The sequence below is a fragment of the Pseudomonas japonica genome (assembly GCF_900188455.1).
Classification (GTDB): domain Bacteria; phylum Pseudomonadota; class Gammaproteobacteria; order Pseudomonadales; family Pseudomonadaceae; genus Aquipseudomonas; species Aquipseudomonas japonica.
In genome coordinates this window covers 1-112,286 of record NZ_FZOL01000013.1, presented here as the reverse complement: position 1 = coordinate 112,286, position 112,286 = coordinate 1, and the positions used below count along the sequence as shown (strand labels likewise).

Sequence of the window (112,286 nt, the reverse complement as noted above, 5' to 3'; positions counted from 1 at the left end):
ACGCCGCCGAGCGCATGGGCATGGCCCTGGAGGCGCAGTTGCGCCATGAGAGCAAGCGCAAGTCGGTGTATGCCGAACTGGAGCGGGCGGTGGAAGCCCGCATGAAAGGCATGGTCGCGGTCACCCGCGAGGCCGCCGAGCTGCTGGCCCAGCGTGGCCTGGTGCCGGTTCCCGGCGGTTTCAGCTGGCGCAGCGACAGCCGCCTGACCCTGCCGTCGCCGCTGCGCATGAGCGAGGAACAGGCCCTGAGCTTCGTCCGGCGCATCGCCTGCCCGACCACCCTGGTGGTGGCCGACGACGGCATGCTGGCGCGCAACACGGCGTTGCTGGAGCAGCTACCCTTCACGCTGGAACATTTGCCCGGTGGTCATCACCTGCACGTGAACGACGAAGCCGGCGCAATGCTTGTTGCAGACTGTTTCAATCGCTTCTTTGCCATTCCTTGACTTGTATCGGGCAACTGTCGAGGCTTGGCGGGTTTTGATCAGGGAGACAATCATGACCCAGCACGACAGCCGCCCCCTTCCTTCTGGCCACGCCGGTCACGCCGGCGAGGTTCGCCGATGAGTGCCGTCCAGTCCGTTCTTGCCGGTCTGTTGCTGATCACCGGTGCCGCCCATGCCGCCGGCGATCTGCCGATTCCCCAGGATGCCAAGGTGTTCGACGAGCAGCCTGCGAAGGAGCAGGAACGCGTCTATCCGCTGGGCGCGCTGCGCAAGATCAGCGGCCAGTTGCGCATGGAAGGCAAGATCGAAAGCCGTGGCCAGGTCAGTTCCACCACCTGGCAATTGCCGCCGGAGCGCACTGCCGCCGAGGCCTTCGGCCTTGCCCGCGAGGCGCTGCAGGCCGATGGCGGCTATCCGTTGTTCTGGTGCGAGAAGCGCGACTGCGGTGAAAGCAGCCTGTGGGCCAACGAGATCTTCCGCAACGCCCGCCTGTACGGCTCGGACGAAGACCAGGCGTTCATCCTCCTGCGCCGCAGCGGCGACGACCACGACACCCTGGTCGCGCTGTATGCCATCACCCGCGGCAACAAGCGCGCCTACCTGCACGTCGAGCAGTTCGAGGCCAACCAGCCCCTTGGCGAACTGCTGCCGACCCCGGCCACGGTGCTGCGTGAGTTGCGCAGTACCGGCAAGCTCGACTATCCGGACCTCGACGGCGAACCGCCGGCAACCTGGGTGGCGCTGCTGGCGCGCAGCCTGAACCTGGACAGCAGCCTGCGGGTCAGCCTGACCGGGGCGAAGGCGCCGGTGTGGAGCGAGCAGTTGAGTGCGGCGGGTGTGCGGGCGGCGCGACTGGAGACCGGCGACAAGCCGGCTGCTGGCCTGCATGTCGAACTGATTCGTTAGGAGTGCGCTATCCCCCCGTAGGAGCGTGGCTCGTCGTGTGACGAACCACCGCGAAGGACCGCAAAGCGGTCCCCGGATTGCCAATGTGAGCCGGGACCGCGTTGCGGTCCTTTCGCGGGCAAGCCACGCTCCTACGAGGATGGCAGCCGGTTTGTCTGTTCTTGTTCCGTGTAAGAGGCCCCCATGCTCAACAACGATCGCCTGCTGGTGCAGATTCTCCTGCTGGCCTTACTGGGCGCGGCTCTCTGGGTCATGGCCCCGTTCATTTCCGCGTTGCTCTGGGGCGCGATCCTGGCGTATGCCAGCTGGCCGCTGATGCGCCTGGTGACGCGGCTGTGCGGCGGTCGCGAGACCCTCGCGGCGAGCCTGCTCACCACCCTCTGGCTGATCCTCGTGGCACTGCCGCTGATCTGGCTGGGCTTCAACCTGGCCGACCATGTGCGTGACGCCACCGCGTTCATCCGCGACGTGCAGGTCGACGGCCTGCCGGACCCACCGGCCTGGCTGGGCAGCATCCCGTTCCTGGGCGAGCGCCTGGTCGGCTACTGGAACACCATCGACCAGCAGGGCGCGGCCTTGCTGACCACGGTCAAACCGTACCTCGGCCAGGTCGGCAACTGGCTGCTGGCGCGCAGCGCGCAGATCGGCAGCGGCATAGTCGAGCTGATCCTCAGCCTGGTCTTCGTGTTCTTCTTCTATCGTGACGGCCCCCGGCTGGCGGCTTTCGTTCTGCGCCTGCTGGAACGGCTGATCGGCGAGCGCGGCCAGCATTACCTCGACCTGGTCGCCGGCACCGTGCAGCGCGTCGTCAATGGCGTGATCGGCACCGCCGCGGCCCAGGGCCTGCTGGCCCTGATCGGTTTCCTCATCGCCGGGGTGCCGGGGGCGCTGGTCCTCGGCCTGGTCACCTTCATGCTCAGCCTGATCCCCATGGGCCCGCCGCTGGCGTGGATTCCCGCCACCGCCTGGCTGGCCTGGAAGGGCGACTACGGCATGGCGATCTTCCTCGGCATCTGGGGCACCTTCATCATCAGCGGCGTGGACAACGTGCTCAAACCCTACCTGATCAGCCGCGGCGGCGACCTGCCGCTGGTGATCGTGCTGCTCGGGGTGTTCGGCGGACTGCTGGCGTTCGGCTTCATCGGCCTGTTCATCGGTCCGACCCTGCTGGCGGTGGGCTACAGCCTGCTGGTGGACTGGTCGAACCACGACACCACGGCAAAACAGCCCTAGGGAAAATACCGGTCAGTCAAGCCTATTGAGGCCGCTTTGCGGCCCTTCGCGAGCAAGCTCGCTCCCACAGGATTGCACGTATCTTGTGGGAGCGAGCTTGCTCGCGAAGGGCTGCGAAGCAGCCCCAACATGGGATCCTTAATCCAGTTCCAGCTTGGCCTCGATGCGATCCAGATGCAGGTGCATCAGACGCAGCGCGGCCTCGCTGTCGCCATCCTCCAGGGCATCCACCAGCGCCGCGTGTTCTTCCCAGGCGCAATGCTCGCAACCGTGCTGTTCGTACTTGGCGATGATCAGCGAGGTCATCGGCACCAGGCCGTTGAGAAAACGCGTCAGTGGCGCGTTGTCGGCGATCTCCGCCAGCTTCAGGTGAAACTCGCCGCCGAGGCGAATTGCCGTGCAGCGCTGGCCCTGCTCATGACTCAGGCGTTCGCGGGCGATCAGCTCGCGCAACTGGCGCAGTTGCCCGGGTCGTGAGCGCCGCGCGGCCAGTTCGATCAGGGTGGTTTCCGCCAGCCGCCGGGCGCTCAGGACCTGGCGCGCCTGCCGCGGGTCCGGCGCCGCCAGGCGCGCGGTATGGGCCGGGCGCTGGACGATCACCTGCTGGTCCGACAGCCGCCCCAGTACCCGACGGATCACCGTGCGGCTGACCCCGAAGGCCTGGCCGAGGGCCAGTTCGGTCAGCGGGGTGCCGGGTGTCAGGCGCTGTTCGAGGATCGCGTCGAACAACTGCGGATAGATGTCCTCCGCGGACATCCGGCGTGCGCCGCCGGCCATGAGGAAGGGCAGGGAAGTGTTCATGCTCGCACTCCTGGAATTCAACGACCCGGCTGTTCGTCCGGGATCTTCAGTTCGATACCCATGCGCCGGCCTTCCTGCAGGATGTGCCGGCGCATCTGCGCGCTGGCCTGGGCGCTGTCCTTGTTGCGGATGGCGCGGACCACCGCTTCGTTCTCTTCCAGCCGCGCGGCCAGGTGCTCGGGGGACTTGCGCAGCACCTGGGCGCTCTGTTTGAGGGCATTGCTGGTCTGCTGCACCACGCTCTGGAAGATCGGGTTGGAGGTCAGGGCGAACAGCGCCTCGTGGAAGGCGATGTAGGCATTGACCCCGGCCTCGGCATCGTCGGCGTCGAGGGCTTCGCGCATGTCCATCAGGGTCAGGCGCAACTGGCCGGTTTCCTGGTTGCTGATGGATTGCGCCACCAGCCCGACGATGAAGGGTTCGAGGGTGTAGCGCAGTTGCAGGACATCCTCCAGGCTGGCCTCGGCCACCGCGGCCGGGACCAGCGTCGGCTCGGCGCTGTCGGCGTCGAGCACCAGCACGCCCTTGCCGGGCATGGAGCGGACCAGGCCAAGGGTTTCCAGCACGGTCACCGCCTCGCGCAGGCTCGGTCGGCTGATGCCCAGTTGCTCGGCCAGCTCACGCTGGCCCGGGAGCATCTCGCCGCAGCGCCACTGTCCGCGGGCCAGGGCCTGGCGCAGTTTCTCGACCACGCCGTTCACTACTGTCGATGAGGTGATCACATGTTGCTCCGTGAGAGGTCAGTCATACCTTAGGCTCTGTACGAAATGCATCCGAGCTCGCCCATGCTGCGTTGAAAACGGGCTCGGAATGCTCATTTACTCCAGTAAAGTCGGGCGCGACCCCGGCCGTTCCTCGCCCGTTTTCGCCTTGCCTGGCCTTCGCTCGAATACATTTCATACAGACCCTAGAACTCCTGTTGATGGGCCGTCTTGCGCGCCTGGAAGCCGTAGCCCTGCTTGCCGCTGAGCACGTTGTGCGCGCGGTCGAGATCGATGTCCTTCTCCCAGCGGGCGATGGCCACGGTAGCCACGCAGTTGCCGATCAGGTTGGTGAGGGCGCGGCCGATGCCCATGAACCAGTCCACCGCCAGCACCAGGACCAGGCCCACCACGGGGATCGCCGGAATCGCGGTGAGGGTCGCGGCGAGGATCACCAGCGCCGAGCCGGGGATGCCGTGGGCGCCCTTGGAAGTCACCAGCGACACCAGGAGGATGGTCAGCAGGTCGGTCATGGCCAGCGGCGTGCCGGTAGCGTTGGCGATGAACACGATGGCCAGGGTCAGGTAGATGGAGAAGCCGTCGAGGTTAAAGGAATAGCCGGTGGGAATCACCAGGCCGACCGTGGAACTGCCGATGCCCAGGTGTTCGAGCTTGCGCATGATCTGCGGCAGTACCGCGTCGGACGAAGCGGTGCCGAGGACGATGGTCAGTTCTTCGCGCAGGTACTTGAGCAGGGGCAGCAGCTTGAGTCCGGACAGGCGCATCACCAGACCGAGGATCACCAGCACGAAGCCGGCGCAGGTCAGGTAGAACAGCGCCACCAGGCCGCCCAGGTGCTGCAGCGAGTCGAGGCCGTATTTGCTGGTGGTGAAGGCGATGGCGCCGAACACGCCGATCGGTGCCAGGCGCACGATCATGCCCATGATGCGGAAGATCACATGGCTCAGTTCGTTGATCAGCCGCGAGATGCCCGAGGCCGACTCGCCCACCAGGTTCAGCGCGCTGCCGAACAGCACGGAGAACAGCAGAACCTGGAGGATGTTGTTGTCGGCGAAGGCACCGACCACCGAGGTGGGGATCAGGTCCATGAGGAACGCGGCGGTGCCGTGGATGTGCTGGCCGCGCTCGGCGAGGGCGCCGGCTTCGCTGCTGGACAACTGTTCCAGATGGATGTTGGCACCGCTGCCGATGCCGGTGCTGAAGGCGAACACCAGGCCCAGGATCAGGGCGATGGTGGTCAGGACTTCGAAGTAGATCACCGATTTCAGGCCGATGCGCCCGACTTTCTTCAGGTCGCCGGCACCGGAAATGCCGCTGACCACCACGCAGAACACGATCAGGCCGATCAGCATCTTGATCAGCTTGATGAAGCCGTCACCTAGAGGTTTGAGTTGCAGGGAGAGGTCGGGAAAGCTCAGGCCACAGGCGATGCCGAGCATCAGGCCGAGCACTACTTGGAGGAAGATCGAACGCGAGCACCATTTGAGCATGGGAGGGATCTCTGGTCGGTGTCCTGGCTGCCGTGTGATGGCGCGTCGGACTTAATTATTGTGGTCTTACCGGTATGTCCAGTGCGGGGCCAGTGTGCGCCCGATTTTTCCACTCCGCAAGGGTCTGGCCGATAATTGGTTTTACCGGTCTGACCAGTTGAGTCGTAGCTTGCTTGTTCATCGAGGGCCGCGAACCATTTCGTCGCGGTGTGTGTGCCTACGGCTCGGACAGGGCCTGGTCGACGGCGGCGATCAGTTTGCGCAAGTCCTGGCGCGGGGCTTTGTGGATGACCCCGAACAGGTAGGCGCGCTGTTCGTCTTCGCTGTCGAGGTCGGTGAAAAAGGCAGTGAGGCGGACGCCCAGAATACGGGCAAATACGAACAGCGCTTCGACACTGGGGGTATAGGTACCGGTTTCGAAGCGGCTTATGGTCTTGGGGTCGAAGCCGGCTTTTTCGCCGAGTTCAGCCTGGGTGAGCCCGGCAACCTTGCGATAGCGTCTGATGGCTGACCCCAAACTTGAAATTTCCATCGCTCAATTCCCTTTTAGAATCAAGAACTTAACGATAAATAATTTTAAAGGACAACCTCCAGTGCCATCACCTTGCATTGCAAAAGGTGATGCTTCTCGTAGAATTTGCACCCTGGACAGGTTTTCCCGCAGCGGGTTTCGCAGAGATCAACCCGTGCTTTTCCTGCGGCTCATGGAGCTTTATCGTGCGTCTCGACTTGCCAATTACTACGATGGAACGGACATTTCCGAGTGGGGTGGGGCATGGATGAAACCTACCGCACGGCGGTGGACGCCGCCGCTATCTTCTCCGAGACCGACCTCAGCGGTCGCATCACCTACGTCAACGACCAATTCTGCATCGTTTCCGGCTACAGCCGCGAAGAGCTGCTGGGCGCCGATCACCGCATCCTCAATTCAGGCCAGCATGAGCCGGAAGTGTTCAGTGATATGTGGCGGACCCTGACGTCCGGTCAGGTGTGGAAGGGCGAGTTGTGCAACCGCGCCAAGGACGGTTCGCTGTACTGGGTCGACAGCACCATCGTGCCGTTGTTCGACAGCGAGACGGGCAAAGTGCGCAAGTACGCCTCGATTCGTTTCGACGTCACCCACAAGCGCCAGTTGCTGCATACCCTGCAATGGCGGGTCGGACACGACATGCTCACCGGCCTGCCCAATCGTTCCTGCCTCGGCGAACTGCTCGACGAAGCCGTGCAGCGCGCCCGCGCGACCAAGACGCGGCTGGCGGTGTGCATGCTCGACCTGGATGGCTTCAAGGCGGTCAACGATGGCTACGGCCACGCCAGCGGCGACCTGCTGCTGGTGGAAGTGGCGAGGCGCCTGAAGCGCTTTCTCGGTGCTGGCGATGCCGTGGCGCGGCTGTCCGGCGACGAGTTCGTGATGATCCTCGGCGACCTCCAGGGCCCGCCGTGCCTGCAGGACATTCTCGAGCGCGTGCTGCGCTCGATCGCCGTGCCCTGCGTGATTCGCGGGCGCTCCATCAGCGTCAGCGCGAGCATCGGCGTGACCCAGTTCCCCAGCGACAACGACGACGCCGATACCCTGCTGCGGCATGCCGACCAGGCCATGTACCTGGCCAAGCAGCGCGGGCGCAATCGCTACCACCTGTTCGACGTGTCGCTGGACAAGGAGGTCAAGGCCACTCACCAGACTGTCGAGCAGGTGCGCCACGCCTTGCACCATGGCGATCTGGCGCTGTACTACCAGCCCAAGGTCAACATGCGCAGTGGCGCGGTGGTGGGTTTCGAGGCGCTGCTGCGCTGGAATCACCCGCTGCGCGGGGTGGTGCCGCCGGGGGACTTCCTGCCGCTGGTGGAGCGTACCGACCTGATCGTCGATATCGGCGAATGGGTGATCGACCGTGCGCTGGCGCAGATGCAGCACTGGCAGGCCATGGGCTGCTACTGGCCGGTCAGCGTCAACATCGCCGCGCGGCATTTCCAGCGTGACGACTTCGTCGCGCGCCTGCAGCGCCTGCTGGCGCGGCATGCCGCGGTGGCGCCGGACATGCTCGATCTGGAGATCGTCGAGTCGGTGGCGATCGAGAACATCCAGCGGGTCGGCGATTGCCTGGAGGCCTGCCAGCGTCTCGGCGTGCGCTTCTCGCTGGATGATTTCGGCACGGGCTATTCGTCGCTGAGCTATCTCAAGCGCCTGCCGACCCAGACCATGAAGATCGACAAGTCCTTCATCCAGGACATCCTCCACGACCAGGATGACCTGGCCCTGACCCGCGCGGTGATCGGCCTGGCCCAGGCGTTCGGTCGCCAGGTGATTGCCGAGGGGGTGGAGACGGTGGCCCATGGCGAGCTGCTGATGGATCTGGGCTGCGATGTTGCCCAGGGCTATGGCATCTCGCGTCCGATGCCGGCGGGGCAGGTGGTGGAGTGGGTGGCGCGCTTCGAGCAGCCGCGGGAATGGCGGGTGAAGGCGGTGTAGGGGGGGGCTCTGCCTGTGGCCTCATCGCGGGCAATGCCCGCTCCCACAAGGATCGCGTGCACCGCTGACCTTGTGGGAGCTGGCTTGCCAGCGATAGGCATGGGTATCTACACATCTCTGGAAACCTGGCGGAAACCGCATCAAGGCCGCCAGGTGCCTGTCTTGAGCCCTACAGTGCCTGTGAGATCGAGCGCCGCCCGCGCGGCGCATCGCGAGCTCGCTCGCTCCTACATTTTTTGCAACGTGCCATGGCCTGTGAGAGCGGCGTTGCCAGCCTTTGGTGCCTGGCGATTCATCGTGGGGAGGCTTTTGGGCTCGACGCGGTACCGCATCGTACCAACAAGGCGGTCAACCATGGCCTGTCAGGCATAGGTACGTTGCAACGAATGTAGGAGCGAGCGAGCTCGCGATGCGCCGCGCGGGCGGCGCTCGATCTGGAGGGCGCTGCAAGACTCAAGACGGGCACCTGGCGGCCTTTATGCGGTTCCCCGCCAGGCCGTCAAAGATGTGTAGATACCCATGCAGCGATAGGGCCAGAGCAGGCTACATGGAAGCCTACAGTTGTGGCGCGGTGTTCTTCACCACCGCCAGCTCCGGATGCGCCACCAGCTTGTCGATATGCAGTTCGTCATTGTTCATCCAGGTCTCGGTCAGCACCCGGTAATGCTCCATGTCGCGACAACGCATGCGCAGGCTGTAGTCGAAATGCCCGCTGATCAGCTGGCACTCGAACACCTGCGGGCAGGCCCGCACACAGGCCTCGAAGGCCTTCTGCGCGGAACGCCCGCTCTGGTTCGACAACGCCACCAGGACCAGCAGCGACAGCCCCGGCGAGACCATCTGCACATCGATGATCGCCCCGTAACCGCGGATCACCCCGCGCCTCTCCAGCTTGCGCACCCGCTCCAGGCAGGGCCTGGGGGTCAGGTGCACCAGTGACGACAGCTTCTCGTAGGTGATGCGCCCGTTGTGGCGCAGCACGTCGATGATCGCTTCGTCGATGCGGTCCAGCGGCGGCGTGGCGTGGGGGGAGTTGGCCTTGGTATCCATGGTGGCGATGTTTCACTTCAAGCGGTTGGAAAGAAATTGCTGCAGGCGCTGACTCTGCGGCTGATCGAGAATGCTCGCGCTTCCCTGTTCCTCGACCAGCCCCTGATGCAGGAACAGCACCTGGCTGGACACCTGACGGGCAAAGCCCATCTCGTGGGTGACCATGAGCATGGTACGACCTTCCTCGGCCAGCGTCTGTATCACCTTGAGGACTTCTCCTACCAGCTCTGGGTCAAGGGCTGACGTCGGTTCGTCGAACAGGATGATCTCCGGCTCCATCGCCAGGGCCCGGGCGATCGCGACCCGCTGTTGCTGGCCGCCGGAGAGGAACGCCGGGTACTGCTCGGCGGCGCGCGCCGGCAGGCCGACCTTGTCCAGGTAGGTGCGCGCCCGTGCCTCGGCGTCCTGCTGGCTGACGCCGAGTACCCGGCGTGGCGCCATGGTGATGTTTTCCAGCACGGTCATGTGGCTCCACAGGTTGAAGTGCTGGAACACCATGGCCAGGCGCGTGCGCAGGTTCTGCAGTTGCGCCGGGTGCGGGCCGCGGCCCTGGCGCATCTCGATGGTCTGGCCGTCGAGGGTGATGGCGCCGGCGTCCGGCTGTTCGAGGAAGTTGATGCAGCGCAGCATGGTGCTCTTGCCCGAGCCGCTGGCGCCGATCAGGCTGATCACGTCGCCCTTGCGTGCCTGCAGCGAGACGCCCTTGAGTACCTGGTGATCGCCGTAGCTCTTGTGCAGCGAGTCCACCGTCAGTTTGATCGCGGCGCTGCTGGTGGCGGCCATGGGTTCGGCGGTGAAGGTGGATTGGGTCGACAAGGCGTGTGCGGAAGTGGTCATGGGTCAGCCTCGGGAAGGAACGAGAAAACGCATCCAGCGTCGTTCGGCCAGGCGGAACAGCCCGACCAGCGCGAAGGACAGCAGCATGTACAGGAGCGCGGCGATACCGAAGGCCTGGAAGGTCAGGAAGGTCGCGGCGTTGGCGTCGCGGGCCACCTTGAGGATGTCGGCGATGGTCGCGGTGAAGGCCAGCGAGGTGGCGTGCAGCATCAGGATCAGTTCGTTGCTGTAGGCCGGCAGGGAGCGCCGCAGCGCCGCCGGCAGGACCACGAACAGGTTGAGCTTCCAGCCATGCAGGCCGTAGGCCTGGGCCGCCTCGATCTCGCCGTGGGGGATGTTGCGGATGGCGCCGGCGAAGATTTCCACGGTGTAGGCGCAGGTGTTGAGGACGAACGCCAGCAGGGTGCAGTTCAGGGCGTTGCGGAAGAAGCGGTCGAGCAGGTCGTGATCGCGTATCACCTCCAGGCCATAGAGGCCGGTGTAGCAGATCAGCAACTGGATATACAGCGGGGTGCCGCGGAACAGGTAGGTATAGAACTCCACCGGCCAGCGCAGCCAGGGCTTGCGTGATACCCGCGCCAGCGCCAGGGGCAGCGAGAGGAAGAAGCCGGCGACCATGGTGACGACGAACAGCCACAGGGTCATCGCCAGCCCGGAGAGCCCGGCGCCATCGTGGTAGAGGTAGGCCAGGCCGTATTCCTGGATCAGTTCGATCATGATGTCAGCCCTTTGATGCCGGTGTTGAAGCGCCGTTCCAGCCGCTTGAAGAGGCGGTTGGAGAGGGTGGTGATGAGCAGGTAGACCAGCCCGGCGATGATCAGGAAATACAGGACGTTGCTGGTGCTCTTGCCGGCGTTCTGCGCGGCTTTGACCAGGTCGGCCAGGCCGATGATCGAGACCAGCGCGGTGGACTTGAGCAGCACCAGCCAGTTGTTGCCCAGCCCCGGCAGGGCGAAGCGCATCAGTTGCGGGAACAGCACCAGGCGAAAGCGCTGCGCGCGGCTCAGGCCATAGGCGGTAGCCGCTTCCAGCTGTCCGGCGGGCACGCTGAGGATCGCGCCGCGGAAGTTCTCGGTGAAGTAGGCGCCATAGATGAAGCCGAGGGTCAGCACGCCGGCGGCGAACGGATCGATCTCGAAGTAGCCCCAGCCCATCCACTCGGTGAAGTCGTTGAGCCAGATCTGGAAGGTGTAGAAGATCAGCAGGATCAGGACCAGGTCCGGGACGCTGCGGATCAGGGTGGTGTAGAGGGTGGCGGGCAGGCGCAGCAGGCGCAGCGGCGAGAGCTTGGCGCTGGCGCCGATCAGGCCCAGCAGCAGGCTCAACGCCAGGGACAGCAGTGCCAGCTTGAGGGTCATCCAGGTGCCTTGCGCCAACAGCGGGCCGAAGCCCTGCAGGCTCAGGGCCTGCAAGCCGACAGAGTGAAGGAAGTCGTTCACGGGAAAATCTCGATGGGCGCTCGTGGTGCCGCCGACCAGGCGCGAGCCCGGTCAGCGGCCGGCGGGGTTACTCGTTGTAGATATCCAGATCGCCGACGTACTTCTGCTGGATCTTCGCGAAGGTGCCATCGGCCAGCACCGCGGCGATGCCCTTGTTGAGCAGGGCCTTGAGTTCGGCGTCGTTCTTGCGCACGCCCATGGCGATGTCCAGCGGCAGGGTCGGATCCTTGATCGCCGGGCCGCTCTGGAAGTCGGCGCCTTCGGGTTTGGTGAGGAAGTTGAGCTGGGCTTCCAGCTTGTCGGTGACGGTGGCGTCGAGACGGCCATTGATCAGGTCGGCGTAGTTCTGGTCCTGGGCCTGGTAGGCCTTCACTTCGGCGCCCAGCGGTGCCAGCTTGGCGCGGGCGTAGGCTTCCTGCAGCGAGCCCTGCAGCACGCCGACCTTCTTGCCCTTGAGGGATTCCGGGGTTTCGCCGAAGCCGGCGCCCTTGCGCACGATCACCGAGGTCGGGCTGAGGAACAGGCGATCACTGAAATCGATCTGCTTCAGGCGTGCCGGGGTGACCGCCATGGACGACATGATGGCGTCGAACTTGCGTGCGCGCAGCGCCGGGATCATGCCGTCGAATTCGTTGTGTACCCAGGTGCATTTGACTTCCAGCTTGGCGCAGATCGCATTGCCCAGCTCGATGTCGAAGCCCTGCAGGCTGCCGTCGGCGGCGACGGACTCGAAGGGGGGATATTCGGGGAAGACGCCAAAGCGGATTTCTTTCCATTCCTGGGCCTGGGCCGCGCTGGCGCAGAGTGGCAGGAGCAGGACGCCGAGAAGTTTTCGCAGCGAAGTCATAGATGTGGTCCCTGTGTTTTGTAGTTGATGTAGGGCAGTGAAACGCTTCGTAGGCCTAGGCCTCGTGGTCTTGTAATGACTCTTCGGTCGGGGCTCAGGATGCGCGATGACAGCGGATTTTTTGTGTCGTTCGGGCCGGTGCCGACTACCGGAATATGTTGTTAGTGCTGCATCGGCAGCCGATTCGGCTGGAGCACCTCCTGTTTTGGCTTTGCGACAGCGGTTTCCGATCCGCCGCGGGGCTGCCGCGGCGGATTCGGCTGGGTCAGGCGCGCTTCTTCTGCACCGCGGTCACCGCGGGCTGAAGCAGGGCGTAGAGGTCTTTCGGGTCGCGCAGGTCCGGTACCAGCTCGATCTCGCTGCCGATCTCCAGGGCCTTGGCCACATCCAGCACGTAGCGCAGTGCGGAGTAGTCCTCGATGGCGAAGCCGACGGAGTCGAACAGGGTGACCTGGTCGGCTGCCTGGCGACCCTCGATCTCGCCGTTCACCAGTTGCCAGAACTCGGTCACTGGCGAGTCGGCCGGCATTTGCTGGATCTCGCCTTCGATGCGGCTCTGCGGTTCGTATTCGACGATTACCCGGGCATGTTCGACGATGTCGCGGTGCAGCTCGGTCTTGCCCGGGCAGTCGCCGCCGACGGCGTTGAGGTGCATGCCCGGCTCGATCATCTCCGGGGTGAGGATGGTCGCGCAGGCCTTGTCGGCGGTGACCGTGGTGACGATATCGGCGCCGCGCACCGCGTCCGCCACCGAGGCAGCCTTGACCAGGCGGATGCCCGGGTAGGCGGCGAGGTTGGCGGCGAGCTTCTCGGTGGCCTGTGGGTCGAGGTCGTACAGGCGGATCTCTTCGATACCGAGCAGGGCATGGAAGGCGATGGCCTGGAACTCGCTCTGCGAGCCGTTGCCGATCAGCGCCATGCTGCGGCTGTCCGGGCGGGCCAGGTAGCGCGCGGCCAGGGCCGAGGTCGCGGCGGTGCGGATCGCCGTGGTCAGGGTCATTTCGCTGAGCAGCAGCGGCTTGCCGGTATCCACGTCGCCGAGGGCGCCGAAGGCCATCACCGTGAGCATGCCGTGGCGGGTGTTCTTCGGATGGCCGTTGACGTACTTGAAGGCGTACAGGTTGGCGTCGGAGGCCGGCATCAGTTCGATCACGCCGTCCGGCGAGTGGTTGGCCACCCGTGCGCATTTTTCGAAGTCGTGCCAGCGCAGATAGTCCTGGCGGATGTACTCGGCCATTTCCTCCAGGCAAGTGGTCAGGCCCTTGCGGGCAACCAGGTGGCTGAGATCGGTCACGTCGATATAGCGGGTCATGATGGCGTCCTTCTGCTAGGCGGTTTCAGTTGCGAACGGGCAGGTGCACTTCGGCGAGCATGCAGCGCGCGCTGCCACCGCCAATGCGTTCGATATGGTCGATGTTCACCACCACCGGGTGGCTGTGGCGTTCGGCCTGGCGGCGTTGCGCCGGGCTCAGCGAGTTCCAGGCGCTGCGTGACATCACCAGCAGCGCCTGGCCTTGTTTGTCGTGCACTTCGAGCATGTTGCCGGCGAAGCCTTCGAGCTGGTCGAAGTCCAGGGCGAGGATGTCCTTGCCGGTGTCGCGCAGGCTGCGTTCGAGGGTGTAGCGTTCGGCGGCATTGGGCAGGGCGTCGAGGCAGACCACGGCGAGCTGACGGCCGACGCTCATCATGACGTTGCTGTGGTAGATCGGTGCCTGGTGACGGTCCACGGCATGAAACACGCAGAGGCGATAGTCCAGGCGCTCGGCGAATTCGCGCAGCGCCTCGCCGTGGGTGCGCCCGGAATGGCAGGCGTAGCTGATGCGGTGTTCGCGGTCGAGGACCATGCTGCCGGTGCCTTCGAGGAAGATCTCCTGTTGCTCCAGCGAACTGAGGTCGATGGTGTTGCGAATGGCGAAGCGCTCGTCGAGCACCCGCAGCACACCCTTGTCCCGTTCCAGGCGGCGGTTGCGGCCTTCCATGGGGTACAGCACCAGGCTGCCGTCGGCGTGGCTGCTCCACCAGTTGTTGGGAAAGATCGAGTCCGGGGTGTGCGGCGCCGGAGTGTCCTGCACCACCAGCACCTCCACGCCATGCTGGCGCAGGGTATCGACATAGCCGTCGAATTCTTCCAGCGCTTTGCGCTGTGCCGCCTCGGCGTCCAGCACGGGCTTCTGGAAACGGTTGTTGAGGGCGGTGTCCGGGTTGAAGGCGAACCGCGCCGGGCGGATCATCAGGACCGTATTTGTTGTTTGCATCGGGGCACGCATCCGGGGGTTGGCGATGCGACCATTGTCCTCCCGATGCCGGCGCAATCCCGGCTGAAGCATGTCAGACGCCCAGCCGGGAAAGCTGAAACCGGCGGTTTCGCAGCCGAATCGGCTGCCGCCCTTCAGTTGCGGATCTTCGCCAGTTCCCGCGCCAGGTACAGCGCGGTGCGGGCGCTGTGTTCACCGGCGAGCAGGTGGGTGAAGGGTACATCGATCATGCGGTTCTCGCGCACCGCGCGCAGATGCGACAGGGCCGGATGGCGGCGCAGGTAGTCGCGCTTGGCGCTGGCCCGGGACCACACGGCGTCGGCCAGCAGAAGCACGTCCGGGTCGTGCCTCAGTAGGCTTTCCGCGTCCACCGTGACCCGGTGCAGGTCGATGTCGGCCAGGATGTTGCGCCCGCCGGCCACGGCGATCAGCTCGCTGACGAAACCGCGCCGGCCCTCGCTGTCGAGGCCGCGGGTTTCGCTGTCCAGGTAGAAGACGGCCAGCGGCGGGTGTCCGGCGGCGATCGCGCGGGCTTTTTGCAGATCGTCGCGCTGCCGGGTGATCAGCTCATGCGCGCGTGCCGGGCGACCGAGCACCTGGCCGAGCGTGCGCAGGTCATGTTCGATGGCGGCGAAGCCGGACGCGGGGGGTGTGGCGCAGGCGTTTTCCAGCAGATAGCTGGCGATGCCGAGGCGGGCGAGGTCGTTGCGCGAGCCGACGCCCTCGCGAAAGGCGCTGGCGAAACCGCCGACCGCCAGATCGAAGCGCCCGGCGTAGAAGACTTCCTGGGACGGGTACTGACGCGACAGCAGCGGCACGCCGCGGTAGCGGTTGTCCTTCAGCGCGCCGGCGTCGTCATCTATATAGCTGACCGCGGCCAGCGCGGGCCCCGCATCCAGTGCCAGCAACAGGTCGGCGGCGTGCTGGTTGAGGGCGAGAATACGTTGTGGCGGGGTGTGCGTGAGCACCCGGGTTTCGCCGCAGTTGCGGTATTCGAGGGCGTGGGCGCTGCCCAGACCCAGCAGCAACAGCCAGACCAGGTGCCTCATTGTCCGACTCCCTTGAGCAGCAGGTCGCGCACGGGCTGGCCGTCGATCAGGTGTTCGCGCACCAGCCGCCGCGCATCGTCGTGGCTGGCGATGCGGTACCAGCAACGGTCCGGGTAGACCGTCGCCACCGGCCCGAGGTTGCACGGGAACTGGCAATGGGTGCGGGTCAGCAGGACACCGTCGGCGGTTTCCATGCGCTGTGCCGCGAGCAGCTCGTTGCGCACCGTCTTCCAGACTTTCAGCGCCCCGCGCAGGGTGCAGCGCGGGCCGGTGCAGAGCATGACGTGGCGGGCGTGGTCGGGGATGTGCGACCACTCCGGGTTGCTGGGGATGTCCTTTTCCTGCATGCGAGGGTCCTTGGCGAGAAGGGGCTGGTTGCCGGGGGCCGTAAAGCGGCCCCCGACGCTTGGCATCAGAAGCTGTAGGTGTAGCGCGCCTCGGCGGTGAACGGCCGGCCCAGGTTGCTCACCCGGCGCGACCCGCTGTCCATGCTGGTGGTGTAATCGCGGTCCAGCAGGTTCTCCAGCAGCAGGCTCAAGCGGTGCTGGCGCTGGCTGTCCAGGTAGCGGTAGGCATCGGCGTCGACCACGCTGTAGTGGCCGTAGTCGATATCCCGCGGGCTGATCACGCTGCCGATGTAGCGCACCGCCGCGCCGGCGCCCCACATGCGGTCGGCGGACTCGTAGCCGACCCGGCTGCGGGCGAAGAAGTGCGGGATGTTGTTGATGGTTGCGCCGTTGCGCGATTCGCTCAGGTTGCGGGTCATGTCCGCCTGCAGTTGCCAGCGGTCGCTGAGCTGCACCTGGCCATCGAGCTCGAAGCCGCGCACGGTGATCTCGCCGTCGCCGTTGACCCACTGGCTGTCGACGATGGTGATCAGGTCCTCGATGCGCCGGTGGAACAGCGTGCCGCTGATGCTGTAGGGCTGGCCCTGGAGCAGATTGCTGTAGTCCAGGCCCAGTTCGGCATTGCGGCTTTTCTCGGCCTTGAGGTTGGGGTTGCCCATCTCGTCGCCTGGCTCGTTGACGTACAACTGTTCGGCGTTCGGCAGTTTGTAGGCCGAACCGAACTGACCGCGCAGCTTGAGGTTGTCGGTGAGGTCGTAGAGCGAGGTGAACATGCCCACGGTGGCGCTGTCGCCGCCGCTCAGATGCTCGCGGCGCACGCCGATGCTCGGGTGCCAGTCGGGCAGGGCGGCGATTTCCGGACGCAGTTGCACATACAGGGCGTGGGCCTCGGCCTGGTTCTGGTCGATCTTCAGCACATCGTCCTTGCCCTTGTAGAACTGGTTGTCGCTGCCGAACACCAGGGTGTGGCCACCGGGCAGCAGCGCCGTGCCCTCGGCCTGCACGCCCCAGTCGCTGAAGCCCCAGTAGTCGTTGTGGTTGAGCACCCGCGGGCTGCCGTCGGCATTGTTGTAGACACGGTCGTAGCGGGTGTCCCAGTCGTTCATGTGGCCCTTGACGAAGTAGCTGAAATCTTCGTTCAGGTGTTGCTGGAAGGTCGCCGTGGCGATCTGCTGGACGCGGTCGTTGGTGGTGTTGCGGTTGGCGTCGGGGCGCAGGAAGTCGAGGCTGGCGGCGCTGTACTGGTAGAACAGTTCCAGGCGGCTGTCGTCGCCGAAGCTCTGCGCGGCCTTGGCGCCGAAGGTGTTGACCTCGTAGCTGCGCTTCCTGTCGCTGACCGTCCGGGTGATGTCGCTGCTGTGGTAGGGCTGGTAGCCCTCGGAAATGTTGTGGCTGACATAGGCCAGCAGGCCGAGATCGCCCCAGCCGTTGCCGAAGATGCGTTCGATGCGCGCGTCGCCGTTGCGCCCGGCGAAGCTGTCGACACCCAGGTTGACCTGGCCGGAGGCCGCGCGGGACTGGGCGTTGCGGGTGACGATATTGATCACGCCGGAGACCGCCTGGGTACCGAACAGCAGGCTCTGGCCGCCCTTGAGCACTTCGATGCGCTCGATCGCCGCGGCGGGCAGGGTGTCGATGTAGATTCCGCCGTAGAGGCGGTTGTTCAGGCGCACGCCGTCGAGCAGGATCAGCGTGTCGTCGTTGCGCCCGCCCAGCAGCGAGTAGGTGCCGTAGTCGAACGGGCCCTGCTTGGGCGCGACGTACAGGCCGGGGACGAACATCTGCAGGACGCGGGTGATGTCGGCGCTGGGGCCGGCGCGTTCGATCTGCGCGCGCTCCACCACTTCGACCTTGCTGCCGTAGCGGGCCATCTGCGCGATGGTGGTGGACTCCACCGGGGGTGCCGAAACGATCTGCTGGTCCAGGGTCAGCGCAGCCGCGAGCGCGGCCTCGTTGCAGCCCAGAAGGCAGCCAATCAGCGAAAGATTACGTGTATTCATCGACTTCTCGAAAAGGAACTTTCGGGAAGCGCACAGGAGGGTACTGGCGAACGCGCGCCAGATTACCGGCTCGTGCCCGCCCACCGCAGGTTTGCCAAATGACTGACGAATCCGTTCTCAGTCGCGATGTTTGCAGGCCGGTCTCCGGGCTTGCGAGGCTGGAAGCATTCGCCTTCCCATGCTTGCGCACAGTGGCCTTGTGAATGCGTCACTCGCTTACCGTTGCGGGGGCAGCGCCGGACTGGTCCCGAAGGACGCACCGGCTTCCCGTTTCACCTGCCGCGCGGCGGCGGCAGACACCTGAAAACGGGCGGCATCTGACCATCGGGATGACCGTTCGTCAACCTGGGGGGCGAAAATCGCTGGGTCGCGGGCAAAAAAACGGCACCGCGAAGGGTGCCGTCGTCGTCGCGCCGCAGGCTTACTTGTGCAGCTCTTCCGCGGCGTACAGGGTGTTCTCCAGCAGGCAGGCGCGGGTCATCGGGCCAACACCGCCCGGTACCGGCGTGATCCAGCCGGCGCGGGGCAGGGCGGTCTCGTAGACCACGTCGCCGACCAGCTTGCCGTCTTCCTGGCGGTTGATGCCGACGTCGATGACGATCGCGCCTTCCTTGATCCACTCACCCTTGACCAGCCCCGGCTTGCCGGCGGCGACCACCACCAGGTCGGCACGGCTGACGTGGCCGGCGAGGTCCTTGGTGAAGCGGTGGGTGACGGTCACTGTGCAGCCGGCCAGCAGCAGTTCCATGGCCATGGGGCGACCGACGATGTTGGAGGCGCCGACGACCACGGCGTTCATGCCGTAGAGGTCCTGGCCGGTGCTCTGCAGCAGGGTCATGATGCCTTTCGGCGTGCATGGGCGCAGCAGCGGGATACGCTGGGCCAGGCGACCGATGTTGTAGGGGTGGAAACCGTCGACGTCTTTATCCGGGCGGATGCGCTCGAGCAGCAGGGAGGCGTCGAGGTGGGCCGGCAGCGGCAGCTGCAGGAGGATACCGTCGATGTTCGCGTCATCGTTGAGGCGATCGATCAGATCGGTCAGTTCCTGCTGGCGGGTAGTGCTCGGCAGGTCGAAGGCTTGCGAAATGAAGCCGACTTCCTCGCAGTCCTTGCGCTTGTGCGATACGTACACTTGGGAGGCGGGATCGTTGCCAACCAGGATCACCGCCAGGCCGGGGGTCCGCAGACCTTGCTGGCGACGTTCAACGACACGTTGGGCGATCTGCTGGCGCAGGCTGGCGGCGATCGCCTTGCCGTCGATAAGTTGTGCAGTCATGACGGGTGATTAACCATCGAGAGAAAAAAAGAGCGCGCATTCTCTCATGAGCAGACCGAAGGGCAAAGGTGCTTGGTCTGGCAATTGCCCTAAGCCCTTCAATAAAATGAATTTTTTTGAGAAACATGTTGACGATGTGACGGGTGGTCTATAAGATGCGCCTCACTTGTCGGGCAGGGCCTAGCACTGGTTAGCAAGGTCGGGCAAAATAAGCGAATTTTGGCTTGTTTGGTACGGCTAAACGTTAATTTGTAATCGCAAGCGAAAGCAGATTAAATATGCGCCCGTAGCTCAGCTGGATAGAGCATCCGCCTTCTAAGCGGATGGTCGCAGGTTCGAGTCCTGCCGGGTGCGCCAATCAAGGCAGCTTTGGCACAAGTAACAGCAATATGGTGGACGTAGCTCAGTTGGTAGAGCGCAGGATTGTGATTCCTGTGGTCGAGGGTTCGATTCCCTTCGTCCACCCCATATTCCAAAAGGCGCCTGATGAAAGTCTGGCGCCTTTGCTTTAAATGCTTCACGCGGACGTGGTGAAATTGGTAGACACACTGGATTTAGGTTCCAGCGGCGCAAGCTGTAAGAGTTCGAGTCTCTTCGTCCGCACCATTCATGCTTTCACCACCTCGCACTGAGGTGTGAGAAAGCCGCAAGTCAGCAGCATATGGTGGACGTAGCTCAGTTGGTAGAGCGCAGGATTGTGATTCCTGTGGTCGAGGGTTCGATTCCCTTCGTCCACCCCATATTTCGAAAGGCGCCTGATGAAAATCAGGCGCCTTTTGTGTTTTTGGCCTGTCGTTTCGTGTAGAGGTTTTGCTGCTGGCGACGGCTAGTAACCGCTGAATGAAAACTGATAGATTTCAGCCGGTTGACAAAAAGCCGGCAGGCCGGCGAACAGGTAGAAAAATGATTGCAAAAGAATCCCGCCAGGCGCTCGCGCTGGAGCGCTTCGCTCAGGCCAATCCGCAACTGCTCGCGGAAATCGCCGCCTTGAGTGAAACCGAGCAGCAGCAACAGATTCAATGGGCGTTCGAGGACGAGGCCCAGGAACAGGGCGTGGAGCCCTGGGAGCTGGCGCTGCGCCTGATTGCCGAGTCGCCGGAAGAACTGCAGGTCATGCGCCTGGAAGTCCATCGCGAAGTGGCGCAGGCGCTGGGGATGAGTTGGGAAGAGTACTGCGACTTCAACGAGATCGACGGTCCTGCTTCCTGAGCCTGTTGTCGATTCATTGTTCCGGGCGGCGCAGGCGCTCTGTTTCGCGCAGAGTGGCGTTGTCGCCCGGGCGTCCGGGTTATTGTCGAAATCAAAGAGGGTCGGCGCCATTCGCCTCCGGGTTGAACAGGGTGACTTCTGGTGTGTGAGCTACTAGAATGCTTGCCCTTGATTCTGGAGTCGGGTATCGCCGGCTAACGTCTGTGCAACGAGGAATATTCATGCAAGTTTCTGTTGAAAATACTTCCGCTCTCGAGCGTCGTATGACCATCGCCGTACCGGCAGAGCGCGTCGAGACCGAAGTCAACAAGCGTCTGCAACAGACTGCCCGTCGCGCCAAGGTTCCAGGCTTCCGTCCTGGCAAAGTGCCGATGAGCGTGATCCGTCAGCGTTATGAAGACACCGCCCGTCAGGAAGCTTTCGGTGATCTGGTCCAGGCTTCCTTCTATGAAGCCGTGGTCGAGCAGAAGCTGAACCCGGCTGGCGCCCCTGCCGTCGAGCCAAAATCGTTCGAAAAGGGCAAGGACCTGGAATACGTCGCCATTTTCGAGGTTTTCCCTGAGTTCACCGTTGCCGGCTTCGACTCGATCGCCGTCGAGCGCCTGAGCGCCGACGTCGCCGACGCCGACCTCGACAACATGCTGGAAGTCCTGCGCAAGCAGAACACCCGTTTCGAAGCCGCCGACCGCGCTGCCCAGAACGAAGACCAGCTGAACATCGACTTCGTCGGCAAGATCGACGGCGAAGCCTTCGCTGGTGGTTCGGCCAAGGGCACTCAGCTGGTGCTGGGCTCCGGCCGCATGATCCCAGGCTTCGAAGAAGGTCTGGTCGGTGCCAAGGCAGGTGAAGAGCGTGTTCTGACCCTGAACTTCCCCGAGGACTACCAGAGCCTCGACCTGGCTGGCAAAGCCGCCGAGTTCACCGTCACCGTCAACAGCGTTTCCGAGCCGAAGCTGCCTGAGCTGAACGAAGAGTTCTTCGCTCAATTTGGCATCAAGGAAACCGGTCTGGATGGTTTCCGCACCGAAGTTCGCAAGAACATGGAGCGTGAACTGCGCCAGGCGATCAAGACCAAGGTCAAGAACCAGGTAATGGACGGCCTGCTGGCTGCCAACCCGATCGAAGTGCCGAAAGCCCTGCTGGAAAACGAAGTGAACCGCCTGCGCGTTCAGGCCGTTCAGCAGTTTGGTGGCAACATCAAGCCTGAGCAACTGCCGGCCGAACTGTTCGAAGAGCAAGCCAAGCGCCGCGTCGTGCTGGGTCTGATCGTCGCCGAAGTGGTCAAGCAGAACGAGCTGAAGCCGGACGAAGATCGCGTTCGCGAACTGATCCAGGAAATGGCTTCGGCCTACCAGGAGCCTGAGCAAGTCGTGGCCTGGTACTACAAGAACGACCAGCAAATGAACGAAGTTCGTTCGGTTGTGCTGGAAGAGCAAGTTGTAGATACTGTCCTGCAGAAAGCGACTGTGACCGACAAGTCGGTCTCTTACGAAGAAGCCGTCAAACCAGCACAGGCACCTGCCGCCGCTGAGTGATTTCCTCCTTCGTAGGAAAACCCCACAAGCCAGCCTTCGCGCTGGCTTGTGCGTATTCAAGCCATGACTATTTGGGAGTGAGTGCAGGACATGTCCCGCAATTCTTATATTCAGCAGAGCTCTGACATCCAGGCCGCCGGTGGCCTGGTCCCGATGGTTATCGAGCAGTCCGCCCGTGGCGAACGTGCCTATGACATCTACTCGCGCCTGTTGAAGGAGCGAGTGATCTTCCTGGTGGGTCCTGTAGAGGACTACATGGCCAACCTGGTAGTGGCGCAACTGCTGTTCCTTGAAGCGGAAAACCCGGACAAGGATATCCATCTGTACATCAACTCCCCAGGCGGTTCGGTGACTGCCGGCATGTCGATCTACGACACCATGCAGTTCATCAAGCCGGACGTCTCCACCATCTGTATCGGCCAGGCCTGCAGCATGGGCGCCTTCCTGCTGGCTGCCGGTGCCGCCGGCAAGCGTCACTGCCTGCCGAACTCGCGGGTGATGATTCACCAGCCGCTGGGCGGTTTCCAGGGCCAGGCGACCGATATCGAGATCCATGCCCAGGAAATCCTCAACATCAAGTCGCGTCTGAACGAGCTGCTGGCCCATCACACTGGTCAGGAGCTGGAAACCATCAAGCGCGATACCGAACGCGACAACTTCATGAGCGCCCAGCGCGCGGCCGAGTACGGCCTGATCGACTCGGTCTACGACAAGCGGCAACTGGTATCCTGATCCCGGATGCCAGAGCGGGCAGGTGCGGAAAGCGCCTGCCTGCGGACTTGAAAAAGCCCGCAATTGCCTTCATCTTGTGTTGCAAGCCTACCGGATTGGATCGATCGAATGACTGACACCCGTAACGGCGAGGACAACGGCAAATTGCTCTATTGCTCCTTCTGCGGCAAAAGCCAGCATGAAGTGCGCAAGTTGATTGCCGGACCCTCGGTATTTATCTGCGACGAGTGCGTCGACCTGTGCAACGACATCATCCGCGAGGAGGTGCAGGAAGCCCAGGCCGAGAGCAGCGCGCATAAATTGCCTTCGCCGAAAGAAATCAGCGCCATCCTGGACCAGTACGTCATTGGTCAGGAGCGCGCGAAAAAGGTTCTGGCCGTAGCGGTGTACAACCACTACAAGCGTCTGAACCAACGTGACAAGAAATCCGACGACGTCGAACTGGGCAAGAGCAACATCCTGCTCATCGGCCCGACTGGCTCGGGCAAGACCCTGCTCGCGGAAACACTCGCTCGCCTGCTGAACGTGCCGTTCACCATCGCCGACGCCACTACGCTGACCGAAGCCGGTTACGTGGGCGAAGACGTCGAGAACATCATTCAGAAGCTGCTGCAGAAGTGTGATTACGACGTGGAAAAGGCCCAGATGGGCATTGTCTACATCGACGAAATCGACAAGATTTCGCGCAAGTCCGACAACCCGTCGATCACGCGCGATGTTTCGGGCGAGGGTGTGCAACAGGCACTGCTCAAGCTGATCGAGGGCACCGTTGCCTCGGTTCCGCCGCAAGGTGGTCGCAAGCACCCGCAGCAGGAGTTCCTGCAGGTCGACACACGCAACATTCTGTTCATCTGCGGTGGTGCCTTCTCTGGTCTGGAGAAAGTCATCCAGCAGCGCTCCACCCGCGGCGGCATCGGCTTCGGCGCCGAAGTTCGCAGCAAGGAGGAGGGCAAGAAGGTTGGCGAGTCGCTGCGTGAAGTCGAGCCGGACGATCTGGTCAAGTTCGGCCTGATTCCCGAGTTCGTCGGTCGTCTGCCGGTCCTGGCGACGCTCGATGAGCTGGATGAGGCCGCGCTGATGCAGATCCTGACCGAGCCGAAGAACGCCTTGACCAAGCAGTACGGCAAGCTGTTCGAGATGGAAGGCGTGGATCTGGAGTTCCGCAGCGATGCGTTGAAGTCGGTCGCTCGCAAGGCGCTGGAGCGCAAGACCGGTGCCCGTGGCCTGCGTTCGATCCTCGAAGGCATCCTCCTCGACACCATGTACGAGATTCCTTCGCAGAAGGATGTCAGCAAGGTAGTGATCGACGAGAGCGTCATCGATGGCACCTCGCAGCCGCTGTTGATCTACGAGAACAGCGAGCCGCCAGCCAAGGCCGCACCAGACGCCTGAGTCTGAGAGGCAGTGAAACCAGCAAGGGGCCTACGGGCCCCTTTGCTTTTCCTGTCGCGGAGCTTGTTTTTTTCCGGGGCTGCCCCCACATTAACTCCAAGCTCAAATTTCCATCGGATTACGGCCACAGGGCCGCTGTAGAGGCGAAATCATGAAGACAACCCTCGACTTGCCTCTTTTGCCATTGCGCGATGTCGTTGTTTACCCGCACATGGTCATCCCGCTGTTCGTGGGGCGTGAAAAGTCCATCGAGGCCCTCGAGGCTGCGATGACCGGTGAGAAGCAAATCCTTTTGCTGGCTCAGAAGAATCCAGCCGATGACGATCCGGGTGAAGACGCCCTCTATCGCGTCGGCACCATCGCGACCGTCCTGCAACTGCTGAAACTGCCCGATGGCACTGTCAAGGTGCTGGTCGAGGGCGAGCAGCGCGGCACCGTCGAGCGCTTTGTCGAGGTGGATGGGCACATTCGTGCCGAAGTCGCGCTGATCGAGGAAACCGACGCCGCCGATCGCGAATCCGAAGTCTTCGTCCGCAGCCTGCTGTCGCAGTTCGAACAATACGTCCAGCTGGGCAAGAAGGTCCCGGCTGAAGTTCTGTCTTCGCTCAACAGTATCGACGAGCCGGGCCGCCTGGTAGATACCATGGCTGCGCACATGGCGCTGAAGATCGAGCAGAAGCAGGAAATTCTCGAAATTATCGACCTGGCCGCCCGGGTCGAACACGTACTGGCATTGCTGGATGGCGAAATCGACCTGCTGCAGGTCGAGAAGCGCATCCGCGGTCGGGTCAAGAAGCAGATGGAGCGCAGTCAGCGCGAGTACTACCTGAATGAGCAGATGAAGGCCATTCAGAAGGAGCTCGGCGACAGCGACGAAGGTCACAACGAAGTCGAGGAGCTCAAGAAGCGTCTCGAGGCTGCTGGCCTGCCGAAGGATGCATACGCCAAGGCGCAGGCTGAGCTGAACAAGCTCAAGCAGATGTCGCCGATGTCCGCTGAAGCCACGGTGGTGCGTTCGTACCTCGACTGGTTGGTGCAGGTACCGTGGAAGGCTCAGAGCAAGGTGCGTCTGGATCTGGCCAAGGCCGAGGAAATTCTCGATGCCGATCACTATGGCCTGGAAGAGGTCAAGGAGCGCATCCTCGAGTACCTCGCGGTGCAGAAGCGCGTGAAGAAGATTCGTGGCCCGGTGTTGTGCCTGGTCGGTCCGCCCGGCGTTGGCAAGACCTCGCTGGCCGAGTCCATCGCCAGCGCGACCAACCGCAAGTTCGTGCGCATGGCCCTGGGTGGTGTGCGTGACGAGGCCGAGATCCGTGGTCACCGCCGGACCTACATCGGCTCGATGCCGGGACGCCTGATCCAGAAAATGACCAAGGTCGGCGTGCGCAATCCGCTGTTCCTGCTCGATGAAATCGACAAGATGGGCAGTGACATGCGTGGTGATCCCGCATCGGCGCTGCTGGAAGTGCTCGATCCGGAGCAGAACCACAACTTCAACGATCACTACTTGGAGGTCGATTACGACCTGTCCGATGTGATGTTCCTCTGTACCTCCAACTCCATGAACATTCCGCCGGCGCTGCTGGACCGGATGGAGGTCATTCGTCTGCCTGGGTACACCGAGGACGAGAAGATCAACATCGCGGTCAAGTACCTGGTGCCGAAGCAGATCAAGGCCAACGGTTTGAAGAAGACCGAGCTGGAAGTCGATGTGACGGCGATCCGCGACATCATTCGCTACTACACGCGCGAAGCTGGTGTACGTGGTCTGGAGCGGCAGATCGCCAAGGTCTGCCGCAAGGTGGTCAAGGAATACACCGGGCAGAAGCAGGTGGTGGTCAAGGTCGACAGCGAGCGCCTGGAGCACTTCCTCGGCGTGCGCAAGTTCCGTTATGGCCTGGCCGAGCAGCAGGATCAGGTCGGTCAGGTGACCGGTCTGGCCTGGACGCAGGTCGGTGGCGAGTTGCTGACCATCGAGGCAGCGGTCATTCCGGGCAAGGGGCAATTGATCAAGACAGGTTCGCTGGGCGACGTCATGGTCGAGTCGATCACTGCCGCGCAGACTGTGGTGCGCAGCCGTGCGCAGAGCCTGGGTATTCCGGCCGACTTCCACGAGAAGCGCGACACGCATATCCACATGCCGGAAGGCGCGACGCCGAAGGATGGCCCGAGTGCTGGTATCGGCATGTGCACTGCGCTGGTTTCCGCCCTGACGCAGATTCCGGTGCGTGCCGATGTAGCGATGACCGGTGAAATCACTTTGCGTGGTCAGGTATTGGCGATCGGTGGCCTGAAAGAGAAATTGCTGGCCGCCCATCGTGGTGGAATCAAGACCGTGATCATTCCGGAAGAGAATGTGCGTGATCTGAAAGAAATTCCTGACAATATTAAGCAGGATCTTCAGATTAAACCGGTCAAATGGATTGACGAAGTCCTCCAAATTGCGCTGCAATACGCCCCGGAGCCCTTGCCGGATGTGGCTCCCGAGATTGTCGCCAAGGATGAAAAACGCGACAGTGATTCCAAGGAACGAATCAGCACGCATTAATCAGTATTTAGCCGGGTGGCCCGTCTGACCGTATTCAGGTCCTTGCCTTAAGAGGCACTCAAGTGTCATGGGCCACTTGGCGTTGATTCCAGCTATACATAGTTAGAAACAAACTCAAATAGAGATAAGGGGACTTAGAGTGAACAAGTCGGAACTGATTGACGCTATCGCTGCTTCTGCTGATATCCCGAAAGCTGCTGCTAGCCGTGCGCTGGATGCAGTCATCGAATCCATCACCGGTGCCCTGAAGGGCGGTGATTCCGTGGTTCTGGTCGGCTTCGGTACCTTCTCGGTAACCGAGCGTTCTGCCCGTGTCGGCCGTAACCCGCAGACCGGCAAGACTCTGGAAATCCCTGCTGCCAAGAAGCCTGGCTTCAAGGCTGGCAAGGCACTGAAAGAAGCCGTCAACTGAGACGTTCTTTTCAGGCTTTCGCCTAGTCGGGCCGGCCTTGGCGGCTGGCTCGTCGGCGGAGCGGAAATGATCACCCATTCGTCTGCTCCGCCCGTTACGAGAAGGCGCATCCCCGGATGCGCCTTTCTTCTATCAGGACTCTACCCACGCTCCGCGGTTGTGCAGCCGCCACAGCCGTTTCTGGGGGACGCATGCTGCAAAATATCAGGGACAATTCACAAGGTTGGATTGCCAAGACCATCATCGGTGTCATCGTGGTACTGATGGCACTGACCGGCTTCGACGCCATCTTCCAGGCCGTCAGCCATAACCAGGATGCTGCCAAGGTCAACGACGACACCATCAGCCAGAACGAGCTGAGCCAGGCTGTCGAAACGCAACGTCGGCAACTGATGCAACGACTGGGCAAGGATTTCGACCCCTCTCTGCTGAGCGACACCATGCTGCGTGACGCGGCGCTGAAAGGCTTGATCGAGCGCCAGTTGCTGCTGCAGGGCGCGCGTGATGCGAAGTTCTCCTTCTCCGAGGCCGCGCTGGATCAGGTGATTCTGCAGACGCCAGAGTTCCAGGTGGACGGCAAGTTCAGTGCCGAGCGTTTCGACCAGGTCATTCGCCAGATGGGCTACGGTCGTATGCAATTCCGCGAGATGCTCGCTCAGGAAATGCTGATCGGCCAACTGCGCGCGGGACTTGCGGGTAGTGGGTTCGTGACCGATGCCCAGGTTGAAGCCTTCGCCCGCCTGGAGAAGCAGACCCGTGATTTCGCCTCGCTGACCTTCAAGGCCGACCCGGCCGCCGTCACTGTCACCGACGAGCAGGTCAAGGCGTACTACGAACAGCACGCCAAGGAATTCATGAGTCCCGATCAGGTCGTCATCGACTATATCGAGCTGAAGAAGGCTGCGTACTTCGATCAGGTCAAGGTCAACGAGGACGAGCTGCAGGCGCTGTACCAGAAAGAAATCGCCAACCTGGCCGAGCAGCGCCATGCCGCGCACATTCTCATTGAGGTCAACGACAAGCAGGACGAAGCGCAGGCCAAGGCCCGTGTCGAGGAAGTCCAGCAACGTCTGGCCAAGGGTGAGGACTTTGCCGCGTTGGCCAAGGAGTTCTCGCAGGATCCTGGCTCGGCGAACAATGGCGGTGACCTCGGTTACGCCGGCAAGGGCGTCTATGATCCGGCCTTCGAGGATGCGCTCTATGCGCTGAACCAGGACCAGGTCTCCGTTCCGGTACGCACCGAGTTCGGTTTCCACCTGATCAAGCTGCTGGGCGTGCAGGCGCCGGAAGTGCCGACCTTCGCCAGCCTGAAGGACAAGCTGACCCGCGAGCTGAAGACCCAGCAGGTCGAGCAGCGTTTCGTCGAGGCCACCAAGCAACTTGAAGATTCGGCCTTCGAAGCCTCCGACCTGGCCCAGCCATCCCAGGATCTGGGTTTGCAGGTACAGACTTCCGCACCGTTCGGTCGTGAAGGCGGCGATGGCATCACTGCCAACCGTCAAGTGATCCAGGCCGCGTTCAGTCCTGAAGTCATGGATGAAGGCGCCAACAGTTCGGCGATCGAACTGGATCCGGAAACCGTGGTGGTCGTGCGGGTCAAGGAACACCGCAAACCTGAACAGCTGCCGCTGGAAGCCGTGTCCGGTCCGATCCATGACCATCTGGCTCAGGAACAGGCTACCGCAGCCGTGAAGAGCAAGACCGAGGCCCTGATCGCCGGCCTGCGCGATGGCAAGATCGCTTACCAGCCGGTGCAGGATGGCCAGGCCTGGAAGGTCCAGGAGGCGGCCACCCGCATGCAGGAAGGCGTCGATCCGGCCGAGCTGCAGGCACTGTTCCGCATGAGCAAGCCAGAGGCCAAGGACAAGCCGGTGTATTCCACCGTCACCCTGGCGGATGGCAGCGTCGTCGTGTTGCGTCTGAATGGCGTCAACGAAGGCAGTGCGGCCAGCGAGGAAGAGAAGGGCGAGTACCGCCGCTATCTTGCCTCCCGTGCCGGCCAGCAGGACTTCGCGGCGTACCGCAAGCAGCTGGAAGCCAAGGCGGAGATCACTCGTTACTGAGTGAGGACACGCAGATGAAAAAAGCCCGCAGCGATGCGGGCTTTTTTATGCGTCCCCTGAACAGAGTGTGAATCTCTCCTCCCGAAACCGGACGGTTCCTGTTCTCCAGGCAAAAGAAAAGGCCGCGATCGCGGCCTTTTCCTGTTCCCGAAGTCTTACTCCGAGATATCGCCCATGGCGGTGGTGTTGAAACCGCCGTCCACGTACATGATTTCACCGCTGACACCCGACGCCAGGTCGGAGCAGAGGAAGGCGCCGGCGTTGCCGACTTCTTCGATGGTGACGTTGCGGCGCAGCGGGGTCTGCGCTTCGTTGGCGGCCAGCATCTTGCGGAAGCTCTTGATGCCGGAAGCGGCCAGGGTGCGGATCGGACCGGCGGAGATGGCGTTGACGCGAGTGCCTTCCGGGCCGAGGCTGCCGGCCAGGTAGCGAACGCCGGCTTCCAGGCTGGCCTTGGCCATGCCCATGACGTTGTAGTTCGGCATGGTGCGCTCGGCGCCCAGGTACGACAGGGTCAGCAGGCTGCCGTTGCGGCCCTTCATCATTTCGCGACCGGCCTTGGCCAGGGCGACGAAGCTGTAGGCGCTGATGTCGTGGGCGATGCGGAAACCTTCGCGAGTGGTGACTTCGGTGAAGTCGCCGTCGAGCTGGTCGCCCGGCGCGAAGCCCACGGAGTGCACGATGCAATCCAGGCCGTCCCACTTCTTGCTCAGTTCCTCGAAGACCTTGGCGATGTCGTCGTCATTGGCAACGTCGCAAGGGAAGCACAGCTCAGGGTTGGAGCCCCAGCCAGCGGCGAACTCTTCGACGCGGCCCTTGAGCTTTTCGTTCTGGTAGGTGAAGGCAAGTTCCGCCCCCTCGCGATGCATGGCGGCAGCGATGCCGGATGCGATGGACAGTTTGCTGGCGACACCGACGATCAGTACGCGCTTACCGGCGAGAAAACCCATGTGTTGTTCCTCTTCAGGTTATATCGACAGCCGTGGGAGCCAGAAAGGCGGCCTCCAGCAGCTGCTGTGTATAGGGGTGTTGCGGTGCGGCGAAGATGCTCGCGGCCGGACCTTGTTCCACTACCTGACCTTGCTTGACCACCATCAACTGGTGACTGAGCGCCTTGACCACCGCCAGATCGTGGCTGATGAACAGGTAGGTCAGGTTGTACTTGGTCTGCAGCGCGCGCAGCAGCTCCACCACCTGGCGCTGAACGGTGCGGTCGAGCGCCGAAGTGGGCTCGTCCAGCAGGATCAGTGCCGGTTTCAATACCAGTGCCCGGGCAATGGCAATCCGTTGTCGTTGGCCTCCGGAGAACTCGTGAGGGTAGCGGTGCCGGGTTTCCGGGTCCAGACCTACTTCCCTGAGTGCTTCCATGATGGCCTGTTCCTGTTCCGCTTCCGTGCCTATCCGATGAATGCGCAGGCCTTCACCGACGATATCGTTCACGCACATGCGCGGGCTCAGGCTGCCGAAGGGGTCCTGGAAGACCACCTGCATTTCCCGCCGCAGCGGTCGTACCTGTTGCTGGCTCATGCCGTCCAGCCGCTGCTTCTCGAAGCGGATGGCGCCCTTGCTGCCGATCAGGCGCAGAATCGCCAGGCCCAGCGTCGATTTGCCCGAACCACTTTCGCCAACGATCCCCAGGGTCTGGCCCTGGGGCAGGCTGAAGTTGATGCCATCCACCGCCTTGACGTGGTCCACGGTACGGCGCAACAGGCCTTTCCTGATCGGGAACCAGACACGCAGGTCTTCGACTTCCAGCAACGGCGCGCCCTCCGGGTTGGCGGCGGGCTTGCCGCTGGGCTCGGCGCCGAGCAGCATTTTCGTGTACGGATGCTGCGGAGCGCGGAACAGTTCTTCACACGATGACTGTTCGACGATGCAACCGCGCTGCATGACACATACGCGGTGCGCAATTCTTTTCACCAGGTTCAGGTCGTGGCTGATCAGCAACAGGGCCATGCCCAGCTTGGCCTGCAAACGCTTGAGCAACTCGAGGATTTTCAACTGGACGGTGACATCCAGCGCGGTGGTCGGTTCGTCGGCGATCAGCAGTTCCGGCTCGTTGGCCAGGGCCATGGCGATCATCACCCGCTGCCGCTGGCCGCCGGACAGCTCGTGGGGCAGGGCCTTGAGGCGTTTGAGCGGATCGGGGATGCCGACCAGTTCCAGCAGTTCCAGGGTACGGGCGGTGGCCTCCTTGCCGCGCAGGCCCTTGTGCAGCATCAGGACTTCGTTGATCTGCTTCTCGATGCTGTGCAGCGGGTTCAACGAGGTCATCGGCTCCTGGAAGATCATGGCGATGCGATTGCCGCGCAGGTGGCGCATCTTCTTCTCGTCCAGTTGCAGCAGGTCCTGCTCGCCGTAGCGGATGCTTCCGGCCGGGTGCCGCGCCAGTGGGTAGGGCAGCAGGCGCAGGATGGAGTGGGCGGTGACCGATTTGCCCGAGCCGCTCTCGCCAACCAGTGCCAGGGTCTCGCCACGGCGGATATCGAAGCTAACGCCTTCCACCACGCGCTGCTGCTGCGCTCCGCTGACGAATTCCACGGCGAGGTCGCGTACTTCGATCAAGGTGTCCTTGTTCATGTCATTTCCTCGGGTCGAAGGCGTCGCGGGCGGATTCGCCGATGAATACCAGCAGGCTGAGCATCAGGGCCAGTACGGCGAAGGCGCTGATACCCAGCCACGGGGCCTGCAGGTTGGATTTGCCCTGGGCGACCAGTTCGCCGAGGGACGGCGCCCCCGGCGGCAGGCCGAAGCCGAGGAAGTCCAGGGCGGTCAGGGTACCGATTGCGCCAGTGAGAATGAACGGCAGGAAGGTCATGGTCGAGACCATGGCGTTGGGCAGGATGTGCCGGTACATGATCGCCGCGTTCTGCATGCCCAGCGCCCGCGCGGCGCGCACGTACTCCAGGTTGCGTCCGCGCAGGAATTCGGCGCGGACCACATCCACCAGGCTCATCCATGAGAACAGCAGCATGATTCCCAGCAGCCACCAGAAGTTCGGCTGCACGAAGCTGGCGAGGATGATCAGCAGGTACAGCACCGGCAGGCCCGACCAGATCTCCAGGAAACGTTGTCCGGCCAGATCGACCCAGCCGCCATAGAAGCCCTGCAGGGCACCGGCGATCACGCCGATGATGGAACTGAGCACGGTCAGGGTCAGGGCGAACAGCACTGAGATGCGGAAGCCATAGATCACCCGCGCGAGTACGTCGCGACCCTGGTCGTCGGTGCCCAGCCAGTTCTGCGCCGACGGCGGGGCGGGGGCAGGCACCTTGAGGTCGTAGTTGATGCTCTGGTAGCTGAACGGAATCGGCGCCCACAGCACCCAGCCCTGCTTCTTCTCCAGCAGGTCGCGGATGTACGGGCTCTTGTAGTTGGCTTCCAGGGGAAATTCGCCGCCAAAGGTGGTTTCCGGGTAGCGCTTGAAGGCCGGGAAATACCATTCGCCGTCGTAGCGCACGGCCAGCGGCTTGTCGTTGGCGATCAGCTCGGCGCCCAGGCTCAGGCCGAACAGGATCACGAACAGCCACAGCGACCACCAACCGCGTCGATTGGCCTTGAAGCGCTCGAAGCGGCGGCGATTGAGAGGGGACAGGTTCATCTCAGTGCTCCCGGCTTTCGAAGTCGATGCGTGGATCGACCAGGGTGTAGGTCAGGTCGCCGATCAGTTTCACCACCAGCCCCAGCAGGGTGAAGATGAACAGGGTGCCGAAGACCACCGGGTAGTCGCGGTTGATCGCCGCCTCGAAGCTCATCAGGCCCAGGCCGTCGAGGGAGAAGATCACTTCCACCAGCAGCGAGCCGGTGAAGAAGATGCCGATGAACGCCGAGGGGAAGCCGGCGATCACCAGCAGCATGGCGTTGCGGAACACATGGCCGTAGAGCACGCGGTGCGGGGTCAGGCCTTTGGCCTTGGCGGTGACCACGTATTGCTTGTTGATCTCGTCGAGGAAGCTGTTCTTGGTCAGCAGGGTCATGGTGGCGAAGTTGCCGATCACCAGCGCGGTGATCGGCAGCGCCAGGTGCCAGAAGTAGTCGCCGATCTTGCCCCAGGTGCTCAGTTCGTCGAAGTTGCTCGAGGTCAGCCCGCGTAGCGGGAACCAGTCCAGATAGCTGCCGCCGGCGAACACCACGATCAGCAGGATGGCGAACAGGAACGCAGGAATGGCATAGCCGATGATGATCGCCGAGCTGGTCCAGACGTCGAAATGACTGCCATGTCGGGTGGCCTTGGCGATGCCCAGGGGGATCGAGACCAGGTACATGATCAGCGTGCTCCACAGGCCGAGGGAGATCGACACGGGGAGCTTCTCGGCGATCAGGTCGACCACCTTGGCATCGCGGAAGAAGCTGTCGCCGAAGTCCAGCCGGGCGTAGTTCTTGACCATGATCCACAGGCGTTCCGGTGCCGACTTGTCGAAGCCGTACATGCGCTCGATTTCCTTCACCAGCGCCGGATCGAGGCCTTGTGCGCCGCGGTAGTTGGAGCCGGCCACGGACACCTCGGCGCCACCGCCGGCGATACGGCTGGTGGCACCCTCGAAGCCTTCGAGCTTGGCGATCATCTGTTCCACCGGGCCGCCGGGGGCGGCCTGGATGATGACGAAGTTGATGATCAGGATACCGAACAGGGTCGGGATGATCAGCAGCAGGCGCCGCAGGATATAGGCGAACATCTCACGGCTCCTTGTTCGCGGTGGTGCTGTCATCCGGTGGCGTGACCGGAGCGGCCGGTTTCACTTCCGGCTTGATCCACCAGGTGTTGATGCCGATGTCGTACTTGGGCGGCGTGTCCGGATGGCCGATATGGTTCCAATAGGCCACGCGCCAGGTCTTGATATGCCAGTTGGGCACCACGTAGAAGCCCCACAGCAGCACGCGGTCGAGGGCGCGGGTGTGGGCGATCAGGCTTTGCCGCGAGTCGGCGTTGATCAGCGATTCCACCAGGCTGTCCACCGCCGGGTCCTTGAGGCCCATGTAGTTGCGGCTGCCGGGGTTGTCGGCGCTGGAGCTCTGCCAGAACTCGCGCTGTTCGTTGCCCGGCGAATTGGACTGCGGGAAGCCGCCGACGATCATGTCGAAATCCCGCGAGCGCAGACGGTTGATGTATTCGGCGACGTCGACCCGGCGGATGTTCAGGGTGATGCCGAGATCGGCGAGGTTGCGCTTGTAGGGCAGGAGGATGCGCTCGAACTCGGTCTGGGCGAGGAGGAATTCGAGGGTCAGTGGCTTGCCCTGGGCATCCACCATCTTGTCGTTCTCGATGCGCCAGCCAGCCTCCTGCAGCAGCTTGTAGGCCTGGCGTTGCTGCTCGCGGATCATGCCGCTGGCGTCGGTGACCGGGTTCTTGAATTCCTCGCTGAAGACCTGCTCGGGAATCTTGCCGCGCAGCGGTTCGAGGAGCTTCAGTTCATCCTCGCCAGGCAGGCCCCTGGCGGCCATCTCGGAGTTCTCGAAGTAGCTGCCGGTGCGGGTGTAGGCACCGTTGAACAGCTGCTTGTTGGTCCACTCGAAGTCCAGCAGCAGGCTCAGGGCCTGGCGCACCCGCACGTCCTGGAACACCGGGCGGCGCAGGTTGAAGACGAAGCCCTGCATGCCGGTTGGCGTGCCATTGGGGATTTCCTCGCGGATCAGGCGCTTTTCCCGCACGGCGGGGATGTTGTAGGCGGTGGCCCAGTTCTTCGCGCTGGTTTCGAACCAGTAGTCGAACTGTCCGGCCTTGAGCGCTTCCAGGGCCACGGTGTTGTCGCGGTAGTAGTCGACGGTGATGGTGTCGAAGTTGTAGAAGCCGCGGTTGATCGGCAGGTCCTTGCCCCAGTAGTTCCGGTCCCGCTCCAGGCGGATCGAGCGCCCGGGCTTGACCTCGGCGACCTTGTAGGGCCCGCTGCCTACCGGGATTTCCAGGCCGCCCTTGGCAAAGTCGCGGCCTTCCCAGACGTGCTTCGGCAACACCGCGATCTGCCCGAGGATCAGTGGCAGTTCGCGGTTGTTGTTGTGCTTGAACTTGAACAGCACGCGCAGCGGGTCCTCGGCGATCACTTCGGCGACATCCGCGTAGTAACCGCGGAACAGCGGCGCACCGCTTTTCATCAGCGTGTTGAAGGTGAATACCACGTCTTCGGCATGCACCGGCTGACCGTCCTGGAAGCGCGCTTCGGGGCGCAGGTAGAAGCGTACCCAACTGTTGTCCGGCGCTTTTTCGATCTGCCTGGCCAGCAGACCGTATTCGGTGAACGGCTCGTCGAGACTGGCGCGGGCCAGGGTGTCGTAGACCAGGTCGATGTTGTCCGCCGGTACACCCTTGCTGATGAAGGGGTTGAGACTGTCGAAACTGCCGAAGCCGTTTTCGCGGAAGGTTCCGCCCTTGGGCGCGTCGGGATTCACATAGTCGAAATGCTTGAAGTCGGCGGGGTACTTCGGTGCTTCGTTGTAGAGGGTCACGGCGTGTTGCGGCGCGGCCAGGCTTGGCAGGCTCAGACCGGCCAGCAGCAGGCCGCCGAGCAACCGGCGCAGACGGGGCGTTGGCATCATTGGGCGTTCTCCGAAGGCTTGAGCCACCAGGTATTCAGCCCCAGGGTGTAGGGCGGCGTGGTGACGAAGGCGAACCGGTTGCGGTAGGCCAGGCGGTGATAGTCGAGATACCAGTTGGGAATCATGTAGTGCTGCCAGAGCAGGACGCGGTCGAGGGCCCGGGTCGCGGCCACCTGCTCGTCGCGGGTCTGCGCCGCGAGCAGGCTGTCGAGCAGATGGTCGACCACCGGGCTGTTCACGCCAGCGTAGTTCTTGCTGCCCTTGGTGCCTGCCTGACTGGAGTGAAAATACTGCCATTGCTCGAGCCCGGGGCTGAGGGTCTGGGTCAGGGTCATCAGGATCATGTCGAAGTCGAACTGGTCCAGGCGTTGTTTGTACTGGGCCCGGTCGACGGTGCGCAGACGTGCCTCGATGCCGATGCTGGCTAGGTTCTCCGCGTAAGGCTGGAGAATCCGTTCAAGGTTCGGATTGACCAGAAGAATTTCCAGCTTCAAGGGCTGGCCGTTGCTATTCAGCAGGCGCTGCCCGCTCAGCTTCCAGCCGGCCTGGCCGAGCAGGTCGAGAGCCAGACGCAGGTTGTCGCGTCCGACACCGCGACCATCGGTCTGGCTGACGCTGAACTGCTGGGTGAACAGCCCCGGCGGCAACTGCTCGCGCCAGGGTGCCAACAACAGCCATTCCTTGCCCACCGGCAGGCCCGCGGCGCTGAATTCGCTGTTGGGGTAGAAACTGGTGGCGCGGCGGTAGGCACTGCTGAACAGTGTGCGATTGGTCCATTCGAAATCGAGCATCAGGCCCAGGGCCTGACGCACCCGGCGATCGGCAAAGGCCGCGCGGCGGCTGTTCATGAACAGGCCCTGGCTCTGCGTCGGGATCTGGTGCTTGATCTGCGCCTTGATCACCTCGCCACGGCGTACCGCCGGGAAGTTGTAGCCATTGGCCCAGTTCTTCGCCTGATGCTCGATGTAGATGTCGAACTCGCCGGCCTTGAACGCTTCGAAGGCGACATCGCTATCGCGATAGAACTCGTACTCGACGCGATCGAAGTTGTACTTGCCGCGATTGACCGCCAGGTCCTTGCCCCACCAGTCCTTGACCCGCTCGAACACCAGGCGTCGACCCGGCTGCACCTCGCTGATGCGATAGGGGCCGCTGCCCAGGGGAGGGGTGAAGGTGGTGGCCTTGAAGTCGCGGCCCTTCCAGTAATGCTGCGCCAGCACCGGCATCTCGCCCAGGCGCAGGATCAGCAGGGGATTGCCCGCGCGCTTGAAGACGAAGCGGATGCGCCGTGGTCCGAGAATGTCGACACGCTCGACTTCCTGCAGGTTGGTGCGGTAGATCGGATGGCCGTCCTTCAGCAGCGTGCGGTAGGAAAAGGCCACGTCCGCCGCGGTGATCGGCCGGCCGTCGTGAAAGCGCGCTTCCGGACGCAGGTTGAAAACCACCCAGCTGCGGTCCTCGCTGTACTCGACCGAGCGGGCGATGAGGCCGTAGCTGGAGGTGGCTTCATCGCCGGACGGGTCGTACTGGCCGGTCCCGACCATGAGGGTTTCATTGAGCTCGTTGACCCCGTACTGCAGGAAGTTCGGGGTGGTCACCGGGCTGCTGCCCTTGAAGGTGTAGGGGTTGAGGGTATCGAAGGTACCGAATGCCATGGCCCGCAAGGTACCGCCCTTGGGCGCTTGCGGATTGACCCAGTCGAAGTGGGTGAATTTGGCGGGGTACTTGAGCGTGCCGAACTGGGCGTAACCGTGGCTTTCGGTGATGGTGGCGCCCGCGGGAAAGCTCAAGACCAGGCTGAGTGACAGCAGGAGGGGACGTATCAAGTCGGCGATCCGATCCAGGCGGCTTGGGCTTTGTTGTTCCTACAGTAACAGCTTGTATCAGCAGGAAAAAGAGCGTGCCCCAGGCGTCCATGCACCGCCCTCAAGCGGTGCATTCCTTTATTGGTGCGGCAGGTAGACGGTAAGGGTTTGTCCCGGCTTCAGGGCCTGGCCACTGCGCGGATTCCAGCGCTTGAGGTGCTGCATCTCGACGTTGAAGCGTTTGGCGACCAGGTACAGCGAGTCGCCTTTCTTCACCTTGTACTGGGTGGCGCGCTGTTTGCCGTTGCCACCGGCGGAGACGGATTTCGTGGCGGACGCCACGGTGATTGGCTGGCTGCTCTGCAGGACCAAGGTCTGCCCGGCCTTGAGGCGGTTGCCGCTGATCTTGTTCCAGCGCTGCAGGTCCTTGACGCTGACCCGGTTGGCCTTGGCGATGCTGCCCAGGCTGTCGCCACGCTTGACCCGATAGCGCACGCTGCGCGCGGCCGGTGCGCTGGCCTCGGCCAGCGCCGCCTCGAACACCGCGGCCTTGGGTTGCAGGGCGAGCAGTTCCTCGGGCTTCATGCTCGACAGGCTGCTGGTCAGCAGTTGCGCCTTGGCGGTCGGCACCAGCAGTTGCTGCGGGCCGTCCACGGTCATGCGCTTCTTGAATGCCGGGTTGAGCTGGAACAGTTCGTCCTCGTCGATCTCGGCCAGGGCGGCAACCCGCGACAGATCGAGACGGTCCTTGATGGCGACGGCTTCGAAGTAGGGCTCGTTGGCGATCGGATTGAGGTTCACGCCGTAGGCTTCCGGCGTCAGGACCACCTGCGACAGCGCCAGCAGCTTCGGCACGTAGTCGCGGGTTTCCTGGGGTAGTGGCAGGTTCCAGTAGTCGGTGGGCAGGCCGACCCGCTCGTTGCGCTCGATGGCCCGGCTGACCGTGCCCTCGCCGGCGTTGTAGGCGGCCAGTGCCAGCAGCCAGTCGCCGTTGAACATGTCGTGCAGGCGGCTCAGGTAGTCCAGCGCGGCGTTGGTCGACGCGGTGATGTCGCGACGGCCATCGTAGAAACGGGTTTGGCGCAGGTTGTAGTGGCGCCCGGTGGACGGAATGAACTGCCACAGCCCGACCGCGTGGGCGCGGGAGTAGGCCATCGGGTTGTAGGCGCTCTCGATGGCTGGCAGCAGCGCCAGCTCCAGAGGCATGTCACGTTCTTCGAGGCGCTCGACGATGTAGTGGATATACAGGCTGCCGCGGTCGCCGGCGGTTTCGAGGAAGGTCGGATTGCTGGCGAACCAGAGGCGCTGCTGTTCGATGCGCGGGTTGACGCCGATGTCGTCCTGCAACTGGAAGCCCTGGCGAATGCGCTCCCAGACGTCCTGTGGCACCTGCTCCGCCGGCTTGGCCTGGACGAACACGGGTTTCTGCTTGATGCGGGGCTGGACGTGCACGCGAACGCTTTCGTTGTCGCCCATATGGCTGGTGCTCTGGCAGCCCACGAGAGTGGCTGTCAGACCAAGCGCCACGGCCTGTGCGAGACGCGTCAGGGCGGCGGGAGTCAAGGTTCTGCGGCTATTGGACGACATTGGCTGGGACAGAGTTCCGGGCGAAAATGTCGGGCGATTCTAGAAAGCGCCCCGAACCGGGTCAACCTTTCAGAACTCTGCGGTCATCAAGTGGTCATCCCTGGAATGTATCCTTCCAGGCCCGCAACCCAGCAAAAACAGCACTTGGCGTAGGGTTTAACACCCCTGTCCGTTCGTCTGCTTTTTCTTTAACGGATGTTTCGTCGGTGCGCAAAAAGGGGTTGGTCAGGCGCTCCAGGCCGATCGTTGACGGCAACGTGATGCGATTGTCCGAGCGCAAGCGGGTAACTTCCTCGAAGCGTGCTGCAACGTGCGGGTTGTCCGGTTCGACGGCACGCGCGAAGCGCAGGTTGCTCAGGGTGTATTCGTGGGTGCAATACACTTGTGTGGCCTCGGGCAGCGCCGCCAGGCGCTGGAGCGACGCGTGCATCTGCGCTGGCGTGCCCTCGAACAGGCGTCCGCAACCGGCGGCGAACAGGGTGTCGCCACTGAACAGCAGGGGTGTCGCCGGCTGATCACTGAAGTAGGCGATATGGCCAAGGGTATGGCCAGGCACCGCGAAGACCTGGAAATCGGTGTCCAGTACCCGTATCGAGGCATTGTCCTCCAGCGCCGTGTCCCGCGCCGGGATGCGCTCGCTGGCCGGTCCGCTGACGCGCGCGCCGGTGGCCTTCTTGAGCGCTTCCACACCACCGACGTGATCGGCGTGGTGATGGGTGATGAGGATATCCTCCAGGCGCCAGCCCGGGTGCGCCTGCAGCCAGTTCAGTACCGGCGCCGCATCGCCCGGATCGACCACCGCGCAGCGACGGCTGGCGGGGTTTTGCAACAACCAGATGTAGTTGTCGCTGAAAGCGGGCAAGGCTTCTATCTGTATCATCGAGCGATTCGCCAAACGTGGGACAAGGGTGCATCTTAGTAGCTATGTGCGCTGTCGAGAACCTTCCAGGGAGAACGCAATGACCGATCAAGCCTTCGCCCAGGCCGATCCGGAGTGGCTCGAACTGATCCGCCTGGCCCGTGACTGGTTCGCCGGTCCGCTGGGACAACTGATGCTCGCCGAGGAGCAGCGTCTGCTGGAAGAGGAACTGGGGCGCTACTTCGGTGGCTACCTGGTGCACTACGGGCCCGGTGCCGAACCACCGCCCACCGCGCCGCAGGTGCAGCGCAATGTGCGTCTTGGCGCACCGTTGCCGGGAGTGGAAATCGTCTGCGAGGAGCAGGCCTGGCCGCTGAGCGAGCATGCCGCCGACGTGGTGGTGCTGCAACACGGCCTGGACTTCTCGCTGTCGCCCCATGGTCTGTTGCGCGAGGCCGCCAGCAGTGTGCGTCCGGGCGGGCACCTGCTGATCGTCGGGATCAATCCCTGGAGCAGTTGGGGCGTGCGCCGAGTGTTCGCCCACGATGCGCTGCGCAAGGCCCGCTGCATCTCGCCGTCGCGGGTCGGTGACTGGCTCAACCTGCTGGGCTTCGCGCTGGAGAAACGCCGGTTCGGGTGCTATCGTCCGCCGCTTGCCTCTCCGGCCTGGCAGGCCCGGCTGGCGGGGTGGGAGCGTCTTGCCGGACGCTGGCAGGGTTCCGGCGGCGGAGTCTATCTGCTGGTGGCGCGCAAGATGGTGGTCGGCCTGCGACCGCTGCGCCAGGAGCGCCGCGAACCGATGGGCAAGCTGATTCCATTGCCGCTGGCCAAGGTCAACCGCCAGGCACCTCACCCCGAAGGCAGACCCTTCAACGATGAATAAGGCTGTACATGAGCGATAGCGTCGAGATCTACACCGATGGCGCCTGCAAGGGCAATCCCGGCCCGGGCGGCTGGGGCGTGCTGATGGTCTACAAGGGGGCGGAAAAGGAACTCTGGGGCGGTGAGCGCGAGACCACCAACAACCGCATGGAACTGATGGCGGCGATCAAGGGCCTCGAAGCACTGCGCCGTGAGTGCGAAGTGCTGCTGGTGACCGACTCGCAGTACGTCATGAAGGGCATCACCGAGTGGATGACCAACTGGAAGAAGCGCGGCTGGAAGACCGCGGCCAAGGAACCGGTGAAGAACGCCGACCTCTGGCAACTGCTCGATGAGCAGGTCAACCGGCACAAGGTCACCTGGAAATGGGTGCGCGGGCATATCGGCCATCATGGCAACGAACGCGCCGACCAGTTGGCCAATCGCGGTGTCGACGAGGTCCGTGGCCTGCGCTGAAACGCGCAGCCGATGAATCCCCGGGACGCGGCGGCGAAGCTGGGGTAAGATCCGCCGTTTTCAGCAACACGGCAGGAGATCACCGACGTGGATTTGCACAACGACAGGTCGATAGTCCTCGATACCGAAACCACAGGCATGCCGGTCACCGACGGTCACCGGATCATCGAGATCGGCTGCGTCGAACTGATCGGTCGGCGCTTCACCGGGCGCAATTTTCACGTCTACCTGCAGCCGGATCGCCCGAGTGACGAGGGCGCCATCGGCGTCCACGGCATCACTGACGCATTCCTCGTGGACAAGCCGCGTTTCGCCGAGGTCGCCGACGAGTTCTTCGAGTTCATCCAGGGCGCGCGGCTGATCATCCACAACGCGACGTTCGACGTTGGCTTCATCAACAACGAATTCGCCTTGCTCGGTCAGCAGGACCGTGCCGATATCTCGCAGCACTGCAATATCCTCGACACCCTGATGATGGCGCGCGAGCGTCATCCGGGGCAGCGCAACAGCCTCGACGCCTTGTGCAAACGCTACGGCATCGACAACTCCGGCCGTGAGCTGCACGGCGCGTTGCTCGACTCCGAGCTGCTCGCCGACGTCTTCCTGGCCATGACCGGCGGCCAGACCAGCCTGTCGCTGGCTGGTCACGATGGTGATGGCGCGGGTTCCGGTGCGCAGGGCAGCGAGATCCGCCGCCTGCCGGCAAGCCGCCAGCCGGGACGCATCGTCCGCGCCACCGCAGAGGAGCTGGAGGCCCACGTCGCCCGCCTCGAAGCCGTCGCCAAATCCGCTGGTGGCCCGGCCCTCTGGCAGCAACTGGCGCAAGCCGACTGAGGCATTTCCCGCGCGTCATGGCGGCGACCTTCTACCCTGAAATGAACGGCCCACGTGGCCTCCCGCAGGAAGAAGGTAGCGCCGTCCATGTACAAGGACCTCAAGTTTCCCGTTCTCATCGTTCACCGTGACATCAAGTCCGACACCGTCGCTGGCGATCGCGTCCGCGGTATCGCCCAGGAACTGGCCCAGGACGGGTTCACCATCCTCAGCGCCATCGACTACGCCGAAGGTCGCCTGGTCGCCGCGACCCACCACGGGCTCGCCTGCATGCTGATCGCCGCCGAAGGCGCCGGCGAAAACACCCACCTGTTGCAGAACATGGTCGAGCTGATCCGCCTGGCCCGCTCCCGGGCGCCGCACCTGCCGATCTTTGCGCTGGGCGAGCAGGTCACCCTGGAAAACGCACCTGCCGATGCCATGAGCGAGCTGAACCAGTTGCGCGGCATCCTCTACCTGTTCGAAGACACCGTGCCTTTTCTCGCCCGCCAGGTGGCCCGTGCCGCGCACAATTACCTGGATGGCTTGCTGCCGCCGTTCTTCAAGGCGCTGGTGCAGCACACCGCGCAATCCAACTATTCCTGGCACACCCCGGGGCATGGCGGTGGCGTGGCGTACCGCAAGAGTCCGGTCGGGCAGGCCTTTCATCAGTTCTTCGGCGAGAACACCCTGCGTTCGGACCTGTCGGTATCGGTGCCGGAGCTGGGTTCGCTGCTGGATCACACCGGTCCGCTGGCCGAAGCCGAAGCGCGCGCCGCGCGCAATTTCGGCGCCGATCACACCTTCTTCGTGATCAATGGCACCTCGACGGCGAACAAGATCGTCTGGCACTCCATGGTCGGCCGCGATGACCTGGTGCTGGTGGATCGCAACTGCCACAAGTCGGTGCTGCACGCGATCATCATGACCGGTGCGATTCCCCTGTACCTGTGTCCCGAGCGCAACGAGCTGGGCATCATCGGTCCGATTCCGCTTGGCGAATTCAGTCCCGAGTCGATCCAGGCCAAGGTCCTCGCCAATCCGCTTACCCGTGATCGCGAGCCGAAGGTGAAGATGGCGGTGGTGACCAACTCCACCTACGACGGCCTGTGCTACAACGCCGAGCTGATCAAGCAGACCCTCGGCAACAGCGTCGAGGTGCTGCATTTCGACGAGGCCTGGTACGCCTACGCCGCTTTCCACGAGTTCTTCGCCGGGCGGTATGCCATGGGCACTTCGCGCAGCGCGCAGAGCCCGCTGGTGTTCAGTACCCATTCCACTCACAAGCTGCTCGCCGCCTTCAGCCAGGCCTCGATGATCCATGTGCAGGACGGCGGTCGCCGACAGCTGGATCGCGACCGTTTCAACGAAGCTTTCATGATGCATATCTCCACCTCGCCGCAGTACAGCATCCTCGCTTCGCTGGATGTGTCCTCGGCGATGATGGAGGGGCCGGCCGGGCGTTCGCTGTTGCAGGAAATGTTCGACGAGGCACTGAGCTTCCGCCGTGCCCTGGCCAATCTGCGTGCGCATCTGGACCCCGAGGACTGGTGGTTCAGCGTCTGGCAGCCGCCGCGGGTCGAGGGCATCCATCGCGTCGCCACCGAGGACTGGCTGCTCGAGCCCCAGGCGCAGTGGCACGGTTTCGGTGATCTCAGCGAGGACTATGTGCTGCTCGATCCGATCAAGGTGACCCTGGTCATGCCTGGCCTGGACGCCGGCGGCAGCCTCGATCGCCACGGCATTCCCGCCGCGGTGGTGAGCAAGTTCCTCTGGGAGCGCGGCCTGGTGGTGGAGAAGACCGGGCTGTATTCCTTCCTGGTGCTGTTCTCCATGGGCATCACCAAGGGCAAATGGAGCACGCTGCTGACCGAGTTGCTGGAGTTCAAGCGCAACTACGACGCCAATACCGAACTGAGCCTGAGCCTGCCCTGTGTTGCCGGGCAGGACCCGCAGCGCTATCGCGGCATGGGCCTGCGTGACCTGTGCGACCAGTTGCATGCCTGCTACCGCGGCAACGCCACCGCCAAGCAGCTCAAGCGCCTGTACACGCGCCTGCCGGAAGTGGTGATGAAACCCGCCGATGCCTACGACAAGCTGGTCCGTGGCGACGTCGAGGCGGTACCCATCGAGCGTTTACTGGGGCGTATCGCAGCGGTGATGCTGGTGCCGTATCCGCCGGGTATCCCGCTGATCATGCCTGGCGAGCGTTTCACCGAGGCGACTCGTTCCATTCTCGATTACCTGGCCTTCGCCCGCGCCTTCGACACCGGTTTTCCCGGCTTCGTCGCCGATGTCCACGGCCTGCAGCATGAGGAACGCGATGGGGCGCGGCTCTACACCGTGGACTGCGTCAAGGAGTAGCGGACTCATTGCGCCGCCCTGGTGCTAGAATCCGCCGCTTGAATTCAGGAGGTAGACGCGTGCGCAAAGTGGCGATGGTAATGGCGGTAGTGGCCCTGGCCGGCTGTGACAACGATGCGGAGCGGGTTCACAAGCAGATCGCCGAGCATCTGCAGAATCCGAAGACGGCCAAGTTCGCCAACGTGCGGTTCAACACCCAGGGCGATATCTGCGGTCAGTTCCGTGGCAAGGACGATAACGGCAGCTACCTGCCGTATCGCAGCTATGTGGCGATCAAGAAGGGTGCGGATTACGACATCATCATCGACGAGACCGGCAACGACCTGCGCATTCGCGAAGTCTGCGGTGGCGCCGACCTGCAGCGCCGCGCCGATGCCATCGCCGCCGAGCCGGCGCCGCAGGGCTGGGATGTGGAGATCATCCAGGGGCCGAACATGGGGGCGGTGACCGACATGACCGCGCGCCTGATCGAGAAGGGCATCCCTTCTTCGGTGGTCTATCGCGACGGCAAGCCAGTGGTATTGCTGGGTCCGTTCATGGACAAGGCCGAGGCCGAGGCCAGCAAGAACGACGTGATGGCCCGCCTGGGCACCGACTCGGTGGTGATCCAGCACGACGCCCCCCGCTGATCCTCGACGCAACGCTCTGCGTCCGGTGCTTGCGCGTTTGTCGGGCTATGCTCATGGGGAGGAAGATGTTCCATCGATGAGTGCAGCAACGGTGAGGAGGGGGCCATGTCCACGCTGGAGCGAGCCATTGCGGTTGCAGCCCGGGCCCATGAAGGGCATCGGGACAAGATAGGCGCGGCGTACATCCTGCATCCGTTGCGGGTGATGCTGCGGGTTTCGACCACCGAGCAGCGTATCGTCGCGGTGCTGCACGAGGTGCTTCAGGCCTCTCCCATGACCCTGTCGGACCTGGCGCGCGAGGGCTTCGCCCTGAAGATTCTCGCCGCGGTGCAGGCCCTCAGTCAGCGCGGCGGAGAAAGCGACGAGGCGTTCGTTGCCCGGGTCGGTTGCGATCCGCTGGCGCGGGTAGTCAAGCTGGCGGACCTGGCCGATGAGACCGATGTGACTCGCCTGGTCATCCCCGGCCCAGCCGAAATTGCCCATCTGCAGCGGTGCCAGCAGGCCAGCGCCTATCTGCAGACGCTGACCTGATTCAGCCGCAGGCCTTGAGGTCCACCGGGCCGACGAACTCGTTGCCGTGCCCCATTACGCAGGCCACGCGCTGGTTGCGCTGGCGCTCCCAGGTCTGGGCCGGATAGGTCTTGTTCCAGGCTTCGTACAACTGCCGATCCTGTTTGGACAGGCGCAGGTCGTACTGTTTGCTCATGTAGAAATAGGTGCGCGCGATCATCCCGCGAATGGAGGGTCGCGGCATGACCTTCTTCGCCTTGAAGTCGACCTGGGTCAGGCACGAGCCGTATTGCCCGTGTTGCTCCGGCAGCCAGCCGAAGCTGAAGTTGCTGCGGTCGCCATTGACCTCGCCGATGCTCGGTACCAGGTTGTGCAGATCGGCTTCGGCACGTGCGTAGGTTGCGTCGTTGCGCGAGCAGTTCTTGCGTCCACCCTCCTGCCAGCACTGCCGCTGATGGCCGATCTGCCAGGCAGGGACGATGTGCTCCCATTCGATTCGCGCGGCGCGGTTGGCGTTCTTGCGCGGGACATAGCCGCAGCCGGCCAGGTCGACGCGGTTGCCGCTGTACTTGCAGCCGCAGTAGAACTCCGTCGACTGCGGCGCATAGAGGCGCCAGGCAACCTTCTTGGCTTCGCTGAACGTGCGGGGGGCATCGGCATGAGCGGTGAGGCTGAACAACAGGCAGGTGGCTGCCAATACAGTGAATCTCATCCGCGTCAGTCTTCCTTCGGTACCGTCCAGAAAATCTGTACACCGCCATCGTCACGGTGGGCGAGGGTGACGTTGTCGTTCTCGGCGATTTCCTCGAGCAGCGTCTCCCAGTCGTCGGGGGACTCATGTTCGAGGCGGAAGATCAGCGCGGCCCGGGAGCGCTGGGCGGTAGGGGCATTGATGATTTTCTGGATACGGACACCCAGTTGCTCATAGCTGCTGACGGGCGTGGAAGCGGAGGAAGTGGCCACGAAAGTGTTTCCCTTGTTTTTGCTGTATGTGCATACAGTATTTAACTGTAAGACTTTTCGCAACAGCGCGTCGGTCCAAAGAGTGCCTCTGACCGCTTCTCCACGCGTTTGCTGCACACCGTCAAAAATAAATTTGCCAGGGTTCTGACCCCTGCCCATGTGTGGCGGCAGAAGCTGGCCCATTGCCTGGGATGCGAAAAGGCATCGTTTCCCTGTCGGACGTCCGGGTGGACCCCAACAAAAAGTTCGGTTTTCCGACCGTTTGAGCGACAATTTCCCCGTTTTGAAGCCTGGCCGGTTTGTGTGTCTAAATTTGACAAAGTCAGGTTTCGTTCTCATAGTTGAGTTACGCAAACGTTTGCTATCCAATAAAAAGCACAAAATGCGGAGTGAACTTCATGCACTTGCCTTCCATGGGACGGATCCTGGCCGTCGTCTTTCTCGCCGTGTTTTGTACCGCCTTGCCGCTTTCGGTCGTTCGCGCCGAAGAGCGTCCCAAGGTTGCGCTGGTCATGAAGTCTCTCGCCAATGAGTTCTTCCTCACCATGGAGGAGGGCGCCAAGGCCTATCAGAAGGAACACGCCAGCCAATTCGATCTGGTGTCCAACGGCATCAAGGATGAGTCCGATACCGGCAGCCAGATTCGCATCGTCGAGCAGATGATCGTTTCCGGGGTCGATGCCCTGGTGATCGCTCCGGCGGACTCCAAGGCACTGGTGCCGGTGATCAAACGCGCGATGGACGCCGGTATCACTGTGGTCAACATCGATAACCGCCTGGATCCCGAGGTCCTCGCAAGCAAGGGCCTCAGCGTGCCTTTCGTGGGGCCCGACAACCGCAAGGGTGCGCGTCTGGTGGGCGACTACCTGGCCGCGCGGCTGCAGGCGGGCGACGAGGTGGGCATCATCGAGGGCGTGCCGACCACCACCAATGCCCAGCAGCGCACCGCTGGTTTCAAGGACGCCATGGCGGCGGGGCAGATGAAGATCGTCTCGGTGCAGTCCGGCAACTGGGAGATAAACAAGGGCAACGCGGTGGCCTCCGCGATGCTCAACGAGTACCCGAATCTCAGGGCGCTGCTGGCCGGTAACGACAGCATGGCCCTCGGTGCGGTGGCCGCGGTGCGCTCCGCTGGCCGTACTGGCAAGGTGCGGGTGGTGGGCTACGACAACCTCAAGGCGGTAGCGCCGCTGCTGGCCGACGGTCGCATCCTCGCCACCGCCGACCAGTACGCCGCGCGACAGGCCGTATTCGGTATCGAGGCGGCTTTGACGATGCTCAAGGGGGAAAAGCCCGGAGTGGATGCCGATAACGTCATCCAGACGCCGGTCGACCTGATTACTCGTCAACAATGACCGAGCCAGTGCTGCTGACGATCAGCGGGGTCGGCAAGACCTACGCGCAGCCGGTGCTCGACGGCATCGAGCTGACCTTGCGGCGCGGCGAGGTGCTGGCGCTCACCGGCGAAAACGGCGCGGGCAAGAGCACCCTGTCGAAGATCATCGGCGGTCTTGAGTCGGCGAGCGTGGGGCAGATGCACTTGCACGGCCAGCCGTATCGCCCCGTCAGTCGCGCTGCCGCCGAGCGCCACGGCGTGCGCATGGTCATGCAGGAGTTGAGCCTGGTGCCGAGCTTGAGCGTCGCGGAGAACCTGTTCCTGCAGAACCTGCCCGGGCGCCTTGGCTGGATCGATCGCAAGCGCCTGCGCCAACAGGCCCTGGAGGCCATGGCGCGGATGGGACTGGAGGCGATCGACCCGGATACCGCGGTCGGCGAGCTGGGCATTGGTCACCAGCAGATGGTCGAGATTGCCCGCAACCTGATTGGCGACTGTCATTTGCTGATCCTCGACGAGCCCACCGCCATGCTCACCGAGCGCGAAGTTGAACTGCTCTTCGCCCGTGTCGAGGCGCTGCGGCAACAGGGTGTGGCGATCATCTACATTTCGCACCGGCTCGAAGAGCTCAAGCGGATTGCCCAGCGGGTCGCGGTGTTGCGCGATGGTCGTCTGGTCTGCGACGAGCCGATACAGCGCTACAGCAGCGAACAACTGGTCAAGCTGATGGTCGGGCGTGAACTGGGTGAGCATATCGAGGCGCCGGACCGGCGCATCGGCGCGCCGTTGTTGCGGGTCAGCGGGCTTGGACGTGGAAGCAAGGTCTGCGATGTCTCGTTCGAAGTGCGCGCCGGCGAAGTCTTCGGGTTGTGCGGGCTGGTCGGCGCCGGACGCACCGAACTGCTCCGCCTGATCTACGGTGCCGATCGGGCTGATCGCGGTACCGTCGAGCTGGGACAGCCGTTGCGTGCTTGTCGGATCGATTCGCCGATGGCGGCGGTGCGTCACGGTATCGCTCTGGTCAGTGAGGACCGCAAGGGCGAAGGGGTACTGCTCGGCGAATCGGTCAGTGCCAACCTGGTGCTGGGCAATCTCAAGGCCGTCTCCCGTGGCGGCCTGTTGAACAGAGAGCGTGAACGCCAACTGGCCGAGCATCTTGTCGCTGCGTTGAGCATTCGCAGCGCAGGCACGCAACAGGCGGTAGGCGAGCTTTCCGGGGGCAACCAGCAGAAGGTGGTGATTGGCCGCTGGCTGGAGCGCGATTGTCGGGTGCTGCTGTTCGACGAGCCTACCCGCGGCATCGATGTCGGTGCCAAGCTGGATATATATGGCCTGCTCGCCGAACTGGCGCGCCAGGGCAAGGCGCTGGTAGTGGTATCCAGCGACCTGCGCGAGCTTATGCTGATCTGCGATCGCATTGGCGTACTTTCCGCGGGGCGCCTGGTGAATACCTTCGATCGTGCCGACTGGAGCCAGGATCGACTGCTGGCCGCGGCGTTTTCCGGTTATCAGAAACATGATGCGCTGCTCTGCGGCGCGGCACCCGGGATTTCCTCATGAAAAGCTCTCCCCTTGTCACCCCGGCCGCTGGCAAGCGTTCCGGCACTCGCCTGGCGCTGGATACCTACCTCGGGCTGGCGGGGGCGCTGCTCAGTCTGATGGTGCTGTTTTCCCTGCTCAGCAGCCACTTTCTGTCCTATGCCACCTTCAGCACCCTGGCCAATCAGATTCCTGATCTCATGGTGCTGGCCGTGGGCATGACCTTCGTCCTGATCATCGGCGGTATCGATCTCTCGGTGGGTTCGGTCCTGGCCCTGGCCGCCTCGGTGGTCGGCGTGGCGATACTTGGCTGGGGCTGGGGCGTCTTGCCCGCCGCCCTGCTTGGCATGGGCTGTGCCGCGCTGGTCGGCACCCTAACCGGGGCGGTTGCGGTGGTTTGGCGAATTCCCTCCTTCATCGTTTCCCTCGGCGTGCTGGAAATAGCCCGCGGCGGAGCCTATGAGCTGACCGACTCCCGTACCGTCTATATCGGCGATGCCCTGGCGTGGCTGTCGGAGCCGATCGCCTTCGGTATTTCGCCGTCGTTCCTCATCGCGTTGGTTGTGGTCGTGCTGGCACAACTGGTGTTGAGTCGCACGGTCTTCGGCCGCTACCTGATCGGTATCGGCACCAACGAAGAGGCGGTGCGCCTGGCGGGTGTCGATCCACGCCCCTTCAAGATCGGGGTGTTTTCCCTGATGGGGCTGCTCGCCGGGCTGGCCGCGCTGTTCCAGATTTCCCGGCTCGAAGCCGCCGATCCCAATGCCGGTTCCGGCCTGGAACTGCAGGTCATTGCCGCCGTGGTGATCGGCGGCACCAGCCTGATGGGCGGGCGCGGTTCGGTCATCAGTACCTTCTTCGGCGTGCTGATCATTTCCGTGCTGGCCGCGGGCCTGGCGCAGATCGGCGCGTCCGAGCCGACCAAGCGCATCATCACCGGGGCGGTCATCGTGATCGCCGTGATTCTCGACACTTATCGCAGTCGGCGTGCAGGCCGGCGGAACTGAAAGCATGGCAACCATAAAAGACGTAGCGGCGCTGGCCGGCATTTCCTATACCACCGTGTCTCATGTGCTGAACAAGACCCGGCCGGTCAGCGAGCCCGTGCGGCTCAAGGTCGAAGCGGCCATTGCCGAGCTCGACTACGTGCCCAGCGCCGTGGCGCGCTCGCTCAAGGCGCGCAGCACCGCGACCATCGGTCTGTTGGTGCCCAACAGCGTCAACCCCTATTTTGCCGAGCTGGCCCGGGGTATCGAGGATGCCTGCGAGCGCAACGGCTATTGCGTGATCCTGTGCAACTCCGATGATGACCCGCAAAAGCAGCGCAGTTACCTGAGGGTACTGCTGGAGAAGCGCATCGATGGCCTGGTGGTCGCTTCGGTGGGCGAGGATCGCGATCTTCTCGACAGCCTGTCCCGCGTACGTACGCCAATGGTGATCGTCGATCGGGCGCTGGAGGGCGTGAATGCCGACCTGGTGCGCATCGATCATGAGCAGGGTGCCTATCTGGCGACCCGGCACCTGCTGGACCTGGGGCATACCGACATCGCCTGCATCAATGGCCCGGAGGGTACCAGCGTGGCCAAATTGCGCCTGGCGGGCTTTTTGCGGGCCATGACCGAAGCTGGAGTGACACCGCGTGAAGGGCGCGTGGTGAGCAGTGATTTCACAAGCCTCGGTGGCTATGGCGCGGCGGCGCAGTTGTTGAGTCATCAGCGGCCCACGGCAATCTTCGCCGGCAACGACATGATCGGCATGGGGGTCTTGCGCGCTGCGGCGGAGCGCAATATCACCGTGCCGGGTGAGTTGTCGGTGATCGGTTTCGACGATATCCAGATGTGCCAGTACGTCTATCCGGCGCTTACCACTGTCGGGCAATCCATCCGCGAGCTGGGCGAAATGGCCGCTTCACTGCTGCTGCGGCGGGTCACCGGGCAGGAGGCGGGTGTGGTGGAGCAGCGCATCGTCGCCCCGAAAATCGTCTTGCGCGAATCCACCGCACCCAGTCCGGATCTGTTCGGCGAATACCGTTGAGGAAAGGTCATGCAAGCCAGCGTCGTAGTGGTGGGCAGTCTCAACATGGACCTGGTGACTCGCGCCGAGCGCCTGCCTCGCGCGGGCGAGACGCTCGCCGGTGAGTCCTTTGCCACCGTGCCAGGGGGCAAGGGCGCCAATCAGGCGGTTGCCGCCGCACGGTTGGGGGCATCGGTGGCGATGATCGGTTGCGTTGGCGATGACGCTTACGGGCGGCAGTTGCGCGATGGCCTGCTGGCCGAGGGCATCGATTGCCAGGCGCTGGAGGTAGTCGCTGGAGTGCCCAGCGGTGTCGCGCTGATCGTCGTGGATGCCGCCAGTCAGAATGCCATCGTCATCGTCGCGGGTGGCAACGGGTGCTTGCTGCCGGCGTCGATCGAGCGCTTCGATGCCCTGTTGCAGAGCGCGGATGTCATCGTCTGCCAGATGGAGATTCCGCCGCAGACCGTGGCCTGGACCCTGGCGCGCGGTCGCGCGCTCGGCAAGACGGTGATCCTGAATCCGGCCCCGGCAACCGGGCCGCTACCGCCGGATTGGCTGGCCAATATCGACTATCTCATCCCCAACGAGAGCGAAGCGGCGGCCCTCACCGGCCTGGCCGTGAATGACCTGGCCTCGGCCGCAACGGTCGCGGGCCATCTGCGGGAGCTTGGTGCCGACCGGGTGATCATCACCTTGGGTGCGCAAGGTGTCTTGCTGGTTGGCGCCGAAGGTGGCGAGCACTTTGCCGCGCCCGTGGTGCGCCCGGTGGACACCACCGCTGCCGGAGATACCTTCGTTGGTGGTTTCGCCGCGGCGCTGGCGCGTGGTTGCAGTGAGCGTGAAGCGATCAGGTTCGGGCAGTGTGCGGCGGCGATCTCGGTCACTCGTGCGGGGGCGCAACCGTCGATTCCCCGGCTGTCTGACCTCGCGGAGTGACGTCGGCGGAAGGTTGTGTGACGGGGTCGTGGCGATAGCGCTCGAAAACCTGGTCGATGAAGGTGCGCGCGGCACCGCTGCCCATTTCCTTGACCAGCAGGTCGATCGCGATAAGGGACAGTTCTTCCGCCGTTCCCGGGCTGTAGGCGCTCTGGCCCTCAGGCCATTTCACCTTGATGTCGGCATCGATGCTGTGGCTGGTCATTGGAGGTCTCGCAAAGGCCCGTCTGTCGAGGGTGAAACGTCGGGCCGGTGACGTTTCGGCGACGCGCTGCCAAGTGTCGTCGCTGGGTTTCCAGTTTAACCATGCTGCCTGGCGCGCTGCTGTGCGACTTAGGCATAAGGGCGTCGGCGTGGCAAACTAAAGGCATTTTTCGCCGGCAGGACAGCAGCATGCAGATTGACTTGAACGACCCGCGGCAATTCACTCTGGAACAGGTTCGCCAGTTGATCGCCAGTGGTAACGGCGCCAGGCACAATCAGTTGCGAGTCAATCGGGGCGGGCAGGCCTGGTTGTCCGAAGTGGTGGGCGGCGCGCAGCTCGACGGCCTGCTGTTTCGCCTGGAAACCTGGGCGGCCGGTTCCGGCTGCGTCGGTGCCCAGGCCGCGGCGGATGAGCGCTGGGTCCAGCAGGTGTTCAAAGCGTTGCAGGATAACTGGCCCAAGCCGGCCAGCGACTATATTGATCTCTATTGAGGTCGTTGGGCGGTGCAAAATCCAGACACTATTGTCATTTCCCCTGATCGTATGAGTCAGGCAGACTGGCCCGCTTTTGCAACAAGCAGCATCAAGTATCCCTAAGGAGGATTCATGTTTCCTATGCGTGCATCACTGGTGAGCCTGTTGGCCGCCGCAGTCCTGGTCGGTTGCAGCAGCGGCGGCAGCGGGTCGAAAGCACCCGAGCCCGTGGCAGCCAACACCGACGGTCGTTGCGAAGCCAGCGGCGCCGAATTCGCCGTGGGCAAGCCGGCCTCGGCCGAACTACTGGAGCAGGCGCGCAAGGCGAGCGGGGCGCAACTGGCGCGTATCCTCAAGCCAACCGACGTCGTCACCCTGGAGTACCGCTCCGAGCGCTTGAATCTGCATGTTGACGAGAAAGGCAGCATCAGTCGGGTCAACTGCGGCTGAGTTCGAACCAGGCATAAAAAAACCCGTCGCTAGCGACGGGTTTTTTCATTCGGCAGAGTGATTACTCTGGGCGAACCTGTGCAGCCTGCATGCCCTTCTGGCCTTTTTCGGCCACGAAAGAAACGGTCTGGCCTTCCTTCAGCGATTTGAAACCGTCCGATTCGATGGCCTTGAAGTGAACGAACAAGTCGTCGCCGCCACCTTGAGGGGTGATGAAGCCGTAGCCTTTCTCATCGTTGAACCATTTGACGGTGCCGGTTTGGCGATTGGACATGAGGTGTATCTCCAGGAAAACTTGATTTTTCGGTAGTGCGGTGTCGCCGAGAGCCAACAGGATGCACTCGGACATCATAGTCGAATTATTCGCGTGTGGTGGCTTTTAGCTTCATCGAATGCTGATCTGGCGCAAGGGTGTGCCAGTTCCTCGTCATTTTTTCGGTGCGCAGGCGGCCCGCACCACTTGCTGGGCCCGCTCCTTGAGGTTGGCTTCGACGCCATCCGCGGAGGAGTCGAGGTCCTCGATCTGCTGGGTCGTGAAATTCTTTTCAATGGCATCCGCGCCGCATTTGCAATGAGCGTCGACCTGCTTGACGTCGATGCCTGGGTTTTGTTTTTTCGCGACCTGTACGCACTCATCCATGTATTCGCCTTTCTTGCCGGCCGGCCAGGGTCCGGCGTGGGCGGCCATGGGCAGCAGCAGGGATGCGACGGCGGTCAGGGTGAGAAGAGAATGAAGACGCATAACCAGGAACTCCTTGGGTAGTCGGTCTCATGGAAGAGTAGGACGCTTCAATGATTCTGAGAGGAAAAAATCCGCAGGAGTTCACTCGGCTGCCAATTTCCCAATTATTTCCATTTGTCGCGGCACGGCCCGTCGCTTGCGCCAGCGCATGTGCTAGCATGCGCGGCTCGGGTTTGCCGAACGTCTGGTTCGCGCGCTCCCGGACCATTTCTGTTCCAGTCACTCTGGTTCGTTCCCTGGCAGGCATCCGACTTCTGCCACTGTGAGGCAGGCCTTCCGCAAGGAGGGACAGGGGCGAATCGCGTACTGGCTCATCCCAACCCACGTGACCTTTGGTAGGGGTCACCACTAGGAGAGGAGGCGCCATGCCCGTAATTACTCTTCCCGATGGCAGTCAACGCACGTTCGACAAGGCGGTTACCGTCGCCGAGGTCGCCGCATCCATTGGCGCCGGTCTGGCCAAGGCCACTGTGGCCGGCAAGGTCGATGGCAAGCTGGTCGATGCCTGCGATCTGATCGAGCACGACGCTGGTCTGCAAATCATTACGCCCAAGGACGAAGAGGGGCTGGAAATCATTCGCCACTCCTGCGCGCACCTGGTCGGTCACGCAGTGAAGCAGCTTTATCCAACCGCGAAGATGGTCATCGGTCCGGTCATCGACGAAGGCTTCTACTACGACATCGCCTACGAGCGTCCTTTCACGCCTGAAGACATGGCGGCGATCGAAGCGCGCATGCAGCAGCTGATCGACAAGGACTACGACGTCATCAAGAAGGTCACCCCGCGCGCCGAGGTGATCGAAGTGTTCAAGGCCCGCGGCGAGGACTACAAGCTGCGTCTGGTCGAGGACATGCCTGATGAAAAGGCCATGGGCCTTTACTACCACGAAGAATACGTCGACATGTGCCGCGGTCCGCACGTGCCGAACACCCGTTTCCTCAAGTCGTTCAAGCTGACCAAGCTGTCCGGTGCTTACTGGCGCGGTGATGCCAAGAACGAACAGCTGCAGCGCGTCTACGGTACCGCCTGGGCCGACAAGAAGCAGCTGGCCGCCTATATCCAGCGCATCGAAGAAGCCGAGAAGCGTGATCACCGCAAGATCGGCAAGCGCCTGGGGCTGTTCCATCTCCAGGAAGAAGCGCCGGGCATGGTGTTCTGGCACCCGAACGGCTGGACCCTGTATCAGGTGCTGGAGCAGTACATGCGCCAGATCCAGCGCGAGAACGGCTATCTGGAGATCAAGACTCCGCAGGTGGTCGACCGTACCCTGTGGGAGAAGTCCGGCCACTGGGCCAACTACGCCGACAACATGTTCACCACCCAGTCGGAGAACCGTGACTACGCGGTCAAGCCGATGAACTGCCCGTGCCACGTGCAGGTGTTCAACCAGGGGCTGAAGAGCTACCGCGAACTGCCGCTGCGCCTGGCCGAGTTCGGTGCCTGCCACCGCAACGAAGCATCCGGCGCGTTGCACGGCATCATGCGCGTGCGCGGTTTCACTCAGGATGACGCGCACATCTTCTGCACCGAAGAGCAGATGCAGTCCGAATCGGCCGCGTTCATCAAGCTGACCATGGACGTCTACTCCGACTTCGGTTTCCAGGACATTCAGCTCAAGCTGTCCACTCGTCCGGAAAAGCGCGTGGGTTCCGACGAGTTGTGGGATCGTGCCGAGGCCGCGCTGGCCGCTGCCCTGGATAACGCCGGTCTGCCCTATGACCTGCAGCCGGGCGAGGGTGCCTTCTATGGTCCGAAGATCGAGTTCTCGCTCAAGGATTGCCTGGGACGTGTCTGGCAGTGCGGTACCTTGCAGTTGGACTTCAACCTGCCGATTCGCCTTGGCGCCGAGTACGTTTCCGAAGACAACGGCCGCAAGCATCCGGTGATGCTGCACCGCGCCATCCTCGGTTCGTTCGAGCGTTTCGTCGGAATTCTGATCGAGCACTACGAAGGCGCATTCCCGGCCTGGCTGGCGCCGACCCAGGCGGTGATCATGAATATCACCGACAAACAGGCCGAATTCGCCCATCAGGTGGAAAAAACCCTGACCAATAGCGGATTCCGTGCCAAGTCCGACTTGAGAAATGAAAAGATCGGCTTTAAAATCCGCGAGCATACCTTGCTCAAGGTTCCCTATCTCTTGGTTATTGGAGATCGGGAAGTCGAAACGCAAACTGTCGCTGTGCGTACCCGTGAAGGTGCTGACCTGGGTTCCATGCCCGTCGCCCAGTTCGCGGACTTGCTTGCGCAAGCGGTTTCCCGGCGTGGTCGCCAAGATTCGGAGTAATTACCATTAAGCGTGATATGAGACAGGATAAACGAACTGCACCGAAGGCCCCGATCAACGAGAATATCTCGGCACGCGAGGTTCGGTTAATTGGCGCTGACGGCGAGCAGATTGGCATCGTCTCGATTGATGAAGCGCTTCGTATCGCTGATGAAGCGAAGCTGGATCTGGTAGAAATTTCTGCTGACGCTGTACCTCCTGTGTGCCGGGTCATGGACTACGGCAAGAGCCTCTTCGAGAAGAAGAAGCAGCAGGCTGCGGCGAAGAAGAACCAGAAGCAGATCCAGATCAAAGAAATCAAGTTTCGTCCAGGGACGGAAGAAGGGGATTACCAGGTAAAACTACGCAACCTGGTACGTTTCCTTAGTGATGGGGACAAGGCCAAGATCTCTCTGAGATTCCGCGGCCGTGAGATGGCTCACCAGGAGCTGGGCATGGAGCTGTTGAAGCGGGTCGAAACCGACCTCGCCGAATACGGCACCGTTGAGCAGCATCCGAAGATGGAAGGACGCCAGCTTATGATGGTCATCGCCCCCAAGAAAAAGAAATAACCACCAGGGCACGGCAGGCCTTGCGGTTATGTTTATCCACTGAATGCGGAGTATCCGAACATGCCAAAAATGAAAACCAAAAGCGGTGCCGCGAAGCGTTTCCTGAAAACCGCTTCCGGCTTCAAGCACAAGCACGCTTTCAAGAGCCACATCCTGACCAAAATGTCGACCAAGCGTAAGCGTCAACTGCGCGGTAGCAGCCTGCTGCATCCGTCGGACGTTGCAAAAGTCGAGCGCATGCTGCGCGTACGTTAATTTCGGTCAAAGATAGAGGATATAACTCATGGCTCGTGTAAAGCGTGGCGTCATCGCTCGTAAGCGTCACAAGAAAATTCTGAAGCTGGCTAAAGGCTACTACGGCGCGCGCTCCCGCGTATTCCGTGTTGCCAAGCAAGCGGTCATCAAGGCAGGTCAATACGCCTACCGCGACCGTCGTCAGAAAAAACGTCAGTTCCGCGCTCTGTGGATCGCCCGTATCAACGCTGGTGCTCGTAACAACGGCCTGTCTTACAGCCGTCTGATCGCCGGTCTGAAAAAGGCTTCCATCGAGATCGACCGCAAGGTTCTGGCTGATCTGGCAGTGAACGAAAAAGCGGCGTTTGCTGCGATTGTCGAGAAAGCTAAAGCCGTCCTGGCTTAAGTACCCACGACAATCATTCGCCGCCGAATCCGGCGGCGAATGTTAAACGTCATAAATAGGGGAAGAGCCTGTAAGCTCTTCCCCTATTTCGTATCTGGAGTCTGTACATGGAAAACCTGGATGCGCTGGTCTCCCAAGCCCTGGAGGCTGTGGAACGCGCTGAAGACATCAATGCCCTGGAGCAGATCCGGGTTCAATTCCTTGGCAAGAAAGGCGAACTGACCCAGGTGATGAAGACCTTGGGCAACCTGCCTGCCGACGAGCGCCCGAAAGTCGGCGCCCTGATCAACGACGCCAAGGAACGCGTCACCGAAGTGCTCAATGCGCGCAAGACTGCCTTCGAAGAGGCTGAGCTCAGCGCTCGCCTGGCGGCCGAATGCATTGATGTGACCTTGCCGGGCCGTGGCCAGACTTCCGGTGGTTTGCACCCGATCACCCGTACTCTCGAGCGCATCGAGCAGTTCTTCACCCATATCGGTTACGGCATCGCCGAAGGCCCGGAAGTCGAAGACGACTACCACAACTTCGAGGCGCTCAACATTCCCGGCCACCACCCGGCGCGGGCAATGCACGACACCTTCTATTTCAATGCGAACATGCTGCTGCGCACCCACACCTCGCCGGTGCAGGTGCGGACCATGGAGTCCTCGCGGCCGCCGATCCGCATCGTCTGCCCGGGCCGCGTCTATCGCTGCGACTCGGACCTGACCCACTCGCCGATGTTCCACCAGGTCGAAGGCCTGCTGGTTGATCGCGACATCAATTTCGCCGATCTCAAAGGCACTATCGAAGAGTTCCTCCGGGTGTTCTTCGAGAAAGAGCTGGCGGTACGTTTCCGTCCATCGTTCTTCCCGTTCACCGAGCCTTCGGCTGAAGTCGATATCCAGTGCGTGATGTGCAGTGGCAAAGGCTGCCGCGTGTGCAAGCAGACCGGCTGGCTGGAAGTCATGGGTTGCGGCATGGTTCATCCGAACGTGCTGCGCATGTCCGGCATCGACCCCGAAGAGTTCTCTGGTTTCGCTTTCGGCATGGGCGCTGAACGCCTGGCCATGCTGCGTTATGGCGTCAACGATTTGCGCCTGTTCTTCGACAACGATTTGCGTTTCCTTGCGCAATTTCGCTAGGTCGCGCACCCGTAACGAATCTTTCAGGAGAGCAGGATGAAATTCAGTGAAAAGTGGCTGCGCGGTTGGGTCAACCCGCAGGTTTCCCGTGACGAGCTGGTGGCCCGTTTGTCGATGGCTGGTCTTGAAGTCGACAGCGTGACCCCGGCCGCCGGCCAATTCAGCGGTATCGTGGTGGGCGAGGTGCTGAGCACCGAGCAGCACCCCGACGCCGACAAGCTGCGCGTTTGCCAGGTGAGCAGCGGTAGCGAGACCTTCCAGGTCGTCTGTGGCGCGCCCAATGTGCGTCCGGGCCTGAAAATCCCATTCGCCATGATTGGCGCCGAACTGCCGGGCGACTTCAAGATCAAGAAGGCCAAGCTGCGTGGTGTCGAGTCCAATGGCATGCTGTGTTCGGCCTCCGAGCTGCAGATCAGTGACGACAACGACGGTCTGCTGGAGCTGGCCGCTGATGCGCCGGTCGGTCAGGACATCCGTGAGTACCTGGACCTGGACGACGCCAGCATCGAGGTCGACCTGACCCCGAACCGCGGGGACTGCCTGTCCCTGGCCGGCCTGGCCCGTGAAGTCGGCGCCCTGTACGCCGCGCCGGTCACTCGTCCCGTGGTTCCTGCCGTCGCGCCGGCACACGACGAAGTACGCCCGGTCGAAGTGCTGGCGCCAGCCGCCTGCCCACGTTACCTGGGGCGTGTGATTCGCAATGTCGACCTGTCGCGTCCGACGCCGTTGTGGATGGTCGAGCGCCTGCGTCGTGCCGACGTTCGCAGCATCGACGCCGCGGTCGACATCACCAACTACGTGATGCTGGAGCTGGGCCAGCCGCTGCACGCCTTCGATCTCGCCGAAATCAATGGCGGCATCCGCGTGCGCATGGCCGAAGAGGGCGAGAAGCTGGTGCTGCTGGACGGCCAGGAAGTCACCCTGCGTGCCGATACCCTGGTTATCGCCGACCACAGCCGCGCGCTGGCCATCGCGGGTGTCATGGGTGGCGAGCACAGTGGCGTATCCGCGACCACCAAGGACATCTTCCTGGAAAGTGCCTTCTTCGAGCCGATTTCCGTGGCGGGTAAGGCTCGTTCCTACGGCCTGCACACCGATGCCTCGCACCGTTACGAGCGCGGCGTCGACTCGCAACTGGCACGCGAAGCCATGGAGCGTGCCACCGGCCTGCTCCTGGACATCGTCGGCGGCGAAGCCGGCCCGGTCATCGAAGCACTGAGCGAGCAGCACCTGCCGCAAGTCGCGCCAATCACCCTGCGCGCCGAGCGCATTTCCCAGATGCTGGGCATGGAAATGGCCAGTGCCGAAGTCGAGCAACTGCTCAACGCACTGGGTCTGAAAACCAGCGCCGGGGAAGGGCAGTGGCTGGTCGAGGTACCAAGCCATCGCTTCGACATCAGCCTGGAAGTCGATTTGATCGAAGAGCTGGGTCGACTGTATGGCTACAACCGCCTGCCAGTACGTTACCCACAAGCACGCCTGGCCCCGCAGGCCCGTGCCGAGGCTCGTGGTGAACTGCCGGCGCTGCGTCGCCTGCTGGTCGCTCGCGGTTATCAGGAAGCGATCACCTACAGCTTCATCGATCCCAAGCTGTTCGAGCTGTTCACGCCGGGTGTCGAACCGTTGCTGCTGGCCAACCCGATCTCCAGCGACATGGCCGCCATGCGTGCGTCCCTCTGGCCGGGCCTGGTCAAGGCGCTGCAGCACAACCTCAATCGTCAGCAGGATCGCGTGCGTCTGTTCGAGAGCGGTCTGCGCTTCGTCGGTCAGCTTGAAGGGCTGCAACAGCAGCCGATGCTTGCCGGTGTGGTCTGCGGCAGCCGCCTGCCGGAAGGCTGGGCTAATGCTCGTGACGGCATCGACTTCTTCGATGTGAAAGCCGATGTTGAAGCGCTGCTGAATTCGTCCGGCTCGCTGAAGGAGTTCACCTTCAGTGCCGGCAAGCACCCGGCGTTGCATCCGGGGCAGACGGCTCTGATCGAGCGTAACGGTCGCGAAGTCGGCTACCTGGGCGCACTGCACCCCGAGCTGGCCAGGACCCTGGGTCTTGACCGCACCGTGTTCGTATTCGAACTGGTACTGGGTGAAGTGGTGGAAGGGCGTCTGCCGAAATTCCATGAACTGTCCAAGTTCCCGGAAGTTCGTCGTGACTTGGCTTTGGTCGCGGAACGTAATGTTGCTTCGAGCGCCGTGCTTGAGGTAATTCGTGACAATGCAGGCGAATGGCTCACAGACCTCAGGCTGTTTGACGTCTACCAGGGTAAAGGTATTGATCCTGATAGAAAAAGCCTGGCGGTTGGCTTGACCTGGCAGCATCCATCACGCACTCTTAATGATGATGAGGTGAATGCCGCGACCCAAAACATCCTCGCCTCGCTCGAACAAAGGTTGAACACCACGTTAAGGAAATAGCGTATGGGTGCTCTGACGAAAGCTGAGATGGCAGAACGGCTCTATGAAGAGTTGGGCCTGAACAAGCGTGAGGCCAAGGAGCTGGTCGAACTGTTCTTTGAGGAAATCAGGCACGCTCTCGAAGACAACGAGCAGGTCAAATTATCCGGGTTCGGCAATTTCGATCTGCGCGACAAGCGCCAGCGTCCGGGGCGAAACCCGAAAACGGGTGAAGAAATCCCGATTACGGCACGCCGCGTCGTCACCTTTCGTCCAGGGCAGAAACTGAAGGCCCGGGTTGAGGCTTATGCTGGAACCAAGCCATAACGATGAACTCCCGCCGATCCCGGGAAAACGCTATTTCACCATTGGTGAGGTGAGCGAGCTCTGTGCGGTAAAACCGCACGTGCTGCGTTACTGGGAGCAGGAGTTTCCTCAGCTCAACCCGGTCAAGCGCCGCGGAAATCGTCGTTATTATCAGCGCCAGGACGTGCTGATGATCCGGCAGATCCGCGCCTTGCTTTACGACCAGGGCTTCACCATCGGCGGTGCGCGCTTGCGTCTGTCCAGTGATGAAGCCAAGGATGACACCACCCAGTACAAGCAACTGATCCGGCAGATGATTGTCGAGTTGGAGGATGTGCTGGTGGTTCTGAAGAAATGACCGAGACGTGGATCCTGGCAGGTGAATGAAAATAATCCTTCCAAAATTCAAAAGCTTAAGGTAGATTCTTCAACGTTCTCAGCAGCATCGAGAATTCAGTCGGGGCGTAGCGCAGCCCGGTAGCGCACTTGCATGGGGTGCAAGGGGTCGAGTGTTCGAATCACTCCGTCCCGACCAAAAATCCCTAGAAAATCCAGTTACTGATTGGTAACTGGATTTTTTTATCCAGTGGTGATGCTTTTTGACCGCTGGAACCTGATTTGCGGGAATAGCTCAGTTGGTAGAGCACGACCTTGCCAAGGTCGGGGTCGCGAGTTCGAGTCTCGTTTCCCGCTCCAAATATAGATCTACAGGGTTCCTTGGAAGTCTGTAAGTCGTTGAAAAAGGGCCGAAAGGCCCTTTTTTCGTTCCAGCGAAAACCACCGAGAACCGGCAGTATCCGGATATTTCAAGGCTGGATTCGAGGCCAGAATGAGATGTGCGGACTCGTCGCGACGAAGCGCGGGCACTATTAAACACGCGGCTTCCCATGGAAATGCGGTAGCACGAATGTTCCCAACTCCTCCAGTGTCTGGTCCAGCGGGCGCCGGTTGTGCCGCAAATGTAGACCAATATGCGCCACGCCTGCCGCGTGCATGGCCTCGAGTTCTGCAATCAACCCCTTGCGCCCGACCTTGCAGCCGAAGCGGTGACGCTCCAGCGGCGCTTCGGGGTTTTCATCCAGGTCCAGGTGAATGAACGACACGTATGGTTTGTCTCCCGCCACGTCACGCCACACCCCCGCGCGATGCAGGTGTTCGGCCGGAGTGCCAGGGTAGGCCAGCCAGCCGTCCAAGTGCTCGCCGACCCAGGCCGGGCTCTGTTGTGCCAGGCCCGCCACTAGCAGCGGTAAAGGCTGGCGCGGCCTCGGGAGTACTTCGACGCCCGCGGGTAGATCGGCACTGCGCCACTCACGCAGCAGGGTGATTTGCTGTCGAAACGTCTCGCCACGGGTATCGAAGTCGCGGCCGAACAAAGGATACTCCACCGGTCGGTCACCACTGGCCACCCCCAGCAGCAAGCGTCCGCCACTTAGCCAGTCTGCGCTGGCAGCCGCCTTCATGGTCAGCAACGGTTCGCGGATCGGTAGCACCACGGCGGCGGTGCCGAGAAGAATCTTGCTGGTCACCCCGGCCAGGAAACCCAGGTAGGTGAAGACCTCGAATACCTGTGCAGCATCGCCGAATTTTGGATCGTACAGGGGCACGTCACGTACCCAGAGAGCTCGGAATCCCAGGCGGTCGGCGAGGGTGGCCAGGCGCGCGTGGTGGGTTAGATCGGGTATCCCGAACGGTGTCCCTGCCTGCTGCCGAGACTGCTCGCGTACGCTGTTCCAATCGTTGTCCAAAGGAAGTTCCAGGCCGATGCTCAGGCCGCCAGAGGCAAGTTTCTGCAAAGTAGGATTCATGGCTAAGGATCGCAAGACAAGAAATGGCGTCCAGCCTAAGACGGCTCCGGGTTGTGCAGTAGACCCAGATAATTCAAATCAATTGTGAATTGAGTTCGTATCAGGAGCTGGGACGTCAATCGCCCCTTGTGGAGGGAGTTGCCACACTTTTCAGTTGTTTCGAAAACAGTTTTAACCGGTCACCGCCTGCCCAGCCCTCACGTCGCACGTTAACCTTTTCCTATTTGTGCCCAAGGATCAGCAATGGCCCGACTTGATATCAACCGCTCCGGTGAGCTGGAGGTTTTCGTGCGTGTCGTCCAGGCCGGAAGCTTCTCGGCGGCGGCGCGAGACCTGCGTATAACGCCCTCGGCGGTGAGCAAGCTGGTTGCACGCCTGGAAGGGAGATTGGGCTCACGACTGTTCAACCGGTCGACCCGCCAGCTGAGCCTGACCCATGAGGGTCGCGCTTACTACGAGCGTGGTATGGGTCTACTCGCCGATCTGGACGAACTGGAGCGCAACGTCGCCTCCCAGGATGCGCCACGAGGACGGGTGCGCATCAATGCCAACATGGCCTTCGGTTATCACTACCTGTTGCCGCTGGTCCCACTGCTCATCGAGCACCTGCCAGAAGTGAAGCTCGATCTGGTGCTGACCGACGAGGTGATCGACGTAGTCGGTCAGCGTACCGATATCGCTGTACGAGCAGGCCCCATGAAAAGCTCCAATCTGATCGCTCGCAAGCTTGGCCATACGCGTATGGTGATCGTTGGCGCGCCCGGTTACCTTCAACTTCATGGCATTCCGGACGGTCCCGCAGCGCTGCAGCGCCACAACCTGTTGACGGCCAATTATGCGCGAGCCTTCAATGGCTGGCCCCTGCGGGAGGGTGATCAGGTGATCAAGGTAGTCACGGCCGGCAGCGTTCAGGCCAGCGATGGTGAAGCCTTGCGCCGCCTGGCGCTCAATGGCACAGGGTTGGCAAGGTTGGCCGCCTTCCGGGTGCGCGAGGACATCGCCGAGGGGCGTCTGGTGCCGGTGATGGAGGCGTACAACCCAGGCGACCTGGAAGAGGTGCATGCAGTGTTCGTCGGCCAGGATGGCTATGTGCCGCTTCGGGTTCGCGCGGTGCTGGATTTTCTCGTCGAGCACGTGCACGTCAAATGACCGTGGCCGTGCTTCGGTCACTTTGCTTGGGGTGCGCAACGTGAGCAGCCAGGCGATTCTCATCGGTGTCGATCTTGGTACCTCCAGCACCCGAGCCGTGGCTCTCGATGCCCAGGGCACCTTGCGTGGTGTCGCACGAGTGGGCGATGTGCCGATGGCGCGGCGGTCCGGGCAGGGCATGGTTCGGGAGGGGTTTCTCGACGCACCGCTGGCGGCCATCCGGCAAGCACTTGACGAAGCCCGGGCGAGCCCGGCGCAGGTATCCGGAATCGCATTGTGTGGGCAGATGGCCGGACTCTGCGCGGTGGATGCCATGGGTGACCCCGCTACTTCCTGCGATGCATGGCTCGACCTGTCCTGTGCCTCAAGCGTGGCCTTGTTACGGCCGCATGAGCGGCAGATCGTGGCGCGCTCGGGCAGCCAACTGATCGCCAGCCACGGTGCCAGGTGGCTGCAGATCCGCCAGCAACAGCCTGATCTCTACCGGCGCTTGTGCAAGCTGACGGTCCCTTGTGCCTTAGTGGCCGGACGGCTGTGTGGGCTGGCTGGGCAAGCGGCGTTCATGGATACCACTTGCCTGGGGTTCAACTGTTTTGCCGATGTTCCCTCCGGCGGCTGGAACCTTGACTTGGTCCGGGCCCTGGAGCTCGATCCTGCGCACCTGCCGCGCGTCGTGGAACCGTGGGAGCGGATCGGTGGTTTGAGCCGCGACATAGCCCAGGCGCTGGGTCTTCTTCAGGGTACGCCGGTCTTCGCCGGATGCGGTGATATCGCCGCGACCTTGCTCGGCAGTGGCGTGTCAGTGCCAGGGCAGCTCGTAGACATTGCGGGCACCGGCTCGGTGTTCTGCGCGGTACGTGGCGACTTCACCGTGGACGACCAGCACCACACATTGCTGACGCTGCGCCACTGCATACCGGGACTCTATTACAGCGCCGGCTACGTCGGTGGCGGCGGGTTGTGCTGTGACTGGTTGGAGTCGCTGCGGGGCGAAGCCCGCCCGCCTCAGGCTGTCAGCGCGGCATTGCGAGAACTCACCCGGGTGCCACCGTTGTTGTTCGTACCGCACATGGGCGGCCGTCATTTACCGTTGTCTGCGGATATGCGCGGAGCCTTTGTTGGCCTGACCTGGCAGCACGGCCTGGCCGACATGCAACGGGCGATGGTCGAGGCCACCGCCTTTGAGTACGCCAGTTTTCTGGAGGCCATGCTGGGTACCGGATTGAGGCCCGTCGAGGGCGGTGTGCTGGTGGTAGGCGGGGGAGCCTCGAGCGAGGTGTTCAACCAGGTCAAGGCCGACGTGCTAGGGCTGGCCTATCGTCGTCACGGGGTATTCGAGGCGGCGGCCCGGGGGGCGGCGCTGTTGGCTGGCCACGGAGCTGGGGTATTCACCGACCTGAACAAGGCTGCCGGACGGGTGGCGGGGCCGGTGAATGGGGTCACGTTGCCGGACAAAGCAAAGCACGGGTTGTACCAGCAACGGCGGGAGGTGTACGGCAGGATGCTGGAAGCACTCGGGCCGGTGTTCCGAGACATGGCCAGGCTGGCATCCCTGTAAACCGGTCTGCTGGCTTCATCGCGGTTGCAGGCTTTCTCGAACCCTCAATGTCCCACGGGCCTGAGCAGGTGGCGCGCAGGTGTTTCCAGTTCGTTGAAATAACGCACTGCGAAATCGACGAACGCCCGTACCCGCTGGGGCAGTTTCTTACCGCCCTCAGTCAGCAGATGGAAGCCGGTCGCTGGGCAGCTGAAATCCTCCAGCAACGGAACCAGCCGCTGTTCCTGAATATCTTCGGCAACCTCCCAGACAGACTTCCAGGCGATCCCCAGCCCTTGCAGCGCCCATTGGCGCAGGGTGAAGCCATCGTTGACCAGGCGATTACCCCGGACGTGCACCGAAAACGTTTCCCCGTCACGAGTGAAACGCCACTTGTCCTGGGGGAAATCCGCCTGCAGATGAATCAGGCAGTTGTGCTCCAGCAACTGCTCCGGGCACAGCGGCGCACCGTGGCGTGCCAGGTAATCCGGCGAGCAGCAGACAATGCGACGGTCACCGCCCAGCGAACGCGCGACCAGGGTACTGTCAGGCAGGTTGCCGTAGCGGATCGCGATGTCCGAGCCGGACTCGACGAAATCCAGCAAGCGGTCGGTGAAGAACAGCCGCACGGTGACATGGGGGTGTTCCTCGACGAAGGCGTCGACCAACTGGCTGACCCACTGGCGGCCCAGGTCGGTGGGGCAGGTAACGCCGATCGTGCCACGCAGTTGTGCACTCCCACCACGGATGACGCTGTCGAGCGCTTCCACGTCCTCCAGGATCTTCTGCGCCGCCTCGAACAGGTACAAGCCTTCGGCGGTGGGGCTCAACCCACGTGTGTTGCGCTTGAGCAGACGAAGACCATAGAACTCCTCCATCGACTTGAGGCGGCCGCTCATGGCTGCTGGTGAAAGGCCAAGCTGACGCCCAGCCATCGACAATGAACCGCTTTGTACCACCAGCCTGAACAGCCGTAGGTCCTGGAGCCTGTCTGCCATGGTGTCACCTCGTTGTCGTCATCGCGTGCCAGGGCATCATTTTTCACGCCTGCTTAAAGGTTGGCAATGTAATGGCTTGAAGGCGGCGAATACAGGGGAGGGCCTTTCAAGTTCTCTGAAAAGTCATTCCGGGAAAATCGAATACTTGTCAGGCAAGAACGCTCCTTAACATGGCAACAGGCTCAACGCTAAGAGGAGTTGAATGATGTCAGTTGCATCGAATCAAACCATCCACGGCAATCAGGATGTCGCCGATCTGTTTCGCAGCGCCATGGGGCGTTTCGCCTCATCGGTCACTTTGGTCACCACGGTCGACGAGCACTGCTGCCCGCACGGCCTGGCTGCCACAGCTTTCTCCTCGGTTTCGATGGATCCCGCCTCTGCGCTGGTCTGCGTCAACCGTAGTTCCAGTGCGTCACCCATTATCAAACGATCCGGCCTGTTCTGCGTGAACATGCTGCAGAAGGAGCATGAGGCCCTGTGCGCCATTTTCAGCAAGCCTGAACTGCGAGACCGGCGTTTCGTCGATGGCGACTGGGCGGTAGGCGTCAACGGGCTGCGCTACCTGGCCGACGCCCAGGCTTCGATCTTCTGCGAAGTCGTCCAGGAGGTGGAATACGGCTCTCACACCATCTTCATTGGCAATGTCGTGAACGTCATGACCCAGTCGCTGGAGTCGCCACTCGTGTACATGGGTGGGCGCTTCAGGGAATTGGCAGCCTGACTGCACTCAATGCTCGTACCCCTCAAATAAATACAAGAAGTGGTGTTCGTATGTATGGCTTCAGTTCCAAGGTGCGCCTGATGCCACCTTCATTCAAGCTCAACGCCCAGGCGTCGGGTATCACCGGTCCGTTGTTCGGCCTGGTTCTTCTGTGCGTGGTGCTCAGCCTGACCACCGACGCATTTCTCACCTTGAGCAACCTCCTCAATATCCTCGATCAGGTGACCGTGCTGGGCATCATGGCATTGGGCATGACACTGGTTATCCTGATCGGCGGAATCGATCTGTCAGTCGGGGCGGTGCTGGCCGTGTCGATCATGGTCATGAGTTGGGCCGAACACGTCATGGGTCTGCCCATGGGCCTGGCAATCGGCGCGGCACTGCTGACTGGTGCAGCCTGCGGCGGTGTCACTGCGATGCTGGTGGTGCGTGCCGGCCTGCCTTCGTTCATCGCCACGCTGGCAATGATGTCGGTTGCCCGTGGCCTGGCCTACATGGTTACCGACGGTACGCAGATCAGCGGCTTTCCGGAATGGTTCGGCAACCTTTCCATCATCCGCTACGCCGGCGTGGTGTCGCTGACGGTGGCCTGTTTCGTGGTTCTGGCCCTGCTGTTCTGGTTCGTGCTGCGCTTTACCGTGGCCGGGCGCAGCCTTTACGCCATCGGCGGCAGCGCCAAGGTGGCCAAGCTGTCGGGCATCCGGGTCAAGACCCATACCGCCATCGTCTACGTGATCTGCGGCATCACCGCCGCGCTGGGTGGGGTCATCCTCACTTCGCGCCTTGACACTGCCGGCGCCGGCGCCGGGGTCGGCTACGAACTGGATGTGATCGCCGCGGTGGTGATCGGCGGCGGCAGCCTCAAGGGCGGCGCTGGCAGCGTGGTCGGCACGCTGGTGGGCGTCCTGATCATCGGCGTACTGCGCAACGGCTTGAACCTGGCCGGCATCTCGCCCTTCGTCCAGCAAGTGATCATTGGTGCTGTCATTGCCGCTGCAGTGATGCTCGATGCCATGAAGCGAAAGACCGCGTAACCCCCCACATCAGCCTTTGACAATCAGAACAATTCTGGAGGCGTGTAATGAACGTTTTCTCTTCGCGCGTGCGCGTTTTTCTTGCCCTGTTGCTGCTGCCCGCCCTGGCCAGTGCTGAAGGCAAACCGCTGAAAGTCGGTATGTCGATCCCCAGCCTGCAATGGGAGTTCTACCTGATGGTGCGTGACGGCGTGCTGGAGCAGGCCGCCAAGGATGGCATCAAGGAGGTGCTGGTCGTTGACGCGCAGGCCGACGCCGCGCGTCAGGTCAGCCAGATCCAGGACTTGCTGAGCAAAGGTATCGACGTGCTGCTGTACACCGCGACCGGCTCTGCTGCCTCGGCGGTACCAGTACGCCTGGCCAAACAGCAGGGTGTACCGGTGGTGTGCGTCGATAACTTCCCGAAGAACGTCGAGTGTGATGCGTACGTCTCCACCGACAACACCGCTGCCGCCGCCGAGCTGGCGCGCCAGGTGGTGAAACTGACCGGTGGCAAGGCGCAGATCGGCCTGCTCCAGGGCACCCTTGGCGACACCACCGAGAAGACCCGCGCCGACGGCTTCGACGTCGAGCTGGCCAAGACCCCGGGCATGGTGATCATCGATCGCAAACCCACCGACTGGCTGCAGGACAACGGCTTCAAGGTGGCCCAGGACATGTTGCAGAAACATCCGCGGATCGATGTCTTCGTTGGCCGCTCGGATGCCCCGGCCCTGGGCGCCGCCCAGGCCGTGCGCGTGGCCAACGTGCAGCACAAGGTGTGGATTTTCGGCTACGACGGCCTGCGTCCCGCGCTGGAGGCGGTCCGTGACGGCAAGATGGACATGACCATCACCCAGCAAGCCGTGGAGATGGGCCGTATCGCCCTGCGCACTGCGCTTGCCCTCAAGGCTGGCGCGCCGGTGGAGAAGCATCAGGCGCTGCCCGCTTTCGTCACTACCCGCGAGAACGTCGAGACGTTCATCGCCCGCCACCCATGAGAAGGATGCCGAGCATGAAAATGGCAAGCACGCACGCGCCATTCTTCAGCGCCGACCAGTTGGGGATGTCATTCAATGGTATCGGTGTGCTGGAGAGCATCAGCCTGGAAATCGGCCGCGGTGAAGTGGTGGCGCTACTCGGCGAAAACGGCGCTGGCAAGTCCACGCTGTCGTCGATCATCGCCGGCTCCCTGTGCCCAAGCCGTGGCCGCATGACCCTCGAGGGCCAGCCCTATGCGCCGACCTGCCCGAAGGATGCCATCGCCCTGGGGGTGATCATGATCCACCAGGAAATTCAGCTGCTGCCTGAGCTGAGCGTGGCGGAGAACATCTTCCTTGGCCATCTGCCGACCCGCAATGGCGTAGTGGACCGCCCGCGTATGCGCCACGAGGCACAGGTGCAGCTCGAGCGCCTGGGCCTGGACATTTCGCCGGACACACTGGTACGCGAGCTGAGCATTGCCGCTCAGCAACTGGTGGAAATCGCCAAAGCCCTGACCCTGAACTCGCAGCTGCTGATCCTTGACGAGCCCACCGCTGCGCTGGGCGGGGAGGAGACTGAACGGCTGTTCGAGCAGATCGAGGCGCTCAAGCGCGAAGGCGTGTCGTTCATCTACATCAGCCACCGAATGGAAGAAATCGGCCGTATCGCCGACCGCATCGTGGTGATGCGGGACGGCCACCTGGTCGCCCATCACGCTCAAGCGGATGTTGAGGTGGGCGTGTTGGTGGCACAGATGGTCGGCCGTTCGATCGAGCGGCTGTTCCCGGTGATCGCAGCGCCCCTTGCCCGAGAAGTGTTGACGGTGCGTCACCTGACCTGCCGCAACCAGCGCTTTCAGGACATCTCGTTCTCGGTGCGCGCCGGTGAAGTTTTCGGCATCGCCGGTATGGTCGGCGCCGGGCGTAGCGAGGTGATCCGGGCCATTGCCGGGGTCGACCCGGTGGCCAGCGGCGAGGTGACAGTCGACGGTCAGGTCCTGCGTCTGGACGGTGTGCGCGGTTCGATTGACGCCGGCGTGGTGCTGGTGCCCGAGGACCGCAAGGCCGAAGGCGTGGTGTTGGACCATTCGATCGCCGAGAACCTGGCCTACTGCAACCTTGACCGCCTCGGTATTCGAGGGTTGCTGACGCGCAGCAGAATCGATGCTTTCGCCAGCGAGCGCATCGCCACGCTGGGCGTCAAGGGTGATCCGGGCAAGCCTCTGGACAAGCTTTCCGGCGGCAACCAGCAGAAGGTGGTGATCGCCAAATGGATCGCCCGTCAGCCCAAGGTGATCATCCTCGACGAGCCGACCCGTGGCATCGACATGGGGGCCCGCGCCGCGATCTACCAGTTGATCGCCGACCTCGCCGCCAGTGGCGCGGCCGTGGTGGTGGTGAGCTCGGACCTGGACGAGGTGATTGGCCTTTCCCACCGTGTGATGGTCATGGCCCGTGGCAGTTGCCAGGGCATTCTCGACGGTGAGCAAGTCGCACCGCAGCAGATCATGGCCCTGGCGACTGCCTGAGGAGTGCCGATGGACGTTATCGAATACCAGCACCTTCCCGAGACGCCGTTCGAGAGCCTGCTGGACCTGCGCGGCCAAGTGGCCGTGATCACCGGCGGCAGCTCTGGTATCGGCCTGGACATTTCCCGGCGCCTGGCCCAGGCGGGTGCTCGCGTGGTGATCGGCAGTCTGGCCCGCGAACGCACCGATGAACTGGTGGACGAAGGCTTGGACGTGCACTTCGTCGCTACCGATGTCAGTTGCCGTGAGCAACTCGAACGGCTCGCGGCCGAAGCGAGCGGGCAGGGCAGGCTGCGCATCTGGGTGAATAACGCTGGCATCTACCCACTCAAGTCCATCGACGAGGTGGACGAGGGCTTTTGGGATCGCATGCAGGCAATCAATACCCGCGCCGCTTTTTTCGGCGCCCAGTGCGCCCAGGCACAGATCCGCCGACACGGGGAGGGCGGCAGCATCATCAACCTGTCCTCGGTATGCGGCCATCGACCGATGGCCAACCATGTGACCTATGACACCAGCAAAGGAGCGATCCTGGCCATGACGCGCAGCCTGGCCAAGGACCTGAGTCGTCATGGCATCCGGGTCAACTCCATCTCGCCCGGGCTGACCGCAACACCGGGCAACCTGGAACCTGAATTGTTCCGCCAGCACCAGCACAACCGCGTTCTTGAAAACATCCCGCTGGGCCGCCCCGGGGAGCCATACGAAATCGCCAACGTGGCGTTGTTCCTGGCCTCACCCCTGGCCTCTTACCTCACCGGCACTGACATCACGGTCGACGGCGGTTGGCTGCTGCACGGCAGCTGACGCCCTCGCCCCACCGCCAAGGCGCCCGTGTGGGTGTCTGGGCACGCTATCGCCTGATAAAGGAGAACCACCATGAAACTCGCGATGTTCATGCAGCCTCTGCACCACAAGGGCTGGGACTACCATGAAATGTACGACCAGGACATTGCCTGTGTCGTCCACGCCGATCAGGTCGGCTACGACGAAATGTGGATCGGTGAGCACACCTCACAGCGTACCGAGCCGATTACCAACGCCCTGCAGTTCATGTCCGCACTCATCCCGCTGACTCAGCGCATCAAGCTGTGCACCGGCGTGCTCAACCTGCCGCACCACCACCCGGCGCGCATTGCCGCCGACGCTGCCATGTTCGACCACATGAGCCGTGGCCGCTTCATCATGGGGATCGGCCCAGGGGGGTTGGCCTCCGACTTTGAAGTCTATGGCAGTAACGGCAAGGACCGTGGCCGGATGATGGTCGAGTGCTACGAGATGATCCGCAAGATCTGGAGCAGCAATGCGCCCTACCAGTTCTCTGGCGAGTTCTTCGACGTTTCGCTGGTGAATACCGTCAATCATGAGCTGGAGATCGGCTATATGCCCAAGCCGTTCCAGCATCCGTTCCCGCGCCCTGCCACCACCGCCATGAGCCCGTTCTCCGGCACTGCGAAACTGGCCGGCAGCAAGGACTGGGACCTGATGTCCGCGAACTTCAACCCGACCGCCACGGTCGCGTCGCACTGGCAGGCTTACCTCAAGGGGGCCGAGGAGGCCGGCCACCAGGCCGACCCGCGCAACTGGCGAGTGGCGCGCTCGGTGTTCGTCGCGGACTCCAGGGCCCAGGCCGAGGACTACCTGGCCGACCCGAACTGCACCCTGCGGCGTTACTTCGAGTACATGATCGATAACCTCGCCAGCAACAACTACATGCAGATCTTCAAGACCCGCCCTGACATGACGGATGCCGAGGTCACCGTCGATCACTGCATCCGCGAGATGGTGATCTACGGGGATGCCGACAGCGTGGTCGATCAATTGGTCGCCTTCAGCGAGCGGACCGGCCCGTTCGGCACCCTGATGACCACGTTCCACGAATGGGATGACGAGGCCTTGTGGCGCCGTTCGATGGAACTGACCGCCCGTGAAGTGATGCCACGACTGAGCCGTTACATGCAGCCGCGTCTCGATGCGGCAATGGCCGTCAGCGCCTGACCGGCGCCTTCTGACAGACTACCGATCCAAGGTGCAACATGACCCTAGCAGTTGATCCGAGCAACACCGATGAGTACGCCCTCACGCCCACCGAGCTGGCACGCTTGCGCGAGAAGGCGCAGTTCATCCGTCTGGAAACCATCCGCCTCATCGAGATCGCCAAGGTTGGCCATTACACGTCGGTGTTTTCCGCCGCCGAGCTGTTCGCCGCGCTGTACTACGACGTGATGTCCCTGCGGCATGGCGAGCCCAAGTGGCCGCTGCGCGACCGCTTCATGATGGGCAAGGGCCACGCCGCCGTGGGCCTGTTCCCGGTGTTGGTGGAGTGGGGCTTCTTCGACAAGGAGATCCTCGATGGCTACACCCGCCTGGGCAACCCGCTGGGCGACCACCCGGACATGCGCAAGGTGCCGGGTGTCGATTTCTCCTCCGGCTCCATTGGCCACGCGCTATCGGGCGGGCTGGGCATGGCGATGGCCGGGCGTATGCTCGGCCAGGACTTCACCACTTTCGTCATGCTCGGCGACGGTGAGATGCAGGAAGGCCAGGTATGGGAGGCGGCCATGGCTGCCTCGCATCACAAGGTCGGCAGCCTGGTGGCAATCGTCGACCGCAATGGTTTCCAGCTTGACGGCAGCGTCGACGACGTCATCGGTGTCGAGCCGCTGGCCGACAAGTGGCGCGCGTTCGGTTGGGATGTCCATGACGTCGATGGCCACGACCTGGCCGCGCTGACCCCACTGTTGCGCCGCATCAAGGCCGAGAAGGGCCGCGAGAAGCCGGTGTGCATCATTGCCCAGACCCTCAAGGGCAAAGGTGTCTCGTACATGGAGACCGAGCCGGGTTGGCACCTGGGTTATCTGGACCCTGAAGACGCGCAGCGCGCCATCGACGAAATCAAGAGCAAGGTGATCTGACCATGAATACTGCACCCCTTTCCCCCAATTCCTGGCAGTACCGTGCCCTCAATACCCAGACGCCTGGCCTGGACGCGCTGTCCGATGCGTTGCTGGCCCTGGTCGAGCAGGGCGAGCCGGTGGTCGCGGGTACCGCGGACCTTCAGTACTCCAACGGCCTGGCCAAGTTCGCTCAGCACTACCCGGAGCGCTTCGTGCAGTTCGGTATTTCCGAGCAGAACATGGTGTCGTGCGCAGCCGGCATGGCTGCGGTCGGTATGAAACCGTTCGTGGCCACCTTTGCCTCGTTCCTGCCGCTCCTGTGCTGCGAGCAGATTCGCATGGATGTCGCCTACTCGGCGCTACCGGTGCGCCTGATCGGCCACCACGCCGGGATATCCCTGGGCTTCTATGGAACCTCGCACCATGCCACCGAAGACCTGGCGATCATGCGCGCGATTGCTGACATCACCATCGTCGCACCGGCCGATGCCAACCAGCTCAAGGCTGCGATCAAGGCTTCGGCCAATCACCCGCAGCCGATCTACTTCCGCATCCAGCGCGGGCGAGACCCGGTGGTGTACGAAGAAGAACCTGTGTTCGAGTTCGGCAAGGCCACCACGCTGCTTACCGGTGACGAGCTGACCATCATCGCCACAGGCTCGACCGTGCATCCAGCGCTGCAGGCGGCCAAGGCACTGAATGCCCAGGGTCGTTCGGTGGGGGTACTGGACATGACCACGGTCAAACCGCTGGATGTGGACGCTGTGCTGCGCGTGGCGCGCCAGAGCCGGGCGATCCTGACCGTCGAGGAGCACAACATCATCGGCGGCCTGGGGGGCGCCGTGTGCGAGGTGATCGCCGAGGCTGGCATCGGTACGCGCATCCGCCGTCATGGCATCTATGACGAGTACAGCCTGATCGCGCCGCCCACCCACCTCTACCGTCACTACAGGCTGGATGCCGAAGGCGTCGAGAGTGTGGCGCGAGAGTTGATCGACTGACCTGAAGCCCAGGGCCAGCACGCTCCCGCAACGATTGCCACGACCGTTGCAGGGGCGTGCTGGCCACACCCGACAGGGCTTGCCCTGCTATCCCCCAGATCTTGCCCGAATAAAACAACAAGAGTGCAAGGCCATGACCCTTTCCTCCGACTGACGTCCCTTACAGACCCTCAATAAACGATTTTCGCCGCGATCGTGCGGCGGGTGAGCGCGTGTCTGACGTCCTCGCCACGGACAGCCGTCGCCCGCAGAAAACTGATCGCCCGCAACAAAACAACAACAAAGCGGAGCACCACCATGAAACTGAAGTTCCTCACCACCCTTGCCGGGGTGTCCCTGGCTACCGTCGTATCGCCGGCCTATTCCCTGGAGTTCACCGGCTACTTCCGAACCGGCGTCGGCGGCGCCTCCAGTGGCGGCAGCCAGAGCTGCTTTCAGCTTCCCGGCTCACCTTCGAAGTACCGCTTGGGCAACGAGTGCGAACAGCTTGCCGAACTGCAATTGGCTCAAGACCTGATCAAGCCTGGCGACGGCTCGACCCTGAGTGTGGAGGGTATGGCCCAGCTGTTCGCTGGCTATGGCCACAGTCCACAGTTCACCGGCGAGCACGGCTATTCCCGGATGGTGCAGATGTACGCCCAGTGGCGTGACATGCCGGTACTCAACGGTGGTGCGTTCTGGGCCGGCCGGCGCTACTACCGACGCAACGACATTCACATCTCCGACTATTTCTATTGGAACCAGAGCGCCACAGGCTTCGGATTTGACCAAGTGGCCATTGGCGACCTCACGTACAGCTACGTTTTCTCGCGCAAGGACAACCTGTTCCAGGAACCCTACATCAACCGCCACGATTTCAATGTCGGTGGCTTCAAGAGCAACTCGGGGGGAGAGTTGGAGTTCGGCCTGAGTTATCTGCAACGACCCGACAGCCGCGACGCCCACAGCGGGTGGTCAGTGGCAGCGCAGCACAAGCAGAAGGGTTTTCTCGGCGGGCTGAACACGTTCGCCCTGCAGTACGGCCGTGGGCCCGGCACCGCCCTGGGCTACACCGGTGATCCTGCCCTGGACAACGGCAACCAGAGCTGGCGCGCGGTAGAGTACTTTGACTGGCAACTGACGCCGCGTTTCGGCGGGCAGTTCCAGGTGGTCTACCAGAAGGACCGCCGTCCTGATGGAAATGACCAGGACTGGCTGTCGCTGGGGGTGCGCCCCGTGTATGCGTTCAGCGAGCAGTTCAAGCTGATCACGGAGCTTGGCCGCGACCAGATCGATGCCCCGGGCGGCACACGCACGTTGACCAAGTTCACCGTCGCTCCCACGTGGTCACCGGCAGGGCCGGGCTTCTGGCAGCGACCGGAGATACGCCTTTACTACACCCATGCGCGCTGGAACCAGGCAGCTCAGCGTGCCGCCAATGAGCTTGCAGCGGGCTCGGCGCTGTCTGAAAGCGGAGCTTTCGGCAATGCGCTGCATGGCAGTAACTTCGGGGTGCAGGTGGAGTATTGGTGGAAGTGAGGCGCTAGTGTGGCGGGTGCGGGGTGACCTGCACCCGCCTGTTTGCCTCCGAGGGGGGGACTGACTGAACCGCTTGGCTTACCAATGCACGCTGGTAGAGCGCAACCACTGGTGAATCGACTCACGCTTGGGCAGCCAGCCGAGCAGATGCCGCGCGTTTACCGCCCGTACGCGGCTGTTCGAGCCAATCGCAAAGCGTGCCCAGTCACCCAGCTCGGCAATCGCCTCGTCCGCCGGCCAGCTCTCGATACGCCCTTCGAAGCCCAGTGCATGGCTGATGGAAGTCGCGATCTCGAGGAACGAAGCCTCGCCGTTTTCCGCAAAGAACAACGACGCCGAAGGTGCTTTTTCCAATGCCAGTCGATACAGCTCGGCAAGGTCCTCGATGTGTACGTTGGACCACCGGTGTACGCCTGCGCCCAGGTAAGCGCCAGCGCTGAACTGACGCGACTTGGCCAGCAGCTTGGGCAACTGGTCGCTGGCGGTCGGCAGGCCCAGTGCATCGCCGTAGATCATGGTCGGGCAGAACACGATGGCGCGGATGCCCAGTTCCACGCCGGCATTGCGCACTCGCTGGTTGATCGCTACACGGTCGCGACGAATGTCCATCGGCTCGAACGGCGTCTCGTCGGTGAAGATCGCCTCCCGTTCGTAGGCACCGCGCGCGTCGTCGCCGACCACGCTGGAGCCGGAGGTGTGGATGAACGGTTTACCGCTGCCGCGCAGGGCGTTGATGAAGGTCTCGACGCTGGCCCGGTGGTCGGAGTCGGCGGTGTGTACCACGGCGTCGGCGGCCTGGGCCTGCTGGGTGAGGATGTAGGTGTCATCCAGGGTGCCCAGCACTGGGGTGATGCCCAGGGCTTGCAGGGCATCGCGTTTGGCAGGGTCGCGGATCAGCCCGGTGACTTCGTGCCCGGCGTCTGCCAGGTACTTGGCTACCGAACCACCGATGTAGCCCGAAGCGCCGGTAATGAAGATTTTCATCGTGGACCTTTCTTGTTGATGAGTGGAGGGAAGCAATCTGGATTGCAGCCCTACGGTAAGAACTTGCCGAAGGCGCGACCAGTCGCTGACCACGCACAACTCTTGTGACGTCGATTCGTATCAACGTTTGCTGAATTGTGTTTGCACGGGAAGTGAATACGGCTGTCGCGCCGATTCGTAATAGATTCCTGGCAAGAACAACTACAAAAGGTACGACATCATGGATTACCAACTGACCGGCAAGAATGTTCTGATCACCGGCGGCGCCACCGGTATTGGCAGGGCCATTGCCCAGTGTTTCCTGGACGAAGGCGCCAATGTGGTCGTCAGTGGGCTGACCGAGGCAATGGTCGCCGAAGCGTGCGAAGCCCTCGGCCCCCGCAGCAGCGGTCTCGCCGGCGATCTGACCCAACCTGGGGTTGCCGAGCGCCTTGTCGAGCAGGCGCGGCGCAACGGCCCGATCGATTACCTGATCAACGGTGTCGGCATCTTCGAGGTGCGCGACTTCTTCGAGACCGACGACACGCAGTGGTTTCATTACTTCGATGTGAACGTCATGACGGCGGTGCGCATGACGCGCCTGGTGCTGGCCGACATGCTGGCCGCGGGACAGGGCTCGGTGGTGTTCATCAGCAGCGAGTCGGGGGTCAAGCCGCAGCCCTGGATGGTCCACTACGGTGCCATGAAGTCTTGCCTGCTGGGAATATCCCGTGCCTTGGCCGAACTGACCAAGGGCAGCGCGGTGCGGGTCAACAGCATCCTGCCGGGGCCCACCAGCACTGAGGCGGTGCGCCGTTACCATGCCGAGATCGCCGAGGAAAAGGGCATCAGCCCGCAGCAGGTGGTGGCTGATTACTTCGACCAGACCGAACCCACCTCGTTGATCCGTCGCATGATCGAGCCGGAGGAGGTGGCCCGCAGTGTGGTGCACCTGGCCGCATCGCCCGCGCTCAATGGCATGGCAATGCGGGTGGAGGGCGGGACTATTCGCAGCATACTTTGATCGCGGTTGCGGCCTGTTGCGGAGCGACTCGGTCAGCGCCGATCAGCAGGTCGCCATGGTCACTTTCCGGCGCCACAGCAACCAGGTCAGCGGCAGGTTCACCAGCACGGCGGCAGCCACACCAGCCCAGGGGGTCATCGCCAGCTCGCCGTTTTCCACCAGCACGCTACCTGCCCGTTCGCCCAGGGTGATGCCCAGGTTGAATGCCGAGATGTTCAATCCCGAGGCGAAGTCTACTGCCGTGGGTGTATGCAACCGGGCGGTGGACAACATGCCGGTCTGGAACGCGGGCGTCATGCCGAAGGCAACGATGCCCCAGACGAACAGGGTGATGACCATCAGGACTTTGTACTGCAGCGACAGCGCCAGTGCTACCAACGTCAGGGCCAATACGCCGAACAGCAGGCGCAGGGTACGTTCCCATCCCAGGCTATCGGACAACCGGCCACCCAGCAGGTTGCCGATCATGGTCGCCACACCGAACACCAGTAGCAGCACACTGGCGCTGCTGGCCGAGAACCCGGTGATGTCTGTCAGGATTGGCGTTATGAAGGTGAATGCCGAGAAGCTCGCACCGAAGCCAAGGACAGTGACCGACATCATCGCCCAGATCGCCGGGCTGCGCAGTGCAGCCAACTGCCCCAGGGCATTGCCGGCTTTGCTGGCCGGCGCTCGCGGCAACCAGACGGCGGTGGCCAGCAGCGCAATCAGGGCCAGCAACGCCACAGCATGGAACGGCAGGCGCCAGTCGAAGGCGTTGCCAAGGTAGCTGCCCAGCGGCACACCGATGACCATCGCCAGTGTCAGGCCGGCGAACATCACGGCAATTGCCTTGCTGGCCTGGCCCTCTCGTGCCAGACCGGCGGCCACGGTAGCGCCGATGGCGAAGAAGCTGCCGTGCGCCAGCGCGGTGATGATGCGCCCCAGCAACAAAACAGGGTAATTCGGCGCCAGGGCCGAGACCAGGTTCCCCAGCAGAAACACGCCGATCAGCATCATCAGCACGGTTTTTTTCGGGAAACGGCCCAGGCCGATGACGATCAACGGCGTGCCGATGGCCAAGGCCAGGGCATACAACCCAACCAGGCTGCCGGCGCTGGCGAGGGAAATGGAAAAGGCTGTGGAGATCGACGGCAGAATGCCGACGATGATGAATTCGGCGACGCCGATTGCGAAGGCGGTGATCGCCAGGGTGAGGATGCCGGGATGCAGCCCGGTGCTGAATCTGCTCATGCTCAGTACTCCGGATTCAAGATCGCAAGACGAAAAGGTGCCTTCGCCGGAGTTCTGGTTCTTGTGCGGGCGGGGGAGGCGGCCGGGCTGGAGGTTATGGTTGTGGCCCGGTGAGACGCATGGATCTGGCGTCAACGGCCGCTACTGTGCGGGATGAGGTGGAGGATGAGTATCCAGTGGGCTGGCACATCATTTGTGAGTGTGATTCACACAAGGGAAATTGGCTCATGTGTCATATGCCGCCAGGCCCTCGATTGAGCAACTGCCCCCGGCGTGAGCCAGTGGGAGACGCGAGCTCCGCAATGTCGCGTTTTGCCTCGATCACTCCCCACGCACCTTCTTGCGAAAGTCCCCCGGCGACTGCCCGGTCCATTTCCTGAACGCCTTGCGAAAGTTGGCCGCGTCGGAAAAGCCGACCTGGGCGGCCAGGTCGTCCATGGGCATGTCGCTCTGCTGCAGGAACTCGATGGCCAGGGCGCAGCGGACTTCGTCCAGGACGCTCTGATAGGTGCGCTGATGCTCGGACAGGCGTCGGTGCAAGGTGCGCGTCGACATGTTCAGGGTCGCGGCCACGGCGTCGATCCCCGGGAAGCGTCCGCTGCGACTGAGGCAGGCCAGGCGCACCGACTCGATCAGGTCGCATTCCTGCGGAAGGTTGGCAATCAGTTCCTGGCAGAACCCCGTCGACATCGCCGAGGTGATGGGGTTGGCGTTCGGACAGGGCTGTTCCAGCACCGCGGCATCGAAGCGCAATTCCATCACGCCGCTGTCGAATTCCACCGGGCAGCGAAAGACCTCTTCGTAGCGTCGCCAGTAGGCCGGTGCGGAGTAGGGCAGCAGTAGCCGCAGCGCGGGAAACGGCTTTTCCAGAACGCACTCGACCAGCGTGTGGATCGAGGCGAACCAGAACTCCGTCGCCAGGGGCATCAGCTCGCCCAGGGGGTAGAAACCCTGGGCGGCGAATGCGCCTTCAGCACCGTCCTGGCGAAAGGATTTCTCGAACACCGGACCCAGCAGGCGAATGTGCCGGATACCGAATTCGACGGCCTGGCCGAAGGTTTCACTGCTCAGCAAGGCGTAGCCGAGGATGCCGAAATCGCTGATGCGTTGCCGCGCGCCGGCGCGCAGACCGCTGTCGGCATGGGTGGCCAGGCGGCGCATGTTGGCGAAGATCGCCATCTTCTGGCGGTGCGAGATCCGCGTCTCGGGATCTCGCAGGTGTGCCAGCGACAGCTCGGTGCCGCTCAGCAATTCCTCCGCGTTCAGGCCCTGTGCCTGCAGTTCCGCGGCCAGGGCCGGCACGCCGAGCAGGTTGTGCCGTGGCACGTCTTCGGGCTTTCCGTATGAACCGACGATCAACCGTGTCACCCGACGACCTCCCTTTCAGCGATGGCGGAAATTAACCCGCACATTGGCACGTTGCAACCTCCCGCCAGACGACCCCGCGCCTCAGCATCGACAGCCGTAGTACCCCTGAACAATAACAACAAATTCCGAGGCCACTATGAAATCCATGTTCGCCCCAGCGCTGGCGACTTCCCTGATTCTGCTGCCGGCAGGCGTGCACGCCAGCGAGTCCGAACCGCGCAACGCCGTGCGCATCGGCTATGCCGACATGCAGTTCAACACCGACTCCGCCGACATGACCGGCATGCCCGGCACCACCCCCGCCCATGTCCAGTCCGTGGTCCGCGACAGCGGCACCGTGGCGCTGGTCTACGAGCGCCATCTCAGCGGGCCCTGGTCCCTGGTGCTGCAGGCCGGCGCGCCGCCGGTCATCGATTTCGACGGTGCGGGTGTCGCCGCGCCACTGGGCAAGGTCGGCAGCGCCCGGGCCTGGTTTCCCGCCCTGCTGCTGGCCTACAACTTCGAGGTGCTGGGCGTGGCGCCCTACGTGGCACTCGGCGTCAATTACACCTGGTTCAGCGAAGAGAAGATGACCCGCGCCTACACCACGGCCTTCGGCGGAACGTCCAGTTCCTCCCACCTGGATGACTCGTGGGGCGCGGTGGCCAAGGTCGGCGTGGATATCCCCCTGGCCGAGCACTGGAGCGTCGGCTTCGCCTACACGCGCTACTGGATCGACACCACCGCCACCATCAGGACCCAGACCCCGGGGCTGGGCGAGGTCAAGCGCAAGATCGATATCGAGGCCAATCCGGACGTGTATTCGTTCACCGTCGGCTATCGCTTCTGACCCAGCCCCTGTCTCTCTCAAGCGCCTGCACGCGCACACCGAATCACACCCGGAAGGAAGCATCATGAACGATCTGTCACACGCCCAGGACGCTCAGGAAATCGAGCGCATGCAACGGCTGCTGCAGCGCCAGCGCCAGGCGTTCAACGCCCACCCTTATCCCGCGCAGCGCGTCCGCCTGGACAATCTCAAGCGCCTGATCGGCGCGTTGCGCCGTTACCAGCAGCCCATCGTCGACGCCCTCGAAGCCGACTTCGGCGGGCGCGCGGCATTCGAAACCCTGCAGATCGAAGTCCTCGGCACGATCCTTCAGGCCCGCCACGCCATGGCCCATCTGCGGCGCTGGATGAAGACCGAGCGACGCAAGACCGAGCTGCTGTTCTTCGGCAACCGCGCCTGGGTCCAGTACCAGCCCAAGGGCGTGGTGGGTATCGTCGGGACCTGGAACTTCCCGTTCTACCTGACCCTGGGCCCGCTGATCGCCGCGCTGGCCGCCGGCAACCGGGCGATGATCAAGGTCTCGGAATATTCCCCGCGCAGCCGCCAGGTGCTGCAGCAGATGCTCGCCGAGGTCTTCGACGAAGACCAGGTCGCGGTGTTTGGCGGCGAGCTGGCCAGTGCCCAGGCGTTCACCCGCTTGCCCTTCGATCACCTGGTGTACACCGGCGCGCCGCAGGTCGGGCGCCAGGTGATGCAGGCCGCTGCCGAGCACCTGGTACCGGTGACGCTGGAGCTGGGCGGCAAGTCGCCGGTGCTGGTCGGTGAGGACGCCGATCTGGACGAGGTCGCCGCGCGCGTGGCCCACGGCAAGAGCTTCAACGCCGGCCAGGTGTGCGTGTCGCCCGACTATGTGCTGGTTGCCGAAGGCCAGGCCGGGCTGTTCGCCGAGGCGGTCAGGCGCGCGTTCGAGCGTTTGCATCCAGACCCGGTCGGCAGCCCGGACTACACCTGCATCATCAACGAACGTCAGGCCCAGCGGCTGCAGGCGCTGCTCGACGATGCCCGGGACAAGGGCGCGCAGGTGCTGTCGTGCCGGGGCTCGGGGGTATCCTCGCGGCGCTTGCCGTTGCAGGTGATCACCGGTGTGACCGAGGCGATGCGCGTGGCCCGCGAGGAAATCTTCGGTCCGCTGCTGCCGGTTCTCGAATACCGCGATCTCGACGAGGCGATCGCCTATATCCAGGCGCGGCCACGACCGCTGGCGCTGTATCCCTTCGGCCTGAGTCCCGAGCAGACCCGGCGCGTGCTGGAGCGGACCCACAGCGGCGGGGTGACCCTGGGCGACTGGACCTGGCACGTCCTGCAGCACGACCTGCCGTTCGGCGGCGTGGGCAATTCGGGCATGGGCTCGTACCACGGCGAGGAGGGTTTCCGCAGCCTGTCCCACGGCAAGGCGGTGTTCAAGCGTCAGCGCTGGTTCCCCATCCAGCTGTTCTATCCGCCCTACGGTCGCTGGGTGCAGCGCCTGGTCCTGCGCGTCTATCTGGGCAAGCCGCGCTGACTCAGGATTCCACATCGGTCAGGAAGCAGGCGTCTTCGTCGCCGCGCAGCACATAGCCCTGGTAGAGATTGTCGATGTCCAGCGCCTTGAAGCTGTCGGCGAGGAAGTCGAGCAGCACCCGCACCGACTGGGGTATCCCGCGCCTGGAGGGCAGCAGGGCGTGGATCACCCCGCCCCGCGGGACCCAATCGGCGAGCAGGGGGCTGAGCAGGCCGTTGTGGATGTCCTTGAACACCACCAGCCTGGGCAGTTGCACGATGCCGCCGCCCTCCAGGGCGACCCGGCGCAGGGTGATCATGTCGTCGGTGACCAGGCGCGGCGTGTGCCGCACCGTGGCCTGCACGCCGCCGGGGCCTTCCATGTTCCACACCGACTGACCGGAGCAGGGCGGCAGGCTCAGGCTGGGGAAGCGGCCCAGGTCGGCCAGGCTGTGCGCCGGCCCCAGGCGTTCGAGCAGCCTGGGACTGGCGACCAGCGCCTGCGGACTGTACGACAGCCGTTTCATGATCAGGCCGCTGTCCTCCAGGGGTTGGAATCCGACCCACAGCGCGATGTCGAAACCTTCGCGCAGCGGATCGACCTGGCGGTTGGTGCTCTCCAGATGGACCTCCACCTCGGGATGGCGATCGAGGAAGCGCGCGATCATCCCGGCCACGAGGAAGTTGAGCAGGGCCGTCGGGCAGGCGATGCGCACCAGCCCGCGAGGCGCGGCCTGGTTGTCGTCGATCAGGGCCTGCGCGGCCTGCGCGCCGTCGAGCATGTTCAGGCAATGCTGGTAGTACTCCATGCCCAGGTCCGACACGGCGAACTGACGGGTGGAGCGGTTGATCAGGCGTACACCGAGGCGGTCTTCCAGGGCCGCGAGGTGCCGGCTCAGTCGCGACTTGGGGATGTCCAGTGCCCGGCTCGCCGCGGCGATGCCCTGGTGTTCGACGATCTGGACGAAGAAGTACAGCTCGTTGAGGTCATACATGGTTCAGCGTTCCATCTGTGCAATGGTCATTTCCGATCCGGCGTCTACCGGCTCATCCGGGAGGCGTCTATGTTGGCAGCCGCCAGGTTGGCCACGGCCTGCCTGGCTTTCTTTCAGTAGTGCGACAGTGAGGTGTGATATGAGCAAGAAAATGCTGGTTGTGCTGACCAGCGTGCCCAAGTATCCGAACCTGGAGCGCGCCACCGGCCTCTGGCTTGGAGAGGCCGTGCATTTCGTCAAGGTGGTCGAGGCGGCGGGTTACCAGGTCGACTACGTGAGTCCCAAGGGCGGCTATACCCCGATCGACCCGCATAGCCTGGCCATGGCCGACGCCACCGACTGGCAGTGGTACCAGAACAGCGACTTCATGAGCCGCCTGGGCGCCACGCTCAAGCCCGAACAGGTCGACCCGCGGAACTATGCGGCGATCTACTACGCCGGTGGTCACGGCGTGGTCTGGGATTTCCCCGACAACCAGGAACTGCAGGCGATCAGCCGCGGCATCTACGAAAACGGTGGCATCGTTTCCTCCGTCTGTCACGGCGCGGTAGGGCTGCTGAACATCCGGCTGTCCGATGGCACCCTGCTGATCGATGGCAAGGAGGTCACCGGCTTCTCCAACGCCGAAGAGCGCCTGGCCGAGCTGGACCAGTACATGCCGTACCTGACCGAGGACGAAATCGTCAAACGCGGCGCGGTGTACACCAAGGCCGCCGAGCCATGGGCCGCCTACGCCGTGGCTGACCAGCGGGTGATCACTGGGCAGAACCCGGCCTCCGGGGCCGCGGTGGCCGAGCTGGTGCTCAAGGAACTGGCCGGCTAGCGCCGCCTGGCGCCACCCCATCGCTGCCACGCACGGCATGGGGTGGCTGATGTCCCTCCGGAGTTCGATGACCATGTCCACCTCTCTCTGCGTAACGGCCAGCTTCAGCATCAGGCCGGGTACGTTCGATGCCACACGCACCATCCTCGCCGAGCTCAGCGAACGCACCCGGGAAGAACCGGGTTGTCTTGAGTATGGCTATTACCAATCCCTCGACGATCCGCTGCGTTTCTGCTCCTTCGAGGTCTGGCGCAGCGCGGCGGAAGAGGCCGCGCACTGGCAGACCGCGCACCTGCGTCTGGCGCTGGAGCAGGTGGCGCCGCTGCTGCACGGCAGCCCCACGGTGACGCGCGCGCTGCGGATCGCCTGAAGCCGCGGCGCGCGCTGTTCAGATGCGGAATCCGCTGACCAGGCGCAGCAGTTGGCCAGCCTGTTCTTCCAGTTGCACACAGGCATCCAGGGTCGTGCGCAGATCGCCCAGTCCATCCTGGTTGAGCAGGCTGATTTCGCTGATCTGCTCGGCGAGGGAGTCGATGACGGTGGTCTGCTCCTCGGTGGCGGTGGCCACGGAATGGTTCAGTCCATCCATGTCGCCGACCAGCGCGGTGATGCCCGACAGGTGCTGCCCGGCGTGATCGGCGATCTCCCGGGTCTGACGGCCGCGCAGCTGGCTGGCGGTCATCACCGCGACCACGCGGTCCGCGCCGCTCTGCAATTCTTCGATCATCTGCTGGATTTCCTGCGCCGACGCCTGGGTGCGGTGGGCCAGCCCCCTGACCTCGTCGGCGACCACAGCGAAGCCACGCCCGGCGTCACCGGCGCGGGCCGCCTCGATCGCCGCGTTCAGCGCCAGCAGGTTGGTCTGCGCCGATACGCCCTGAATCACGTCGAGAATCTTGCCGATATCCAGGGTGCGGCTGGCCAGCGCATCGATTTCCGTTCGGCAGCTCGCGATGTCGTCGCTCAACTGGCCGATGGACGACAGCGTCTGCGCGACCGTGGACGATCCCGCTTCGCTTTTCCGCCTGGCATCGCTGGCCTGGGTGGAGGCATCGGCGGCGCTGTGGGCGATTTCCTGGGCGGTGGCGCCGAGCTCGACGATGGCGGTCGCCATGCTGGTGGTGCGGCTGCTCTGCTCGTCGCTGCTGGCCACCAGGCCGTCGGTGGTGCTCAGCACCTGGCGGGCCACCGCGTGCAGTTGGTGGGCACTGCGCGCCACCTGGCCGACGGAGTCGTGGATGCGCGCGACGAAACGGTTGAAAGCGTGGGCCAGTTCCGCCAGTTCATCGGTGCCGCGGGCGTTCAGGCGCCGGGTCAGATCGCCTTCGCCGCCGGCGATGTCCTGCATGGCGCCACTGATTTCGCGCAGAGGGCGCAGCAGCCAGTGGATCAAGGCGCCGAGCAGGAGCAGTACCGCCAGCACGGCCAGGGCCGTGGCGCTGTAGGCGGTGCGGCGAAACTCGGTGAGTGGCCGGTAGGCGGCGGCCTTGTCGATCACCAGGGCGACCTGCCAATGGATACCCGGCAGACCGCTGATGGGGGTCAGCGCGAGCAGCTTGCTCTTGCCGCCTTCGCTGAATTCCTGCAGTCCGTCGACGCGTTGTGCTGACAGCTGCGGGTAGGCTTCGCCGAGATTCTTGAACAGCAGTTCCTGGCGCGGGTGCAGGAGGATCTGCCCTTGCTCGCTGACCAGGAAGGCGTAGCCGTCGGCGCCGGGGTTGGCCGCTTCGAGCATGGCGTTGATGGCGTCGAGGGCGACGGCGCCGGCCGCCACGCCGGTGAGGCGGCCATCGCGCACGATGGGGTGGGCAAGGGCCAGGGCGGGGCGGTTGGTGCCGGCGTACAGGTAGGGTTCGGTGATGACCAGGCCCGAGCCCGCGGCGGCCTGCTTGTACCAGACGCGGGTGCGTGGGTCGTAGCCTGGCGGCATCGGTGTGTCGGGTGCGCTGGTGAAGCTGCCTTGCGCGCTGCCCAGCGAAGTGGAAAGGAACAGTTTGGCGTAGACCTCCTGGTCGAGCAGGCCACGCACCGTTGCCGGGGCCTGGTCCGACGCCTGCAGTTGCCGCGCCAGCAGGCTGACCAGATGGCCACGCCCCTCCAGCCAGTTGTGGATGCTGTACGCCAGCAGCCTGCCGTTGCCACTGAGCTCGGCTTCCAGGCTGCGCTGCGTGACGTCTTGCTGGCGTTGATCCTGGTACAGGGCGAACAGGCCGAAGGCCGCCACCACGACCAGGGACGCGGCCAGGAGGATCTTGCGGGCGAATGAACGGACATGAAGCATCGGCGTAGGCACCATCGTGGTTTCTGCAGGGAGAAGGAGGGCGAACGCAGCGCGGCCGGGCGAACCCGGCCACGCCGGCGTCTCACCACAGCGGCAGGGTGTAGCTGAGGATCAGGCGGTTGTCGTCCAGGTCGTTGGCGAAGTGCCGGGTGCGGATCGTCGCGTTGCGCCATTTCACGCCCAGGTTGCGCAACGGACCGCTCTGGAACACATAGGCGATGTCGGTATCGCGTTCCCATTCCTCGCCGCTCGGCCGACCGCCGCCGAGTTCGATGTCGCTGCCGCTGATATAGCGGCTCATGAAGGTCAGGCCGGGAATCCCCAGGGCGCTGAAGTCATAGTCGTAGCGCGCTTGCCAGGAGCGTTCGTCGCGGTTGGCGAAGTCGCCGAACTGCACGTAGTTGAACAGGAACGGATCGCTGCCGGCGATGTAGGCGTAGCCGGTGTCGCCGGCCATGCGCTGGTAGGCGAAGGCGACGCTGTGGGCCGCCTGGCGGTAGGTCAGCATGGCGCCGTAGGCGTCGTTGTCGACGTTGCTGCTGCCGTCGTCCCGGGCGCGGGCGGCGCGCACTTCGCTGCGCAGCGAGCGCTGGTCGTCGAAGCGCAGGGTGTGGGTCAGGCTGAGGATGTGCTGGCGGTAGATGTCTTCCAGTTCGCCATAGTGCCAGGCGCCGCTCAGCTGGTCGTTCCAGCGATAGGTCAGGCCGGCGAAGTTGAAGGCGTCGCTGGTCTTGCTGCTCTTGATGCCGGTGGCGCCGGCGCTGCCGCTGCTGGCGCTCATGTCTTCGAAGTCGGAGGAGTTGCGCTGGTTGACCTGGCTCAGGCGTCCGGCATCGAGGGTCAGGCCGTCGATCTCCTGGGAGTTCAGGTGGCCACCGCGAAAGCTCTGCGGCAGCAGGCGCGCGTCGTTGTAGGAGACGCTGGGCAGGCGCGGCTGCAGCGCGCCCAGCTTGAGCACGGTGCGCGAGACCTTGAACTTCGCGGTCAGGCCCAGTTCCCCGTACTCGTCCTGCGCCTCGCGGCTTTCCCGGTCCTGCTTGAGCAACTGCGTGCCGCTGCGCCCGCCGCCGGAATCGAGCTTGATCCCGAGCAGGCCGAGGGCATCGATGCCGACGCCGATATCGCCCTCGGTGAACCCCGACTCGTAGCGCAGCAGCAGGCCCTGGGCCCACTCTTCGGCCTTGGCCTGGGGGGCGCCGGCCTGGCGAAAATCACGGTTCATGTAGAAGTTGCGCAGCTCCAGGCTGGCCTTGCTGTCGTCGAGCAGGGCCGCGCTGGCCGGCAAGGCCGGGGCGAGGGCGCAGCCGGCCAGGAGCAAGTGTGTGACGGGGAGGGAATGCTTCATGGTGATGTCCTGTTGTTGTTTTTGAGGGAACGGTGCGCCGCGCATCGAACCGCGGGGGTCGATGCGAGGCACGGGAAGCAGGGGGATTGCGTGATTCAGAACTGTTCGGCGCCCAGACCGTACAGCGGCCGGCTGCCGGCCCGGATGCTCGCCTCCAGGCCCAGGGTGCGCGGCAGCAGGCGGCTGAAGAAGAAGTCCGCGGTGGCCAGCTTGCCGCCGTAGAACCCTGGGTCTTCGTCGTGTTTGTGCTGTGCGGTCGCGGCCATGCGCGCCCACATGTAGGCGTAGGCGACGTAGCCGAACAGGTGCAGGTACTCCACCGAGGCCGCGCCCACCGAGTCGGGATCGGCCTTGGCCTGATCCAGCAGCCAGTCGCTGAGGACTTCCAGACGCTGCAGCGCCTCCAGCAGCGCGGGGCTGTGGGGCGTGCGCCGGGTGTGGGCGAAGTCACGGATCTCCGCGGCGAAGCGCTGCAGCGTCGCGCCGCCGTTGGCCACCACCTTGCGGCCCAGCAGGTCGAGGGCCTGGATGCCGTTGGTGCCTTCGTAGATCTGCGCGATGCGCACATCACGGACCAGTTGTTCCTGGCCCCATTCGCGGATGTAGCCGTGGCCGCCGAACACCTGCTGGCCATGCACGCAGCTTTCCAGGCCGTTGTCGGTGAAGAAGGCCTTGGCCACTGGGGTCAGCAAGGCCACCAGGGCTTCGGCGTCGCGGCGTTCGCCGGGGTCCGTGGCGTACTTGCTCAGGTCCAGTTGCTGGCCGACATAGCAGGCGAACGCGCGCCCGCCTTCGTTCAGCGCCTTCATGGTCAGGAGCATGCGCCGCACGTCGGCGTGGACGATGATCGGGTCGGCGGCCTGCTGCGGGTTCAGCGCACCCGCGGCGGCGCGGCTCTGCAGGCGGTCGCGGGCATAGGCCACCGCGCTCTGGTAGGACGCCTCGGCGCAGCCGATGCCCTGGATGCCGATGGACAGGCGCTCGTAGTTCATCATGGTGAACATCGCCGCCAGCCCCTTGTTCGCTTCGCCCACCAGGTAGCCGGTGGCGCCGTCGAAGTTCATCACGCAGGTGGCCGACGCCTTGATGCCCATCTTGTGTTCGATGGAACCGCAGCTCACCGCGTTGCGCGCGCCGAGGCTGCCGTCGGCGTTCACCAGCACCTTGGGCACCAGGAACAGCGAGATGCCCTTGGGGCCGGCCGGGGCGTCAGGCAGACGGGCGAGCACCAGGTGGATGATGTTCTCGGTCAGGTCCTGCTCGCCGCCGGTGATGAAGATCTTGCTGCCGCTGACCTGGTAGCTGCCGTCGGCGCGGGGTTCGGCGCGGGTGCGGATCAGGCCCAGGTCGGTGCCGGCGTGGGCCTCGGTCAGGCACATGGAACCGGCCCAGTGGCCGGCGTACATCGCCGGCAGGTAGATGCGCTTCAGGTCCTCGCTGGCGTGGGCATCGATGGCCAGGCAGGCACCGGCGCTCAGCGCCGAATACAGGGCGAAGCTGGAGCCGGCGGCATAGAGCATCTCCTCGAAGGCCACGGCGAGCATCTTGGGCATGCCCATGCCGCCGTACCGCGGGTTGCCGGACAGGCCGACCCAGCCGCCCTCGGCGTAGGTGGCATAGGCCTCGCGAAAGCCGGCGGGGGTGCGCACCGCGCCGGCGTGCCACTGCGCGCCTTCCTCGTCGCCGCTGCGGTTGAGCGGGGCGATCAGGCTCGCGGTGACCTTGGCCGCTTCTTCGAGAATGGCGTCTGCGGTGTCGGCATCGACGCTGTCCGCCAGGGCCGGCAGGCGCGCCCACAGCTCGGGGGCGGCGAAGACTTCATGGAGGACGAAGCGCATGTCGCGCAACGGGGCCTGGAATGTACTCATGGATAAAGCTCTCGATGGCGGGGGCATTGCCCCCGCGGGTCAGTGGGAAGTGGCGCTGTCCATGCCCAGCCCGGTTTCGGCGCGCACCTTCTGGTCGTCGAAGCCCTGGCGATCGCGGGCGCCCTGCGCACTGCGGTCGAAGTGCGACACCAGCACCAGCACGAGGAAGGCCAGGGGCATGGAGAACAGGGCCGGGTGGTCGTAGGGGAAGATCGCCTGGGCGTGGCCGAGCACGGTGACCCAGACGGTTGGCGAGAGGGTCACCAGGGTCAGGGACGAGATCAGCCCCGCCAGCCCGCCGCAGATTGCCCCGCGGGTGGTCAGGCCTTTCCAGTACATGGCCATGATCAGCACCGGGAAGTTGGCCGAGGCGGCGATGCCGAAGGTCAGGCCCACGAGGAAGGCGATGTTGACCTGCTCGAAGAGGATGCCCAGGGCGATGGCCACCAGGCCCAGGCCCACCACCGCCAGGCGCGAGACTTTCATCTCCTCGGCCTCGCTGGCCTGGCCGCGCTTGAGCACGGTCACGTAGAGGTCATGGGAGATGGCCGAGGCGCCGGCCAGGGTCAGGCCCGCGACCACCGCGAGGATGGTGGCGAAGGCCACGGCCGAGAGGAAGCCGAGGAACAGGCTGCCGCCGACCGTGTTGGCCAGGTGCAGGGCGACCATGTTGCTGCCGCCCACCAGTGCGCCGCCCAGTTGCCCGTTGACGAAGTACTGCGGGTCGGTGCCGACGATGACGATGGCGGCGAAGCCGAGGACGCACACCACGAGGAAGAAGAAGCCGATGAAGGCCGAGGCGTAGAGCACCGACTTGCGCGCTTCGCGGGCGTTGGGCACGGTGAAGAAGCGCATCATGATGTGCGGCAGGCCGGCCAGGCCGAACACCAGGCCCAGGGCCATGGAAGCGACGTTCAGCGGATTGGACAGCATGCTGCCGGGGCCCATGATGTTCCAGCCGTTGGCGTGGGTTTCCACCGCGCGCCGGGCCAGGGTTTCCAGGCTGAAGCCGAACTCGGCGAGGGACAGGAGCATCAGCGTGGTACCGCCGGCCAGCAGCAGCACGGCCTTGATGATCTGCACCCAGGTGGTCGCCAGCATGCCGCCGAAGACCACGTACACCAGCATCAGCACGCCCACCACCACCACCGCGACGGCGTAGTCGAGGCCGAACAGCAGCTTGATCAACTGTCCGGCGCCGACCATCTGCAGCAGCAGGTAGCAGCACACCACGGTCAGCGAGCCGCAGGCGGCCAGGACGCGGATACGGCGCTGGTCGAGGCGGAACGAAACGATGTCGGCGAAGGTGTAGCGGCCGAGGTTGCGCAGGCGCTCGGCCATGAGGAAGGTGAGGATCGGCCAGCCGATGAAGAAGCCGGTGACATAGATGAAGCCGTCGTAGCCCTTGGCGAACACCAGGCTGGAGACGCCCAGCAGGGTCGACGCCGACATGTAGTCGCCGGCGATCGCCAGGCCGTTCTGGAAGCCGCTGATGCCGCCGCCGGCGGTGTAGAAATCGTGGGTCGAATGGGTGCGCCGCGAGGCCCACCAGGTGATCAGCAGGGTGGCGAAGACGAACAGCATGAACATGCCGATCGCGTCCAGCTTGAGCGGCTGCCGGCCGCTCTCGGCGGCGCAGGCCAGGCCGGGCAGGACAGCGGCCATTGCCGCGAAACCACGGGTCGCAATGCGTTTCATGCCTGGCTCTCCTCGATGATGCTGGCGCCGATTGGGTCGAAGTGCTGGTTCGCGCGGTGCACGTACCAGGCGGTGAGCAGCCAGCTGGCCAGCAGCAGGAGTGCGCCCAGCGGCAGGCCGAGGCTCAGGTGGCTCCCCGGGAAGAGCGGCTGGTGGAGGAACTGCGGGTTCACGGCGGCGACGCCCATGAACAGGAAGTAGGCGGCCAGCACCACCGCCGACAGGCGCCAGCTGGTCCGCGAGCGGGCCCGGCTGAGGGCGAGGAATCTGGGGTTCTGGCGTATGCGCTGATAGTGCTCGACGTGTGGATCGGACGTGCGGGTCATGGGGCCTCCGGTTGTTTTTGTTGTACGGCAGGGCACCGGCCCGCCGCGGGGCGGGCCGTTTGTCGTCATGGACAGGAATGGCCGCTCAGGGCCAGGTGTAGGCGTTGTAGCGTTCGCGCAGGGTCTTCTTGCTGACCTTGCCGGTGGCGGTGTGGGGCAGTTGCTCCAGCACTTCGCTGGCATCCGGCAGCCACCATTTCGGCACCTTGCCGTCGAGGAAGGCGATCAACTGCGCATGGCTCGGCGCGGCCCCGGCGTCCCTGGGCACGATCACCAGCAGCGGCCGCTCGCTCCAGCGCGGATGGGCGACACCGACCACCGCCGCCTCGGCGATATCGGGGTGGGCCATGATCGCGTTCTCGATGGCCACCGAGCAGATCCATTCGCCGCCGGACTTGATCACGTCCTTGAGGCGATCGGTGATCAGCATGTAGCCGTGCGGATCGATGCAGGCCACGTCGCCGGTATCGAACCAGTCCTCGCTGCTGTCCTGGCCGTAATAGCCGTTGCGCACCCACGGGCCGCGCACCTGCAGGGCGCCGGAGGCCACGCCGTCATGCGCCAGGCGCTGGCCGGCTTCGTCGACGATGCGCATTTCCACGCCGAACAGCGAGCGGCCGGACTTGAGCAGTTGCGCCCCGCGCTGCGGCTCCTGCAGTTCGGCGTACCAGGGCTGATGGCGGTTGTAGCTGCCCATGGGGCTCATTTCGGTCATGCCCCAGCCGTTCTCCAGGGCCACGCCGTGCTCGCCCATGGCCTCGATCAGCGCCAGCGGGCAGGCCGCGCCGCCGGTCACCGCGCGGCTCAGGGTGGGGATCTGCAGGTCGTGGGACTGCAGGTACTGGCTGATGTTGTTCCACAGGGTCGGGACCGCGAGGGAGAAGGTCACGCCCTCGTCGTTGATCAGCCGCACCATCGCCGCGGCGTCACCGACCCCGGGGCCGGGCAGGACCAGCTTGGCGCCGACCATCGCGGCGTTGTAGGGCATGCCCCAGGCGCTGACATGGAACATCGGCACCATCGGCATCACCACGTCGATGGCGCGCAGGCCGACGTTGTCGGCCATGTTCTGCGCCATGCCGTGCAGCACGGTGCTGCGGTGGCTGGTCAGCACACCCTTGGGATCGCCGGTGGTGCCCGAGGTGTAGCAGAGGCCGCAGGCCTGGCGTTCGTCGATCTCCGGCCAGGCATAGTCCGCGCTCGCCCCGGCCAGCAGCGCTTCGTAGCTGAGCAGGCCGGGCAGGCTGCTGGCGGGCAGTTCGTCGGCGCCGCACAGGGCGATGAAACGGCGCACCGAGACCAGCTGGTCCTGCAGCGCTTCCACCAGCGGGATGAACTGGGGGTCGATGAACAGCACATCATCCTCGGCATGGCGGATGATGTAGGCGATCTGCTCGGGGAACAGCTTGGGATTGATGGTGTGACAGACGCGCCCGCTGCACGGCGCGGCGTAGTGCAGCTCGAAATGCCGGTGATCGTTCCAGGCCAGGGTGCCGATCCGTGCGTCCGGCGGGCAGTCCAGCGCCTCCAGGACGTTGGCCAGGCGGGCGACGCGGGCGAACGCGTCGGCGTAGGTGTAGCGATGCACGCGCCCATCGGCGAACAGGGAAACGATCTCGGTATCGGCCGCGACCTGCAGGGCATGGCGCATGATCGCGCCGATGCCGAGGTCGAAGTTCATCATCATGCCTTGCACAGGCAACCTCCTGCCTTGTTCTTGTATGAGGGCATACACAGTTGCCGTTCGCTGGAGCGGCAACCCTCGTGACAGGGGATCAGCAAGGCCTGTGCCAAAGGCTGTGATGAACTTTTTACCGCAATAAAACCTTTTTAAATCAAATAGATAGATTTACGTGTCGGCGAGTCGGGCGCTCGCCGGTGCTTTTTTCAGCTGGCTTCGGTTTCAAATCTGAACCGGGTTTCAGGTTCACCATTTCATTCCTGCGGTGTCGCGCCGCCCGCGCGCAGGCGCCGCCACAGGGTCGTGCGACTGATGCCCAGGCGGCGCGCGGCCTCGTTGACGTCGCCCGCGCAGGCGGCGAGCACCTTGCGCACATGCGCCACTTCGCTGCTCTTGCCGACATGGCGCAGGTCCTCGGCGGCGTCCAGGGTCTGCTCCTCGCTATGGTCGAACAACTCCGGGAACAGCGGGCGCAGCAGCAGTTCGCCGGGATCGTCGCCGAGGCTCGGGGCGGACAGCACGGCCCGTTCGACGAGGTTCTCCAGCTCGCGAATGTTGCCCGGCCAGGCATGGTTCTGCAGCGTCGGCATCAGCCGTTCGAGGAGCGTGCGGCCCGCTGCCGCGGCGCTCTCGGGCAGGCGTTGGAGGATCGCGTTGGCCAGCAGCGGGATATCCGCGGCCCGTTCCCGCAGCGGTGGGACCGCGAGGCGCAGGATGTTCAGGCGGTAGTAGAGGTCTTCGCGAAAGCGTCCATCGGCAATGCGCTCGCGCAGGTCGCAATGGGTCGCGGCGAGTACGCGCAGGTCCACCGGGGTCGGCTCCGATGCCCCCAGGCGCAGCACCTCGCGCTCCTGCAGCACGCGCAGCAGGCGGGTCTGCAGGCTGACGGGCATGTCGCCGATCTCGTCGAGAAACAGCGTGCCGGTGTGTGCCGCCTCGATCAGGCCGGTCTTGCCGCCCTTGCGCGAGCCGGTGAAGGCGCCGTCCTCGTAGCCGAACAGTTCGCTTTCCAGGAGGGTTTCGGGGAAGGCGGCGCAGTTGATCGCGACGAAGGGCCCGGCCTGGCGCGGACTGGCATTGTGCAGGCTCTGCCCGAGCAGTTCCTTGCCGGTACCGCTTTCTCCGGTGATCAGCACGGTGGCGTCGGTTTGCGCGTAGTGCCGCGCCAGTTCCAGCAGCATGCGGAATGCCGGGGTGTCGCCGAGAATCTGCTCGAAGCGGTAGCGCGCGGTGAACTGCCGCGGGCGTGCCTGGCTGCGGATGCGCCGGTCGGCGCGCTGGATGACGTTGGTTTCCTGGCAGGAGATCACCGCGCCATCCGGTCGGCCGCTTTCGATGATGGCGCTGATGTTGGCCGCCAGCACCCGCCCGCCGATGCGCAGGATGCGGTTCTCCTCGCTCTCGCCGTTGCGCAGCGTGGCGCTGATGTCCAGTTCCGGCATGAGCTCAGCGATCGCGCGATCCCGCGCGGTGTCGGCGGGGATGTCCAGCAACTGGGCCATGCGCGGGTTGAGGGACTGCACGATGCCGTTGGCGTCCACTGCGATCACGCCGTCGGTGAGGTTGCGCAGCACGGCATTCAGGCGTTGCTGCTGGATCAGGGCGTGGGTTCGGCTGCGGGCGATCGCCAGGGTCTCGTCGAGGGCGCGGCGAATCGCATCGGCATTGAGCGCGAGCACGCCCTTGGCGCCCGCTGCTTCGGCCATTTCCACCGCGGTGGAGGAGCCGACGATGACCCGGTAGCCGTCGTCGATCAACTGATGGACGCGCTGGTGCGCTTCTTCGGCGTTGGAGTAGGTGGCCTGGCGCACCTCGACGGTGAACAGCGAAGCCATGGCGTCCAGTTCGGGGTGGCCGCGTTGAAAGCTGACGATGCCCACCTTGGTCGCCTGTGCCCTGGCCAGGTCCAGGGCGCGGATCAGGTCGTACTCGCCCATGCGGATCGCCAGGCTGCTGGTGGCGATATGGCGCCGCAGGTAGTCGGCGGTGGCGCCGGAACAGATGATCACGTCGACGTCCTGCCGATCGTCCAGTGCCCGCCCGGTGTCGAGCAGTTGCAGGGTGGTGGTTTCGACGATTTCGATGTGCGCACGGTCCTGATAGTCGGGGATCACCTGCTGCACGATGCGCGCCATGCGGCTGGGGCCTTCGGGCGGGCGCAGGTGGGTGATGAGGGCGACGATTCTGGGGAGATAGCGTTCTTCTGGCATGGCGTCAGGTCGGCAGGGGAGGGCTATTTCTAGACTGAAACAATGGTTTCACATTTGCAAAGCGTCAGTCGTCGCGAAGACCCTTCTGAAGCTGTCGTTATGTCGTAACTATATGTTTTAAAAGGAAAAATAATTTATTTTCAGGAGCTGGAACGGCTCTTGCTCTGCCCTGCCCAGGTCATCCACCTGTGAGCAGAATCGCCGATGTACAGCACACCATCCTCCACTGGATCCGCGCCTCCGCGGATCGACCTTCCCCAGGCCCTGACGCCGCTGGCGCATTTCCTGGCGGCACACACCGCGAGCGACCGGATTCGCGTCGAGCGCTGCGAGCGTCTGTCCGGCGGCGCCATCCAGGAAAACTGGCTGCTGACGGCCACCCTGGAGCGCGCCGGGCAGCGCCTCGAACGACGCTGGGTCCTGCGGACCGATTCGCCGTCCTCGGTGGCGGTGAGCATGAGCCGCGAGCAGGAGTTCGCCGTCCTCAGCGCGGTGCACCAGGCCGGGGTCAAGGTGCCCGAGCCGTTGTGGCTGTGCCGCGACCCGGCGCTGATCGGCCGCGATTTCTTCGTCATGCAGGCGCTGTCCGGCTCGGCCAGCGGCTACCGGCTGAGCACCGACCCGAGCCTGGAACCCCGGCGTGGCGAGCTGTGCCGCGAGCTGGGCCGCAGCCTCGCCGCGCTGCACCGGATCACCCCGGAGCACCCGGCGCTGGGCTTTCTCCCGGCGGCACGGGCCGATCATGCCCAGGCCTGCATCGACCAGTACCGCCAGTACCTGGATGCGCTGCCGGGCAGCCACCCGGTGATCGAGTGGGGCTTGCGCTGGTGCGAGGTGAACCGGCCCGAGCCGGTGCCCGCGCGGCTGATCCACCGTGACTACCGCACCGGCAACTACATGGTCGACGGCGGCCAGTTGAGTGGCGTGCTGGATTGGGAGTTCGCCGGCTGGGGTGATCCCCGCGAAGACCTCGGCTGGTTCACCGCGCGCTGCTGGCGCTTCGGTCGTCCCGACCGGGAGGCGGGCGGTGTGGGCGAACTCGACGACTTCCTCGATGGCTATCAGGCGCTTTCCGGCTGGCGCCCGGATGCCGATGAGCTGCGCTACTGGCAGTTGATGGCCCACCTGCGCTGGGCGGTCGTCGCCCTGCAGCAGGCGCAGCGTCACCTGACCGGCCAGCAGCGTTCGCTGGAACTGGCCCTGACCGGGCGCATGGTGCCGGAGCTGGAACACGAAATCCTCAACCTGAGCGGAGGTGTGCGATGAACGCACCGGATGCACGAGAACTGCTGTCGACGTCCCGCGAGCTGTTGCTCGACCGGTTGCTGGCGGCGCTGCCGACGGACCTGCACTACGAGGCCCGGATGATCGCCAGCGCCATGGCCATCGCCCTGCGCGAGATCGACCAGGGCGATGACTGCGCGCAACTGGAGGCGCGTGAGCTGAGCCGTCTGCTGGCGACTCACGGCCTGGCCGGGCTCACCGCCAGCGATGCGCGGGCCCTGTTGGCGCAGTTCATCCGCCAGGGGTTGTACGACCACCCGAACGAGCAGCAACTCGCCTTGCTCTTGGCCCTCGATTCGATCACCCGCAGCCGCCTGGCGGTGAGCAATCCGAAGGTGCTGGCCCATGCCCGCTGAACTGCCGCCAGGCCAGCGCCGACGCCGCCTGCACCTGGTGCGCCACGGCCACGTCGACTACTTCGACGAGCAGGGCCGCCCGCTCGATCCGCGCACGGTGTCGCTGTCCCGGCGCGGTACCCAGCAGGTGCGCGCGCTGGGCCAGTTCGTCCGCGACCTGACCTTCGACCGCGTGCTCTGCTCCGACTACCCGCGTGCCCAGCAGACCCTCGACCTGCTGCTGGCCGGGCGCCCGGCGGTGGTGGACTTCCTGCCCGAGCTGCGCGAGATCCGCGCCGGGCGCTTGCGCGAGATCCCCGCCAGTGCCCTGCGCGACGCGGTCACCGGCGCTTACCACCAGGCGGCCACGGCGGATGCGCGGTTTCTCGGTGGCGAGCGCTGGGAGGACTTCCAGCAGCGGATCCTGGCGCAGTTCTTCGCCCTGCTCGCCGAGCCGTCCTGGCACAGCGCGCTGATCGTCAGCCACGACGCGGTCAACCGCATTCTCCTGGCCTGGGCGGCCGGCGTCGGCCTGCCGGGCATCGCCGCCTTCGAGCAGGACACCGCCTGCCTGAACATCATCGATGTCGCCAGCGATGCCCCGGCGACACCGGGCGGGATCATCCGCACCCTCAATTTCACGCCCTACAACCCCCACAAGGCGGGGGTCGACGGCACCGTGCTGGAAGAGCTGTTCAGCGCGATCGCCCCGGCCGCCCTTTGAGCTCCAACCGTTTGGCAACCACAGGAAAACCGTTATGAACTTCGCCCTCACCGATGAACTGCAGGCCCTGCAGGCCAAGGTCCGCGACTTTATCGCCCGTGAAATCATCCCGCTGGAACAGGACCCGCGGCAGACGCCCCACGGTCCCACCGAGGACCTGCGCCAGGACCTGGTGGCCAAGGCCCGCGCCTGGGGGCTGCTGACCCCCCACGCGTCGCCGGAAATGGGCGGGCTGGGCCTGTCCCATATCGCCAAGGCGGTGATTTTCGAAGAGGCCGCCTATTCGCCGCTCGGGCCGACCGCGATGAACATCCACGCGCCGGACGAAGGCAATATCCACCTGATGGAAGTGGTTGCCACCGAGGCGCAGAAGGATCGCTGGCTGCGGCCGCTGGTGCAGGGGCACATCCGTTCCTGCTTCGCCATGACCGAGCCGGCGCCAGGGGCCGGCTCCGATCCCTCGATGCTCGCCACCATCGCCGTGCGCGACGGCGACGACTACGTGATCAACGGCCACAAGTGGCTGATCACCGGGGCGGAAGGCGCCAGCTTCGCGATCATCATGGCGCGCACCGAAGACGGTAACGCCACCATGTTCCTCACCGACACCGACAAGCCCGGGTTCATCCTCGAACGCATGATGGATTCGCTGGACACCTGTTTCACCGGCGGCCATGCGGTGCTGCGTTTCGACAACCTGCGCGTGCCGGCCGCGGATGTGCTGGGCGAGGTGGGCAAGGGCTTCCGCTATGCCCAGGTGCGCCTGGCACCGGCGCGCCTGACCCACTGCATGCGCTGGCTCGGCCAGGCCCGCCGGGCCCACGATGTCGCCACCGCCTATGCCCATCGCCGCGAGTCGTTCGGGCGCCGGCTGGGCGAGCACCAGGGCGTCGGCTTCATGCTCGCCGACAACGAGATGGACCTGCTCACCACGCGCCTGGCCATCTGGCACTGCGCCTGGGTTCTCGACCAGGGCGAACGCGGCAACTTCGAATCGAGCATGGCCAAGGTGATCAGTTCCGAAGGCATCTGGCGGGTGATCGACCGCAGCGTGCAGATCCTCGGCGGCCAGGGCGTCACCAGCGAGGCCATCGTCGACCGGATCTTCCGCGACGCCCGTGGTTTCCGCATCTATGACGGTCCCAACGAGGTTCACCGCATGAGCCTGTCGCGCAAGATCCTCGCGCGCCTGGACGGAGGTGTGCAGTGAGCCGTTCGCCTGTGCAACTGTTCGACCTGCGTGGCAAGTGCGTGCTGGTCACCGGTGCTTCCAGCGGCCTGGGCCGTCACTTCGCGCGGACCCTGGCGGCCGCGGGCGCGCGGGTGGCGGTCGCCGCCCGGCGGGTGGAGCGCCTCGACGAACTGGTCAACGACCTGCGCTTCGAAGGCCACGAGGCCCGCGCCTATACCCTGGACGTCACCTCGCGGCAGTCGGTGCTCGACTGCCTGGCGGCAATCCGCACCGATTTCGGCGGCATCGACATCCTGGTCAACAACGCCGGCGTCAGCGATACCAAGCGCGTCCTCGATTACGACGACCAGGACTGGCAGACGATTCTCGACACCAATCTCAAGGGCGCCTGGATCGTCGCCCAGGAGGTGGCGCGGGGCATGGTGGAGGCGGGGCGGGGTGGCAGCCTGATCAACATCACCTCGATTCTCGCCGCGCGCGTGAGTGGTGGTGTCGGCCCGTACTGCGCGGCCAAGGCGGGCTTGAGCCATCTCACCCGGTCCATGGCGCTGGAGCTGGCGCGGCACCAGATTCGGGTCAATGCCATCGCCCCGGGTTACGTGGTCACCGAGATCAACGAAGGGTTTCTCGCCAGTGAGGCGGGGGAGCGGCTCAGGGCGCGGATTCCTTCCCGGCGTTTCTGCGATTGCGCCGATCTGGACGGCGCCTTGCTGCTGCTGGCGTCTGACGCGAGCAGGGGCATGACCGGCAGCGAGATCGTGGTCGATGGCGGCCATGCCTGTTCGGGAATCTGAACCCGAGCACGGCCACCCCGCTGAGCAGCGGGGTAGCCGTGGCAGGTGTTACAGCGAGGAGGTGAGGACGATCTTGCCGATGTGTCGGCCCGAATCCATCAACTCGTGCGCCGCCCGGGCCTCGCCGAGGGGGAAGGTGGCGTAGATCAGCGGCTTGATCCGGCCACTGCGAATATGCGGCCAGACCTGCGCCTCCAGCTCGGCGATGATCGCCGCCTTTTCCTCGTGGCTGCGTGAACGCAGGGTCGAGCCGATGTGGGTCAGGCGCTTGACCAGCATGGGGAACAGGTCGACGTGGCTGGCCGGGCCCTTGATCACGCCGATCTGCACGATACGGCCATTCATCGCGGCGGTTTTCAGGTTCCGGTCGACGTAGTCGCCGCCGATGATATCGACGATGACGTCGACGCCACGGCCATCGGTCTCACGCATGACCTCGGTGACGAAGTCGTGGGTTTCGTAATTGATCGCGTGATCCGCGCCCAGCGCCCGGCTGGCGGCCTGCTGCTCGGGATTGGCCACCGTGGTGAAGATCTTCGTGGCGCCGAAGGCCTTGGCCAGCATGGTGGCGGTGGTGCCGATGCCCGACGCGCCGCCATGGATCAGCACCGACTCGCCAGCCTTGAACTGACCGCGCTGGAACAGGTTGACCCAGACCGTCATGAAGGTTTCCGGCAGCGCCGCCGCTTCGATCATGCTCAGCCCCTGCGGCAGTTGCAGGGTGGTGCGCTCGTCGGCGACGGCATACTCGGCATAGCCACCGCCGGGGATCAGTGCCATGACCTGGTCGCCGACCTTGAAGCGGGTGGTTTGCGGGCCGAGGGCGACGACTTCGCCGGCGACTTCCAGGCCGGGAATGTCCGACGCGCCGGCGGGCGGGTCGTACAGGCCCTTGCGTTGCAGCACGTCCGGGCCGTTGACGCCGGCGGCATGCACGCGAATCAGCAGCTCACCGGCGTACACGCTCGGCGTGGGGCGCTGGGTTGGTATCAGTACCTCGGGGCCGCCTGGCTGGACGATGTCGATGGCGGTCATCCGCGAGGGAAGGGTGGGTGTCATCATGGGTGACAATCTCTACGCTATGGGAGGTGTGGCCCATCCTAGGGGCGCGGCGGCCAGCGGTCGTGCAGCGTTTTCTCAGGGCAGGGCTGCAGGAATGCAGCAGGAGAAAGGCATGAACTGGAACGATGCACGGGTCTTCCTCGCCCTGGCCCGACAGCAGACGCTGCGCGGCGCGGCGCGGGCAATGAACGTCGACCAGGCGACCGTCAGCCGACGCGTCGCCGCGATGGAGCATGCGCTCGGCTCGACCCTGTTTCTGCGCACCGCCAGCGGCTATCAGCTCACCGAGGTGGGCGAGAGCGTGCTGGAACTCGCCGAGCGCATGGAGGCTTCGGCCATCGAACTGGTGCGGCGGGCGCAAGGGCAGGACCGGGCGCTGTCGGGGGAAGTACGGGTGACCACCACCGACTCGTTGGCGGTGGATTTCGTCATTCCCGCGGTGGCGCGCCTGCATGCTCGCCATCCGCAGGTGCGGATCACCCTCAACAGCTCGTCCGACCTGCTCAACCTGTCGCGGCGTGACGCCGACATCGCCATTCGCACGCTCAAGCCGGACAACCCCGACCTGGTGGTGCGCCGCCTGGCCAGTTGGCCCATGGGCCTGTTCGCCGCGCAGGCCTATCTCGATGCCCATGGCGAGCCGGCGCGGGGCACGGCGTTCGCCGGTCACGATCTGGTCATGTACGAGCCATGGTTGCAGGACGCGCACACGGCGAGCCTGGTGGGGGAGCCGATTGGCGCGGGGCGTGTGGTCATGACCGGCAATACCAGCATCCTGGTGCGCAATGCACTCAAGGCCGGGATCGGGCTGGGGGAGATTCCGCTGTACATGGGCCAGCAGGATGGCCTGGTGCGTCTGTGGCCGGAGTGCCAACGCAGCAAACCGTATGAAGTGTGGATGGTGACCCATGGCGACTTTCGCCATACCGCGAGGATTCGCGCGGTGATCGATGCGCTGGTGCAGGCGTTCGCGGAGCTGTCGGGGGACTGCGGGTAGGGTGGGGGTATTTCGAAAAGCGCATCCCTGCGCCATGCCGCAAAGCGGCCCCGATTGGCTTGACTGATCGGCATTACGAGGAGGGGGTGTTGATTTTTTTGATACTTAAATAAATAGAACTGTGTTTATTGTGTATCGTTAATTGGCTTGCTCTTGTGCGAATTAGATAATATGTTAACTAAAACAATGATCTCGGAGGCGTCATGTTCCTGTCATCGAGCGAACAGATCGGATTCGAGCGCTGGTGCCAGTCCCTGCGCAGCATCTGCGGCAATTTCAGTACCCTGCCTTCCAGCCTGACCCGGCACTTCATCGGCGAGATCCACAGCCAGGCCATCGGTGCCCTGGACACTGCCCATATCCGTACCAACGCGCGCCTGATCAGCCGCCAGCTGATCGGCGTCGACAGCGACGACAGCCACTGCTTCCTCATCTACCAGCGCAGCGGTCGCCAGCGCATCCGCCAGGCCGGCATGGAAGTGGAACTGGGCCCGGAAGACATCGCCCTGGTGGATTCGGCGCGGCTGTTCGAGATCGAGCCGCTGGGCCTGGTGGAGAACGTCTCGGTGCATCTGTCGCGGGATATCGTCACCCGCCAGTTCAAGGGCGATAACCTGTTCGGCAAACTGTCGCGCAACAATGTGTCGAGTCGCATGGTGCGCTCGCTGGTGCAGTCGATCGGCATGCTCGGTGATGGCGCGGCCAATGGCGACGACGGCCAGGCGATCCAGAGTGCGCTGGTGTCGCTGGTGCTGCCGGCGATGTCCGGCCAGGCGCAGGGGCAGGCGCATCTGCTGGAGAGCAACAGCCTGTTCGCCACGGCGCTGCGCCTGGTGGATGAATCCCTGCAGGATGTCGACCTCGGTCCCGCTTACCTGGCGGATCAGTTGCACACCTCGGTGCGCAGTCTCTACCGGTTGTTCGAGGAACACGGTGAAAGCGTCTCGCGCTATATCCTGCGGACCCGTCTGACCAAGGTGGCCCACGACCTGTGCAGCCATACCCTGCGCAGCCAGTCGATCACCCAGATCGCCTTCAAGTGGGGCTTCGTCGACGTGGCCCATTTCAGCCGCGCCTTCAAGCGCCAGTTCGAGGTGTCGCCCCGCGATTACCGGGCTCACGCGTTTCAGCTGTGAGCACTGGCGAAAAATGCCAACTGCGTTGGCGGTCACAGTCAAGCGCAGCCCCCTCGCAAAACTTCTAATACCTCTGCATAGCCGCGAAGCCTGCTAGTGCGCGACCCACGGGAGCCGTCCGGCCGTGGGCGCATAAAACAATAAATGTGTCGCTGGAGTCCGAAACACATGAAAACCCTCTTTCTGCTGGCGGGTCTGCCGTTGTTGCTGTCGTCCCTGCCTGCCTCGGCCGTCGACAGCGGCGCTCCCGCCCAGGTCGACGCCAGGCGCCTGACCAACGCCAACCTCGAACCCGGCAACTGGATGAGCCACGGCCGGACCTACGACGAGCAGCGCTACAGCCCGCTGGACGCCGTCAACGACAAGAACGTCAGCCAGCTCGGCATGGCCTGGACCACCCGCCTGGATATCGACAGCGGTACCGAAGCCACGCCCATCGTGGTCGATGGCGTGATGTACACCACCGGCGCCTTCAGCATCGTCTACGCGATGAATGCGGCGACCGGCGAGATGCTGTGGAAATACGACCCCCATGTGCCGCCGGAAAACCTCAGCCAGGGCTGTTGCGGTCCGGTCAACCGCGGCGTCGCGGTGTGGAACGGCAAGGTCTATGTCGGCAGTTTCGACGGCCGCCTGATCGCCCTCGACGCGGCCAGCGGCAAGGAAGTCTGGTCGGTGGACACCATCCTCGACCGCAACAAGAGCTACTCCATCACCGGCGCGCCGCGCATCGTCAAGGGCAAGGTGCTGATCGGCAACGGCGGCGCCGAGTTCGGCGTGCGCGGCTATGTCACCGCCTACGACGCCGAGACCGGCAAGCAGGCCTGGCGCTTCTACACCGTGCCGGGCGATCCGAAACTGCCGCCGGAAAACCCGGCGATGGCCATGGCCCTGAAGACCTGGAGCGGCGACGACTGGGTGAAGTGGGGCGGGGGCGGCACGGCCTGGGACTCCATGGCCTACGACCCGGACCTGGACCTGCTGTACATCGGCACCGGCAACGGTTCGCCGTGGAACTACCAGTTCCGCAGCCAGGGCAAGGGCGACAACCTGTTCGTCTCGTCGATCCTGGCCCTGCGTCCGGACACCGGCGAGTACGTCTGGCACTACCAGGTCACGCCGCAGGATCGCTGGGACTACACCGCGACCCAGCACATCATCCTCGCCGACATCAAGGTCGACGGCCAGGTCCGCAAGGTGCTGATGCAGGCACCGAAGAACGGCTTCTTCTACGTGCTCGACCGCACCAACGGCAAGCTGCTCTCGGCGAAGAACTACGTGCCGGTGAACTGGGCCAGCGAGATCGATCTGAAGACCGGGCGCCCGGTGCTGACCGGCGCCGCGGATTACTCCAAGGAGCCCAAGGTCGTACAGCCGAGCTTCCTCGGTGGGCATAACTGGCACCCGATGTCCTACAGCCCGAACACCGGTTACGTCTACATCCCGGCCCAGCACACCCTGGCCGAGCTGAAGGCCGCGAAAGAGCCGATGTTCTTCCCGAACAAGTCGGTGCTCAACTTCGGCCTGGACGTACCGGATCTGCCGGAGGACCCGAAGACCTTCAAGCAGATTCGCGACGCCTGGACCGGCGAGCTGATCGCCTGGGATCCGGTCAAGCAGGCTCCGGCCTGGAAACAGGCCTACGCCAGCGCCGGCAACGGCGGCACCCTGGCCACCGCGGGCAACCTGGTGTTCCAGGGCACCGCGGACGGCCGGGTGGTGGCCTACAGCGCCGACAAGGGTGAAAAACTCTGGGAACACCGGGCCAACTCCGGGGTGATGGCCGGGCCGATCACCTACACCGTGGGCCAGGACCAGTACGTGGCCTTTTCCGTCGGCTGGGGCGGCATCCTGCCGTTGCTCACTGGCTCCCTGACCAACAAGGCCAAGGTCCAGTCGGAGTCGCGGATCATTGCCTTCAAGCTGGGCGCCAAGGGCGAGCTGCCACCTCCGCGCGAAGCCCCGGTATTCCCCAACGTCGACCTGGAGCTGAGCGCCAGTCCCGAGCAACTGGTCCAGGCGCGGGGCATGTTCAACGGCCTGTGCGCGGGTTGCCATGGCCTGAACGCGGTCGCCGGCGGCGTCGTTCCGGACCTGCGCTACCTGACCCAGGAGAAGCACCAGGCCTTCCCGGCCTTCGTCAGCGGCGCGCTGATCTACCGCGGCATGCCGAATTTCTCCGACATCCTCAAGCCCGAGGACATGGAGCTGATTCGTCAGTACCTGGTCAAGCGCACCCATGATCTTCAGGCCGACCTGAAGGCCAACGCCGGCAACTGAGTCCGATCTGTCCGAAACCGCCTGGCGGCCCCTGCGAATGGGGCCGTCCGGGACGCTGCACGCCAACAAAAACAACAACGAGAGTTCACCATGAAGATCATCCGTCCCTCGGCCCTGGCGGCCGGCCTCGCCCTGCTCGGCGTTTCTCTCGCGGCTCAGGCCGATGTCAAACCCGATCCCGGTGACTACACCGCGCTGCCCAAGGGCACCGACGTGGTCGTGCTCTACCAGCAGAACCCGCGCGGCGACAAGGTCTACTCCGGCGGCAAGAAGGTCGCCGACGACCTCGATCTGGACATGACCGTCGGCGTGCTGCGTCTGATCCACTTCACCGATTTCTTCGGCACCGGCTACACCTGGGATCCACAGATCGTGATCCCCTTCGGCCAGCAGGATATCGGTGCCACGCACACGAAGAATTCAGGCCTGGGCGACATCACCTTCGGTGGCACCCTGTGGACCATCGCCGACCTGGAGCGCAACGAGCACCTCGGCTGGTCGGTGTTCTTCACCGCGCCCACCGGCGGCGACAAGAACGAAGGCTTTGCCCTCAGCAACAACCGCTGGGCGGTGGATCTGCAGGCGGGCTACATCAAGGGCCTGACCGACAAAATCACCTGGGACGTGATCGCCGAGGCCGAGTTCTATCAGGACCAGCGCTCGACCGACGCGAAGAAGGACACGCTGTTCCAGCTGCACAACCACCTGCGCTACAACTTCACCCCCGAGACCTACGCCGCGATCAGCTACCGCCACAACTGGGGCGCGCGCGAGACCCTCGATGGCGTAACCCTGGCGACCAGCCGCGACAACGGTACCGTCGGCTTCACCGTGGCGACCATGGTCGGCAAGCAACTGCAGGTGCTCGGGCAGGTGATGCACGACACCTCGGTGCGCGAGGGGGTGAAGATCGACAATTCGCTGCAGTTCAGGCTGGCGTATTTCTACTGAAACGGTGTTGTCGGGACCGCGCGCATAGGCTTGTAGGAGCTGGCTTGCCTGCGATGGAGCGCGCAGCGGTCCCCGATAGCAGTGAGTTCTGGGACCGCTGCGCGGTCCTTCGCAGGCAAGCCAGCTCCTACAAAGCAAAGCGGAACTCATCCCGATTTCCTACTTTCGAGTGACCCACCTAAGTAGCTCGTACTTCTAACTCCCGCTTACTAGCCTTGTGCCCACCCGCTTGCGTAGGGTTGGGCCCTGATGAGCATCCAACCCACGCGCCAGAGCGGAGCCGGCGCGTCGGAACATCCCCGCGAGAGCAGATGGAACAGCCCATGAAGAACAACGAGCGGCAACGCGCCGCACACCGCCGTGCCGCCCTTGGCGCGTTGCTTTTGAGCTCCACCGGCGTATTGGCCGATACCCCGGTCGAAGTCGAACCCGTGGTGGTCAGTGCCACCCGTAGCGGCGACCAGTGGGCCCAGGCCGCGCTGGCCGCCAGCGTCGTCGATGCCGGCGACAGCCGCGGCGAACAGGCGCTGACCCTCGGCAACCTGCTGTCCGCGGTCCCGGGTGTGGTGGTGCAGAGCCGCTACAACGCCGCCCAGGGCTTGCGCCCGGCGATCCGTGGTTTCGGTTCGCGTTCCAGTTTCGGCGTGCGCGGGATCCGCGTGCTGGTGGACGGCGTGCCGCTGACCATGCCGGACGGGCAGACCGAGCTGGATGGCTTCGACCTCGGCCTGGTGGAGCGGATGGAAGTGCTGCGCGGGCCGGCGGCCGTGCTCTATGGCAATGGCGCGGGTGGGGTGCTGGCGATCAATACCCGCGAGCCGGGCGAGCAGCCGTCGGTGGCGGGCGATGTCAGTTTCGGCAGCTACGGTTTCCGTCGCCAGAGCGTCGAGGCCAGTGGCAGCGAAGGCAATGTCGGCGCGCTGGTGGCGCTGAGTTCGACCCAGTCCGAAGGCTACCGCGAGCACGCCACCAGCGAGGCCAACAACCTCACCGGCAAACTGCGCTGGTGGGGCGACACGGGACGCCTGGCGCTGACCCTGCATGCGCTGGACAACCGTTCGGAAGACCCGGGCGGCCTGACGCTGGGGCAGGTGCGGGCGGATCGCAATCAGGCGCGGCCGCAAAGCCTTTCCTTCGACTCCGATGAGCGCGTCACCCAGCAGCGTCTGTCGCTGGTGTGGGACGGCCAGCCGGTGGGTGAAGACACCTACCAGATCCGCAGCTACGTCGGACAAAGGGACTTCGAGAATCGCCTGCCGCTGGCCGCCAACGGACAGACCAGCTACGAGCGCCTGTTCGGTGGCATCGGTGCCAACTACACCCATGTCGCCGACTGGTTCGGTCTCGGCCACAAGCTCACCTTTGGCGCGGACCTCGAGTCCCTGCGCGACGATCGTGATCGCAACAACAATATCGTCGGGGGTGAAAAGGGCGCCTTGACCTCTCGCCAGCGCGAAGAGGCGCGCAGCCTCGGTCTGTTCATCGAGAACCAGACCGAACTGACCGAAAACTGGCTGCTCAGCCTTGGCCTGCGGCACGATACCGTGCGCCTGAACGTGGACGATCACTTCCTGCGCGACGGTGACGATTCCGGCAAGCGCAACCTGCGCGACCTCAACTACAGTGCCGGTCTCAGCTATCGCCTGGACCCGCACCATACGCTGTACGCGCGGGTCGCCACCTCCTTCGAGACCCCCACCGTCAGCGAGTTGGCCAACCCGAACGGCGGTGGTTTCAACAGCAGCCTCGAACCGGCCGAAGCGTTGAACCAGGAGATCGGTTTCAAGGGCGAGACGACCCACTGGCGCTACGAGGCCGTGGTCTATCGCATCGACACCCGCGATGAGCTGGTGCCCTATGTCAATGGCCGCACCTTCTATCGCAATGCCGGCTCGACCCGTCGCGATGGCCTGGAGCTGAGTGCCCGCTGGCAGCCCGACGAACACTGGCAACTGACCACGGCCTACAGCCTCAACGACTACACCTACCGCAGTTTCGAAAATGCCGACGGCAATCGCCTGCCGGGCATCCCGGTACAGAGCCTGTTCGGCGAATTGAGCTACAGCCGGGACAACTGGTACGTGCGCGTCAACACCTCGGTATTCGACCGCCAGTACGCCGACAGCGGCAATACCGCGCGGGTCGGCGGCTATGCCCTGGTCAATCTGCGCATGGGCATGCAGCTCAAGGGCTGGGCCGAGAATGTCGAGCCTTACGTGGGGCTGGATAACCTGACGGACCGTCGCTACTACGACAACCTGCGGATCAATGACAGTGGTGTGCGGTACTACGAGCCGGCACCGGGACGTACCGGTTATGTAGGCGTAAAAGTACGCTTCTGACGGTATTCGTCCAACATCCCTGGTAATAGCCTCGCTCGGTCGGCAGCGACTGCAAGGTGATAGATTCCGACGCTTTTGGAGGACATCACCTTGCGTCAGATTACTCGTCACCTGGCGGCAAAACAGTCAGTGCCAGTTCGTGCGCAACGGCAGCGCGTATTCCGCGCAACAGGCCCGGGCGCACCTGGAGAAGAAGCAGGCCTATCTGCAGAGGAAGAAACTGCTCACGCGCACGGAAGGCTTCATCGAGCTGGCGGCGACCCAAAGCAGCATGAGCGGGAAGGCCTACGAGATTCGTTGTGCCGCGGGAGTCCAGTTGGCGGGTGGTTGGCTGGAGGCGGAACTGCAGCGGATTCGTCGGAACGAATAGGCGCTCTGGATCAAGGCAGTTCTTGCCGGGAAGCCAGGGCCAGTTTGCTTGGATAGCTCGCTTCATGTTCAGGAAGCGACAGCGGCTTGCCGTCCAGGATGGCGTAATCGCTGCCGAGCAACTGTTCAGCAAGACGAACGACGAGACGTTCTGGGTCGATCCAGATCAAGTTCAAATCGAACAGCGTGTGGATATCGGCTCTGAGTAGCAGGCCATTGCTAACGACGTTGGTTCTGTCACCTTGATAGGGATGGATATGCGCGGCTTCGAGAATGGCTTCGATGTCGCAGCCGGTTATTGCGCACCGGCCGGCATAGGCTTTGAGCAGTTCTCTTCTAAAGCGTGGTTGACCGCGACGTCGTACGATCGAAACGAACTCTCGGTTGCGCGCATCCTCGATGCCTTCTGGATCGAACACACCCTGTGCCGTGAGCTGCTCCACGACGGAGGTTGGAACGCCGTCAATTAATGGGCTGACTTGTCGTTGCAAGACGAACGGGGTGGGAAGGGTATTCGGTGTATGTGTCACATAATCGAACACACCCTCGAAACGAAACCCCGCACCCGGATGTTCATATTTTTTGCGGCGATAAAAGACCAGCAGTTCAAGCCCTGTACTTTTGTGCTCAAGGATCAGATGGTCTGTTCTCCCTAAGTTTTGCCCTTGCATGTGCAAGGTATCGCCGGAGAGAACATCACTGTATTGCGTTCGATCTGAGGTTTTGTGCTCGGTTAAAAATAACCAAACCGAATCCAAGCCTTTCGGGCGAAAAATACCGGTGTTGATCGTGGCATCGGTGATGCCAAATAACTGCTTGAGCGCCTCGCGGGTGTAAACAGCACCTGGTTGCAAACGTTCGGATGAGTAATTGGGCATCCCGCACCGCAGTTCTGGCAAATGGCCATCGACTCTAGCGCGATATCTCACATAGTTGAAGGATTTGTCCTACTCAAATGTCAGGCCGATACATTGCCGTCCTCCAGTCGGCGTGTTAGAAAATTCAAGGTCATCCATTTTTCTAATATCGCCATGCTCCCCATTTCAAAAGCCACTAGAACGCTCTTCGACCTTGACCTCCTGCGCGCCGTGGTGGTGGTCGCCGACTGCGGCAGCTTCACCACTGCCGCCTCCCGCCTGCATTCCACCCAATCCACCATCAGCCAGAAGGTCCGCCGTCTGGAGGACATGGTCGGCCACCGCCTGCTCGAACGTGGCAACCGCGAGGTCCTGCCCACCGATGCCGGGCAGACCCTGCTGGGCTACGCCCGCCATATGCTGGCGCTGAACGACCAGATGCTGGAGGCGCTGGCTGGGGCGACGGTGGGGGTGACCGTGCGCCTGGGGGTGCCGGAGGACTTCGTTGGTGGACGCACCACCAATGCACTGTCGGCCTTCAATCGCAGGCACCCGCAGGTGAAGCTGGAAGTCACCAGCGGCCTGTGCCGCGATATCGCCCAGAGCTACGACAACGGCGAGTTGGACCTGGTCCTGCTCAAGCAGCGGCACAATGGTCGGGAAGGGGTGGCGAGCTGGGCGGAGGAACTGGCCTGGATCGACAGCGCGAAGAATCCCGCCCTGGCACTGGACCCGATCCCGCTGGTGACCTTTCCGCCTCGTGGTCTGTACCGCGACGAGATCATCAGTGCCGTCGAGGCACTGGGACGGCGCTGGCGGATCGCGTTCACCAGTTCCAGCCTGAGCGGGATCCAGGCGGCGGTGGCCGATGGCATGGGCATCAGCCTGCTGCCGCCGCGGGCGGTCACCGGGGATCATCGGGTGCTGGGGGAGGGGGATGGGCTGCCCGTGGTGGACAGCTACGAGATCGTGGTGGTGCACCGGGGGACGGCGGAGCCGATGGTGAAGGAGTTGGGGGCGGTGCTGGCGAAGTTGCTGGATCAGGAGTGAACAGGCGACGCTGCGGGCCAATCGCGGGCAACGCCCGCTCCCAGTGTGCCCGGCATGGGCCAAAATCAGTCACCTGAAAGCGGTGACCAGACTGAGTGACGATAACTGTAGTGAAACGCAAGGTGGACGCCGTGAGGCCAAGCTGAAAGAAGCGCGTAGCGAAGGCGCGACCGCAGGAACA

The 112,286-nt window shown here is 63.7% G+C and carries 104 protein-coding genes, 6 tRNA genes and 1 riboswitch (1 of these 111 running past the window's edge); of the genes, 66 read left to right on the top strand and 44 right to left on the bottom strand.

What is annotated here, in order from left to right:
- The 3 genes from CHB99_RS16955 to CHB99_RS16945 form a co-directional block, all read left to right on the top strand.
- Window positions 1–446: the 3' portion of an alpha/beta hydrolase gene (locus CHB99_RS16955; RefSeq protein WP_042123438.1), read on the top strand. The gene continues 409 nt to the left of window position 1, outside the view; 446 of the gene's 855 nt are visible here — the last part of the coding sequence; its start codon lies off the left edge, out of view; its stop codon occupies window positions 444–446.
- Between the two features lie 117 nt (window positions 447–563).
- The gene (locus CHB99_RS16950) at window positions 564–1,352 is read left to right on the top strand and encodes a DUF4892 domain-containing protein (RefSeq protein ID WP_042123440.1); all 789 of its coding nucleotides are present in this window, start codon (window positions 564–566) and stop codon (window positions 1,350–1,352) included.
- A gap of 183 nt (window positions 1,353–1,535) precedes the next feature.
- On the top strand, window positions 1,536–2,585 hold the full coding sequence (locus CHB99_RS16945; RefSeq protein WP_042123442.1) for an AI-2E family transporter: 1,050 nt from the start codon (window positions 1,536–1,538) through the stop codon (window positions 2,583–2,585).
- Between the two features lie 138 nt (window positions 2,586–2,723).
- Here the strand turns inward: CHB99_RS16945 and CHB99_RS16940 are convergent, their stop codons facing one another.
- From CHB99_RS16940 to CHB99_RS16925, 4 genes are all read right to left on the bottom strand, one after another.
- Entirely contained in the window at window positions 2,724–3,386 is a 663-nt protein-coding gene (locus CHB99_RS16940) for a GntR family transcriptional regulator (protein ID WP_042123443.1), read from the bottom strand.
- Window positions 3,387–3,403: 17 nt separating this feature from the next.
- Window positions 3,404–4,108 (bottom strand): FadR/GntR family transcriptional regulator, encoded by a 705-nt coding sequence (locus tag CHB99_RS16935; protein ID WP_042123445.1) that lies wholly within the window; start codon window positions 4,106–4,108, stop codon window positions 3,404–3,406.
- A gap of 185 nt (window positions 4,109–4,293) precedes the next feature.
- Window positions 4,294–5,598, bottom strand: a complete 1,305-nt coding sequence (locus CHB99_RS16930) for a C4-dicarboxylate transporter DctA (protein ID WP_042123448.1) — start codon at window positions 5,596–5,598, stop codon at window positions 4,294–4,296.
- 217 nt (window positions 5,599–5,815) lie between these two features.
- Entirely contained in the window at window positions 5,816–6,130 is a 315-nt protein-coding gene (locus CHB99_RS16925) for a helix-turn-helix domain-containing protein (RefSeq protein ID WP_042123449.1), read from the bottom strand.
- A 243-nt stretch (window positions 6,131–6,373) separates the two neighbouring features.
- Between CHB99_RS16925 and CHB99_RS16920 the strand changes: the two genes are divergently transcribed.
- Window positions 6,374–8,068: a putative bifunctional diguanylate cyclase/phosphodiesterase gene (locus CHB99_RS16920; protein WP_042123452.1), complete on the top strand. Its 1,695-nt coding sequence runs from the start codon at window positions 6,374–6,376 to the stop codon at window positions 8,066–8,068.
- A 555-nt stretch (window positions 8,069–8,623) separates the two neighbouring features.
- Here the strand turns inward: CHB99_RS16920 and CHB99_RS16915 are convergent.
- From CHB99_RS16915 to folD, 11 genes are all read right to left on the bottom strand, one after another.
- Window positions 8,624–9,118, bottom strand: coding sequence for an Lrp/AsnC family transcriptional regulator (locus tag CHB99_RS16915; protein ID WP_042126222.1), 495 nt, complete (start codon window positions 9,116–9,118; stop codon window positions 8,624–8,626).
- A 12-nt stretch (window positions 9,119–9,130) separates the two neighbouring features.
- Window positions 9,131–9,901 (bottom strand): ABC transporter ATP-binding protein, encoded by a 771-nt coding sequence (locus tag CHB99_RS16910; RefSeq protein ID WP_089266577.1) that lies wholly within the window; start codon window positions 9,899–9,901, stop codon window positions 9,131–9,133.
- Between the two features lie 57 nt (window positions 9,902–9,958).
- The gene (locus CHB99_RS16905) at window positions 9,959–10,672 is read right to left on the bottom strand and encodes an ABC transporter permease (protein ID WP_042126226.1); all 714 of its coding nucleotides are present in this window, start codon (window positions 10,670–10,672) and stop codon (window positions 9,959–9,961) included.
- Entirely contained in the window at window positions 10,669–11,394 is a 726-nt protein-coding gene (locus CHB99_RS16900) for an ABC transporter permease (RefSeq protein WP_042126228.1), read from the bottom strand. Before CHB99_RS16900 ends, CHB99_RS16905 begins: the two co-directional genes overlap by 4 nt.
- 67 nt (window positions 11,395–11,461) lie before the next feature.
- Complete coding sequence (locus CHB99_RS16895) at window positions 11,462–12,241, bottom strand: ABC transporter substrate-binding protein (protein WP_042126231.1); 780 nt, start codon at window positions 12,239–12,241, stop codon at window positions 11,462–11,464.
- A gap of 265 nt (window positions 12,242–12,506) precedes the next feature.
- Complete coding sequence (locus tag CHB99_RS16890; protein WP_042126234.1) at window positions 12,507–13,553, bottom strand: ornithine cyclodeaminase; 1,047 nt, start codon at window positions 13,551–13,553, stop codon at window positions 12,507–12,509.
- 25 nt (window positions 13,554–13,578) lie between these two features.
- Window positions 13,579–14,496 (bottom strand): citrulline utilization hydrolase CtlX, encoded by a 918-nt coding sequence (ctlX, locus tag CHB99_RS16885; protein ID WP_042126389.1) that lies wholly within the window; start codon window positions 14,494–14,496, stop codon window positions 13,579–13,581.
- Between the two features lie 134 nt (window positions 14,497–14,630).
- Entirely contained in the window at window positions 14,631–15,545 is a 915-nt protein-coding gene (locus CHB99_RS16880; protein WP_042126237.1) for an ABC transporter substrate-binding protein, read from the bottom strand.
- On the bottom strand, window positions 15,542–15,892 hold the full coding sequence (locus CHB99_RS16875; RefSeq protein ID WP_042126238.1) for a (2Fe-2S) ferredoxin domain-containing protein: 351 nt from the start codon (window positions 15,890–15,892) through the stop codon (window positions 15,542–15,544). The genes CHB99_RS16880 and CHB99_RS16875 overlap by 4 nt, the downstream gene beginning before the upstream one ends.
- Window positions 15,893–15,957: 65 nt before the next feature.
- Window positions 15,958–17,892 (bottom strand): TonB-dependent receptor plug domain-containing protein, encoded by a 1,935-nt coding sequence (locus CHB99_RS16870; RefSeq protein ID WP_042126240.1) that lies wholly within the window; start codon window positions 17,890–17,892, stop codon window positions 15,958–15,960.
- A gap of 118 nt (window positions 17,893–18,010) precedes the next feature.
- Window positions 18,011–18,211: riboswitch (cobalamin riboswitch) on the bottom strand.
- Window positions 18,212–18,313: 102 nt separating this feature from the next.
- A complete protein-coding gene (gene folD, locus CHB99_RS16865; protein ID WP_042126242.1) occupies window positions 18,314–19,168 on the bottom strand; it encodes a bifunctional methylenetetrahydrofolate dehydrogenase/methenyltetrahydrofolate cyclohydrolase FolD in 855 nt (284 codons plus the stop codon).
- Between the two features lie 280 nt (window positions 19,169–19,448).
- Here folD and CHB99_RS16860 point away from each other — a divergent pair.
- The 11 genes from CHB99_RS16860 (at window position 19,449) to CHB99_RS16810 (ending at window position 29,059) form a co-directional block, all read left to right on the top strand.
- Window positions 19,449–19,525 (top strand) — tRNA-Arg (locus CHB99_RS16860).
- 35 nt (window positions 19,526–19,560) lie between these two features.
- Window positions 19,561–19,636 (top strand) — tRNA-His (locus CHB99_RS16855).
- A 53-nt stretch (window positions 19,637–19,689) separates the two neighbouring features.
- Window positions 19,690–19,774 (top strand) — tRNA-Leu (locus tag CHB99_RS16850).
- A gap of 58 nt (window positions 19,775–19,832) precedes the next feature.
- Window positions 19,833–19,908: transfer RNA gene (locus CHB99_RS16845), tRNA-His, on the top strand.
- Between the two features lie 163 nt (window positions 19,909–20,071).
- Window positions 20,072–20,377 (top strand): DUF6388 family protein, encoded by a 306-nt coding sequence (locus tag CHB99_RS16840; RefSeq protein WP_042126244.1) that lies wholly within the window; start codon window positions 20,072–20,074, stop codon window positions 20,375–20,377.
- Between the two features lie 221 nt (window positions 20,378–20,598).
- The gene (gene tig, locus CHB99_RS16835; RefSeq protein WP_042126246.1) at window positions 20,599–21,912 is read left to right on the top strand and encodes a trigger factor; all 1,314 of its coding nucleotides are present in this window, start codon (window positions 20,599–20,601) and stop codon (window positions 21,910–21,912) included.
- Window positions 21,913–22,002: 90 nt separating this feature from the next.
- A complete protein-coding gene (gene clpP, locus CHB99_RS16830) occupies window positions 22,003–22,644 on the top strand; it encodes an ATP-dependent Clp endopeptidase proteolytic subunit ClpP (protein ID WP_042126248.1) in 642 nt (213 codons plus the stop codon).
- Window positions 22,645–22,752: 108 nt separating this feature from the next.
- Window positions 22,753–24,036 carry an ATP-dependent Clp protease ATP-binding subunit ClpX gene (clpX, locus tag CHB99_RS16825; RefSeq protein WP_042126250.1) on the top strand — a complete coding sequence of 428 codons (1,284 nt, stop codon included), beginning with the start codon at window positions 22,753–22,755 and terminating at the stop codon, window positions 24,034–24,036.
- Between the two features lie 151 nt (window positions 24,037–24,187).
- A complete protein-coding gene (lon, locus tag CHB99_RS16820; protein ID WP_042126252.1) occupies window positions 24,188–26,584 on the top strand; it encodes an endopeptidase La in 2,397 nt (798 codons plus the stop codon).
- Between the two features lie 139 nt (window positions 26,585–26,723).
- Complete coding sequence (locus tag CHB99_RS16815; protein ID WP_042126254.1) at window positions 26,724–26,996, top strand: HU family DNA-binding protein; 273 nt, start codon at window positions 26,724–26,726, stop codon at window positions 26,994–26,996.
- A 191-nt stretch (window positions 26,997–27,187) separates the two neighbouring features.
- Entirely contained in the window at window positions 27,188–29,059 is a 1,872-nt protein-coding gene (locus CHB99_RS16810; RefSeq protein ID WP_042126256.1) for a SurA N-terminal domain-containing protein, read from the top strand.
- A gap of 155 nt (window positions 29,060–29,214) precedes the next feature.
- Here the strand turns inward: CHB99_RS16810 and fabI are convergent, their stop codons facing one another.
- From fabI to gloB, 8 genes are all read right to left on the bottom strand, one after another.
- Window positions 29,215–30,009: an enoyl-ACP reductase FabI gene (gene fabI, locus CHB99_RS16805; RefSeq protein WP_042126258.1), complete on the bottom strand. Its 795-nt coding sequence runs from the start codon at window positions 30,007–30,009 to the stop codon at window positions 29,215–29,217.
- A 13-nt stretch (window positions 30,010–30,022) separates the two neighbouring features.
- On the bottom strand, window positions 30,023–31,639 hold the full coding sequence (locus CHB99_RS16800) for an ABC transporter ATP-binding protein (protein WP_042126260.1): 1,617 nt from the start codon (window positions 31,637–31,639) through the stop codon (window positions 30,023–30,025).
- Between the two features lies 1 nt (window position 31,640).
- Window positions 31,641–32,660, bottom strand: coding sequence for an ABC transporter permease (locus CHB99_RS16795; RefSeq protein WP_042126262.1), 1,020 nt, complete (start codon window positions 32,658–32,660; stop codon window positions 31,641–31,643).
- A 1-nt stretch (window position 32,661) separates the two neighbouring features.
- Window positions 32,662–33,735, bottom strand: coding sequence for a microcin C ABC transporter permease YejB (locus CHB99_RS16790; protein ID WP_042126264.1), 1,074 nt, complete (start codon window positions 33,733–33,735; stop codon window positions 32,662–32,664).
- 1 nt (window position 33,736) lies between these two features.
- On the bottom strand, window positions 33,737–35,590 hold the full coding sequence (locus CHB99_RS16785) for an extracellular solute-binding protein (protein ID WP_042126266.1): 1,854 nt from the start codon (window positions 35,588–35,590) through the stop codon (window positions 33,737–33,739).
- Window positions 35,587–37,416, bottom strand: a complete 1,830-nt coding sequence (locus CHB99_RS16780; protein WP_170946390.1) for an extracellular solute-binding protein — start codon at window positions 37,414–37,416, stop codon at window positions 35,587–35,589. Before CHB99_RS16780 ends, CHB99_RS16785 begins: the two co-directional genes overlap by 4 nt.
- A gap of 117 nt (window positions 37,417–37,533) precedes the next feature.
- Window positions 37,534–38,982, bottom strand: coding sequence for a lytic transglycosylase domain-containing protein (locus tag CHB99_RS16775; protein ID WP_042126268.1), 1,449 nt, complete (start codon window positions 38,980–38,982; stop codon window positions 37,534–37,536).
- Window positions 38,983–39,076: 94 nt separating this feature from the next.
- Window positions 39,077–39,862, bottom strand: a complete 786-nt coding sequence (gene gloB, locus CHB99_RS16770) for a hydroxyacylglutathione hydrolase (RefSeq protein ID WP_042126270.1) — start codon at window positions 39,860–39,862, stop codon at window positions 39,077–39,079.
- Window positions 39,863–39,941: 79 nt separating this feature from the next.
- Here gloB and CHB99_RS16765 point away from each other — a divergent pair, with 79 nt between their 5' ends.
- The 6 genes from CHB99_RS16765 to CHB99_RS16740 all read left to right on the top strand — a co-directional run bounded on the left by CHB99_RS16765 (window position 39,942) and on the right by CHB99_RS16740 (window position 45,516).
- Window positions 39,942–40,724 carry a methyltransferase domain-containing protein gene (locus tag CHB99_RS16765; RefSeq protein ID WP_042126272.1) on the top strand — a complete coding sequence of 261 codons (783 nt, stop codon included), beginning with the start codon at window positions 39,942–39,944 and terminating at the stop codon, window positions 40,722–40,724.
- 8 nt (window positions 40,725–40,732) lie between these two features.
- Window positions 40,733–41,179: a ribonuclease HI gene (gene rnhA, locus CHB99_RS16760; protein WP_042126275.1), complete on the top strand. Its 447-nt coding sequence runs from the start codon at window positions 40,733–40,735 to the stop codon at window positions 41,177–41,179.
- A 93-nt stretch (window positions 41,180–41,272) separates the two neighbouring features.
- Window positions 41,273–42,013: a DNA polymerase III subunit epsilon gene (dnaQ, locus tag CHB99_RS16755; RefSeq protein WP_377697990.1), complete on the top strand. Its 741-nt coding sequence runs from the start codon at window positions 41,273–41,275 to the stop codon at window positions 42,011–42,013.
- Between the two features lie 87 nt (window positions 42,014–42,100).
- On the top strand, window positions 42,101–44,356 hold the full coding sequence (locus CHB99_RS16750; protein WP_042126279.1) for an Orn/Lys/Arg family decarboxylase: 2,256 nt from the start codon (window positions 42,101–42,103) through the stop codon (window positions 44,354–44,356).
- Between the two features lie 59 nt (window positions 44,357–44,415).
- Window positions 44,416–44,985 (top strand): SPOR domain-containing protein, encoded by a 570-nt coding sequence (locus CHB99_RS16745; RefSeq protein ID WP_042126280.1) that lies wholly within the window; start codon window positions 44,416–44,418, stop codon window positions 44,983–44,985.
- Window positions 44,986–45,090: 105 nt separating this feature from the next.
- Window positions 45,091–45,516, top strand: coding sequence for a GTP pyrophosphokinase (locus CHB99_RS16740; RefSeq protein WP_042126282.1), 426 nt, complete (start codon window positions 45,091–45,093; stop codon window positions 45,514–45,516).
- Between the two features lies 1 nt (window position 45,517).
- On the opposite strand, the gene CHB99_RS16735 is transcribed toward CHB99_RS16740, so the two are convergent.
- Together CHB99_RS16735 and CHB99_RS16730 are read right to left on the bottom strand one after the other, a co-directional pair.
- The gene (locus CHB99_RS16735; protein WP_042126284.1) at window positions 45,518–46,207 is read right to left on the bottom strand and encodes an endonuclease; all 690 of its coding nucleotides are present in this window, start codon (window positions 46,205–46,207) and stop codon (window positions 45,518–45,520) included.
- 5 nt (window positions 46,208–46,212) lie between these two features.
- Window positions 46,213–46,458, bottom strand: a complete 246-nt coding sequence (locus CHB99_RS16730; RefSeq protein WP_042126286.1) for a DUF1654 domain-containing protein — start codon at window positions 46,456–46,458, stop codon at window positions 46,213–46,215.
- A gap of 398 nt (window positions 46,459–46,856) precedes the next feature.
- Here CHB99_RS16730 and CHB99_RS16725 point away from each other — a divergent pair, with 398 nt between their 5' ends.
- The 5 genes from CHB99_RS16725 to rbsK are packed head-to-tail and all read left to right on the top strand — an operon-like array spanning window position 46,857 to window position 52,285.
- The gene (locus tag CHB99_RS16725; protein ID WP_042126288.1) at window positions 46,857–47,813 is read left to right on the top strand and encodes a sugar ABC transporter substrate-binding protein; all 957 of its coding nucleotides are present in this window, start codon (window positions 46,857–46,859) and stop codon (window positions 47,811–47,813) included.
- Window positions 47,810–49,354, top strand: coding sequence for a sugar ABC transporter ATP-binding protein (locus CHB99_RS16720; RefSeq protein ID WP_042126290.1), 1,545 nt, complete (start codon window positions 47,810–47,812; stop codon window positions 49,352–49,354). The genes CHB99_RS16725 and CHB99_RS16720 overlap by 4 nt, the downstream gene beginning before the upstream one ends.
- A complete protein-coding gene (locus CHB99_RS16715) occupies window positions 49,351–50,340 on the top strand; it encodes an ABC transporter permease (RefSeq protein ID WP_042126292.1) in 990 nt (329 codons plus the stop codon). Before CHB99_RS16720 ends, CHB99_RS16715 begins: the two co-directional genes overlap by 4 nt.
- 4 nt (window positions 50,341–50,344) lie before the next feature.
- On the top strand, window positions 50,345–51,367 hold the full coding sequence (locus CHB99_RS16710; RefSeq protein WP_042126294.1) for a LacI family DNA-binding transcriptional regulator: 1,023 nt from the start codon (window positions 50,345–50,347) through the stop codon (window positions 51,365–51,367).
- 9 nt (window positions 51,368–51,376) lie between these two features.
- Window positions 51,377–52,285 carry a ribokinase gene (gene rbsK, locus CHB99_RS16705; protein WP_042126296.1) on the top strand — a complete coding sequence of 303 codons (909 nt, stop codon included), beginning with the start codon at window positions 51,377–51,379 and terminating at the stop codon, window positions 52,283–52,285.
- Here rbsK and CHB99_RS16700 read toward each other — a convergent pair.
- Complete coding sequence (locus CHB99_RS16700) at window positions 52,230–52,490, bottom strand: hypothetical protein (protein WP_042126297.1); 261 nt, start codon at window positions 52,488–52,490, stop codon at window positions 52,230–52,232. The two genes, rbsK and CHB99_RS16700, sit on opposite strands and share 56 nt — an antisense overlap.
- Window positions 52,491–52,678: 188 nt before the next feature.
- On the opposite strand from CHB99_RS16700, the gene CHB99_RS16695 reads away from it, so the two are divergent.
- Both CHB99_RS16695 and CHB99_RS16690 read left to right on the top strand, forming a co-directional pair.
- Complete coding sequence (locus CHB99_RS16695; protein ID WP_042126299.1) at window positions 52,679–52,981, top strand: hypothetical protein; 303 nt, start codon at window positions 52,679–52,681, stop codon at window positions 52,979–52,981.
- Window positions 52,982–53,095: 114 nt separating this feature from the next.
- A complete protein-coding gene (locus CHB99_RS16690) occupies window positions 53,096–53,413 on the top strand; it encodes an I78 family peptidase inhibitor (RefSeq protein ID WP_042126301.1) in 318 nt (105 codons plus the stop codon).
- Window positions 53,414–53,474: 61 nt separating this feature from the next.
- On the opposite strand, the gene CHB99_RS16685 is transcribed toward CHB99_RS16690, so the two are convergent.
- Together CHB99_RS16685 and CHB99_RS16680 are read right to left on the bottom strand one after the other, a co-directional pair.
- Window positions 53,475–53,687 (bottom strand): cold-shock protein, encoded by a 213-nt coding sequence (locus CHB99_RS16685; RefSeq protein ID WP_042126302.1) that lies wholly within the window; start codon window positions 53,685–53,687, stop codon window positions 53,475–53,477.
- 153 nt (window positions 53,688–53,840) lie between these two features.
- Window positions 53,841–54,155 (bottom strand): hypothetical protein, encoded by a 315-nt coding sequence (locus tag CHB99_RS16680; protein WP_042126304.1) that lies wholly within the window; start codon window positions 54,153–54,155, stop codon window positions 53,841–53,843.
- Between the two features lie 365 nt (window positions 54,156–54,520).
- Between CHB99_RS16680 and thrS the strand changes: the two genes are divergently transcribed.
- The 10 genes from thrS (at window position 54,521) to CHB99_RS16630 (ending at window position 62,151) form a co-directional block, all read left to right on the top strand.
- Complete coding sequence (thrS, locus tag CHB99_RS16675; RefSeq protein ID WP_042126306.1) at window positions 54,521–56,443, top strand: threonine--tRNA ligase; 1,923 nt, start codon at window positions 54,521–54,523, stop codon at window positions 56,441–56,443.
- Window positions 56,443–56,994: a translation initiation factor IF-3 gene (gene infC, locus CHB99_RS16670; RefSeq protein WP_170946393.1), complete on the top strand. Its 552-nt coding sequence runs from the start codon at window positions 56,443–56,445 to the stop codon at window positions 56,992–56,994. Before thrS ends, infC begins: the two co-directional genes overlap by 1 nt.
- A gap of 60 nt (window positions 56,995–57,054) precedes the next feature.
- Window positions 57,055–57,249: a 50S ribosomal protein L35 gene (gene rpmI / locus CHB99_RS16665; RefSeq protein ID WP_009394045.1), complete on the top strand. Its 195-nt coding sequence runs from the start codon at window positions 57,055–57,057 to the stop codon at window positions 57,247–57,249.
- A gap of 28 nt (window positions 57,250–57,277) precedes the next feature.
- Window positions 57,278–57,634, top strand: coding sequence for a 50S ribosomal protein L20 (rplT, locus tag CHB99_RS16660; protein WP_009394046.1), 357 nt, complete (start codon window positions 57,278–57,280; stop codon window positions 57,632–57,634).
- A gap of 107 nt (window positions 57,635–57,741) precedes the next feature.
- The gene (gene pheS, locus CHB99_RS16655) at window positions 57,742–58,758 is read left to right on the top strand and encodes a phenylalanine--tRNA ligase subunit alpha (protein ID WP_042126311.1); all 1,017 of its coding nucleotides are present in this window, start codon (window positions 57,742–57,744) and stop codon (window positions 58,756–58,758) included.
- 36 nt (window positions 58,759–58,794) lie between these two features.
- Window positions 58,795–61,170: a phenylalanine--tRNA ligase subunit beta gene (gene pheT, locus CHB99_RS16650; RefSeq protein WP_042126313.1), complete on the top strand. Its 2,376-nt coding sequence runs from the start codon at window positions 58,795–58,797 to the stop codon at window positions 61,168–61,170.
- A 3-nt stretch (window positions 61,171–61,173) separates the two neighbouring features.
- Entirely contained in the window at window positions 61,174–61,476 is a 303-nt protein-coding gene (gene ihfA / locus CHB99_RS16645) for an integration host factor subunit alpha (protein ID WP_009394049.1), read from the top strand.
- The gene (locus CHB99_RS16640; protein WP_009394050.1) at window positions 61,457–61,813 is read left to right on the top strand and encodes a MerR family transcriptional regulator; all 357 of its coding nucleotides are present in this window, start codon (window positions 61,457–61,459) and stop codon (window positions 61,811–61,813) included. The genes ihfA and CHB99_RS16640 overlap by 20 nt, the downstream gene beginning before the upstream one ends.
- A gap of 100 nt (window positions 61,814–61,913) precedes the next feature.
- Window positions 61,914–61,990: transfer RNA gene (locus CHB99_RS16635), tRNA-Pro, on the top strand.
- An 85-nt stretch (window positions 61,991–62,075) separates the two neighbouring features.
- Window positions 62,076–62,151 (top strand) — tRNA-Gly (locus tag CHB99_RS16630).
- A 173-nt stretch (window positions 62,152–62,324) separates the two neighbouring features.
- Here the strand turns inward: CHB99_RS16630 and CHB99_RS16625 are convergent.
- On the bottom strand, window positions 62,325–63,260 hold the full coding sequence (locus tag CHB99_RS16625; protein ID WP_042126315.1) for a TIGR03571 family LLM class oxidoreductase: 936 nt from the start codon (window positions 63,258–63,260) through the stop codon (window positions 62,325–62,327).
- Between the two features lie 243 nt (window positions 63,261–63,503).
- Here CHB99_RS16625 and CHB99_RS16620 point away from each other — a divergent pair, with 243 nt between their 5' ends.
- Window positions 63,504–64,409 (top strand): LysR family transcriptional regulator, encoded by a 906-nt coding sequence (locus CHB99_RS16620; RefSeq protein ID WP_042126317.1) that lies wholly within the window; start codon window positions 63,504–63,506, stop codon window positions 64,407–64,409.
- 40 nt (window positions 64,410–64,449) lie between these two features.
- The gene (locus tag CHB99_RS16615) at window positions 64,450–65,967 is read left to right on the top strand and encodes a xylulokinase (protein WP_167335871.1); all 1,518 of its coding nucleotides are present in this window, start codon (window positions 64,450–64,452) and stop codon (window positions 65,965–65,967) included.
- A 44-nt stretch (window positions 65,968–66,011) separates the two neighbouring features.
- Here the strand turns inward: CHB99_RS16615 and CHB99_RS16610 are convergent, their stop codons facing one another.
- Window positions 66,012–66,944, bottom strand: a complete 933-nt coding sequence (locus CHB99_RS16610) for a LysR family transcriptional regulator (RefSeq protein WP_042126319.1) — start codon at window positions 66,942–66,944, stop codon at window positions 66,012–66,014.
- A 205-nt stretch (window positions 66,945–67,149) separates the two neighbouring features.
- Here CHB99_RS16610 and CHB99_RS16605 point away from each other — a divergent pair, with 205 nt between their 5' ends.
- The 8 genes from CHB99_RS16605 to CHB99_RS16570 all read left to right on the top strand — a co-directional run bounded on the left by CHB99_RS16605 (window position 67,150) and on the right by CHB99_RS16570 (window position 75,091).
- Window positions 67,150–67,668, top strand: a complete 519-nt coding sequence (locus CHB99_RS16605) for a flavin reductase family protein (protein ID WP_042126321.1) — start codon at window positions 67,150–67,152, stop codon at window positions 67,666–67,668.
- Between the two features lie 80 nt (window positions 67,669–67,748).
- Window positions 67,749–68,702, top strand: a complete 954-nt coding sequence (locus CHB99_RS16600) for an ABC transporter permease (protein WP_042126395.1) — start codon at window positions 67,749–67,751, stop codon at window positions 68,700–68,702.
- Between the two features lie 47 nt (window positions 68,703–68,749).
- Window positions 68,750–69,682: a sugar ABC transporter substrate-binding protein gene (locus tag CHB99_RS16595; protein WP_052419467.1), complete on the top strand. Its 933-nt coding sequence runs from the start codon at window positions 68,750–68,752 to the stop codon at window positions 69,680–69,682.
- 14 nt (window positions 69,683–69,696) lie between these two features.
- Window positions 69,697–71,193, top strand: a complete 1,497-nt coding sequence (locus tag CHB99_RS16590) for a sugar ABC transporter ATP-binding protein (RefSeq protein WP_042126323.1) — start codon at window positions 69,697–69,699, stop codon at window positions 71,191–71,193.
- A gap of 9 nt (window positions 71,194–71,202) precedes the next feature.
- Window positions 71,203–72,000, top strand: a complete 798-nt coding sequence (locus tag CHB99_RS16585) for an SDR family NAD(P)-dependent oxidoreductase (protein WP_052419468.1) — start codon at window positions 71,203–71,205, stop codon at window positions 71,998–72,000.
- A 72-nt stretch (window positions 72,001–72,072) separates the two neighbouring features.
- Window positions 72,073–73,191, top strand: a complete 1,119-nt coding sequence (locus tag CHB99_RS16580; RefSeq protein WP_042126325.1) for an LLM class flavin-dependent oxidoreductase — start codon at window positions 72,073–72,075, stop codon at window positions 73,189–73,191.
- Window positions 73,192–73,229: 38 nt separating this feature from the next.
- Window positions 73,230–74,108 carry a transketolase gene (locus CHB99_RS16575; RefSeq protein WP_042126327.1) on the top strand — a complete coding sequence of 293 codons (879 nt, stop codon included), beginning with the start codon at window positions 73,230–73,232 and terminating at the stop codon, window positions 74,106–74,108.
- 2 nt (window positions 74,109–74,110) lie between these two features.
- On the top strand, window positions 74,111–75,091 hold the full coding sequence (locus CHB99_RS16570) for a transketolase family protein (RefSeq protein ID WP_042126329.1): 981 nt from the start codon (window positions 74,111–74,113) through the stop codon (window positions 75,089–75,091).
- Window positions 75,092–75,261: 170 nt separating this feature from the next.
- Here CHB99_RS16570 and CHB99_RS30345 read toward each other — a convergent pair whose 3' ends face one another.
- A complete protein-coding gene (locus CHB99_RS30345; RefSeq protein WP_281177155.1) occupies window positions 75,262–75,390 on the bottom strand; it encodes a hypothetical protein in 129 nt (42 codons plus the stop codon).
- Here CHB99_RS30345 and CHB99_RS16565 point away from each other — a divergent pair.
- A complete protein-coding gene (locus tag CHB99_RS16565; RefSeq protein ID WP_042126331.1) occupies window positions 75,389–76,609 on the top strand; it encodes a maltoporin in 1,221 nt (406 codons plus the stop codon). The two genes, CHB99_RS30345 and CHB99_RS16565, sit on opposite strands and share 2 nt — an antisense overlap.
- Window positions 76,610–76,687: 78 nt before the next feature.
- Here CHB99_RS16565 and CHB99_RS16560 read toward each other — a convergent pair whose 3' ends face one another.
- On the bottom strand, window positions 76,688–77,593 hold the full coding sequence (locus CHB99_RS16560) for an NAD-dependent epimerase/dehydratase family protein (RefSeq protein WP_042126333.1): 906 nt from the start codon (window positions 77,591–77,593) through the stop codon (window positions 76,688–76,690).
- A gap of 220 nt (window positions 77,594–77,813) precedes the next feature.
- Between CHB99_RS16560 and CHB99_RS16555 the strand changes: the two genes are divergently transcribed.
- The gene (locus CHB99_RS16555) at window positions 77,814–78,596 is read left to right on the top strand and encodes an SDR family NAD(P)-dependent oxidoreductase (RefSeq protein ID WP_042126335.1); all 783 of its coding nucleotides are present in this window, start codon (window positions 77,814–77,816) and stop codon (window positions 78,594–78,596) included.
- Between the two features lie 42 nt (window positions 78,597–78,638).
- On the opposite strand, the gene CHB99_RS16550 is transcribed toward CHB99_RS16555, so the two are convergent.
- The gene (locus tag CHB99_RS16550; RefSeq protein ID WP_042126338.1) at window positions 78,639–79,829 is read right to left on the bottom strand and encodes an MFS transporter; all 1,191 of its coding nucleotides are present in this window, start codon (window positions 79,827–79,829) and stop codon (window positions 78,639–78,641) included.
- Between the two features lie 321 nt (window positions 79,830–80,150).
- Entirely contained in the window at window positions 80,151–81,155 is a 1,005-nt protein-coding gene (locus CHB99_RS16545; RefSeq protein ID WP_167335872.1) for an AraC family transcriptional regulator, read from the bottom strand.
- A gap of 178 nt (window positions 81,156–81,333) precedes the next feature.
- Between CHB99_RS16545 and CHB99_RS16540 the strand changes: the two genes are divergently transcribed.
- Both CHB99_RS16540 and CHB99_RS16535 read left to right on the top strand, forming a co-directional pair.
- Window positions 81,334–82,026, top strand: coding sequence for an OmpW/AlkL family protein (locus CHB99_RS16540; protein ID WP_042126342.1), 693 nt, complete (start codon window positions 81,334–81,336; stop codon window positions 82,024–82,026).
- Between the two features lie 64 nt (window positions 82,027–82,090).
- Complete coding sequence (locus tag CHB99_RS16535) at window positions 82,091–83,527, top strand: coniferyl aldehyde dehydrogenase (RefSeq protein ID WP_042126344.1); 1,437 nt, start codon at window positions 82,091–82,093, stop codon at window positions 83,525–83,527.
- A gap of 1 nt (window position 83,528) precedes the next feature.
- Here the strand turns inward: CHB99_RS16535 and CHB99_RS16530 are convergent, their stop codons facing one another.
- Window positions 83,529–84,500, bottom strand: a complete 972-nt coding sequence (locus tag CHB99_RS16530) for a LysR substrate-binding domain-containing protein (protein WP_042126346.1) — start codon at window positions 84,498–84,500, stop codon at window positions 83,529–83,531.
- A gap of 139 nt (window positions 84,501–84,639) precedes the next feature.
- On the opposite strand from CHB99_RS16530, the gene CHB99_RS16525 reads away from it, so the two are divergent.
- Together CHB99_RS16525 and CHB99_RS16520 are read left to right on the top strand one after the other, a co-directional pair.
- On the top strand, window positions 84,640–85,323 hold the full coding sequence (locus CHB99_RS16525) for a type 1 glutamine amidotransferase domain-containing protein (protein ID WP_042126348.1): 684 nt from the start codon (window positions 84,640–84,642) through the stop codon (window positions 85,321–85,323).
- Between the two features lie 73 nt (window positions 85,324–85,396).
- Window positions 85,397–85,693, top strand: a complete 297-nt coding sequence (locus tag CHB99_RS16520; protein ID WP_089266575.1) for a putative quinol monooxygenase — start codon at window positions 85,397–85,399, stop codon at window positions 85,691–85,693.
- An 18-nt stretch (window positions 85,694–85,711) separates the two neighbouring features.
- On the opposite strand, the gene CHB99_RS16515 is transcribed toward CHB99_RS16520, so the two are convergent.
- The 7 genes from CHB99_RS16515 to prpR all read right to left on the bottom strand — a co-directional run bounded on the left by CHB99_RS16515 (window position 85,712) and on the right by prpR (window position 96,732).
- Window positions 85,712–87,604, bottom strand: a complete 1,893-nt coding sequence (locus CHB99_RS16515) for a methyl-accepting chemotaxis protein (protein WP_042126351.1) — start codon at window positions 87,602–87,604, stop codon at window positions 85,712–85,714.
- A gap of 82 nt (window positions 87,605–87,686) precedes the next feature.
- On the bottom strand, window positions 87,687–88,949 hold the full coding sequence (locus CHB99_RS16510; protein WP_042126353.1) for an OprD family porin: 1,263 nt from the start codon (window positions 88,947–88,949) through the stop codon (window positions 87,687–87,689).
- Window positions 88,950–89,044: 95 nt separating this feature from the next.
- Entirely contained in the window at window positions 89,045–90,817 is a 1,773-nt protein-coding gene (locus CHB99_RS16505; RefSeq protein ID WP_042126354.1) for an acyl-CoA dehydrogenase C-terminal domain-containing protein, read from the bottom strand.
- Between the two features lie 39 nt (window positions 90,818–90,856).
- Window positions 90,857–92,482, bottom strand: a complete 1,626-nt coding sequence (locus tag CHB99_RS16500; RefSeq protein WP_089266573.1) for a cation acetate symporter — start codon at window positions 92,480–92,482, stop codon at window positions 90,857–90,859.
- Window positions 92,483–92,511: 29 nt separating this feature from the next.
- Window positions 92,512–92,841, bottom strand: coding sequence for a DUF485 domain-containing protein (locus tag CHB99_RS16495; protein WP_042126359.1), 330 nt, complete (start codon window positions 92,839–92,841; stop codon window positions 92,512–92,514).
- A gap of 85 nt (window positions 92,842–92,926) precedes the next feature.
- Window positions 92,927–94,528, bottom strand: a complete 1,602-nt coding sequence (locus CHB99_RS16490; RefSeq protein ID WP_245655621.1) for a long-chain fatty acid--CoA ligase — start codon at window positions 94,526–94,528, stop codon at window positions 92,927–92,929.
- Window positions 94,529–94,776: 248 nt separating this feature from the next.
- Window positions 94,777–96,732, bottom strand: a complete 1,956-nt coding sequence (prpR, locus tag CHB99_RS16485) for a propionate catabolism operon regulatory protein PrpR (protein ID WP_052419470.1) — start codon at window positions 96,730–96,732, stop codon at window positions 94,777–94,779.
- Window positions 96,733–96,936: 204 nt separating this feature from the next.
- Here prpR and CHB99_RS16480 point away from each other — a divergent pair, with 204 nt between their 5' ends.
- Genes CHB99_RS16480 through CHB99_RS16460 form a run of 5 tightly spaced genes read left to right on the top strand, consistent with a single transcriptional unit; the run spans window position 96,937 to window position 101,061 of the window.
- Window positions 96,937–97,998 (top strand): phosphotransferase family protein, encoded by a 1,062-nt coding sequence (locus CHB99_RS16480; RefSeq protein ID WP_084702793.1) that lies wholly within the window; start codon window positions 96,937–96,939, stop codon window positions 97,996–97,998.
- Window positions 97,995–98,372 carry a DUF6285 domain-containing protein gene (locus CHB99_RS16475; protein ID WP_042126363.1) on the top strand — a complete coding sequence of 126 codons (378 nt, stop codon included), beginning with the start codon at window positions 97,995–97,997 and terminating at the stop codon, window positions 98,370–98,372. Before CHB99_RS16480 ends, CHB99_RS16475 begins: the two co-directional genes overlap by 4 nt.
- A complete protein-coding gene (locus CHB99_RS16470; RefSeq protein ID WP_042126365.1) occupies window positions 98,362–99,075 on the top strand; it encodes a histidine phosphatase family protein in 714 nt (237 codons plus the stop codon). The genes CHB99_RS16475 and CHB99_RS16470 overlap by 11 nt, the downstream gene beginning before the upstream one ends.
- Window positions 99,076–99,109: 34 nt before the next feature.
- Entirely contained in the window at window positions 99,110–100,285 is a 1,176-nt protein-coding gene (locus CHB99_RS16465; protein WP_042126367.1) for an acyl-CoA dehydrogenase family protein, read from the top strand.
- Entirely contained in the window at window positions 100,282–101,061 is a 780-nt protein-coding gene (locus CHB99_RS16460; RefSeq protein WP_042126369.1) for an SDR family NAD(P)-dependent oxidoreductase, read from the top strand. Before CHB99_RS16465 ends, CHB99_RS16460 begins: the two co-directional genes overlap by 4 nt.
- Before the next feature lie 48 nt (window positions 101,062–101,109).
- Here the strand turns inward: CHB99_RS16460 and CHB99_RS16455 are convergent, their stop codons facing one another.
- A complete protein-coding gene (locus CHB99_RS16455) occupies window positions 101,110–102,096 on the bottom strand; it encodes an NAD(P)H-quinone oxidoreductase (RefSeq protein WP_042126370.1) in 987 nt (328 codons plus the stop codon).
- A 139-nt stretch (window positions 102,097–102,235) separates the two neighbouring features.
- On the opposite strand from CHB99_RS16455, the gene CHB99_RS16450 reads away from it, so the two are divergent.
- The 6 genes from CHB99_RS16450 (at window position 102,236) to CHB99_RS30120 (ending at window position 110,199) form a co-directional block, all read left to right on the top strand.
- Window positions 102,236–103,120, top strand: coding sequence for a LysR family transcriptional regulator (locus CHB99_RS16450; RefSeq protein ID WP_042126372.1), 885 nt, complete (start codon window positions 102,236–102,238; stop codon window positions 103,118–103,120).
- Between the two features lie 203 nt (window positions 103,121–103,323).
- On the top strand, window positions 103,324–104,256 hold the full coding sequence (feaR, locus tag CHB99_RS16445; protein WP_042126375.1) for a transcriptional regulator FeaR: 933 nt from the start codon (window positions 103,324–103,326) through the stop codon (window positions 104,254–104,256).
- A 168-nt stretch (window positions 104,257–104,424) separates the two neighbouring features.
- The gene (locus CHB99_RS16440; protein ID WP_042126377.1) at window positions 104,425–106,536 is read left to right on the top strand and encodes a PQQ-dependent dehydrogenase, methanol/ethanol family; all 2,112 of its coding nucleotides are present in this window, start codon (window positions 104,425–104,427) and stop codon (window positions 106,534–106,536) included.
- A 90-nt stretch (window positions 106,537–106,626) separates the two neighbouring features.
- Window positions 106,627–107,487: a transporter gene (locus CHB99_RS16435; protein WP_042126379.1), complete on the top strand. Its 861-nt coding sequence runs from the start codon at window positions 106,627–106,629 to the stop codon at window positions 107,485–107,487.
- Between the two features lie 323 nt (window positions 107,488–107,810).
- Window positions 107,811–109,829 (top strand): TonB-dependent receptor family protein, encoded by a 2,019-nt coding sequence (locus tag CHB99_RS16430; protein ID WP_042126381.1) that lies wholly within the window; start codon window positions 107,811–107,813, stop codon window positions 109,827–109,829.
- Window positions 109,830–109,833: 4 nt separating this feature from the next.
- Window positions 109,834–110,199: a DUF5329 family protein gene (locus tag CHB99_RS30120; protein WP_042126383.1), complete on the top strand. Its 366-nt coding sequence runs from the start codon at window positions 109,834–109,836 to the stop codon at window positions 110,197–110,199.
- A 10-nt stretch (window positions 110,200–110,209) separates the two neighbouring features.
- On the opposite strand, the gene CHB99_RS16420 is transcribed toward CHB99_RS30120, so the two are convergent.
- The gene (locus CHB99_RS16420; protein ID WP_245655618.1) at window positions 110,210–111,076 is read right to left on the bottom strand and encodes an HNH endonuclease; all 867 of its coding nucleotides are present in this window, start codon (window positions 111,074–111,076) and stop codon (window positions 110,210–110,212) included.
- 153 nt (window positions 111,077–111,229) lie between these two features.
- On the opposite strand from CHB99_RS16420, the gene CHB99_RS16415 reads away from it, so the two are divergent.
- A complete protein-coding gene (locus CHB99_RS16415) occupies window positions 111,230–112,105 on the top strand; it encodes a LysR substrate-binding domain-containing protein (protein WP_042126387.1) in 876 nt (291 codons plus the stop codon).
- The last annotated feature ends 181 nt before the right edge of the window (window positions 112,106–112,286 follow it).

Excerpts from the sequence above, each read along its gene's own strand:
- rplT (WP_009394046.1), top strand. The coding sequence starts at position 57,278 with ATGGCTCGTGTAAAGCGTGGCGTCATCGCTCGTAAGCGTCACAAGAAA.
- rpmI (WP_009394045.1), top strand. The coding sequence starts at position 57,055 with ATGCCAAAAATGAAAACCAAAAGCGGTGCCGCGAAGCGTTTCCTGAAA.
- CHB99_RS16590 (WP_042126323.1), top strand. The coding sequence starts at position 69,697 with ATGAAAATGGCAAGCACGCACGCGCCATTCTTCAGCGCCGACCAGTTG.
- CHB99_RS16470 (WP_042126365.1), top strand. The coding sequence starts at position 98,362 with ATGCCCGCTGAACTGCCGCCAGGCCAGCGCCGACGCCGCCTGCACCTG.
- CHB99_RS16580 (WP_042126325.1), top strand. The coding sequence starts at position 72,073 with ATGAAACTCGCGATGTTCATGCAGCCTCTGCACCACAAGGGCTGGGAC.
- CHB99_RS16840 (WP_042126244.1), top strand. The coding sequence starts at position 20,072 with ATGATTGCAAAAGAATCCCGCCAGGCGCTCGCGCTGGAGCGCTTCGCT.
- CHB99_RS16510 (WP_042126353.1), bottom strand. The coding sequence starts at position 88,949 with ATGAAGCATTCCCTCCCCGTCACACACTTGCTCCTGGCCGGCTGCGCC.
- CHB99_RS16420 (WP_245655618.1), bottom strand. The coding sequence starts at position 111,076 with ATGCCCAATTACTCATCCGAACGTTTGCAACCAGGTGCTGTTTACACC.
- CHB99_RS16440 (WP_042126377.1), top strand. The coding sequence starts at position 104,425 with ATGAAAACCCTCTTTCTGCTGGCGGGTCTGCCGTTGTTGCTGTCGTCC.
- CHB99_RS16505 (WP_042126354.1), bottom strand. The coding sequence starts at position 90,817 with ATGAGTACATTCCAGGCCCCGTTGCGCGACATGCGCTTCGTCCTCCAT.
- CHB99_RS16925 (WP_042123449.1), bottom strand. The coding sequence starts at position 6,130 with ATGGAAATTTCAAGTTTGGGGTCAGCCATCAGACGCTATCGCAAGGTT.
- CHB99_RS16540 (WP_042126342.1), top strand. The coding sequence starts at position 81,334 with ATGAAATCCATGTTCGCCCCAGCGCTGGCGACTTCCCTGATTCTGCTG.
- CHB99_RS16560 (WP_042126333.1), bottom strand. The coding sequence starts at position 77,593 with ATGAAAATCTTCATTACCGGCGCTTCGGGCTACATCGGTGGTTCGGTA.
- CHB99_RS16685 (WP_042126302.1), bottom strand. The coding sequence starts at position 53,687 with ATGTCCAATCGCCAAACCGGCACCGTCAAATGGTTCAACGATGAGAAA.
- feaR (WP_042126375.1), top strand. The coding sequence starts at position 103,324 with ATGTTCCTGTCATCGAGCGAACAGATCGGATTCGAGCGCTGGTGCCAG.
- CHB99_RS16725 (WP_042126288.1), top strand. The coding sequence starts at position 46,857 with ATGCACTTGCCTTCCATGGGACGGATCCTGGCCGTCGTCTTTCTCGCC.
- rbsK (WP_042126296.1), top strand. The coding sequence starts at position 51,377 with ATGCAAGCCAGCGTCGTAGTGGTGGGCAGTCTCAACATGGACCTGGTG.
- CHB99_RS16620 (WP_042126317.1), top strand. The coding sequence starts at position 63,504 with ATGGCCCGACTTGATATCAACCGCTCCGGTGAGCTGGAGGTTTTCGTG.
- CHB99_RS16785 (WP_042126266.1), bottom strand. The coding sequence starts at position 35,590 with ATGATGCCAACGCCCCGTCTGCGCCGGTTGCTCGGCGGCCTGCTGCTG.
- CHB99_RS16890 (WP_042126234.1), bottom strand. The coding sequence starts at position 13,553 with ATGACCCGCTATATCGACGTGACCGATCTCAGCCACCTGGTTGCCCGC.
- pheT (WP_042126313.1), top strand. The coding sequence starts at position 58,795 with ATGAAATTCAGTGAAAAGTGGCTGCGCGGTTGGGTCAACCCGCAGGTT.
- CHB99_RS16625 (WP_042126315.1), bottom strand. The coding sequence starts at position 63,260 with ATGAATCCTACTTTGCAGAAACTTGCCTCTGGCGGCCTGAGCATCGGC.
- CHB99_RS16520 (WP_089266575.1), top strand. The coding sequence starts at position 85,397 with ATGTCCACCTCTCTCTGCGTAACGGCCAGCTTCAGCATCAGGCCGGGT.
- CHB99_RS16915 (WP_042126222.1), bottom strand. The coding sequence starts at position 9,118 with ATGGATACCAAGGCCAACTCCCCCCACGCCACGCCGCCGCTGGACCGC.
- CHB99_RS16605 (WP_042126321.1), top strand. The coding sequence starts at position 67,150 with ATGTCAGTTGCATCGAATCAAACCATCCACGGCAATCAGGATGTCGCC.
- thrS (WP_042126306.1), top strand. The coding sequence starts at position 54,521 with ATGCCCGTAATTACTCTTCCCGATGGCAGTCAACGCACGTTCGACAAG.
- CHB99_RS30345 (WP_281177155.1), bottom strand. The coding sequence starts at position 75,390 with ATGGTGGTGCTCCGCTTTGTTGTTGTTTTGTTGCGGGCGATCAGTTTT.
- CHB99_RS16465 (WP_042126367.1), top strand. The coding sequence starts at position 99,110 with ATGAACTTCGCCCTCACCGATGAACTGCAGGCCCTGCAGGCCAAGGTC.
- CHB99_RS16795 (WP_042126262.1), bottom strand. The coding sequence starts at position 32,660 with ATGAACCTGTCCCCTCTCAATCGCCGCCGCTTCGAGCGCTTCAAGGCC.
- CHB99_RS16535 (WP_042126344.1), top strand. The coding sequence starts at position 82,091 with ATGAACGATCTGTCACACGCCCAGGACGCTCAGGAAATCGAGCGCATG.
- CHB99_RS16450 (WP_042126372.1), top strand. The coding sequence starts at position 102,236 with ATGAACTGGAACGATGCACGGGTCTTCCTCGCCCTGGCCCGACAGCAG.
- CHB99_RS16595 (WP_052419467.1), top strand. The coding sequence starts at position 68,750 with ATGAACGTTTTCTCTTCGCGCGTGCGCGTTTTTCTTGCCCTGTTGCTG.
- CHB99_RS16695 (WP_042126299.1), top strand. The coding sequence starts at position 52,679 with ATGCAGATTGACTTGAACGACCCGCGGCAATTCACTCTGGAACAGGTT.
- clpP (WP_042126248.1), top strand. The coding sequence starts at position 22,003 with ATGTCCCGCAATTCTTATATTCAGCAGAGCTCTGACATCCAGGCCGCC.
- CHB99_RS16810 (WP_042126256.1), top strand. The coding sequence starts at position 27,188 with ATGCTGCAAAATATCAGGGACAATTCACAAGGTTGGATTGCCAAGACC.
- CHB99_RS16640 (WP_009394050.1), top strand. The coding sequence starts at position 61,457 with ATGCTGGAACCAAGCCATAACGATGAACTCCCGCCGATCCCGGGAAAA.
- CHB99_RS16800 (WP_042126260.1), bottom strand. The coding sequence starts at position 31,639 with ATGAACAAGGACACCTTGATCGAAGTACGCGACCTCGCCGTGGAATTC.
- CHB99_RS16945 (WP_042123442.1), top strand. The coding sequence starts at position 1,536 with ATGCTCAACAACGATCGCCTGCTGGTGCAGATTCTCCTGCTGGCCTTA.
- clpX (WP_042126250.1), top strand. The coding sequence starts at position 22,753 with ATGACTGACACCCGTAACGGCGAGGACAACGGCAAATTGCTCTATTGC.
- CHB99_RS16610 (WP_042126319.1), bottom strand. The coding sequence starts at position 66,944 with ATGGCAGACAGGCTCCAGGACCTACGGCTGTTCAGGCTGGTGGTACAA.
- CHB99_RS16430 (WP_042126381.1), top strand. The coding sequence starts at position 107,811 with ATGAAGAACAACGAGCGGCAACGCGCCGCACACCGCCGTGCCGCCCTT.
- CHB99_RS16950 (WP_042123440.1), top strand. The coding sequence starts at position 564 with ATGAGTGCCGTCCAGTCCGTTCTTGCCGGTCTGTTGCTGATCACCGGT.
- gloB (WP_042126270.1), bottom strand. The coding sequence starts at position 39,862 with ATGATACAGATAGAAGCCTTGCCCGCTTTCAGCGACAACTACATCTGG.
- tig (WP_042126246.1), top strand. The coding sequence starts at position 20,599 with ATGCAAGTTTCTGTTGAAAATACTTCCGCTCTCGAGCGTCGTATGACC.
- CHB99_RS16455 (WP_042126370.1), bottom strand. The coding sequence starts at position 102,096 with ATGACCGCCATCGACATCGTCCAGCCAGGCGGCCCCGAGGTACTGATA.
- CHB99_RS16490 (WP_245655621.1), bottom strand. The coding sequence starts at position 94,528 with ATGATGATGAACTTCGACCTCGGCATCGGCGCGATCATGCGCCATGCC.
- lon (WP_042126252.1), top strand. The coding sequence starts at position 24,188 with ATGAAGACAACCCTCGACTTGCCTCTTTTGCCATTGCGCGATGTCGTT.
- CHB99_RS16500 (WP_089266573.1), bottom strand. The coding sequence starts at position 92,482 with ATGGCCGCTGTCCTGCCCGGCCTGGCCTGCGCCGCCGAGAGCGGCCGG.
- CHB99_RS16690 (WP_042126301.1), top strand. The coding sequence starts at position 53,096 with ATGTTTCCTATGCGTGCATCACTGGTGAGCCTGTTGGCCGCCGCAGTC.
- CHB99_RS16875 (WP_042126238.1), bottom strand. The coding sequence starts at position 15,892 with ATGCAGGAAAAGGACATCCCCAGCAACCCGGAGTGGTCGCACATCCCC.
- CHB99_RS16680 (WP_042126304.1), bottom strand. The coding sequence starts at position 54,155 with ATGCGTCTTCATTCTCTTCTCACCCTGACCGCCGTCGCATCCCTGCTG.
- CHB99_RS16565 (WP_042126331.1), top strand. The coding sequence starts at position 75,389 with ATGAAACTGAAGTTCCTCACCACCCTTGCCGGGGTGTCCCTGGCTACC.
- pheS (WP_042126311.1), top strand. The coding sequence starts at position 57,742 with ATGGAAAACCTGGATGCGCTGGTCTCCCAAGCCCTGGAGGCTGTGGAA.
- CHB99_RS16480 (WP_084702793.1), top strand. The coding sequence starts at position 96,937 with ATGTACAGCACACCATCCTCCACTGGATCCGCGCCTCCGCGGATCGAC.
- CHB99_RS16585 (WP_052419468.1), top strand. The coding sequence starts at position 71,203 with ATGGACGTTATCGAATACCAGCACCTTCCCGAGACGCCGTTCGAGAGC.
- CHB99_RS16435 (WP_042126379.1), top strand. The coding sequence starts at position 106,627 with ATGAAGATCATCCGTCCCTCGGCCCTGGCGGCCGGCCTCGCCCTGCTC.
- CHB99_RS16905 (WP_042126226.1), bottom strand. The coding sequence starts at position 10,672 with ATGATCGAACTGATCCAGGAATACGGCCTGGCCTACCTCTACCACGAT.
- CHB99_RS16940 (WP_042123443.1), bottom strand. The coding sequence starts at position 3,386 with ATGAACACTTCCCTGCCCTTCCTCATGGCCGGCGGCGCACGCCGGATG.
- CHB99_RS16555 (WP_042126335.1), top strand. The coding sequence starts at position 77,814 with ATGGATTACCAACTGACCGGCAAGAATGTTCTGATCACCGGCGGCGCC.
- ctlX (WP_042126389.1), bottom strand. The coding sequence starts at position 14,496 with ATGCAAACAACAAATACGGTCCTGATGATCCGCCCGGCGCGGTTCGCC.
- rnhA (WP_042126275.1), top strand. The coding sequence starts at position 40,733 with ATGAGCGATAGCGTCGAGATCTACACCGATGGCGCCTGCAAGGGCAAT.
- prpR (WP_052419470.1), bottom strand. The coding sequence starts at position 96,732 with ATGCCAGAAGAACGCTATCTCCCCAGAATCGTCGCCCTCATCACCCAC.
- CHB99_RS16525 (WP_042126348.1), top strand. The coding sequence starts at position 84,640 with ATGAGCAAGAAAATGCTGGTTGTGCTGACCAGCGTGCCCAAGTATCCG.
- CHB99_RS16570 (WP_042126329.1), top strand. The coding sequence starts at position 74,111 with ATGAATACTGCACCCCTTTCCCCCAATTCCTGGCAGTACCGTGCCCTC.
- ihfA (WP_009394049.1), top strand. The coding sequence starts at position 61,174 with ATGGGTGCTCTGACGAAAGCTGAGATGGCAGAACGGCTCTATGAAGAG.
- CHB99_RS16495 (WP_042126359.1), bottom strand. The coding sequence starts at position 92,841 with ATGACCCGCACGTCCGATCCACACGTCGAGCACTATCAGCGCATACGC.
- CHB99_RS16740 (WP_042126282.1), top strand. The coding sequence starts at position 45,091 with ATGTCCACGCTGGAGCGAGCCATTGCGGTTGCAGCCCGGGCCCATGAA.
- CHB99_RS16895 (WP_042126231.1), bottom strand. The coding sequence starts at position 12,241 with ATGACTTCGCTGCGAAAACTTCTCGGCGTCCTGCTCCTGCCACTCTGC.
- CHB99_RS16700 (WP_042126297.1), bottom strand. The coding sequence starts at position 52,490 with ATGACCAGCCACAGCATCGATGCCGACATCAAGGTGAAATGGCCTGAG.
- CHB99_RS16735 (WP_042126284.1), bottom strand. The coding sequence starts at position 46,207 with ATGAGATTCACTGTATTGGCAGCCACCTGCCTGTTGTTCAGCCTCACC.
- CHB99_RS16775 (WP_042126268.1), bottom strand. The coding sequence starts at position 38,982 with ATGTCGTCCAATAGCCGCAGAACCTTGACTCCCGCCGCCCTGACGCGT.
- CHB99_RS16515 (WP_042126351.1), bottom strand. The coding sequence starts at position 87,604 with ATGCTTCATGTCCGTTCATTCGCCCGCAAGATCCTCCTGGCCGCGTCC.
- CHB99_RS16715 (WP_042126292.1), top strand. The coding sequence starts at position 49,351 with ATGAAAAGCTCTCCCCTTGTCACCCCGGCCGCTGGCAAGCGTTCCGGC.
- CHB99_RS16910 (WP_089266577.1), bottom strand. The coding sequence starts at position 9,901 with ATGGCCGCCACCAGCAGCGCCGCGATCAAACTGACGGTGGACTCGCTG.
- CHB99_RS16930 (WP_042123448.1), bottom strand. The coding sequence starts at position 5,598 with ATGCTCAAATGGTGCTCGCGTTCGATCTTCCTCCAAGTAGTGCTCGGC.
- CHB99_RS16710 (WP_042126294.1), top strand. The coding sequence starts at position 50,345 with ATGGCAACCATAAAAGACGTAGCGGCGCTGGCCGGCATTTCCTATACC.
- fabI (WP_042126258.1), bottom strand. The coding sequence starts at position 30,009 with ATGGGTTTTCTCGCCGGTAAGCGCGTACTGATCGTCGGTGTCGCCAGC.
- CHB99_RS16750 (WP_042126279.1), top strand. The coding sequence starts at position 42,101 with ATGTACAAGGACCTCAAGTTTCCCGTTCTCATCGTTCACCGTGACATC.
- CHB99_RS16920 (WP_042123452.1), top strand. The coding sequence starts at position 6,374 with ATGGATGAAACCTACCGCACGGCGGTGGACGCCGCCGCTATCTTCTCC.
- CHB99_RS16870 (WP_042126240.1), bottom strand. The coding sequence starts at position 17,892 with ATGAATACACGTAATCTTTCGCTGATTGGCTGCCTTCTGGGCTGCAAC.
- CHB99_RS16765 (WP_042126272.1), top strand. The coding sequence starts at position 39,942 with ATGACCGATCAAGCCTTCGCCCAGGCCGATCCGGAGTGGCTCGAACTG.
- folD (WP_042126242.1), bottom strand. The coding sequence starts at position 19,168 with ATGACTGCACAACTTATCGACGGCAAGGCGATCGCCGCCAGCCTGCGC.
- CHB99_RS16550 (WP_042126338.1), bottom strand. The coding sequence starts at position 79,829 with ATGAGCAGATTCAGCACCGGGCTGCATCCCGGCATCCTCACCCTGGCG.
- CHB99_RS16880 (WP_042126237.1), bottom strand. The coding sequence starts at position 15,545 with ATGAGGCACCTGGTCTGGCTGTTGCTGCTGGGTCTGGGCAGCGCCCAC.
- CHB99_RS16600 (WP_042126395.1), top strand. The coding sequence starts at position 67,749 with ATGCCACCTTCATTCAAGCTCAACGCCCAGGCGTCGGGTATCACCGGT.
- CHB99_RS16575 (WP_042126327.1), top strand. The coding sequence starts at position 73,230 with ATGACCCTAGCAGTTGATCCGAGCAACACCGATGAGTACGCCCTCACG.
- CHB99_RS16530 (WP_042126346.1), bottom strand. The coding sequence starts at position 84,500 with ATGTATGACCTCAACGAGCTGTACTTCTTCGTCCAGATCGTCGAACAC.
- CHB99_RS16415 (WP_042126387.1), top strand. The coding sequence starts at position 111,230 with ATGCTCCCCATTTCAAAAGCCACTAGAACGCTCTTCGACCTTGACCTC.
- CHB99_RS16720 (WP_042126290.1), top strand. The coding sequence starts at position 47,810 with ATGACCGAGCCAGTGCTGCTGACGATCAGCGGGGTCGGCAAGACCTAC.
- CHB99_RS16475 (WP_042126363.1), top strand. The coding sequence starts at position 97,995 with ATGAACGCACCGGATGCACGAGAACTGCTGTCGACGTCCCGCGAGCTG.
- CHB99_RS16790 (WP_042126264.1), bottom strand. The coding sequence starts at position 33,735 with ATGTTCGCCTATATCCTGCGGCGCCTGCTGCTGATCATCCCGACCCTG.